This window comes from Paenibacillus radicis (ex Xue et al. 2023) (genome assembly GCF_024722015.1).
Lineage (GTDB): Bacteria > Bacillota > Bacilli > Paenibacillales > NBRC-103111 > Paenibacillus_S.
Genome location: NZ_JANQBD010000001.1, coordinates 1 through 115,343, shown reverse-complemented (window position 1 = coordinate 115,343; position 115,343 = coordinate 1). Strand labels below are relative to the sequence as shown.

General features: G+C 45.4%; 99 protein-coding genes and 2 other annotated features (1 of these 101 running past the window's edge). Of the genes, 86 read left to right on the top strand and 13 right to left on the bottom strand.

Annotation, left to right across the window (positions count from 1 at the left end; translation table 11 throughout):
• From NV381_RS00495 to NV381_RS00480, 4 genes are all read left to right on the top strand, one after another.
• A protein-coding gene (locus NV381_RS00495) for a PAS domain S-box protein (protein ID WP_258211292.1) crosses the window boundary here: on the top strand, positions 1-2,352 show its 3' portion. Its footprint begins 216 nt before the window's first position; only the last 2,352 of its 2,568 coding nucleotides appear in the window; its start codon lies beyond the left edge, outside the window; it ends in the stop codon at positions 2,350-2,352.
• Between the two features lie 221 nt (positions 2,353-2,573).
• Positions 2,574-2,786, top strand: coding sequence for a protein YhfH (gene yhfH, locus NV381_RS00490; RefSeq protein WP_258211291.1), 213 nt, complete (start codon positions 2,574-2,576; stop codon positions 2,784-2,786).
• A gap of 184 nt (positions 2,787-2,970) precedes the next feature.
• Positions 2,971-3,918, top strand: coding sequence for a metallophosphoesterase family protein (locus NV381_RS00485; RefSeq protein ID WP_258211290.1), 948 nt, complete (start codon positions 2,971-2,973; stop codon positions 3,916-3,918).
• Positions 3,919-3,952: 34 nt separating this feature from the next.
• Positions 3,953-4,432, top strand: a complete 480-nt coding sequence (locus tag NV381_RS00480; RefSeq protein WP_258211289.1) for a GNAT family N-acetyltransferase — start codon at positions 3,953-3,955, stop codon at positions 4,430-4,432.
• A gap of 84 nt (positions 4,433-4,516) precedes the next feature.
• On the opposite strand, the gene NV381_RS00475 is transcribed toward NV381_RS00480, so the two are convergent.
• Positions 4,517-5,212 (bottom strand): FadR/GntR family transcriptional regulator, encoded by a 696-nt coding sequence (locus tag NV381_RS00475; protein WP_258211288.1) that lies wholly within the window; start codon positions 5,210-5,212, stop codon positions 4,517-4,519.
• A 149-nt stretch (positions 5,213-5,361) separates the two neighbouring features.
• Here NV381_RS00475 and NV381_RS00470 point away from each other — a divergent pair, with 149 nt between their 5' ends.
• From NV381_RS00470 to NV381_RS00410, 13 genes are all read left to right on the top strand, one after another.
• Positions 5,362-6,873, top strand: a complete 1,512-nt coding sequence (locus tag NV381_RS00470) for an FAD-linked oxidase C-terminal domain-containing protein (RefSeq protein WP_258211287.1) — start codon at positions 5,362-5,364, stop codon at positions 6,871-6,873.
• 8 nt (positions 6,874-6,881) lie between these two features.
• Positions 6,882-8,249, top strand: a complete 1,368-nt coding sequence (locus NV381_RS00465) for a (Fe-S)-binding protein (protein ID WP_258211286.1) — start codon at positions 6,882-6,884, stop codon at positions 8,247-8,249.
• Between the two features lie 366 nt (positions 8,250-8,615).
• Positions 8,616-9,752, top strand: a complete 1,137-nt coding sequence (locus NV381_RS00460) for a DGQHR domain-containing protein (protein ID WP_258211285.1) — start codon at positions 8,616-8,618, stop codon at positions 9,750-9,752.
• Entirely contained in the window at positions 9,752-10,924 is a 1,173-nt protein-coding gene (locus NV381_RS00455) for a DNA sulfur modification protein DndB (protein ID WP_258211284.1), read from the top strand. Before NV381_RS00460 ends, NV381_RS00455 begins: the two co-directional genes overlap by 1 nt.
• Positions 10,925-11,131: 207 nt before the next feature.
• Positions 11,132-12,151: a LacI family DNA-binding transcriptional regulator gene (locus NV381_RS00450; protein ID WP_258211283.1), complete on the top strand. Its 1,020-nt coding sequence runs from the start codon at positions 11,132-11,134 to the stop codon at positions 12,149-12,151.
• A 235-nt stretch (positions 12,152-12,386) separates the two neighbouring features.
• Positions 12,387-13,406, top strand: coding sequence for a LacI family DNA-binding transcriptional regulator (locus NV381_RS00445; RefSeq protein WP_258211282.1), 1,020 nt, complete (start codon positions 12,387-12,389; stop codon positions 13,404-13,406).
• A 163-nt stretch (positions 13,407-13,569) separates the two neighbouring features.
• Positions 13,570-14,913 carry an ABC transporter substrate-binding protein gene (locus NV381_RS00440; protein ID WP_258211281.1) on the top strand — a complete coding sequence of 448 codons (1,344 nt, stop codon included), beginning with the start codon at positions 13,570-13,572 and terminating at the stop codon, positions 14,911-14,913.
• 109 nt (positions 14,914-15,022) lie between these two features.
• A complete protein-coding gene (locus NV381_RS00435; protein ID WP_258211280.1) occupies positions 15,023-15,880 on the top strand; it encodes a carbohydrate ABC transporter permease in 858 nt (285 codons plus the stop codon).
• A 14-nt stretch (positions 15,881-15,894) separates the two neighbouring features.
• Positions 15,895-16,722 (top strand): carbohydrate ABC transporter permease, encoded by an 828-nt coding sequence (locus NV381_RS00430; protein ID WP_258211279.1) that lies wholly within the window; start codon positions 15,895-15,897, stop codon positions 16,720-16,722.
• Between the two features lie 28 nt (positions 16,723-16,750).
• Positions 16,751-17,767 carry a sialidase family protein gene (locus NV381_RS00425; protein ID WP_258211278.1) on the top strand — a complete coding sequence of 339 codons (1,017 nt, stop codon included), beginning with the start codon at positions 16,751-16,753 and terminating at the stop codon, positions 17,765-17,767.
• 53 nt (positions 17,768-17,820) lie between these two features.
• The gene (locus tag NV381_RS00420; protein ID WP_258211277.1) at positions 17,821-18,744 is read left to right on the top strand and encodes a dihydrodipicolinate synthase family protein; all 924 of its coding nucleotides are present in this window, start codon (positions 17,821-17,823) and stop codon (positions 18,742-18,744) included.
• Positions 18,745-18,995: 251 nt separating this feature from the next.
• Complete coding sequence (locus NV381_RS00415) at positions 18,996-20,849, top strand: exo-alpha-sialidase (RefSeq protein WP_258211276.1); 1,854 nt, start codon at positions 18,996-18,998, stop codon at positions 20,847-20,849.
• Between the two features lie 56 nt (positions 20,850-20,905).
• Positions 20,906-24,181: an S-layer homology domain-containing protein gene (locus NV381_RS00410; RefSeq protein WP_258211275.1), complete on the top strand. Its 3,276-nt coding sequence runs from the start codon at positions 20,906-20,908 to the stop codon at positions 24,179-24,181.
• A 230-nt stretch (positions 24,182-24,411) separates the two neighbouring features.
• Here the strand turns inward: NV381_RS00410 and NV381_RS00405 are convergent, their stop codons facing one another.
• Together NV381_RS00405 and NV381_RS00400 are read right to left on the bottom strand one after the other, a co-directional pair.
• Positions 24,412-25,395 (bottom strand): formylglycine-generating enzyme family protein, encoded by a 984-nt coding sequence (locus NV381_RS00405; protein ID WP_258211274.1) that lies wholly within the window; start codon positions 25,393-25,395, stop codon positions 24,412-24,414.
• Between the two features lie 90 nt (positions 25,396-25,485).
• The gene (locus tag NV381_RS00400; RefSeq protein WP_258211273.1) at positions 25,486-26,697 is read right to left on the bottom strand and encodes an ROK family transcriptional regulator; all 1,212 of its coding nucleotides are present in this window, start codon (positions 26,695-26,697) and stop codon (positions 25,486-25,488) included.
• Between the two features lie 290 nt (positions 26,698-26,987).
• Here NV381_RS00400 and NV381_RS00395 point away from each other — a divergent pair, with 290 nt between their 5' ends.
• The 3 genes from NV381_RS00395 to NV381_RS00385 all read left to right on the top strand — a co-directional run bounded on the left by NV381_RS00395 (position 26,988) and on the right by NV381_RS00385 (position 30,188).
• A complete protein-coding gene (locus NV381_RS00395) occupies positions 26,988-27,728 on the top strand; it encodes a class I SAM-dependent methyltransferase (RefSeq protein ID WP_258211272.1) in 741 nt (246 codons plus the stop codon).
• Between the two features lie 6 nt (positions 27,729-27,734).
• Positions 27,735-28,709, top strand: a complete 975-nt coding sequence (locus NV381_RS00390; protein ID WP_258211271.1) for an MBL fold metallo-hydrolase — start codon at positions 27,735-27,737, stop codon at positions 28,707-28,709.
• A 540-nt stretch (positions 28,710-29,249) separates the two neighbouring features.
• Complete coding sequence (locus NV381_RS00385) at positions 29,250-30,188, top strand: hypothetical protein (protein WP_258211270.1); 939 nt, start codon at positions 29,250-29,252, stop codon at positions 30,186-30,188.
• A 46-nt stretch (positions 30,189-30,234) separates the two neighbouring features.
• Here NV381_RS00385 and ytvI read toward each other — a convergent pair whose 3' ends face one another.
• Both ytvI and NV381_RS00375 read right to left on the bottom strand, forming a co-directional pair.
• Positions 30,235-31,278, bottom strand: coding sequence for a sporulation integral membrane protein YtvI (ytvI, locus tag NV381_RS00380; RefSeq protein ID WP_258211269.1), 1,044 nt, complete (start codon positions 31,276-31,278; stop codon positions 30,235-30,237).
• Positions 31,279-31,357: 79 nt separating this feature from the next.
• The gene (locus tag NV381_RS00375; RefSeq protein ID WP_258211268.1) at positions 31,358-32,668 is read right to left on the bottom strand and encodes a hemolysin family protein; all 1,311 of its coding nucleotides are present in this window, start codon (positions 32,666-32,668) and stop codon (positions 31,358-31,360) included.
• Positions 32,669-32,929: 261 nt separating this feature from the next.
• Here NV381_RS00375 and NV381_RS00370 point away from each other — a divergent pair, with 261 nt between their 5' ends.
• On the top strand, positions 32,930-33,718 hold the full coding sequence (locus tag NV381_RS00370; RefSeq protein ID WP_258211267.1) for a DUF1836 domain-containing protein: 789 nt from the start codon (positions 32,930-32,932) through the stop codon (positions 33,716-33,718).
• A 171-nt stretch (positions 33,719-33,889) separates the two neighbouring features.
• Here the strand turns inward: NV381_RS00370 and NV381_RS00365 are convergent, their stop codons facing one another.
• Together NV381_RS00365 and NV381_RS00360 are read right to left on the bottom strand one after the other, a co-directional pair.
• Positions 33,890-34,411 (bottom strand): phosphatidylglycerophosphatase A, encoded by a 522-nt coding sequence (locus NV381_RS00365; RefSeq protein WP_258211266.1) that lies wholly within the window; start codon positions 34,409-34,411, stop codon positions 33,890-33,892.
• A 58-nt stretch (positions 34,412-34,469) separates the two neighbouring features.
• Entirely contained in the window at positions 34,470-35,351 is an 882-nt protein-coding gene (locus tag NV381_RS00360; protein WP_258211265.1) for a sensor domain-containing diguanylate cyclase, read from the bottom strand.
• Positions 35,352-35,564: 213 nt separating this feature from the next.
• Here NV381_RS00360 and NV381_RS00355 point away from each other — a divergent pair, with 213 nt between their 5' ends.
• The 3 genes from NV381_RS00355 to NV381_RS00345 all read left to right on the top strand — a co-directional run bounded on the left by NV381_RS00355 (position 35,565) and on the right by NV381_RS00345 (position 38,230).
• Complete coding sequence (locus NV381_RS00355; RefSeq protein ID WP_258211264.1) at positions 35,565-36,611, top strand: GerMN domain-containing protein; 1,047 nt, start codon at positions 35,565-35,567, stop codon at positions 36,609-36,611.
• 232 nt (positions 36,612-36,843) lie between these two features.
• The gene (gene rph / locus NV381_RS00350) at positions 36,844-37,608 is read left to right on the top strand and encodes a ribonuclease PH (RefSeq protein ID WP_258211263.1); all 765 of its coding nucleotides are present in this window, start codon (positions 36,844-36,846) and stop codon (positions 37,606-37,608) included.
• A complete protein-coding gene (locus tag NV381_RS00345) occupies positions 37,589-38,230 on the top strand; it encodes an XTP/dITP diphosphatase (RefSeq protein WP_258211262.1) in 642 nt (213 codons plus the stop codon). Before rph ends, NV381_RS00345 begins: the two co-directional genes overlap by 20 nt.
• Before the next feature lie 74 nt (positions 38,231-38,304).
• Here NV381_RS00345 and asnB read toward each other — a convergent pair whose 3' ends face one another.
• Positions 38,305-40,149 (bottom strand): asparagine synthase (glutamine-hydrolyzing), encoded by a 1,845-nt coding sequence (gene asnB, locus NV381_RS00340; RefSeq protein WP_258211261.1) that lies wholly within the window; start codon positions 40,147-40,149, stop codon positions 38,305-38,307.
• Between the two features lie 392 nt (positions 40,150-40,541).
• Here asnB and NV381_RS00335 point away from each other — a divergent pair, with 392 nt between their 5' ends.
• The 10 genes from NV381_RS00335 to NV381_RS00290 all read left to right on the top strand — a co-directional run bounded on the left by NV381_RS00335 (position 40,542) and on the right by NV381_RS00290 (position 51,978).
• Complete coding sequence (locus tag NV381_RS00335) at positions 40,542-40,886, top strand: hypothetical protein (RefSeq protein WP_258211260.1); 345 nt, start codon at positions 40,542-40,544, stop codon at positions 40,884-40,886.
• A gap of 149 nt (positions 40,887-41,035) precedes the next feature.
• Positions 41,036-42,130, top strand: coding sequence for a GerAB/ArcD/ProY family transporter (locus tag NV381_RS00330; RefSeq protein ID WP_258211259.1), 1,095 nt, complete (start codon positions 41,036-41,038; stop codon positions 42,128-42,130).
• On the top strand, positions 42,114-43,583 hold the full coding sequence (locus NV381_RS00325; protein WP_258211258.1) for a spore germination protein: 1,470 nt from the start codon (positions 42,114-42,116) through the stop codon (positions 43,581-43,583). The genes NV381_RS00330 and NV381_RS00325 overlap by 17 nt, the downstream gene beginning before the upstream one ends.
• Positions 43,580-44,746 carry a Ger(x)C family spore germination protein gene (locus NV381_RS00320; RefSeq protein WP_258211257.1) on the top strand — a complete coding sequence of 389 codons (1,167 nt, stop codon included), beginning with the start codon at positions 43,580-43,582 and terminating at the stop codon, positions 44,744-44,746. The genes NV381_RS00325 and NV381_RS00320 overlap by 4 nt, the downstream gene beginning before the upstream one ends.
• Before the next feature lie 91 nt (positions 44,747-44,837).
• Positions 44,838-45,821, top strand: a complete 984-nt coding sequence (locus tag NV381_RS00315; protein WP_258211256.1) for a hypothetical protein — start codon at positions 44,838-44,840, stop codon at positions 45,819-45,821.
• A 144-nt stretch (positions 45,822-45,965) separates the two neighbouring features.
• The gene (gene tig, locus NV381_RS00310; RefSeq protein WP_258211255.1) at positions 45,966-47,249 is read left to right on the top strand and encodes a trigger factor; all 1,284 of its coding nucleotides are present in this window, start codon (positions 45,966-45,968) and stop codon (positions 47,247-47,249) included.
• 658 nt (positions 47,250-47,907) lie between these two features.
• Positions 47,908-48,501: an ATP-dependent Clp endopeptidase proteolytic subunit ClpP gene (clpP, locus tag NV381_RS00305; RefSeq protein WP_258211254.1), complete on the top strand. Its 594-nt coding sequence runs from the start codon at positions 47,908-47,910 to the stop codon at positions 48,499-48,501.
• Between the two features lie 11 nt (positions 48,502-48,512).
• Positions 48,513-49,778, top strand: a complete 1,266-nt coding sequence (gene clpX, locus NV381_RS00300; protein WP_258211253.1) for an ATP-dependent protease ATP-binding subunit ClpX — start codon at positions 48,513-48,515, stop codon at positions 49,776-49,778.
• A gap of 111 nt (positions 49,779-49,889) precedes the next feature.
• Positions 49,890-51,005, top strand: coding sequence for a flavodoxin-dependent (E)-4-hydroxy-3-methylbut-2-enyl-diphosphate synthase (gene ispG / locus NV381_RS00295; RefSeq protein WP_258211693.1), 1,116 nt, complete (start codon positions 49,890-49,892; stop codon positions 51,003-51,005).
• Positions 51,006-51,201: 196 nt separating this feature from the next.
• Positions 51,202-51,978 (top strand): divergent polysaccharide deacetylase family protein, encoded by a 777-nt coding sequence (locus tag NV381_RS00290; protein WP_419182227.1) that lies wholly within the window; start codon positions 51,202-51,204, stop codon positions 51,976-51,978.
• 39 nt (positions 51,979-52,017) lie between these two features.
• Here the strand turns inward: NV381_RS00290 and NV381_RS00285 are convergent, their stop codons facing one another.
• Positions 52,018-52,716, bottom strand: coding sequence for an N-acetylmuramoyl-L-alanine amidase family protein (locus NV381_RS00285; protein ID WP_258211252.1), 699 nt, complete (start codon positions 52,714-52,716; stop codon positions 52,018-52,020).
• Positions 52,717-52,946: 230 nt separating this feature from the next.
• Between NV381_RS00285 and lonB the strand changes: the two genes are divergently transcribed.
• From lonB to hemG, 15 genes are all read left to right on the top strand, one after another.
• Positions 52,947-54,650 (top strand): ATP-dependent protease LonB, encoded by a 1,704-nt coding sequence (gene lonB, locus NV381_RS00280; RefSeq protein ID WP_258211251.1) that lies wholly within the window; start codon positions 52,947-52,949, stop codon positions 54,648-54,650.
• A gap of 227 nt (positions 54,651-54,877) precedes the next feature.
• Complete coding sequence (gene lon / locus NV381_RS00275; protein WP_258211250.1) at positions 54,878-57,211, top strand: endopeptidase La; 2,334 nt, start codon at positions 54,878-54,880, stop codon at positions 57,209-57,211.
• A gap of 40 nt (positions 57,212-57,251) precedes the next feature.
• Entirely contained in the window at positions 57,252-57,887 is a 636-nt protein-coding gene (yihA, locus tag NV381_RS00270; protein ID WP_258211249.1) for a ribosome biogenesis GTP-binding protein YihA/YsxC, read from the top strand.
• Between the two features lie 330 nt (positions 57,888-58,217).
• Positions 58,218-58,805, top strand: coding sequence for a non-ribosomal peptide synthetase module (locus NV381_RS00265; RefSeq protein ID WP_258211248.1), 588 nt, complete (start codon positions 58,218-58,220; stop codon positions 58,803-58,805).
• A 346-nt stretch (positions 58,806-59,151) separates the two neighbouring features.
• On the top strand, positions 59,152-59,553 hold the full coding sequence (speD, locus tag NV381_RS00260) for an adenosylmethionine decarboxylase (RefSeq protein WP_258211247.1): 402 nt from the start codon (positions 59,152-59,154) through the stop codon (positions 59,551-59,553).
• Between the two features lie 129 nt (positions 59,554-59,682).
• On the top strand, positions 59,683-60,213 hold the full coding sequence (locus tag NV381_RS00255; RefSeq protein WP_258211246.1) for an S-adenosylmethionine decarboxylase: 531 nt from the start codon (positions 59,683-59,685) through the stop codon (positions 60,211-60,213).
• 165 nt (positions 60,214-60,378) lie between these two features.
• Complete coding sequence (gene hemA, locus NV381_RS00250; RefSeq protein ID WP_258211691.1) at positions 60,379-61,773, top strand: glutamyl-tRNA reductase; 1,395 nt, start codon at positions 60,379-60,381, stop codon at positions 61,771-61,773.
• 21 nt (positions 61,774-61,794) lie between these two features.
• The gene (locus tag NV381_RS00245; RefSeq protein WP_258211245.1) at positions 61,795-62,619 is read left to right on the top strand and encodes a cytochrome c biogenesis protein; all 825 of its coding nucleotides are present in this window, start codon (positions 61,795-61,797) and stop codon (positions 62,617-62,619) included.
• A 115-nt stretch (positions 62,620-62,734) separates the two neighbouring features.
• Positions 62,735-63,448: a precorrin-2 dehydrogenase/sirohydrochlorin ferrochelatase family protein gene (locus NV381_RS00240; protein ID WP_258211244.1), complete on the top strand. Its 714-nt coding sequence runs from the start codon at positions 62,735-62,737 to the stop codon at positions 63,446-63,448.
• A 35-nt stretch (positions 63,449-63,483) separates the two neighbouring features.
• Positions 63,484-64,422, top strand: coding sequence for a hydroxymethylbilane synthase (gene hemC / locus NV381_RS00235; protein ID WP_258211243.1), 939 nt, complete (start codon positions 63,484-63,486; stop codon positions 64,420-64,422).
• A gap of 5 nt (positions 64,423-64,427) precedes the next feature.
• Positions 64,428-65,960, top strand: a complete 1,533-nt coding sequence (cobA, locus tag NV381_RS00230; RefSeq protein ID WP_258211242.1) for a uroporphyrinogen-III C-methyltransferase — start codon at positions 64,428-64,430, stop codon at positions 65,958-65,960.
• Positions 65,961-66,193: 233 nt separating this feature from the next.
• Complete coding sequence (hemB, locus tag NV381_RS00225; protein WP_258211241.1) at positions 66,194-67,192, top strand: porphobilinogen synthase; 999 nt, start codon at positions 66,194-66,196, stop codon at positions 67,190-67,192.
• Positions 67,193-67,510: 318 nt separating this feature from the next.
• Positions 67,511-68,575: a uroporphyrinogen decarboxylase gene (gene hemE / locus NV381_RS00220; RefSeq protein WP_258211240.1), complete on the top strand. Its 1,065-nt coding sequence runs from the start codon at positions 67,511-67,513 to the stop codon at positions 68,573-68,575.
• On the top strand, positions 68,576-69,511 hold the full coding sequence (gene hemH / locus NV381_RS00215; RefSeq protein ID WP_258211239.1) for a ferrochelatase: 936 nt from the start codon (positions 68,576-68,578) through the stop codon (positions 69,509-69,511).
• A gap of 6 nt (positions 69,512-69,517) precedes the next feature.
• Complete coding sequence (hemG, locus tag NV381_RS00210) at positions 69,518-70,966, top strand: protoporphyrinogen oxidase (protein WP_258211238.1); 1,449 nt, start codon at positions 69,518-69,520, stop codon at positions 70,964-70,966.
• Positions 70,967-71,047: 81 nt separating this feature from the next.
• On the opposite strand, the gene NV381_RS00205 is transcribed toward hemG, so the two are convergent.
• Positions 71,048-71,710, bottom strand: coding sequence for a Crp/Fnr family transcriptional regulator (locus NV381_RS00205; RefSeq protein WP_258211237.1), 663 nt, complete (start codon positions 71,708-71,710; stop codon positions 71,048-71,050).
• A gap of 135 nt (positions 71,711-71,845) precedes the next feature.
• Here NV381_RS00205 and hemL point away from each other — a divergent pair, with 135 nt between their 5' ends.
• Positions 71,846-73,144, top strand: a complete 1,299-nt coding sequence (hemL, locus tag NV381_RS00200; protein ID WP_308861557.1) for a glutamate-1-semialdehyde 2,1-aminomutase — start codon at positions 71,846-71,848, stop codon at positions 73,142-73,144.
• A gap of 108 nt (positions 73,145-73,252) precedes the next feature.
• On the opposite strand, the gene NV381_RS00195 is transcribed toward hemL, so the two are convergent.
• Positions 73,253-74,965: a phosphodiester glycosidase family protein gene (locus tag NV381_RS00195; RefSeq protein WP_258211236.1), complete on the bottom strand. Its 1,713-nt coding sequence runs from the start codon at positions 74,963-74,965 to the stop codon at positions 73,253-73,255.
• A 238-nt stretch (positions 74,966-75,203) separates the two neighbouring features.
• Here NV381_RS00195 and NV381_RS00190 point away from each other — a divergent pair, with 238 nt between their 5' ends.
• The 9 genes from NV381_RS00190 (at position 75,204) to NV381_RS00150 (ending at position 85,964) form a co-directional block, all read left to right on the top strand.
• A complete protein-coding gene (locus NV381_RS00190) occupies positions 75,204-75,326 on the top strand; it encodes a hypothetical protein (protein ID WP_258211235.1) in 123 nt (40 codons plus the stop codon).
• Positions 75,327-76,205 (top strand): RluA family pseudouridine synthase, encoded by an 879-nt coding sequence (locus NV381_RS00185; RefSeq protein WP_258211234.1) that lies wholly within the window; start codon positions 75,327-75,329, stop codon positions 76,203-76,205.
• 96 nt (positions 76,206-76,301) lie between these two features.
• Positions 76,302-77,372 (top strand): LysM peptidoglycan-binding domain-containing protein, encoded by a 1,071-nt coding sequence (locus NV381_RS00180; RefSeq protein WP_258211233.1) that lies wholly within the window; start codon positions 76,302-76,304, stop codon positions 77,370-77,372.
• A gap of 153 nt (positions 77,373-77,525) precedes the next feature.
• Positions 77,526-77,856 (top strand) — a binding site (T-box leader).
• Between the two features lie 97 nt (positions 77,857-77,953).
• The gene (locus NV381_RS00175; RefSeq protein WP_258211232.1) at positions 77,954-80,611 is read left to right on the top strand and encodes a valine--tRNA ligase; all 2,658 of its coding nucleotides are present in this window, start codon (positions 77,954-77,956) and stop codon (positions 80,609-80,611) included.
• A 5-nt stretch (positions 80,612-80,616) separates the two neighbouring features.
• The gene (locus tag NV381_RS00170) at positions 80,617-81,993 is read left to right on the top strand and encodes a bifunctional folylpolyglutamate synthase/dihydrofolate synthase (protein ID WP_258211231.1); all 1,377 of its coding nucleotides are present in this window, start codon (positions 80,617-80,619) and stop codon (positions 81,991-81,993) included.
• A gap of 7 nt (positions 81,994-82,000) precedes the next feature.
• Positions 82,001-83,386, top strand: coding sequence for a UDP-N-acetylmuramate--L-alanine ligase (murC, locus tag NV381_RS00165; RefSeq protein WP_258211230.1), 1,386 nt, complete (start codon positions 82,001-82,003; stop codon positions 83,384-83,386).
• A 210-nt stretch (positions 83,387-83,596) separates the two neighbouring features.
• Positions 83,597-83,821, top strand: coding sequence for a DUF1450 domain-containing protein (locus NV381_RS00160; RefSeq protein ID WP_258211229.1), 225 nt, complete (start codon positions 83,597-83,599; stop codon positions 83,819-83,821).
• Positions 83,822-83,967: 146 nt separating this feature from the next.
• Entirely contained in the window at positions 83,968-84,474 is a 507-nt protein-coding gene (locus NV381_RS00155; protein ID WP_258211228.1) for a ferritin, read from the top strand.
• A gap of 107 nt (positions 84,475-84,581) precedes the next feature.
• Entirely contained in the window at positions 84,582-85,964 is a 1,383-nt protein-coding gene (locus NV381_RS00150) for an SPOR domain-containing protein (protein ID WP_258211227.1), read from the top strand.
• A 101-nt stretch (positions 85,965-86,065) separates the two neighbouring features.
• On the opposite strand, the gene NV381_RS00145 is transcribed toward NV381_RS00150, so the two are convergent.
• On the bottom strand, positions 86,066-87,379 hold the full coding sequence (locus NV381_RS00145; protein WP_258211226.1) for an N-acetylmuramoyl-L-alanine amidase: 1,314 nt from the start codon (positions 87,377-87,379) through the stop codon (positions 86,066-86,068).
• Positions 87,380-87,633: 254 nt separating this feature from the next.
• Here NV381_RS00145 and NV381_RS00140 point away from each other — a divergent pair, with 254 nt between their 5' ends.
• The 21 genes from NV381_RS00140 to NV381_RS00040 all read left to right on the top strand — a co-directional run bounded on the left by NV381_RS00140 (position 87,634) and on the right by NV381_RS00040 (position 107,269).
• Positions 87,634-87,876, top strand: a complete 243-nt coding sequence (locus NV381_RS00140; protein ID WP_258211225.1) for a DUF4321 domain-containing protein — start codon at positions 87,634-87,636, stop codon at positions 87,874-87,876.
• Between the two features lie 66 nt (positions 87,877-87,942).
• Positions 87,943-88,548, top strand: a complete 606-nt coding sequence (locus NV381_RS00135; protein WP_258211224.1) for a Maf family protein — start codon at positions 87,943-87,945, stop codon at positions 88,546-88,548.
• A gap of 58 nt (positions 88,549-88,606) precedes the next feature.
• Complete coding sequence (radC, locus tag NV381_RS00130) at positions 88,607-89,296, top strand: RadC family protein (RefSeq protein ID WP_258211223.1); 690 nt, start codon at positions 88,607-88,609, stop codon at positions 89,294-89,296.
• 268 nt (positions 89,297-89,564) lie between these two features.
• Positions 89,565-90,599 (top strand): rod shape-determining protein, encoded by a 1,035-nt coding sequence (locus tag NV381_RS00125; protein ID WP_258211222.1) that lies wholly within the window; start codon positions 89,565-89,567, stop codon positions 90,597-90,599.
• Between the two features lie 33 nt (positions 90,600-90,632).
• On the top strand, positions 90,633-91,493 hold the full coding sequence (gene mreC / locus NV381_RS00120; RefSeq protein ID WP_258211221.1) for a rod shape-determining protein MreC: 861 nt from the start codon (positions 90,633-90,635) through the stop codon (positions 91,491-91,493).
• A gap of 7 nt (positions 91,494-91,500) precedes the next feature.
• Positions 91,501-92,025, top strand: coding sequence for a rod shape-determining protein MreD (mreD, locus tag NV381_RS00115; RefSeq protein ID WP_258211220.1), 525 nt, complete (start codon positions 91,501-91,503; stop codon positions 92,023-92,025).
• 69 nt (positions 92,026-92,094) lie between these two features.
• Entirely contained in the window at positions 92,095-92,745 is a 651-nt protein-coding gene (gene minC, locus NV381_RS00110; protein ID WP_258211219.1) for a septum site-determining protein MinC, read from the top strand.
• Positions 92,746-92,764: 19 nt separating this feature from the next.
• Entirely contained in the window at positions 92,765-93,559 is a 795-nt protein-coding gene (gene minD / locus NV381_RS00105) for a septum site-determining protein MinD (RefSeq protein ID WP_258211218.1), read from the top strand.
• Between the two features lie 7 nt (positions 93,560-93,566).
• Positions 93,567-94,712: an FtsW/RodA/SpoVE family cell cycle protein gene (locus NV381_RS00100; RefSeq protein WP_258211217.1), complete on the top strand. Its 1,146-nt coding sequence runs from the start codon at positions 93,567-93,569 to the stop codon at positions 94,710-94,712.
• Between the two features lie 233 nt (positions 94,713-94,945).
• A complete protein-coding gene (locus tag NV381_RS00095; protein WP_258211216.1) occupies positions 94,946-95,851 on the top strand; it encodes a peptidoglycan DD-metalloendopeptidase family protein in 906 nt (301 codons plus the stop codon).
• Positions 95,844-96,728 (top strand): M50 family metallopeptidase, encoded by an 885-nt coding sequence (locus NV381_RS00090; protein ID WP_258211215.1) that lies wholly within the window; start codon positions 95,844-95,846, stop codon positions 96,726-96,728. Before NV381_RS00095 ends, NV381_RS00090 begins: the two co-directional genes overlap by 8 nt.
• A 22-nt stretch (positions 96,729-96,750) precedes the next feature.
• Positions 96,751-97,992 carry an Rne/Rng family ribonuclease gene (locus NV381_RS00085; RefSeq protein WP_258211214.1) on the top strand — a complete coding sequence of 414 codons (1,242 nt, stop codon included), beginning with the start codon at positions 96,751-96,753 and terminating at the stop codon, positions 97,990-97,992.
• Positions 97,993-98,043: 51 nt separating this feature from the next.
• Positions 98,044-98,130 (top strand) — a sequence feature (ribosomal protein L21 leader region).
• A 12-nt stretch (positions 98,131-98,142) separates the two neighbouring features.
• A complete protein-coding gene (rplU, locus tag NV381_RS00080) occupies positions 98,143-98,454 on the top strand; it encodes a 50S ribosomal protein L21 (protein ID WP_171654254.1) in 312 nt (103 codons plus the stop codon).
• A gap of 11 nt (positions 98,455-98,465) precedes the next feature.
• Complete coding sequence (locus tag NV381_RS00075; protein WP_258211213.1) at positions 98,466-98,795, top strand: ribosomal-processing cysteine protease Prp; 330 nt, start codon at positions 98,466-98,468, stop codon at positions 98,793-98,795.
• Between the two features lie 19 nt (positions 98,796-98,814).
• Complete coding sequence (gene rpmA, locus NV381_RS00070; protein ID WP_171654256.1) at positions 98,815-99,126, top strand: 50S ribosomal protein L27; 312 nt, start codon at positions 98,815-98,817, stop codon at positions 99,124-99,126.
• 145 nt (positions 99,127-99,271) lie between these two features.
• The gene (locus tag NV381_RS00065; protein WP_258211212.1) at positions 99,272-99,916 is read left to right on the top strand and encodes a Spo0B domain-containing protein; all 645 of its coding nucleotides are present in this window, start codon (positions 99,272-99,274) and stop codon (positions 99,914-99,916) included.
• A 103-nt stretch (positions 99,917-100,019) separates the two neighbouring features.
• The gene (gene obgE, locus NV381_RS00060) at positions 100,020-101,321 is read left to right on the top strand and encodes a GTPase ObgE (protein WP_258211211.1); all 1,302 of its coding nucleotides are present in this window, start codon (positions 100,020-100,022) and stop codon (positions 101,319-101,321) included.
• Between the two features lie 315 nt (positions 101,322-101,636).
• Positions 101,637-102,869: an MFS transporter gene (locus NV381_RS00055; protein WP_258211210.1), complete on the top strand. Its 1,233-nt coding sequence runs from the start codon at positions 101,637-101,639 to the stop codon at positions 102,867-102,869.
• Between the two features lie 50 nt (positions 102,870-102,919).
• Entirely contained in the window at positions 102,920-105,049 is a 2,130-nt protein-coding gene (nasC, locus tag NV381_RS00050; protein ID WP_258211209.1) for an assimilatory nitrate reductase catalytic subunit NasC, read from the top strand.
• A gap of 115 nt (positions 105,050-105,164) precedes the next feature.
• Positions 105,165-106,214, top strand: a complete 1,050-nt coding sequence (locus NV381_RS00045; RefSeq protein ID WP_258211208.1) for an anthranilate phosphoribosyltransferase — start codon at positions 105,165-105,167, stop codon at positions 106,212-106,214.
• An 89-nt stretch (positions 106,215-106,303) separates the two neighbouring features.
• The gene (locus NV381_RS00040; RefSeq protein WP_258211207.1) at positions 106,304-107,269 is read left to right on the top strand and encodes an Rpn family recombination-promoting nuclease/putative transposase; all 966 of its coding nucleotides are present in this window, start codon (positions 106,304-106,306) and stop codon (positions 107,267-107,269) included.
• Between the two features lie 84 nt (positions 107,270-107,353).
• Here the strand turns inward: NV381_RS00040 and NV381_RS00035 are convergent, their stop codons facing one another.
• A complete protein-coding gene (locus NV381_RS00035) occupies positions 107,354-107,863 on the bottom strand; it encodes an NUDIX domain-containing protein (protein WP_258211206.1) in 510 nt (169 codons plus the stop codon).
• 217 nt (positions 107,864-108,080) lie between these two features.
• On the opposite strand from NV381_RS00035, the gene NV381_RS00030 reads away from it, so the two are divergent.
• From NV381_RS00030 to NV381_RS00005, 6 genes are all read left to right on the top strand, one after another.
• Positions 108,081-108,554 (top strand): ACT domain-containing protein, encoded by a 474-nt coding sequence (locus tag NV381_RS00030; protein ID WP_258211205.1) that lies wholly within the window; start codon positions 108,081-108,083, stop codon positions 108,552-108,554.
• A gap of 24 nt (positions 108,555-108,578) precedes the next feature.
• On the top strand, positions 108,579-109,865 hold the full coding sequence (locus NV381_RS00025; protein ID WP_258211204.1) for a homoserine dehydrogenase: 1,287 nt from the start codon (positions 108,579-108,581) through the stop codon (positions 109,863-109,865).
• 82 nt (positions 109,866-109,947) lie between these two features.
• Positions 109,948-110,922, top strand: a complete 975-nt coding sequence (thrB, locus tag NV381_RS00020; protein ID WP_258211203.1) for a homoserine kinase — start codon at positions 109,948-109,950, stop codon at positions 110,920-110,922.
• Entirely contained in the window at positions 110,919-111,797 is an 879-nt protein-coding gene (gene pheA / locus NV381_RS00015; RefSeq protein WP_258211202.1) for a prephenate dehydratase, read from the top strand. The genes thrB and pheA overlap by 4 nt, the downstream gene beginning before the upstream one ends.
• Positions 111,798-111,806: 9 nt before the next feature.
• Positions 111,807-112,685 carry a branched-chain-amino-acid transaminase gene (gene ilvE / locus NV381_RS00010; protein ID WP_258211201.1) on the top strand — a complete coding sequence of 293 codons (879 nt, stop codon included), beginning with the start codon at positions 111,807-111,809 and terminating at the stop codon, positions 112,683-112,685.
• A 296-nt stretch (positions 112,686-112,981) separates the two neighbouring features.
• Positions 112,982-114,616: a LysM peptidoglycan-binding domain-containing protein gene (locus tag NV381_RS00005; RefSeq protein ID WP_258211200.1), complete on the top strand. Its 1,635-nt coding sequence runs from the start codon at positions 112,982-112,984 to the stop codon at positions 114,614-114,616.
• Positions 114,617-115,343 lie beyond the last annotated feature (727 nt).

The window sequence follows — 115,343 nt, the reverse complement described above, 5'->3', positions numbered from 1 at the left end:
ATTTCTGAACTATTTGCTGAACAAAAAATAGCAGATATGCCTTTCTATGCAGTAGAACGTTCACTCATTCAAAATAAACAGGTTATCGTTGAGGTGGAAGCGTCACGATTGCCTACGATTTTTCATGGGGAGCCCGCGCAGCTTATGATGTTTAAGGAAGCTGTCGCTCAAACCAGAACAGAAGAAGAACTGAGATCAGTCAAGCATCTTCTCCATTCCTTTGTTGAAAATACTACCGACGGGATTGTTATTGTTGACAGACAAGGACTCGTAATTCAGATTAATGAGGCATTCGAGAGATTGCACGGTTGGAAGCCAGAAGAGGTCATTGGCAAGGCTTTGCCTATGGTGCCGGACTTTTTGTTGGAGGAAGCTAAGCAAATACATCATGAAGTTTCTAGCGGGAAAATGGTTTGCGACTACGAAACCTACAAGCTCAGAAAAGACGGGAGCATTTTTCCTGTAAGTGTGACGGTATCCGCATTAAAGGATTCGACTGGAAACATTATCGGTTTTGTTGGAGTAGAGAGAGATATTACACAAAGCAAGATGATAGAACAAAATTTGCGCCTGGCACAGGAAGAACTGGCAACGGCTATCCGAGAGCAGCAAGGACTCATTTTTAAATATAAAAAAATAAATGATCAATACATATTAACCTTATGCGATGGAGAACTACTGTATAGATTTGGATTAAGTCCTGAAGAGCTTATTGGTAAGCAGTTATGGGACATAATTGGCAGAGGCTCAGAAAATTTAATAGCCCACTACGAGTGTGCGATCAATGAAATGGAAAATGTGAACTGTGAGGCATGCTTCAATGGGATTACTTATATTAGTTCATTAAGGCCGATTATTCAGGATGGTGTTGTAGTAGAAATTATCGGTTCATGTGTGGATTTAACAGAGAGGAAACAAACGGAGATAGCATTGCAAGAAAGCGAGGAACGTTTCAGACAATTGGTTGAGCTGTCTCCCGCTCCAATTATAGTTTATGGCGAGGACTGCAGCATCTTGTTCGTAAATGGAGCCGCAGTTAACCTGCTTGCTGCTACCGAAGCTAACGAACTTATAGGAAAATCAGTCGAGCAATTTGTTCATTCAGACTCGATAGATTCTTTTTGCAAGTTAATAAAGCATTTGATTACAGAGAACAGTCCCTCTAATACGATTGAACTAAGGATGGTTCGGCGTGATGGCAGCTTCCTCGATATTGAAGCCCGGGGCGTAACGATTATGTATTCCGATAAAAAAGCGGTGCAATTTCTGTGCCACGATATTAGAGACCGTAAAATAGCAGAGGAAACACTTCGTGAAAGTGACCGCAGATATCAAATGCTATTGAAACTATCTCCCGAACCGACAGTTGCGCACGATGGAGAAATGATCGTTTATGCTAATGATGCAGCAGTTAGGCTCTTAGGTGCTGAAAGTCGTGAGGAGTTGATTGGAAAGTCTTTGTTAAGCTTCTTCCATCCGGATTATCTTGATGATTTTAGAGAAAGAATGCGGCTTGTAAAGGAAACCGACTCTCAGTTGAGCTTGGTTGAAGCTAAGCTAATTACTTTAAATAATGAAGTCGTCGAGACTGAAGGAAGCTCCATTTATGTATACAAGCATTTGAGTGTGCCGTTAATTCAATCTGTATTCAGAGACATTACCGAACGAAAGCGGACCGAAGAAATGATTATTCGCTCTGAAAAGCTTTCAATTGTTGGACAATTAGCCGCAGGTGTAGCCCATGAAATCAGAAATCCTCTTACCACCTTAAAAGGGTTTACCCAGCTGCTCAAAGCAGGAAAAAGAAATGACGCCTACATCGATCTCATGCAGGTGGAACTGGAGCGAATTAACCAAATCGTCAGTGAGTTTATGGTCATCGCCAAACCGCAAAACGTAGAGCTTCAACAGCATGATCTGTATAAAATTATCGATGACGTAATCCAATTCATGGAAATGCAAGCAATTATGAATAAGGTAGAGATCAAGTATAATCTCATAGAAAATGTCACTTGTATATGCAATCAAGATCAACTGAAGCAAGTGTTTATAAATATTCTAAAAAATGCTATAGAAGCGATGCCTAATGGGGGAAACATAGACATTCTGATGTCATGCACGGAAGAGAGTATAGATATTCAATTCATCGATTATGGTACCGGGATTCCGCAAGAAATACTTTCCAGGCTTGGGGAACCTTTTTTTACGACAAAGGAAACCGGAACAGGTCTCGGGATTATGGTATGCCAAAAAATTATTGAAGCTCACAAAGGAACTATGCAGATTGAAAGTGAGCTGAATAAGGGTACTAAGATTATGATTGTATTACCAAATGTCAAACAATTTGGGTAATGCCCTAGGAGTGAATCGCTTCATTCTCCATACATAAAGATACGGGATTTAGATAAGGACCTGGCTTTCAGCTAGGTTTTTTTGTATGGAATACAACTCAATGAATAATTGGAAAAATTTATTGGTAGCGCTCGCATTTATCGAAAAACTGTTATATAATAAAAGCATAATTATCAAAACTGTTATTGTAACAGATCATACTACTAAAGGAGTGTTGAACGTTGGCCGTTGAACCGATGAATCCTTTTGAATTGTATGCTTCAAAACGATGTACGCAGTGCGGTACTCTGCTGGAGGAACAGTCGGAGTGTCATAAAAGCACCTGCGATGAATGCGAAGGCAACACGTTTTATCCGTTATCACCGCTTCAGCCGCCTGGCAAGCCGGTTCGTTTCATGCAAGGCTGCAACATCATCGATGATTATACTAACTAGCCTCTCATTTTATTCCCTCGACCGTACCTGTAAAAAGGGGCGATCGGGGGATTTTTATTGCCGTGGGCTATCTCTCAAATTTCTCATCAGTTTTACTTATGAGTGCACGATAAAATTGTATTAGCTACAGTGCACAATCATCTGGTAAATTAAAAGCATGAATTGGAAAAAAGGGGGAGTTTCAATGAGACCAGGCACTTCGCTGAACTTTCGTCCGGAAGGAACATTTACAATCGTGCAATTTACGGATCTGCATTGGAAAAATGGGGAGGAACCTGATCAAAGGACGGCTAAGTTAATGCAGACGGTACTGGATTTGGAGCAGCCCGACCTGGTATTTTTTACCGGGGATACGATTGAAAGCGAGCATTGCCGTAATCCCAAGCAATCCTTTCATGATGCTGTCTCGATTGTAAGCGGAAGACGGCTTCCATGGGCTGCTGTATTTGGCAATCATGATGCCGAGTATGGAACAACGAAATCGGAGCTGTTGCAGGTACAGCTCGAGCATTCTACCTGCTTATCGGAAGCTGGTCCTGAGGAATTGCATGGAATTGGAAATTATACGATCCCGATCTTGAATGGTGAAGGCAAGCCGGAGGTTATTTTATATGCTCTTGATTCAGGCGATTATGCCGCACCGCTACTTAAGGGCTATGATTGGATTCATCGTGATCAAATCGAATGGTTTGCGAGGCAAGCGGATGCTTTCGCACAGTGGAATGGAGGACAACCTGTCCCATCGCTTGCATTTTTTCATATCCCTGTACCTGAATACGAAGAGATGTGGAATAAGGAAACCTGCTTTGGCGTGAAAGAAGAAGGAGTTGGATGCCCGAAGGTGAATTCGGGATTTTTTACGGCGATGCTGGAAAAAGGGAATGTGATGGGGACATTTACGGGTCACGATCATATCAACGATTATCACGGACAGTGGCATGGGATCAGGCTGTGCTACGGAAGAGCGACCGGGTTCAACACCTACGGGAAAGAAACGATGCAAAGGGGAGCGCGTGTCATCCGATTAAATCAAGGTCAAGCCGGGTTTGATACCTGGATTCGATTGGAGGATGGAAGCCGGATCGATAACCAGCCGGAGCATTCACCGGAGCTTCAAGCAACCAACGGGTAGATAATGGTTAATACATACCGGGAGGCGGGCACACATGGAAGAATACAGCGCTATAAGCAGGGCTACAGATGAGGGGCCATACATCCGCAAGGCGGTTGACGAGGATATTCCCATGCTGTGCAAGCTCATGCTTCAACTAGGCGGAGAGGGCATTTCCTATGATGAGATGAAGGATCGACTGAGGATGACGGAACAAAGCGACAGTGACACGATCTATATTTATGAACAAGAAGGACTTGTTCTGGGAACATTGGTTTTTCGTGTGCGTGAAAATATCCGCGAGGTTAGCCGTTATGGAGAAATTTGCATCATTGTGGTGGATGCCTTGTCCAAGCGATCGGGAATTGGGAGAAGCTTGATGAAGTTCGCTGAGCAATTAGCGCTGGAGCTGGGCTGCAACGGAACCTACCTAATAAGCGGCTTCGGACGTAAGGAAGAGGCTCATCTTTTTTATCAAGAGCTGGGATATGAGATAACGGGCTATCGTTTCGTTAAAATGCTTGAGAAGACTTAATGAACATGCGGAATTTTAAAAGTGAATAGACTGGTGCGGCCTGCTTCAGGCTGCTGCCGGTCTATTTTTGTTGTGAGAATAAAATTATTGCTGGACTGCCTGCAGCTTGTGCAGCACCTGTTCGACTTTATGAAGATGAGAGGCCATTCGTTCTTTGGCTAAACCAGAGTCGCCAGCTTGGATAGCATCGACAATTTGCCGGTGTTCCTCAGACAAACGGGCAGCCTCGGTTTGCTCGGCAAACAACCACAGCCTGCGGCTCTCGCGCATTACAGATCCCATCGATTGGAATAAGGACTGGAGTGTACTCACAAGCAGATGATTCTGAGCGGCTGTAGCTACAGCTATGTGAAAACGGATATCGGACTTTTCCAATAAATCCTCATCCTGCAACGTGATCATTTCATTGATAATATGGTACAGCTCTTGCAGGTCGGATTCGTTTCTGCGGATTGCTGCCAAGCCGGCACTTTCAGTTTCCAGCATAAATCTTAATTCAAGCCACGCGCGAAGCTGTTGGATATCCGAAATTTCAGGCGCTTGCCATAGCAGCTCAGGCTGCTTGTCTTTTAATACAAAGGTACCGCCGCCATGTCTCACGTCGACCCAACCATGAGCTTTTAATGACGTTAGTGCCTCGCGGATCGTCGACCTGCCTACATTTAATAAAACAGCCAGCTGTTCAACTGAGGGGAGCCGTGTCCCTATCGGCCACTCGTTTTGTTGAATTCGTTCAAGAATCGCCTCAGCAGCAATTTCATAGGCTTTTCGAATTATCACATCAATCACTTCCTTCAGCAGTATTATGTTATGGATTGACAGATAGCAAAATACACTTTTATAATAAAGTCATCAGATGACCTGATCTAAATTATAGCTGAATCGGTTATCATTTACAATTCGGAACTTATGAAAGGGGATAATCCCAAGTGCTTCCACAAAATGTTCGTGAACGTATGCAAGCGATTGTCGGCGATAAATGGTTTAAGGATGATACGGAAACTTTGGTTTCCTATAGCTATGACGCTACGCCGTTGTATCAATCGATGCCGGAGGGGGTTGTGTTTCCTGCTTCGACTGAGGAAGTGTCCGGTATTATGAAGATATGCGCTGAGTACAAAATCCCGGTGATAGGACGTGGGGCCGGCAGTAATCTTTGTGCGGGTGTCGTTCCCGTGCTGGGCGGACTCGTTATTGTAATGACACGGATGAATCGTCTGCTGGAAATCGATCAAGATAACTTAACCGCGACATTTCAGACGGGGCTGAATACTAAGCAATTCCATACGGCAGTGGAGCAAACAGGGCTCTTTTATCCGCCGGATCCTGGCAGCATGATTATATGCACGATGGGTGGGAACATTGCGCTTGGAGCGGGCGGACTTCGTGGGCTTAAGTACGGAACGACGAAGGATTACGTGATTGGCCTTGAAGCGGTGCTTGCTAATGGAGACATTCTCAGAACCGGTGGGAAGCTTGTAAAGGATGTAGCCGGGTATGATTTGACCAAATTGCTTGTAGGCTCCGGGGGGACATTGGCAATATTGACAGAGGCAACGGTTAAGCTGGTGCCTAAGCCTGTATTTCGCAGGTCGATGCTTGCTATTTATAGCGATCTTTCTGCGGCTGCACGCTCTGTATCGCAAATTATTGCTAATCGGATTACGCCGTGCACGCTTGAGTTTATGGATAAAGCTACGATTCGTGTGGTTGAGGATTTTGCGAGAATCGGTCTGCCTGTTGATGCAGAAGCTGTATTAGCCATTGAGCAGGATGGTGATGAGACAATCGTGGAGCGGGATTTGCTGCTTATTGAGGAAATTTGCCGCCGTGAGGGGGCAATTGAAGTAAAGGTGGCAGCTACGCCAGAGGAAGGCGCGAAAGTTATGGAGGCAAGGCGCAGCGCATTGGCTGCCTTGTCGAGACTGCGGCCTACGACCATTCTTGAGGATGCCACTGTGCCTAGATCAAAGCTAGCCGAGATGGTCCAGGAGGTTCAACGAGTAGCGGCTAAATTCGATGTTCAGATTTGCACCTTCGGACATGCCGGCGACGGCAACCTGCATCCAACGGCAATGACTGATGCTAGGAACCCGGAGGAGCTGCACAGGGTCGAGCAAGCTTTTGATGAAATATTCGAGGTTGCACTGAGCCTGGGAGGCACGATAACCGGAGAGCACGGTGTCGGTTTGGTTAAAGCGCCGTATCTCGAATGGAAGGTCGGGGCTTCCGGCATTGATATTATGAAGCGCTTGAAGCTGGCATTCGATCCGGACAACATTATGAACCCTGGGAAGATGTTTGCAGAAACGCGAAAACGGGTAGTATTAAATAGGCCTCATGGAGGCTCGAACAGCAATACACAGGCACCTGAGCAGCAACAACAGCAGCAACAACAACAGCAACTGGATGATAAAAAAGCTTCGCGGGAAGGGCAGTGACTTTAGTTATGGCGATCGAACAATCAAGGCTGGCAGAAAAGCTGAAGCTTACGCTTGATTCTGACCAATTAACTAACTGTATGCGCTGCGGCTTCTGTCAAACGGCCTGTCCTACGTTCAATGAGACAGGACTGGAGGCAGCCTCCCCGCGAGGGCGCATTGCGTTAATGAAAGCCGTCGCTGACGGTGTTATGGCACCTGACCAGCAATTTAAGGAGCAGATGGATTTATGTCTGGGCTGCCGTGCCTGTGAGCCTGCCTGCCCATCCGATGTGAAATATGGCCAGCTCATTGAGCAGGCGAGGGAATCGATCACCTCGGAAACGGAGTTTCCTTGGCATGTAAAGGCGATTCGCTCCTTATTCATGGAGCGGCTGTTCCCGCATCATGGCCGCATGCGTATGGTTGGTGGCTTGCTCAAGCTGTACCAGCGCTCGGGTATGCAGCAGCTGACGCATAAAAGCGGCGTGATGCGCATGTTTCCCGAGCATATGCGGCAGATGGAGGCGATCCTGCCGCAGGCTTCCTCCGATGGCGTTGTCCGCGCTTGGGAGAAGCTGGGTCTCCCGGCGGCTTGGGAAACAACGCCAAGCGGCCAGCGCGTGCTCGTGATTCCGCCTGTCGGCGACAAGCTGGCACGCATCGGCCTGTTCCGCGGCTGCATCATGGATGTGCTGTTCACGTCGACTAACGTGAACACAATCCAACTGCTCCGCAGGGCCGGCTTCGAGGTCGCTATTCCGACCTCGCAAACCTGCTGCGGAGCGCTGCACGCCCACGCGGGCGAGACGGACGCGGCACGCCGCCTCGCCCGCGTGAACATCGACGCCTTCGCCGATGCCGGCGTCGACAGCATTGCGAGCAACGCCGGCGGCTGCGGCGCGAGCCTGAAGGAATATGACCATCTGCTGCACGCCGATGCGTCATGCTCCGATGCTGCGCACGGCTTCGCCCGCAGCGTCAAGGACATCTCCGAGCTGCTCACGGAGCAAGGGCGTCCGCTGCCCATCAAGCGGGAGCAGCCTGCAACGACTGTCACGTATCAGGATTCGTGCCATCTGCGCAATGTGATGCGCGTTCAGAGCGCGCCTCGTACCCTTCTGAAGTCGGTGCCGGGCGTCCGCCTTAATGAACTGCAGGGGGCCGAGCGCTGCTGCGGTTCGGCCGGAATTTACAATTTGACTCAGCCTCAAATGTCCACTCAAGTGCTAGACCACAAGATGGAGCTTGTGGAAGAAACCAATGCTCAGGTTATTATAACAGCCAATCCTGGTTGCTTACTTCAAATGCAGTGGGGAGTCTATCGCTCAGGACAATCGGATCGGATGAAGGCTATGCATCTTGTAGATTTTCTTGCCGAATCATTGGAAAATTAACTGTAAAGCTTGCCGGAATTTGAAAAGTTGAACGGATTCACGAAGCCATTACGAAACAAAAAAGCTTTCACAAGGATAGCTCGGGGTCAGGTATTGGCACTGAAAATAACGCAATGCAATCTAATAGTCCTGACGACCTAGAAGTAGGCGCTGGACTATTTGTTGCTATTCAGATGGAAAATTTTTATTTTTATGTAAAACGACAAAGGAAAATGGACAAACTTGGAGAATTATTTGATTTGTCACTTGTAATATTATCCTATAATTTGAATGTTTCGTGGATATTCGGTGTATAATGGAACTATATGAACCTATTTATAGTACTATCTCTAGAGAGTGAATGAATATTTAAGGAGGACATAAGTAATGGATCCAATATCTTCTCTGTCAGAACTGCTGGCGGAGCAAAAAGCATCTTCGTACATTGAAATTCCCGGTGTAGCTTCAAGAACATTCGGGCAAGCAACTCTTTCCACAACGTTGCCTATGAGTAAACTATTTTCCATTTATGAAGTCGATTTGGAAGTACAGCGTTCCATTGTTCCACAAAATCTTTCCAAGCTCATGGATTACATCATGCTTTTTCTGGATCACAATCAAGGCATTTATTTTCCGGGTTTAATTTTATCGGCTAGAGGTGCCGGTGAGTATGATGAAGAGCAAAAGGTATACCGCTTACAAGCCATTGAAAAGCTGTATGTGGTCGATGGACAGCATCGTTTGGCAGCTTTCCGCAGATTAATGGAAACATTGCAAAGCAACATGGCGCGGGCCAAGGACCGCAGGGAATACGAGCGAATGGAAGAAATTACAGCTAAGCTGAGCAAGCTGTACACCTTCCCTGTATCTACGATGATCTATTTGGACATCAATTCCCGACAAGAACGTCAATTGTTCTCGGATATTAACAAGCTTCCGCGTAAAATCGGCGGTAATCTTGCGGTTCTTAGAGAGCAAAGAAGATTTTACCATGTGCTGGCGACCCAATTGGCTGAACAGGATCCAGCGATGAAGCAAATATCCGTAGATATGTTTACGGAACGTGGTAAAGGGCCCGAGTTTTTATTTTCCTATCATCTGCTTGTGGAAATTTTGGCTGGTTTGTTCGAAGGCCGCCTGAAATCGGCTGCCCGCAACAACGGCTACTATTTCGAGGATAAAGAAGTTGAGGAGCATCAAAAGCTGGCTTCCTTTTACTTCGATACTCTCCTGAGATATTTACCGGACCCGGTAAAAGGCGAGCAGTGCTGGACGGAAAATATCCAGATTGCACTGGCGATGTTCTTTCATGATGAAGTGGTCAAAACAGGTACGTTCAATCGGTATGCGCTTGAGTATTCAATGAAAATTTTGCCTCACATTGATTGGAACGGGATTTATTCGGGAGATGAAAAGGACAGATTGCCAAGACGCTCACGTATAGTCAAAGCTTACCAGTATATCAAAGACTTCTATCAGGAGCATCATCTGTTTCTGATTCGTGATAAGGAGGACGCCGGCTAATGGATGGACTTTGCTTAAATATGACAATTCACCCGTTTTGCGAAAAATTCGGGTTAGCAACGGTGGCAATACAAGTACAGGATTTGCTGAATTACACATCGATCGATCCGATGGTTCAGCGTAAGCTAAGCGGAGGACAGCGCCGTAAAATTTCCAACTATTTGCAGGAGCGCGAGCTGGATCGCGTATTTTTCGGACCTGTGACGCTATCCCTGCGTGAAGTGAGTTCATTAGCAAAGATGGAGAAGGGATTGTTTTTGCGTCCTGGCTCCAAGCTTAGTATTTTGGACGGACAGCATCGGATTTTGGCATTGGGCTATGTAAACGAGCAAATGCTGAAGGAAGTACGCAGTCATGAGAAAAAGGTATCCGTTTTGACGATCAAGCAGCGCAGGTCTCCCGAGAATGAAGAGCTGAAGCTGGAGCTTGAACAAATGCAGGGCCTTGTAGAACAAATCGAGCGCCGTCGCCTTGAATTGATGGAGAGCGAACTGGCCGTGCAAATATATATTGGTCTGAGCGAAGAAGAAGAGAAGCAGCTGTTTGGCGACATTAACTCGAAGGTACAGCTGGTGAGCAAGGAGCTGGGCCATTCCTTCGATAGTATCGATCCATTGAATCTTGTTATTCAACAGGTGGTCGATCACAACGTCTTCCTTAAAGGCGCAGGCGTGGAACGCCGTGCAAACCTGACTTCGTATAACAAAAACTTTACTTCCTTTAGCTGGTTGTATTCAACGGCAACCATGCTGTTTACTGGTAAAATGCAGCCGTCCTACGAGCTGGCTCGCAAAATTCGTCAGGATCCGTCCACGTACACGGAGATTTTGCATCAGTTCTACAGTACATTGCTGCCTTTGATGCCGGAGCAGCCGGGCCTTCCGCAGTATAGCTCCGCCAGTCGGGCTATGCAGGAAAGTATTGCTTTGTATGCAAATGGCCACTTGTTTAAGGATGGCAAATATACGAAAAATTGGACATCATGTCTGAGCATCTTCGAGGGCTTCGATTGGACTCAGGAGAATGAACACTTGATCGAGCGCTTCGGAACATTGGATAACGGCAAGCTAAATCTGATTCATGAGAAATCTCTGCGCAAGCATGGCAAGCTGGTACAGCTTTTCCAAGAGCTGCATGGGGAGTCAACAGGTGACGAGGCGTCTACGGCTTAGTAAGACATAATTTGGTTTGGAATATTCAACAAAAACATCCTTAATTCGCTCACATTATTTTAAAGTGGTGCGGTTTTGGATGTTTTTTTGTTACTGATTTACGGGCATCAATGTGAGCCAAGTTTGATTCTATCGGAAAATTGATTATGATAGTAAATAAGAGGTTTGAAATCTTACTATTACTATAAGGATTGAGGTGTTACCTGGATGTCGAGTATTAAAGAAATCGCACGATTAGCGAATGTATCGCAAGGTACAGCCTCTATCGTACTTAACGGGAAGGGGGAACAATACAGGATTTCCACGAGTACACAGCAAAAAATATTTGAGGCTGCCAGGGAGTTGAACTATCAGCCTAATATTTCGGCAAGACGTCTGCGCAGTGGCGGTGAAACGGTACTTCCGATCATTGCGTTGTTTTGGGCGTTGGATACGCGCACAGCATTGATCAGCCGGTTTTTGAAAGGAGTACAGCTCACGCTTGCTACGATTGAGGGAGAATACGAGCTGCTTATTCAACCATATGTAGGCTCGAAATTGAGTGAGGTACGGGGTTTGGTCACGGGTACACGATTTAACGGGGCGATCATTGCCAACTCGACCGAAGAGGATGAGAAGTTTCTGCATCAAGCCAGTTTAAATGTGCCAGTCGTCTTGTATCAAAGAAGCTCATCCAAATATTGCACGGTGAATGTCGATGGATATAAGACTGGGGAGGAGGTTGCGAAATTATTGGCAAACCGGGGACATCGTCAAGCGGGGATCATTGTGCCGGATGTATCGTCGCAAGCCATTCTCCTTCGCAAGCAAGGCTTTTTGAAGGAAGCTGCAGCGCTCGGGTTGGAGGTGTCGCCGTCCCATGTTGTAAGCTTCAATTTTTCAGAAAACGGCGGCTACGAGGCCATACAGAGCTTGCTTGAAAATAGTTCGAACCTGCCTTCTGCGCTTTTTATCCTCAGTGATCGCATGGCTGTCGGAGCCTTGATGGGACTGAATGAAGCAGGCAAAAAGGTACCTGATGATATCGAGATCATAGGGCATGACGATGATGAGGTCGCCCAATTTACAATCCCTACCTTATCGACTGTACATTTGCCGGTTGAGGAAATGGCAGGCGAATGTGTGAACATGCTGGTCGAAATGATGCATCATAGAATAACTACACCGACAAGTAAAGTATTTGATACACATATAGTTACGCGAATGTCCTGTGGAAACTTTAAATAGAATGGGTTTGAATATAGGCACTTAATTTGACATGAACCTGGCCATCGGCCAGGTTTTTTCCGTTTCTCCCCAAAGAATCGGATTGATACCGGTTAGTGCATTTTCAAAAAAAGTGAGCATCAAAAATAAAAATGTTGACAGGGAAAGAATTGTAAAATATGATAATAACGTATTAGCATAACGTTTTAGCAAAACGTATTAGCATAACGATTCAGCTAAAAGTGGAGAGTGAATTATGGCTAGCGTAAAGGAGATTGCCCAGCTTGCGAACGTATCTCAGGGTACGGCTTCTATGGTGCTTAACGGTAAAGGCGATCAATATCGGATTTCCGCAGCCACACAGCAAAAAATAATCGAGGTTGCCAGGCAAGTGAACTACCAGCCCAATATATCAGCCAGACGTTTACGCAGCGGTGGAGAGACGGTATTACCGATCATTGCCTTGTTCTGGGCTCTTGATACTCGTACGGCTTTGATCAGTCGAGTATTAAAGGGGATTCAAGATTCATTCACTTGTTTGGAAGAGGAATACGAGCTTATGATTCAGCCTTATGTAGGAACGAGGCTGTGCGAGGTTCGGAGCTTGCTGACAGGAACGCGGTTCAATGGGGCCATTATCGCTAACCCTACAGAACAGGACGAGGAATTTTTGGATCAGGCCAATCTGCTCGTTCCTATCGTATTGTACCAGCGAAGCTCGACTAAATATTCTTATGTGAATGTCGACAGCTTTAAGTCAGGGGAGAACGTGGCGATGCTGTTTGCAAGCCGTGGACACAGCCGGGTTGGAGTGATCGTTCCGAATGTATCGTCCAAAGCGATTCGACTTCGTAAAGAAGGCTTTATGGCGAAAGCCGGTGAATTGGCACTGGCAATAGCTGAGCAGCATCTCGTCTATTCGGACTTCTCGGAAGAGGGCGGATATGAAGCGATACGGATTTTGATGGAACAAGAGGGTGAATTGCCTTCAGCAATTTTCGTAATCAGCGATCAAATGTCAGTTGGGGCTCTGATGGCACTGAATGAAGTGGGAATCAGGGTACCGAAAGATATCGAGATCGTAGGCCATGACGACGATGAAGTGACACGTTTTACGATTCCACCGCTAACAACGGTTCATCTTCCTGTAGAAAAAATGGCGAGTGAATGTGTGAAGCAGTTAACCAACTTAATGCAGCATAAGTCCAACTCGACGGTTTCACATCTGTTTGAAACTCATTTGGAAATAAGGCAATCTTGCGGAGGCTATAAGTAGAATAAGCGCTCCGCTATTCCGGACAAGAAAGACAACGCTTACATGTCTTGTCTGACGCAGTCTATTGAATCTGCTTACTAGAAGCTTTGATATTTGACGGTGTCTCGTCTGTAATTGAAGCTCTTTAAGAAATATATAAATTATGTTTAGGAGGAAAAAAAGTATGACGTTAAAAAGGGTGCCAACATTACTCGTATCCGCAGCACTAATGGTAGCTTTCTCGGGGTGTCAAAGCAGTGGAAACAATCCAAGCACACAACCGGCAGCTTCCAACACTCCGGCAGCAACAGCTCCGGCACCAAGTGGACCGGTCAAAATCGATTATTGGGGCGGTTGGACCGGCCCTGACTTAGAAACGATGAAAGGCTTGGTTGACAAATATAATAAAGAGCAGAACAAAGTCCAAGTCGAATTCACTTCATTGCAATGGACTCCTTTATTCGCAAAGTTCCTTACGGAGATGAAAAGCGGTCATCCGCCTGATGTTCTGGCCATGCATCCGTTTGAGCTTGGTCAATTTACCGAAATGGGTGTGCTTGATCCGAAAACTGCTGAAACTGTAAAGATGAATAAAGCGGATTACTCGGATTATGCATGGGGCGGTACGTTCTACAAAGGTAAACAATATGCTGTGCCTTTGGATGTGCATATGCACGGTCTTTATTATAACAAAGATTTATTTGAGAAAGCAGGCTTGTCGGCTCCGCCCAAGACGGGAGAAGAGCTCATTGCCATGGCTCAAAAGCTGACTGTGGACAAGAACGGTAAACACCCAAATGAAAGCGGATTCGATGACAAAAACGTTGAGCAATACGGACTTGGCTTCGCTATGAATCATCATGTATTTTATCAATTTTTCGCTTTAATGAATCAGCAAAATGCAAATCCGTTTAATGAAACGATGACCAAAGTGGATATAGACGTGGATAAAGCGGCCAAAGCTTTTGGTTTCTTACAGGATCTGGTCTTCAAGTACAAGGTTGTTCCAAAAGGCGAGAAATCGAATATGGATGATTTCGTTGCCGGAAAAATCGCAATGACCGTAGATGGTCCTTGGAATATGCCTAAGCTGGAAGCTACTCCAAACCTTAAATGGGGAAGCTCAGCGTATCCTCAAGTGTTTGAAAAACAAGCGGCATGGGGTGCAGCAGAAATATTGACGTTCCCGTTGAATGAAAAAGGAGATCCGAACAAGAAGGCTGCAGCTGCCGAGTTTGTTAAATGGCTGGACAAAAACTCCGGTGACTGGGCTAAGTCAGGCCAGCTGCCTTCAAGTAATGCGGGCATGGAAGTGGCTAAGAAAATGGTCGGAAGAGATGCTTTTGTCGGAAGCTTGAACAGTGCGTTCCTGCTGCCTGCACATCCGAAATCTGCTCAGTTGTTCTCAAGCACGGCTCCGAGCCCGATTCTGACTGCTGCTCAAGATGCGATTCTAAACAATAAGAATACTTTGGAAATTGCCAAGCAGCTGAAGAAAGACATGGAAAGTATATTGGCTGACAAGTAAAAGATTTTTGGCAAGTATCACATGCGACATGAAGGCAATAATGGACATGGCCGGTTGCGGCTGGCTATGTCTATCATCTAAGTATTTTAGCGAAAGGGTTGTAGACTCTATGAGAAGACAAGGAAAGGTCGCGGCATTGTTTTTATTGCCTTACTTGTTGATATTCGTTGTCTTTCGTTTTGGACCGAGTGTGGCAGGGTTGTTCGTCAGTTTTACCAAGTGGAATATTGTAGGTAATGCGACGTTTGCGGGTTTAAATAATTTCGAAAAGCTATTTCGCGATCCCAACTTTTATATTTCTTTGAAAAACACATTGGCCTTCTTGTTAATGACTTTACCAGCGCTAATCGTTCTCAGCCTGCTGCTAGCCGTGCTGCTGAATCAAAAGCTACGCTTTCGTAATTCGGTCAGGACAATTGCTATTATCCCGTATGTGCTTATACCTGCGGTTGTAGGGATCATATGGAATTGGTTGTATGATAACAATTTCGGCATTCTTAATTATTATTTAAAAGCTATTGGCTTAAGTCCTGTGGAATGGCTGACGAGCGATAAATACGCTCTGTTCTCCGTGGCTATTGTTACTATATGGTCCTACATGGGATATAACATGATTCTATATCTTGCCGGGCTGCAGGACATTTCTGCGGAATTGTATGAGGCTGCAAAAATTGACGGGGCTAACAAGATCCAGTCATTTATGAGTATTACGTTACCGCTCTTAAAGCCAATCACCTCGATGATTATTACTTTGACGTTAATTAACACGATTCAAGTGTTCGATCAGATTTTTGTCATGACCAACGGTGGGCCAGGAACGGCGACCTTAACGCTTGTTCAGTACTTGTACGGAACGGCTTTCCAGAATTATAACCTTGGCTATGGCTCAACCTTGGGCATCGCTATTCTGGTAATACTGGTCGTGCTTGTACAAATCCAGTCCAGATTTCTGAAGTTGGATGACTAGGAGTGAAACTAAATATGCATATAAAAAAAATTCTCGTATATCTGGTTATGGCTTTTACCAGCGCTGTATTCCTGCTGCCATTACTTTGGTCCGTCATCTCTTCTCTTAAGCCGGAAGCCAAGATTGTGAGTTATCCTCCGCAATGGATCCCGGATCATTTTACACTTGAGAACTACGTTCAGGTTTTGCAGAAGCACCCCTACCTAAGCTGGATGCTTAACAGCATTTATATGACAGTAGCTTCCACGGTTTTTGTTCTCGTATTAACAACGTTGGCAGCTTATGCGTTCGGACGGTTGGAGTTCAGAGGTAAGAAGTTAATATTTACACTTGTGCTCTCTATGCTATTGATTCCGATTCAAGCTTACATTGTTCCGTTATTTCTGCTCGTATCGAGTCTCGGTATATTGAATACGTACTCCGCTATTGTATTGGTAGCCGGTGCGAATGTGACGAGTGTATTTATTCTAACCAGCTTTTTTAAAAGCATTCCGAAAGAGCTTGAAGAGGCAGCTCGCATTGACGGCTGTCAGGATTTCGGTATTTTTGCCAAAATCATGCTTCCGCTTTCCAAGCCAGCGCTTTCTACGGTAACGATTCTTATGTTTATAACGAACTGGAATAATTTCTTGTGGCCGCTTATTGCGATCAGAGAAAATGCTTTGAAGCCTTTGACGGTAGGAATTGCCCAGTTCATGGGTGGAGCTAACTCTACGGCACAGTTTCAATACGGAACATCTCTTGCAGGTGCTTGCATGGCCATCATTCCGTCCATTATCGTTTTTCTTTCCTTGCAGCGTTATTTCGTTGAGGGAATTGCGAATACAGGGATTAAAGGCTAGATATATATAGTTGGGGAGGCGTAGCTCCATGATTAAAGAAGTTGCTAAAACCTATGTTTTTGAAGCAAACACATCCTTTAAAAGCTGTCATGCTTCTCATTTGGCACTGCTTCCCGGTGGGGACATCCTTGCGGTATGGTTCGCAGGAAGTGAAGAAGGTGCCGATGATGTTGCCATTTGGTGTGCAAGGAAGCATAACGGAAGCTGGTCGGCGCCTTATCGATTAGCTGATGAGGAAGGGCTGCCGCATTGGAATCCCGTTTTGTTTGTGAAACAGGATGGAGAAATTGTGCTTTATTATAAAGTGGGACGATTAATTAAGGAATGGTCTACCCGTTATAAAATTTCCCGGGACAATGGTTTCACATGGAGCGAGCCTCTTGAACTAGTTGAAGGAGATCGTGGGGGAAGAGGAGCTGTTCGCAACAAACAGATCGTGCTTACGAATGGTACTTGGTTGGCACCGGCTTCAACGGAGAATGGGATCTGGAAGGCTTTCGTTGATAGTTCATCAGATCAAGGGGACAGCTGGGTTAGAAGTCAGGATATTGGCATCGGCAGTTTCGATGAAAATAGCAGCATTGAAGAGGTTACAGACAGTAATATTCCCGTATCCACGCAGTCGTTTTATGGAAGAGGTGTGATTCAGCCGACGCTTTGGGAATCTGAGCCTGGGAAGGTACATATGCTGCTAAGAAGCTCGGAAGGCCGAATTTATCGCAGTGATTCCTCAGATTACGGAAGAACCTGGAATGATGCGTACCCAACACAGCTTCCTAACAACAATTCAGGCATTGATCTTGTAAAGATGGATAACGGGACATTGGTTCTTGCTTATAATCCGGTAGAAACCAATTGGGGGCCTAGAACGCCGCTTGTACTGGCATGCTCCAACGATAACGGCGCTTCATGGGGGAATGAGCTTGTACTGGTGGAGGGTGAAGGAGAGTACTCTTATCCCGCAATCCTGTCGGATGGAAATGATATCTACGTCACCTATACTTGGAAAAGGGAAAATATCGCCTTTGTACAATGCTCGCTTTAGCCTAGAGCCATAGAGAAATGAACAGCCATACTAAGGGTAGTGGAGGAAAATAAATGAAACCGAATATTTCAAAAGGAATATGGCCAACCATGGTTACTCCTTTTACAGAGTCCAATGAGATTGACTACGAGGCTACTGAACGTCTCATTGAATGGTTTATTTTAAATCAGGTAGATGGACTTTTTGCGGTATGCCAATCCAGTGAAATGTTTTTTTTGACACTGGAAGAAAGAGTGAAGCTGGCGGCATTTGTTAAGGAGAAAGCGGCAGGACGTGTCCCTGTAATTGCTTCGGGGCATATCTCGGATGATTTTGAAGATCAGATCAAGGAATTAAATGCAATGGCTGACACAGGAATTGATGCACTAGTTCTAATTACGAACCGACTTGCTCTGGAGGGCGAATCGGATGAGGTTTGGAAAAGAAACTTGGAAAGTTTATTGAAGCAAATACCCGCGGATATCGCTCTTGGCTTTTACGAATGCCCCCATCCCTACAAGCGTCTTATCTCGCCGGAGCTATTGAAATGGTGTGCGGGTACAGGAAGATTTCTATTTCTCAAGGACACCAGCTGCGATGTGGATAATATGAAAGGGAAATTGGAGGCCGTACAGGACGGCGGTTTGCAAATATATAATGCTAACACGGCTACCTTGCTGGAAACCTTGAAGCTTGGTATTACTGGATACAGTGGTATTATGGCTAATTTCCATCCTGATCTTTACGTATGGTTACAGCGTAATTGGTTGGTCAAACAGGAAGAAGCGGCTCAATTGGTCGACTTCCTAAGCATGGCGTCCTTTATTGAAAAACAATTATACCCTGTAAATGCCAAATACTATTTAATGCTGGAGGGTATTCTCGATAATTATCACTGCCGATCCAAAAACCATGATGGTTTTACCGCAACCAATCGGCTTGAGGTAGAGCAGCTGTACCGACTGTCCAAGAGCTTGTCGGAGCAGTACCGGATTTAATTGCAAGTAGGAATTTTCCGATAATCTGTGTTCGTGTGGCTACGCAATACAACGATTATCGGAGTCCTATTAGTTAATGATGTAAACGTTATCACACCAGAAGGATGCTTCAGCTGAACTTGAAAGGGGGTGGGACGATAAGTTGATGGGAGAAAAAGCAGTCCTATTATGAAATGGTTGAAAGTGCAAGATTATGGAATCTTACATCCCTAATAGAGCTTTTAAGATTAATTGAAAGGAAGTGCAGTAAGTTGAAAATAAAAAGACGTATAAGCCTTCTATTATTTCTGATGATGACATTCAGTCTGTTTCAAACAGTAGCGATCGTGTCCGCAGATCCTGCAGCGATGGAGGGAATATTTAAAAGAGATATTTTCCCTTATCACAATGAACATAACCATGGCCCTTCTATGGTAGAGCTGAAAGACGGCACCTTGTTTGCGGTCTGGTTCAGAGGAGAAGGCGAGAGAGATGCTAACAATACAAGACTTATGGGAGCCAGATCGAAGGATGGCGGAAAAACATGGACAGCCCCTTTCCTGGTTTACGATACATATGATTTCCCAGATATTAACCCGGTCTTGTTTGTCGATAGCCAGGATCGGTTATGGCTTTTCTATTATATCGTGTTAAACGGTCAATGGGTTTCATCCCAACCGAGATATATGTATGCCGATCTTGGCAGCTATGAATACGATATCACCAATGGAAGCAATCCCAAATGGCATTATCCTGAAGTAGTTTATATGAACGTTGGCGATACAATGTCAGGTGCAGGCTCGTATGCGAACGGACAATGGAATTATCGTATTAAAGGCTCGGAAATTAGACATGTCCTGCCTAGCAAGGTTACAGCTGCGACGCCTCTCGACCCTTCGAAATATGTTGAAGTAACTTCACAGTATAATCCTTCGGATATACGCTATGTTACAGACAGCTTCGTAGTGGAGATGAAAAATGAATACGATAAATACTTGAATTATTTAACGACGGCAAAGCCTTACGATGATGTCTATGCGGGCAGAAGCCAAGAGATTGCTGATTTGCTTAAGAACGGGAAATACGTTATGAACGCCAATGGCATCGGCTATTCAACCTACGAGCCTCCTATTATCAAGAACTCTATTGAGCGGGCAGCAGGTGCGGATAACGATTACAAAACCTGGAATCCGGCGTATAACCGTATGGGCTGGCAAACGAAAAACAAGCCATTGGAGATCGATTACAATGGCAAGAAGAGATTGCTGCTGCCTCTTTATTCCGATTCCTTGGCCAACTCGGTCTTTATCTATACCGATGATAGAGGAGCAACCTGGCAAATAAGCGAGCCTGTTGTAGGATCCGGTACGATTCAAGGCTCCATGATTCAATTAACCGATGGTACAGTTCGCGCCTATTTTAGAAGCGGTAAGCTGGATGGCAGAAACGGACGTCTTGCTTGGCATGTGTCCTATTCGGAATCCAAGGACGGCGGGGCTACCTGGAGTACCGCAAAGGTTGATCCTTATTTGAAAAATGACGGCGGCTTTGAGTTTGCCAAGCTTGCTAACGGTGACTGGCTTGCCCTGCATAATCAAGAGGTGAACCGTGATCTTCTGAAAAGCGGACACAGAAATTCTGTGAGTTTATCGCTTTCCAAGGATGAAGGGAAGACATGGAAGTCGATATTGATTGATGAAGATCCGCTTAAGGATCAGACGTATCAATATCCATCGGTAATTGTTGGAAGCAACAATGAGCTGTTGATGATTTATTCCCACCATTCATCCTCAGGTAAAACGATGGGCTTTGCAAGAGTGGAAGCTAGCGAGATGGAAAAATTGTTCGGAGCGACCATGACTGCTTCAAACGCGGGAGTTGCGGTGGGTCAATCATTAAATATGTCCACTACTAGCAGCAAGCAGCTTACTGTTGAATTGACTGTAGACGGTGTTGTCAGAACAGACGGCGGTAATGTGTGGAGTTCAGATACCCCTGCTGTTGCATCCGTTGACCAAACAGGCACCATCACAGCCAAGAAAGCAGGCACGGCATTAATCTATGTGAAAAGTGTGAAATACGGAACTTTGCTGAAATGTCTGGTTACGGTCACTGATGCTCCTTAAGTTGACAGAGCTACATGGAACGGTTCGACGAAGTTACTTTTAAAGGGGAAATGAAAATGAATAAAAAGATAACGTTTGCCTTACTTCTTGTTATCTGTTTGAGTCTAGCCGGAACAAGCTTTCCCGTAAATGCCGCAGATGCAGGAGCAATTACAGGTGTTCTTAAAGTGGATAGCACAGCTGTGAATATATTTGAGCCTATTAAAGACGATGGGGATAACGGCGACCATGTACACGGCTCCAGCATAACAGAATTGCCAAGCGGCGAGCTGATTTCCGTATGGTTTCAGGGAAACGGTGAGCGTGACGCAACTACGACAAGAATTATGGGAGCAAGATCGGTAGATGGAGGAAAAACATGGAAAACTCCTTTTCTTATGGCGGATTCCAAGGATATTGCGGATATTAATCCCGCTGTGTACGTGGATGCAGGCGAGAGACTCTGGTTATTCTGGTATCCTGTGCTGGCAGGCAGATGGGAAACTTCACAGCCGAAATACGCATATGCGGAAAAAGGGAGCTATGAGTTTGCTAATGTTGGCAATAAAAAGCCCAATTGGACATGGTCCGAGGTTATCAATGTAAAAATCGGGTTGATTACCGGGGACCCGGTTAACCCTGATAACGCTATTGACTTCATCAGTCCACGGTTGCAAAAGGGATATGTAAATACTTTGAAGCAAAAGCTTGCCGAGTTTAAGGCATACAACTTTAAGCCTGTAGATCAAGGAGGAGCAGGCGTTAATGCAAGGATTAACGGAGAAGACTTCGACGGATATGTCGATCAAATTATGAAGCTGGCTGGAGGCAATTCAACAGTTGATTCTTATGCTCCAAGCGTTGCCGATAAGATTTGGAAAGGACGTTCCGGCTACCCATTGGCTCGCCGTCTTGGCTGGCAGACAAAAAATAAGCCGTTCACCATACCAACGAATGGCGGTAAAGTGCGTATGCTGCTTCCTTTATACTCCGACACGTTGGAGCAAAGCATTTATGCAATTACGGAATATGATCCGTCCAAACCGCTCCAAGACAATGAGATCCATTGGGAATTTAGCGAGCCTATCGTAGGGGATGCCATTATTCAAGCATCTATGGCGCAAAGAAAAGACGGAACATTGGTTGCTTATTTGCGTGATAATGGTGCGGCTCCTTATCGGGTAGTATCTTCCGAATCGAAGGACGGGGGATTTACTTGGACCATAGGTAAAGATGTACCCGAATTAATTGATCCGGGCGTAGGCCATGATATGGTGCAGCTAAAGAACGGTAACTGGGCGTTTGTCCATGTTGATGCGCAAAAGAAGAGAAATAGCTTGGCTGTAGCTCTTTCGGATGATGAAGGAAGAACATGGAAATATAGAAGGCATCTTGCGATCGATTCACGTGCCAACCCAGGCGATTATCATTATCCTGCTATTACAGAAGCCAAGAATGGTGATATTCTCATTACCTTTACCCGTGATTTTGCAGCAAATGATGGAGCACTTAACGGATTTAACAATATCATGTATTCAAGAGTCACGGAGGATTGGATTAAACAAGGCGATGCGGATGGCAAACTGGTAGTTGATTTTGAAAAAGTTGAGCTTGATATCGCCGTTCCTTCATCGTTCTCTATTGGCACAGCGAATGACAAAACACTAAGAGCTATGTTGCCTCTGACCGTAAAAGGATATATGTCCTATGGCAAAGGTCCTGTTAACGAAAAGATGAACTATGTAGATCTGCCGGTTAATTGGGATTTGAATGCTCTTAGATCAAATTTCAAATGGAATTCTTTTATTAAAGAAAAGATCACTGGGGTTATAGATCTGACCAAGCTTCCAGCAGGCATTACGAAGGAGCAGATTCCAGCCTTTCAGCCTTTGCTAAGAGGAGTTTATTACTATCAGGATCCAGCCGCACAATTGATTGTGGATTTAAAGGACTCCAATGTTATTACAAATGCTGGAGTAGCGCCTGTATTGCCTTCAGTCGTTACCGCAGTATACAGCGACAATAAGGAAGCGTCCGTTGGTGTTAAATGGCAGCCGATTGATCCAGCCAAGTACGCCGCAGCGGGGACATTTGATGTATCCGGTGATGTAACAGGTACGAATTTAAAAGCAGCGGTACACATTACAGTGGTCGAAGTCGAGAAGCCGAGAGTATTAGTCAGGTTGAAGGATGAGAGCATTACGACGAGTGTCGGAAAAGCGCCTGTGCTTCCATCGGTCGTAACAGCAGTATACAGCGACAATAAGGAAGAGCCGGTTAAGGTAACTTGGGAGCAAATCGATCCTTTGAAGTATTCAGCCCCGGGAGATTTTGATGTACGTGGTTCTGTTAAAGAGACGAATATTAACGCAGTGGCACATGTTTCCGTAAAACCAATACTGGTTGAAAAGGTTGTTTTGGATCAAAGCAGCATCAGTCTCTGGAGAGGCGAAACAGCTCAATTAAAAGCTACGGTAACTCCGGATAATGCGACTAATAAGATGGTATCGTGGAGCTCAAGCAATCCTGCTGTTGCCAGCGTGGATGCGAACGGCCTAATAACTACATTAGCCAATGGAGAGACAGTAATCACCGTCAAAACGGTTGATGGAAGCTTCGAGGCGAAGGCTAGCGTACAAGTTAGAACAAGGAGTAATAGCAAAGGCAGCAGTTCAGGAGGAGGAGGAGGATCGTCTACACCACCGACAACTACTCCAGCCACACCGGATACAACGGCACCAAAACCAGACGAAACCAAGAAACCTGAGACTAAACCTGACAGTGGTCAAAATGAAGGCAGTAAGCAAATATTTAACGATATTGCAGGGCATTCATGGGCACAAGAGGCAATCAAAGCTTTGAAGGAAAAAGGAATTGTAAACGGAACCTCGGAACAAACCTTTGAACCGGATAAAAATATATCCAGAGCAGATTTCCTAACGATGCTTGTAAGGGCTTTAGGTGTAAAGGCAGAGTTTACTTCCAATTTCGAAGATGTAACGAAGAGTGATTACTTCTATGAAGCATTAGGCATATCTAAATCCCTTGGGATCACTGATGGAGTGGACGGCGTCAAGTTCAATCCGTTAGCCGAAATCTCCAGACAAGATTTAATGGTACTTGCTGCTAGAGCATTGAAGCTTTCTGGAAAAATAACTGCATCGGGCACAGCAGCAGATTTGAATGGCTTTACAGATGCTAAAGATATTGCAGCTTATGCTCAGGAAAGCGTTGCAACACTTGTGAAAGCTGGAATTATCGAAGGTAATGATAATAAGGTCAATCCTCAAGGAAAAGCAACGAGAGCTGAAGTTGCGACTATTGTGTATCGGATTCTTAATAAAATAAAATAAAATAATGATGTGAATGGGCTATCCCGCAAAGTTGTACGGGATAGCCTGTTTATATATAGGTTACCGAAAGGTAATTAACTATATATAACATACCGTAAATTAATCGCCTTATTTGGACTCAAGCAAATTCAAAAAAACAATGAAGATTATCCCTCTTGGAAGAGCAAGAGGGGTAATCTTCATTGTTTGATCCGGTGCAGTCCTGGTTGCTGCTGTTATAATCTTTATTCCTAAGCGTCCGCTGCACAGCGAAAGCCCATGTTGCCTGCTGAGCTGTCCGGCGTGTTAGAGCTCCGTGCAGCAACGCGGTAGCGGTTGCAGTAGGATTTGTGGCATAAGTAGGAGCCTCCCCGCATGACACGGGCCACGCCTTGCTGTGGGCCGTGCGGATTTGAGCGAGGGCCGTTAATATGCCATGATGGGTTGAACCAGTCGGCGCACCATTCCCAGACGTTGCCCGACACATTATACAGACCATAGCCATTCGGCTGAAACGAATGTACCGGAGCAGTTCCCGCGTAGCCGTCGCTTTGATTGTTTTTGTCAGGGAATTTGCCTTGCCAAATGTTGCATAGATGCTCGCTGCCTGGCTTCAGCAAGTCCCCCCAAGGATAACGCTTTTGCACGAGTCCACCCCGCGCTGCATATTCCCATTCCGCTTCCGTTGGCAGACGTTTACCTGCCCATTGGCAGTAAGCGGAAGCGTCATTCCAGGATACATGGATTACCGGATGATCCAGCCGATCCTCTATAGATGAATCGGGGCCTTCTGGATGCGCCCAATCGGCTCCCTCTACATTCCACCACCAAGGTGTGTTTTGTACAACATGCTTAACTTGGGCAGCGGTTTCGGCGGATACAAACAAATGGAATACGAATGACCAGCCGAAGACTTCCGCTTCCGTCTTGTAGCCCGTAGCACGGATAAATTCACGAAATTCCGCATTGGTGACGGTGTAAGGTGCAATGTAGAAGGGGCGAATGGAAACAGAACGTACAGGACCTTCCCCATCCTGTGGAAAGCCTTCCTGATCATCCGTTCCCATCAGAAATTCGCCTCCCGGCAAATAAATCATTCCATCTGTTGAAGGTGTATTGGATTGATTGCTGATAGGGGGAAAGGTATCCGATCCATTGATGCTGTCTAACTTAATACTTTGTGCAGCCGATCTGCTCGTTGAGCTGCAGCAGGATGGTTTTGTCGGTTCGTTCATAATTATCCTCCTTAGGGCGTTCCTTCAGAAAGCCAACTTCGTAGCAAATGCAGGGCGTTGCCGTAGAAAAGCTTACTTTTTATGTTAGTTTTACACTTCCGTCAATTGATTAATGACCATGATTGCGGCACCGGTGACTAACGCTTCCTCACCCAAATGACCTTGACTGAAAACGACTTGATAATTCGGATAATGGTAAGTATTACGTATTGCAACACGGGTTGCCATTTGAAAGAAGCTAGGATGGCTGCTGATCAATGATCCGCCGAGAATTACTTTCTCCGGATGCAAAATGTTCAACAGATTGGACAAGCCAATGCCAAAATAGGTTGCTGCTTGTGAGAAAATTTCGACGGTTAGCGGATCACTGTCCTTCAAAGCTTGGACCAGGTGCGTGAAGCTGACCCTATCCGGATCTTTCTCCATATACCTAAGGGAGCTTTCACGTCCTTGCTTTAACCGGGAGTGGGCCTGCTGCTCCAAAGCATAAATGGAAGCGAATGTTTCCAAGCATCCGTAGTTGCCGCGATCATCAAGCCTTGGGCCATCCGTCTGAATAATCATTTGACCAATAGAGCCTTCCATATCGACAGCGCCATAGACCACTTTTCCATTGGACATCATAGCGGAACGAATTCCGACACCTACATGGACGTAGAGCAAATGCCTATAGTCGCGGTTCCGATCCGACCAGGATTCACCAATAATTGCAGTGTTCGCACCATTATCGAGTGAAATGGGGAACCCAAGCTTCTCCTGCAAGAAGCTGGTTATATGAACATCCCTCCACCCGGCTGCCGGAAAGTACAGCGGCTCCAGAATAACTCCGGCGAAACGGTCCAATGGTCCAACAGCACCGATTCCCATGCCAAGTACGCTATCTGCAGCAATTCCGTGAGCTTTCATCATAGCGAGTGTTGTGTCTGCAATTTCCATTAAGAGGCGTGTTGGGGTCATACTATCGTCCATCACCCAGCTTTTGGATTCCAGTTTATTCATATGCAAATCGCATAAAATCAGCTTGGAGCTCATCCGGGAGATGTCAAGCCCGAATACATAGCCCCCGAGTGGATTTGTCTGGTACAGAATCGGCCGTCTGCCTCCGGTTGATTCTCCGAAACCAGCTTCGACCAACCAGCCCTGTGCTGTTAATTCCTCAAGGGTTCGAGTCAAGGTGCTGCCCGTCATTTGACTTTGTTCTAACAAATCAATTTTGGAAACAGTACCTTGACGCCGAATGAGCTCATAAATTTCCTTATGCTTGCGGCTGCCGATTCTTTCATGTATGGATAATAACTGCATGGTTAATTGTAACCCCCACTTATTCCCGGAAAGCCTTATACGTCAAAGTTTCCCGCAGCATCTTATGTGACTTTTTTATTTAAACATTGTAATATAGCTTGTATTTAAGCTTACATTATACACCAGTAATCATCTCTAAACCATAGAACAAATATGCGAATCAACCATTAGGATTGTTACATCCTTACGAAATTTGGTAAGATAAGATTGCTGTATTTGTAAATTCATACTAATCAATGTTCATTACTATAGGATAGTTCTATTTTCAGAAACGCTAAGGAGAGAAGATCATGTCGGAATGGTATAAAAAAAGCTTTGGCGATGATTATTTATTAGTTTATAAACACCGGGATCTTGAGGGAGCGTATAACGAGGTCAAACGTATGATAGAGTGGCTTCAGCTGCCAGCCGGGGCAGAAGTGCTTGATTTATGCTGTGGAATGGGAAGGCATTCGATGGCGCTGACAGACTTCGGTTTTAAGGTTACAGGTGTTGATTTATCCGATGTGCTGCTGAGGGAAGCGGTCCGGATGGATACGGAAGAGAAGGTTCGTTGGCTGCAGGGAGATATGCGCGAAGTGCCGTTAACCGAAACTTATGATGCAGTCGTTAACCTTTTTACTTCGTTTGGTTATTTTGAAGAGGCTGGCGAGAATGAGAAAGTATTAAAGGAAATTCACCGGCTGCTTTCACCGGAGCATGGACAGTTTATAATAGACTTTTTAAATCCAGATCATGTTGTGGCGAATTTGGTTCCTTTTTCGAAGCGGGAGGAAGGGGAATGCACAATAGAGGAAACTCGCAAAATTGAGGATGGCTTTGTGCGGAAAAGCATAGTGATCCGTGAGCCTGGCACGCAGGAGCGGACCTATTCAGAGCAAGTAAAGCTGTTTGGACTCGATACTTTCTTGAGCATGTTGGATCATGCAGGACTGGAAGTGCAGCACGTGTATGGAGGCTACGATGCTTCTGCTTACAATAAAGCCGATTCGAAACGGATGATTTTCGTTGGGCGACGGAAAGGAATTTAATGCAACATGAGCCTATTTACCTTACATAATGAATCTATATACCAGATCAAAGCGCCTCTTCCCTTCCCGCTTCGCTGGGTCAACAGCTATTTGATCCGTGGTAAGGACGGTTATACGCTGATTGATCCCGGACTGCATACGGAAGCTGCGGAGCAATTCTGGGAACAAGCCATGCATGAGCTTGGTATAGGCTTCCGGGACATTGAGCAGATTGTGTTGACTCACCACCATCCCGATCATTACGGGCTTGCCGGTTATTTTCAGGAGCGCTCGGATGCACCGGTCCGTATGTCGGCCATTGGCTATGAGCAGGTAGGTCTGCTGTGGGGAGAAGGGCAGCCAATGACCGCTTCCTTGCTGCGTCTCTTTACCCGTCACGGGATGCCGGAGGAAATGCTGCTGTCCATGCAGGATCATATGGACAGCTTTGTCTCCCTGGTATCCCCACAGCCGAAGGTATCGATTATGACCATAGGCGATAGCATAATGCTGGGTGATCATGAGTATGCAACCCTGCACACGCCAGGCCATGCCGCGGGGCATGTGTGCTTCTACCGGGCCGAAACGAAAGAAATGCTGTGCGGGGATCATGTAATCCCGCAAATATCACCGAACGTCAGCTATTTGCCAGGTAGCATTGATGAGAACCCGCTGGGCAGTTTCCTGCAGAGCCTGGAAGCAATCGGACGCTACGACGTGGCATGGGCTTACCCGGGGCATCGGGAGCCTTTTGAGAAGTTCTCTTTGCGTACGCAGGAGCTTATACAGCATCATGAGTCCCGTTTGGAGCTAATGCGGGAGATGCTGCTTGAAAGACCGTTAACGGCCTACGAGGTATGCCGGAATACCTTCGGTAACAAGCTGACGCTTCACCAGCTAAGGTTCGCTCTCTCCGAGACGCTGGCGCATCTTATTTATATGCGTGAGTCTGGAAAGATTAAGCAAGTAGAACAGGAAGCTTGCCTATATTTTCAAGCATAGGACAGCACCAGAGTATGAAATTAGCGAGCAACCCAGTTTAGCTACATTAGTGTTTTAAATCTCTAACGTTCCATGATCATCAAGGATTTCTATATGGGTAGCGTGTGAACCTTCTATGAGCCCCTGAAGGATTTAAACGGAACAGAGAGTTCCGTTATTCGACCTGCCGCCTCCAATTTAATGTGATAGCGGAAGTCGCAATTCCGTTAAGTTAGGCAAATAGGGAAACTATACACAAAAACAGAGTGATAAAGGAACTAGTAGTTCCGCTATCACTCTGTTTTTTGAGCTTTCCTGGTAATAAAGGAACAAGTACTTCCGAGATATTGTCCTTTGCTTCGGTGGACGCAGCATCGCTATATATCGGGACATCTGGGTTCCTCCAGAAAGTTCGTGATTGCTCGGCTATGCACCACCTTTGAGCATCCGGGTTTCGCGCTTGTTTGAAACATGCCCAACTGTGAAATCATGCATGATTATGGTTGAATCTGGGAACGATGAGACCATCCGTCTTGATTATTAGGAAAGGATGTAAGAAGGATGAGGATGGTCGATGGAGGAAGTTTGCTGCTTGCTGCAGCAATGCTATTGCTTTTATCCGGATGCTCAGATAATCACGAAACCAAAGCCGCTGTATGGGCCGACACAGCAGCCAACACATCGTCGCAGGTAATAGCTGTAGATGTATCAGAGCAAGGGGAAGTGAGGATGACGAACCTGCCGCAAGGAATAACTGCGTTAAGCGCAGCAGAAGAAGCACCGCAGGTTGTTCTGCTGGGTACTGATTTTGTAGAACGGCATGGCACCTTGCCAAACGGCGGAAAGCTGCTTCAGCAGAAGTCTCAGCAGCCGAATGGGCCGCAACCGCAGCCTCTCATAGCGATGGTCGAGGGCGCGGCTGATGTGTTTATGAGACAAGCTCCGACCTCAGCGTGGCTGCCGGAGCTGCAGCTCATAGAAAGTGGTCTGCAGCAGTTTCAGCAGCGTAGGGATGATGGCTATAGAAGGCACGATACCCTTGTACCTTATTTGAGGATGCATAGCCAGGCCAGCGGCGCAGCAGGTGTTGAAGTGAATGCCGCTGTACTGCGTGGGCGTGGGCCCGCGCTCTTCTTAAATACAGATGAGCTGGAGCTGTTAGCTTGTCTGGATGGACAGGAAGTGGAGTCAGGCGGACGAAGACTAAGCTGTCATACAGATTGGAGCAGCAATGGAGATTTGAAAGCTCCCAGAATTAACGCAGCAGTTACGGTTACAGTAGGGAAGAATGACCAGCTGATGCTAAAAAGGGATCTCTCAGAGACGACCATGGCTAGAAGTATGAGCGAGCTTGTGCACAAATTGCAGCTGCAAGGAACAGATCCGCTTGATATTGGACGAACGGTTCGTTCACTTTACCGCGGTGTTTGGACTCAGGAGCGTTGGAGGCATGCTTTTTCACAAGCAGACATCGCTATCAGGCTTCGTTTAATTTCATAATTCAAAAAAACGACCGGCCGCAATATAGAGGGCTGGTCGTTTTTCATCACAAATCAATATTAATTTTAACAATCCCGGACTTCTTCAATGCTTGAAAAAATATAATGACAATCGGACCGAGAAACAAACCGGCTACGCCTATTAATTTAAAGCCAATGTACAAGCTGGCCAGAGTGGCTAGAGCACTTATCCCTACGGCGTCGCCCACAATTTTGGGCTCGACAATTCGCCGGAATACAGTGATAACAAGAAACAAAACTAGAAGACCGATAGCCAGATTCAAGTCCCCTTGAATAAAGCTGAATGCAGCCCAAGGAACTAATACAGAGCCTGTACCTAGAATAGGCAGCAGATCAACAAATATAATAATTAGAGCTATCGCCAAAGGATAACCTGTTCCAAGAAACAACAGCCCTATTAAAGTCACTATGTAAGTAAGAACGCTGATCAGGATTTGAGCTTTTAGAAAACCAATAATCGCTTCGCGAAGATGACTCAGCACATTTTCCATTTTACCGCGGGTACCCTCTGAAAATAAAGACAGGAAGGTGCGTTTTATTTGCTCCAATCCAATGCTGATCAAGTAAAGCGCTACAATAAATACAATGAAAAATATTAATAAATTAGGCAATGTTTTAGCCACATTCAAGATCATTCCCGAAGCGGAGGAGATAATACGATTGAGGCCGTCCGTTAATGAATCCACTCCCATGACCAGCCCGCTTTGAATATAGCCTGCCCATTCTTGAGGAAATGATCTATAGATAATCCCTTGACCTGTCAAGGCTTCCTTCACGAAAAGATCCACTTCATTGAGTATCATGGGAATTTTCCCTACGAATTCAACAAACTCCAAATAAATTTTCATCCCTATGAGAAAAAAGGCGCAGAGTATCCCGGCAATCAATAAAGAGCAGGTTAATGCAGCACTCGCAATTCGGTTGAGCCGGAGCTTTTTCATAGTCCATAGTACTACCGGTTCCAATAAAATGGCGATAAGCAGGGCCAGCAGAAAAGGAAAGCCAACTGTAAAAAGCCCATACAGTATTAAGATGGATACAACAACAAATACAATCGTCTTTAGAGGCATCAAGTTCTCTCCTTAAAGATAAAGCCGGGATGGATCCCGGCTTCCAATCATTTTATCCCGATTTTGCTAATTGTAGCTGTTAAGGCGTTTCTACAGATGAAGCAGGCGACAGCTTCTGAATTTCAATTTTACGTATCCTGTGGCTGTCTTTTTTTAATATTACGAAGGAAACATCGTCATAGTTCCATGCTTTTCCCGCTTCCAGATCAGGGGCTTGAGTATACAGCCATCCGCCAATGGTATCGACATCCTCATTAATCAGGTTGGTGCCAAGTAAATCATTAACCTCGTTCAATAAAACTTTTCCATCAAAAATATATTTGTTATCATCAATTTTTTCGATTTCCTTCACTTCATCCGCATCAAATTCATCCCTAATTTCCCCGACAATTTCCTCAAGAATGTCTTCCATCGTAATGAGTCCCGAGGTTCCGCCGTACTCATCGACCAGAATCGCAATGTGAACGCGTTCCTTTTGCATTCTTTTTAACAAGGTGTTTACCGGGATATATTCAGGGACTGTAAGAACAGGCTGAACCAACGATTTAAAATCGAATTGTTCCGGATTATTATCGTAATTTAAGAAGAAATGCTTCGTATTGATGATCCCTACAATGTTATCCTTGCTCTCTTGAGCGATAGGAAAGCGAGTGTATTGCTCGCGGCGAATAATTTTCAAATTTTCCTCAAGTGAACGGTCTGAAAAAAGACAAATCATATCGGTACGAGGAACCATAATTTCTCTGGCCAACATATCGTCAAAAGCAAATATTTTATTTACATAACCGTATTCGGTTTTATTGATTTTGCCGCTTTGATAGCTTTCCGAGACGATGATTTGAATTTCTTGCTCCGAATGCGCTTCCTCGTGCTCGGTTGCAGGTTTCAAGCCAAACAGCTTAATTAACTGATTTGCTGAGCCGTTAAGTGCCCAGATAAAAGGATACATGATTTTAGAAAACCAAATGATAGGTGTTGCTGTCAGCAAGCTGATCTGTTCGGCTTTTTGAATAGCTAATGATTTAGGAGCCAGCTCACCCAATACTACGTGAATGTAAGTAATAAATACAAAAGCAATAATGAAAGATACAATTCCGTTCAATTCCTCGCTCAAATTAAGTGATTGAAACAAGGGATGGAGGATCTTTTCAACCGTCGGTTCACCGAGCCAGCCTAATCCTAAAGCGGTGATAGTTATGCCCAGCTGACAAGCGGACAAGTAGCCATCGAGATTGCTTATTACTTTCTGTACTGCAACTGCGTTCTTGCGACCCTCAAGTACCAGCTGGTCTACACGGCTCGAACGTAATCTGATGATTGCAAACTCCGTTGCAACAAAAAATGCAGAAAGCAAGATCAAAACTGCCACGAGAAACAAATTTAAACCCATATCAACCTTCCTCAGTAAAAAGTATTTGAACTTATCTTAGATGAGTTCTTATGAACTTATTATAATACATATCATAGGAATAACAAAACGGCATGCAGCGCTTTTTTAATCAGAATGGAGTCATTTTGATTCATTACAAGCGTTAATACTATGGATATCTACAAATATCTCCTTTGACAAACCATTTCCTTAGTTTTATGATGAGTTCAAATGAACTTATCATTTAAACGAATGCTGCAATGGTAGAAGGAGGAGCTCATATTGGAAACTTTTACTCTTACCCGTAAAGAAATGGCAATTATGCTCCTCTCTATGAAAGGAAGAGCAACTAAGACCCCTATCATGGTTTTACGGGAAGCCTGGAAAAAAAACCATCGAACTGATGTGGAGCAAGGTACTCCCTTATCTGCTTTCCTGTCGACTCATCTTCCTCCGGTTCTGGAAAAAATGATCAAAAGCGACAGTGTAGGAGGCTTTTCTTTACTGGATATAGTATCTCTTGGTAATCAAATAGAATATACAAATGTGTCCATCACTTCCATGCAAAATTGGGTCAAACGAGATTTTAAAGATTTTTTAGGATCGCCCAAGGAAGGGAAAAAATATTCAATAGATCAAGCCGCTATGCTGTTTATTATTGACGATCTGAAGAACTGTCTGGATTTCGAATCCATACGTAAATTATTCCAGATTACGTTCCAACAGCCAGAAGATGAAGCGGATGATCTGTTGGGGCCTACCGAATTATATGTTGCCTACTCCACCCTGTTTGAAGAAATGGATGCTAACAACGACCAGCTGCTTGATGTGCAGGGACATGGTGCGGGTAAACCTAATTATGATGCATTAACGGAATCGACCATTCGACTTAAAGCAGACCAATATGTATGCAATCTAAGTCATTTGAATCCTCAACAAAAAGAGGCGCTCCGCAACTTGCTGTTTATTTCGATGGTTTCCGTGCAAACCGCTTATTTTCATTCTTTAGCGAGAAGATATTTAAACGGAACTTTATTTCTTCACAACCTGCATGGCTCAAATGACAAGTGAGTAAGGAATTTCTGTGCGTTTGAATGAGCTTTAACCAAAATGGCTGGAAAAGAAACCATTGAACCAAGAGAATGTTGGTCTGCATACAAAAATAGCCTCCCTAACCACTAAGTAGTGGGGGAGGCTATTTTATTTCTATCTACGTTAATGTCATAAATCAAGTGGAAAGTGTTACGGTTGAGACTGCTGGTCTTCCTTCTCAGCTTGCTTGCGATGGGCGATCCGGCTGCTTGCGGCTGCCGCGATCGCTCCAACTATATCATCCAGAAATGTATGCTTATGCTCTCCGTGTTTATCATTAAGCATTTTAAGAATCCCCGGCTTTAGCTTATCTACATAACCGAAGTTTGTAAGTCCGATGCTCCCATACACATTTACGATCGACAAGGCAAGTATTTCATCACAGCCATACAATCCCTCATCGTTTTCGATCATTTCCTGCAAAGGAGGGAGCAGCTTGCCTTCCTCTGCAAGTATGTCCAGCTGAATTCCTGTCAGGATCGCATTTTGCACCTCGCGTTTTTGAATAACCGCTTCGACGCTTATAATCGATTCCTCCATTGTCAGGCCCGGGTAGTAGCCCTTTTGCAGAAAAAAGGTTAATTCCGCAATATCCTGTATGGTTACGCCGCGCTGCTTCAGCCAGTCGTTCGCCGCCTCTGCAACCAGCTTTGAATTCAAATTGTAGGTCATATAAATCTCCTCCTGAAGGCTAGTGTCTCATCAAGTCAATTTGGGATGAGAAAGCAGATTAGAATTCCGAATAGTGTTTACCATGCTTTTTAGCTTGATACATCGCATTATCTGCCGATTGAATTAAATCTTCTCCGCTGCCATCCTGAGGATACAGGGCTGCTCCCATACTGCATGTAATTGAAATTTCATGTTGTCCAATGACAAATCGGTTGCTAAGTGCTTGAATTACACGATGTGCCACCTTATCAATATCTTCAGGCATTTCAAATTGCTGCAGCAATATAACGAACTCATCACCGCCCAGACGGCTGACCGTATCAGGATCCCTAACACAGTGCAAGAGCCGCGCAGCTACCTTTTGCAGAAGCTCGTCTCCAACCGCATGTCCATAATTATCATTGATTGCTTTGAAGTCATCCAGGTCCAGATAAAAGACAGCGAGCTTGCGTTGATATCTTTTGGCTAAAAGCAAGGATTGATTATAACGGTCATGGAACAGCCGTCTGTTCGGCAGTCCTGTCAAAGCATCATAGTAGGCCATACGGACTAAGTGTTCTTCCACAGACTTATATGGGCTTATATCCCTTGAGATAATACCGATACCGGTCGGAACGCCTCCATCCTTAATCAAACAGGCTTTACCTTCTACCCACAACAAAGTCCCATCATTTAATTGGTACCTATATTCGAGTGTAAAAGGTTTGTGGTCTTCAATCAGTTGACTGATGCTTTGCAGAAATCGCTCTCTATCTTGCTCGAAAACATGGCTGGAGCCATGCCTTTCAATCAATTCCTCAGAAGGTAATCCCAGCATTTTCTGGAATGACGGGGAGCTGTACGTAATCAATCCATCAAGACCCATGGCCAGAATAAAATCCTCGCTATGGTCGATCAGCTGCCGGAAAAACATGTCCTGAACCGTGTTGTTATTATCCATCGCCCTCACCTCATTAGTTGGGAGTGACTGTGTCTCTTAGTAGATATTTAGATCTATTCTCATTATAGAAATAAGAATGAGGTAAAAGCAATAAAATGTCCTTTAATCGTTTGGAATTTCACAAAAATGATTGTCATAAAACTTGTCTCCTCCTCGTATAGTTGGATTAAGAGAGAAGGACAAACAATCCATATTTTCAAGGAGGAATCATCTATGAAACCGTACAGATGGACTCGATGGGTGGCAGTGACGGGCATCGTGATGTTGCTTACTTCAGGCTGCTCCATATTAGAAAAGAAGGAACATTCGCAATCGATCGATCCTCCGCCAACCGGTGCAGGCGCTAATGCAGGAGAAGCGAAGGCTGTGAGCGGCAGCATGATTCAGAATCCCTCATCCATTACCATCTATGCCAAGGACACTAACGGTTTCATAGCTCCAGTTGGAATTAACGTAGAGAAATCCGTAGAGGTGGCTAAGAAAGCTTTGGAATCTATGGTAGATGGCAGCGCATCGGCTAAGCAATTGCCAGTTGGTTTTACCCCCATTATTTCTAAAGGTACCACAGTAAAGGGCATTAATATTGTGAAGGATCAGAAGCTTGCCATAGTGGATTTCTCCAAGGCATTTACAGATTATAATGTGCAAGACGAGCGGAAAATTCTCGAGGCAATTACTTGGACGCTTACAGGCTTCCCATCTGTTGAAAAAGTGCAGCTCCGCGTTGAAGGCAAGGCTCTTAAAGAAATGCCGCAAGGGGGAACGCCGCTTGATGAGCCGCTTACAAGAGCGCTGGGTATCAATCTAGAGAAGCCTGAGGGGGTCGAATACGGTCAGTCCACCCCTGTAACGGTATACTTCCTCGGACAAAATCATGACAATTACAAATATTATGTACCTGTTACCCGAATGGTTAAACGGACAGACAATGTTGCCAAAGCTGTAATAGAGCAGCTAATTGTGGGACCGGATCAGAAGAAAGGGCTTGCCGCTGTTATGACACCGGGTGCAGAGCTGAAGAAAATTCAAAAGGCGGAAAACTTAATAACGGTCGATTTCTCTGAAAAGGTGCTGGGGCCAGATAAGAAGGCGCCTGCCGAAGCCTTAAACGCAGTAGTGCTTTCGCTTACCGAAAACGCAGGCTCTGCAACGAAGGTCCAGATAACAGTCAACGGAGAAGCTAAGGTTACAACCAGTGAAAATCAAAGCTACAGCAAGCCTGTAAGCCGTCCATCGAATATTAACCAAATAAAATTGTAAAAAACACATGATTTGAACCAGAAAGCACAAATTAGATAAGAATATAAGAATTATTAGATGAGGGAGCCGAGGCTCCCTCCTTTTGTTGGAACTTGAAGCGCCGCTCTGGTACAATGGGAAGGTTGAAATTCAGTTAGCGATAATTCAGGCCGTGCTTACATGCAGATTCTGCACCAAGCAAAAATGTTATGATGTCAGCTTTCCAACGGAAAGCTCCTAGGAGGAATCAATCATGAGAAAAGACGGGAGACAGGAAAACCAAACCCGTTCTGTTTCTATTACAACCCATTATAACAAGCATGCCGAAGGCTCGGTATTGATTGAAGTAGGGGAGACCAAAGTTATTTGTACGGCAACGGTGGAAGAAAGAGTGCCGCCCTTTATGAAAGGGCAAGGAAAGGGCTGGGTGACAGCAGAGTATTCGATGCTGCCAAGGGCAACGCAGGTGCGCAATCAGAGGGAATCGGCCAAAGGCAAGCTGGGAGGCCGCACTATGGAAATCCAGCGCTTGATTGGACGCGCGCTGCGATCCGTTGTCAGCTTGGAAGCATTGGGAGAGCGTTCCATCACCCTGGACTGCGATGTTATCCAAGCGGATGGGGGTACGCGAACGACTTCTATTACGGGAGCATTTGTAGCGATGTCGATCGCTATTGATACGCTTGTGAAGGAAAAGAAGCTGTCCAAGTACCCGATTACCGATTTTCTAGGCTCAGTCAGCGTTGGGGTCGTTAATGAAAAGGCCTGTCTGGATCTCAATTATGAAGAAGATTCCAAAGCCAAAGTCGATATGAACGTGGTCATGACAGGCATGGGTAAATTTGTGGAGGTTCAAGGAACAGGCGAAGATGCTCCGTTTTCCCGCAAAGAGCTGGATGACCTGCTGGCCTTGGCCGAAGTAGGTATTCAAGCAATGATCCGTGAACAGGAGAAGGCTTTGGGGCCTGAAATATCCGCACGAATAAGGAGTGCATCCCATGCTGCCGCCCGGGTCTGAGATAATTGTAGCCACTCGAAATGCCGGCAAAGTCAAAGAGCTTGTTTCGATGTTTCTGAACAAAGGGATTGTTGTAAAAAGCTTGCTTGATTTCGATGACATGCCGGATATCGTGGAAGACGGAGCAACTTTTGCAGATAACGCTTTAATTAAAGCTCGTACTATTGCGCGGCTATTGAGCCTTCCTGTCATTGCAGACGATTCTGGTTTGTGCGTGGACGCATTAAATGGCGAGCCCGGCGTGTTTTCTGCGCGTTATGCGGGAGAGCATGCAACGGATGAGCAAAATAACCGCAAACTGCTGGATGAATTGAAAAAGTCAGGGGACCTGTTAAAGCAGTCTCCTGAGACGGTTTCTGAGCCTATTTATTTAAGTGCTGCGAGGTTCAAATGTGCGATCTGTTTAGTTGACTCTGATGGCAATCCGCTTGTTCAAGTAGAAGCGAGCTGTGAGGGTGTAATTATCGCAGAGGCGCGAGGAACAAACGGCTTTGGTTATGATCCGCTTTTTTACATACCTGAGTTGGAGAGGACAATGGCTGAGCTTGACTTGAAACAAAAGAATAGGCTCAGCCATCGTGGATCTGCCATCCGGCTGTTATGGAAAGCTGTTGAAACTTAAAGCGGAGGTAGATGTGAGTGTGCTTGTGGGAGTGGCGTCACCTCTCCTCTTCTTGTCTACCCTCATTAATCAAGTTAACGGATCGAAACCTTATAGTGTCTTAACCAAGTATCCACTTGAGCCAAATAAGCGAACAGCTGAGGACCTGTCATTAGCTGACCGAACCAAGGCAGATTGAATTGGCTCGCATCTCCCTCAGCCAAGCTGCGTATTTTTGGAACATCAATAAACGGCAGCAGCGGGGAGCTCGAATCATTCAGAATATCCAGCACCCAGGATCGGACTGCTTTCAAATAGCTCGGGTTATGCGTTTTTGGATAGGGACTTTTTTTGCGAGTAAGTACATCCTCAGGGAGAACGCCTCGCAGCGCACGGCGCAGAATGCCTTTTTCCCTGTCGCCGGACGTTTTAATTTCCCAAGGGATGTTCCATACATACTCCACAAGTCTGTGGTCGCAGAACGGAACCCGCACTTCAAGACCGACTGCCATACTCATCCGGTCCTTGCGGTCAAGGAGCGTCGGCATAAAGCGGGTAATGTTAAGGTAAGACATTTCCCGCATCCGGTTTTGGACCTGGTTTTCACCGGCTAGCCGCGGCACTTCCGAAAGCGCCTGACTGTACCGTTCTTTAACATATTGTTCAGGCTTTACCCAGCGAACGAAATCGGGTGATAACAGGTCTACGCGGTCCTTGGTGGCAAGTGACCATGGAAAGGTGCCTGCATTCAAGGCTTCTTCGCGGTGAAACCAGGGGTAACCTCCGAAGATCTCATCGGCGGCCTCTCCGGAAATAGCTACAGTGGCGTCCTTTTTAATCTCACGGCAAAATAAATATAAGGAGCCGTCCACATCGGCCATGCCAGGAAGGTCACGGGCATAGACGGCCGTTTTGAGCGAATCCACAAGCTCAGGAGTATCGAATTCAAGGAAGTGATGCTCACTGCCGAGAAACTCGGTCATTCGTTTAATCCAGGGTGCGTCGGCATTGGGCTGGAAGGTATTCGCTTTGAAATGTTTGTCGTTGTCCACGTAATCGATGGAATAAGTGTGAATAGTGCCCATCTGTTTTTCTTTATAATAGTTGGACGCAAAAGTAGTTAATGCGCTGGAGTCGAGTCCTCCGGACAGCAGTGTGCAAATAGGCACGTCTGACGCTAATTGGCGGATTACCGTATCTTGGAGAAGATCATGGATTCGCTCCGCCGTTGCTTCCACATCATCTTCATGCGGCTTGCTTTCCAGCTTCCAATAAGCCCGGATGCTCAGGCCGTTGCGATCCATGACCATGCAGTGTCCAGGCTTCAATTCAGACATATTGCGGTAAACTCCATGCCCTGGGGTACGAGCAGGACCGATGGCGAATATTTCGGCTAGCCCTTCGCCGCTAATTTGAGCGGGAAAATCAGGATGAGCGAGAATAGCCTTGGGCTCGGACCCGAACAGCAGCCTGCCGTTTTCATACGAATAAAAGAACGGTTTTACGCCGAGTCTGTCTCGTACGAGAAATAAGGATTGGTCAATGGAGTTCCAGATGGCAAATGCAAAAATGCCGTTTAAACGGTCTACGCAGGAACGTCCCCATTCGATAAAAGATACGAGCAGTACTTCAGTGTCGCATGTGGTAGTGAATGTATGTCCGCGCTGCTCCAGTTCTTTTTTTAGCTCAGGAGCGTTGTAGAGCTCTCCGTTGTAGACGATGGTAAATGTGTTTTCACCGTATTTTCGAATCATTGGCTGTATTCCATTAGCCGGATCCATAACGCAAAGACGTCTGTGTCCAAGCGCGCAATGCGGAGTGATCCAAGTACCTGAAGCATCCGGACCGCGATCTGACAAAGTATCCGTCATATGTTCCAGAATGGACGGATATTGGGTTAAATCCTTGTTCCATTCAATCCATCCCGTTATCCCGCACATAGCTTTCATCCCTTCTTGGTGTGTTTAGTCGACAACTATCAAACTTTTCGACAGTGACAGCGTGATTATAAAGGTTATGCATAGGCAAAACAGAAAATGTCTGTCCCGTCAACAGGAAAAGATAGACAAAATACAAATTAGCGTTTACACTATGCGGTAACGGTTTGTGATGATGACCATATTGGATGAATAGAACAAGAGCGATTATCCCACTCTAATCAAAGAGAGGCTTGGAGGGATAAAAGCTTTTATAGTAATTAAAATTCTGTGGTTGCACACATTTGAAAATGTTCTTGTCCTGCGCTATGCTATGTAGATAGCTGTTGATTAAGGATTACAATGGGGTCAGTAGCCAGGCCCGAACCAATCAAGATGAAGAGGTGGTCATACGTATGAAAAAAACAAAACTAGCCAAGCAACAAAGTGAATACAAAGAGGCCAAAGAACGCTTTGAAAAAGCGAATGCGGCTTTTCAAAATAAGCTTGCAACCGTCAAGCTGCTCGGAGTAGTTACCCAGGAGAAAGTTGAAGAGCTAATTGAAGATACAGGCCTGCACAACGCATTGAATGATCTGGGCATTGCTGAGAAGTCTTTGCTGGAATGGTCGCATGAAGCTATTCAGAGCGAGAAGGATTACTTGCAAAACAAGGATGCTGTTGATAAGATGTATGCTTTCATTGATCAGGATCCAAGCATCAAAGCCAAATTAATTCAAGCGGCAATGAAAATTAACTAATAAAATATGAATTTTGAAACAGCGATGGGGATTTCCCCATCGCTGTTTTTTTGGGTTCAGAAAGGATTTTTTAATTGGTTTAGGGCAACCTAATTTGGCAATATGCGAGAACCAGGTATGAAAATCTTTCGCGAAAATAGGTGAGGTCTATGTCCAGGTCTATCAACATGATTCAGGCATCAATGATTGTTCTATGCTCAGTAGGATTGTTGAATCATGTCATCATCATTCCCATATTGCTGGATGTAGCGGATCGAGATGCTTGGGTGTCAGCTGCAGTTGCTTTTTTTCCGTTCATACTCTGGATATTTCTGCTCCAATGGATTGTGAAACGAAGCGCCCAACAGCCGTTATTTGAATGGATACAATCAATAGCCGGAAAAGGAATTTCAAATATACATAAGCTCATATTCGGTATTTTATTGCTGCTGATTGCAGCTATCACGATAAAAGATACGGTAACCTGGGCAGTCGCGTCTTATTTGCCCGAGACCCCGACGTTTGCGTTGGCTTTGCTCCTCGTCAGCCTCTGTTACTTTGCGGCGCGCTCAGGGATTATCTGCATCGCCATTATGAGCGGTATCTTGCTTCCGTTGATTGTACTGTTAGGCTACTTTGTAATGACCGCGAATTTTGTCAACAAGGATTACACAAGGCTGTTTCCTATATTGGAGCTTGGGATGGGGCCGCTGCTCGAAGGCATAATCCATGTTGGAGCCGGATTTGCGGAGCTGATGCTTTTGCTGTTAATTCAGCAGCATATCGGCACGCGAATCAAATGGTGGCATCTAGCCTTACTGGCGGTGCTGATTACGGGATTAACACTGGGACCAACTACGGGCTCCATAGCTGAATTCGGACCTGTAGAATCCGCGAAACATCGGTATCCTGCTTTTGAACAATGGAAACTGGTTATCGTGCAAAGATTCATCGAGAGGGTTGACTTCTTTTCTATTTATCAGTGGTTTGCGGGAGCGTTCGTACGAGTCTCTGTTGCAATGTATTTATTAACCGAACTAAGTCCGTTCAAAGGCAAGAAAAGCAAGCCGGTCTTTCTCATTGCGTTGTCCGTTCTGTTGGTACTTATTATGCTGCTTCCCATTAGCGATATCCAATTTTACGATTGGCTTAAATACAGTTATTTACCGAGCACCTTGATTTGCTACCTTGTTCTTACTTTGAGCTTATTAATCGTAGCGTTCTTTTCCAAAAAAGGAGGGAGTTTACGTGACAAGATGGGATGAGAGAATTCTTCGGGAGATGTTCGAACGCTGTGATGATGTTAAATTTATTGAAATAACGGAATCCGCAGAAATCGAGAAACGCAGGAGCTTGCTTCTAATCTATTGTGAGGGGTTATGCGACACTAAAGCGCTGCAGAACACTTTGCTGCCGAGACTGCAAGCCAGCTTGGAAACAGACATTGTAAGCGATGAAAATGATAGTGCAGATTGGCAAAATATGCTGAAATCAACTTTTAAAGCGGATGCATCAGATCAAGATGTTATGGATGAGCTATTCAAAGGAAATCTTCTTGTATTCGAAATATCCAGCGGTAAGCTGAACTATGTTGAAATGGCTAATCGTCCCGAACGTAAACCTGAGGATTCGAGCTCGGAAATGACCATCAATGGACCTCGGGATAGCTTTATAGAAAATTTGAATGTCAATATTGCTCTCATCCGTAAACGTCTTCGCAGCAATACTTTATGCGTGGAGAAGCATATTCTTGGCAGCCGCAGCAGAACCGAGATAGGTCTTTTGTATTTAAGTGATGTACTGGTAGATGCGACCTTACGCGAAGTAAAGGAAAAATTGTACAATATTGAAACTGAGTCGGTTTTAAGCCAAGAAGAACTGAAGGTATTGCTGACTAGAACAAAAGGCGAGTTTTTTCCGCTAATGAATTTGACGACTCGCACGGATATGGTCGCTGACAGTCTTATTAAAGGACGATTTGTGATCATGATGGATGGCAACCCCACCGTACTCATAGCACCGGTTAATATCTCATACGCAATGACTGTTGGCGAGGATATGCATACGCCTCTGCCGCTTCTGTATATTGAAATGATCATGAGGAGAGTGGGGCTTTTAATTACGCTCTTGATGCCGGGCTTTTGGGTTGCCCTTACCTCTTATCATCAAGATCAAATTCCTTTCCCACTTCTCGCAACTATCGCGGTAGCTACCGAAGGTACGCCGCTCTCAGGACCGATGGAAATATTATTGATGACACTCTTGTTTCAATTTTTTTTAGAGGCGGGCAGTCGGCTGCCTTCAGCTTTAGGGCCTTCAATATCTGTTGTTGGAGGCTTGATTATCGGGGATGCGGTCATTAAAGCGGGATTGACCTCGCCTGCCACACTAGTTGTTGCCGCTGTTACTTCAACAGCCCAGTTTACATTGGTTGGGGGATTGTTCGGCATAAGTGTTGGGCTGCTGCGAATATATATTTTTCTCTTTGCTTCTTTTTTTGGATTGTTCGGATTTTTTACTGCCGTATTTTCAATATTGATTTATATGTCCAATTTAAAGTCTTTTGGTGTACCTTATTTGGCTCCTTTTTCACCAGTTAATTGGAAGGATTTATGGTTTGTATTAACTCTGCACCCCCGCGGCAGACGCCAAACCAAGCCTGAGCTGCTGACTCCCCAGAAGGATCATACGGGACGCAGAGGAGGGCAATCGCAATGAGGCGAGGTTTGCTTCTTGCGACCATGCTGCTTGTCAATGCCGTCCTTTTGAGCGGATGCTGGAATGCATCGGACATTGATAATTTGGATTATGTGAATGCAATCGGGATTGATTATTCGAAAGAGGAGAAACAATTTACCGTCTATTTACAGCTTCTTAGCTTCGAAAAGGTTGCAAAAACAGATACAGGGAACAAAAGCACCTCAACCCCGGCATGGATTGGAATCGGCAAGGGAAAAACTTATGTGGATGCAGTCGGAAATATTTCTTTGGAGGCAGAAAAACGTTTATATTGGGGACATGTTACGGCATTGGTTATGGGAGAGGGGCTGCTTGCTAAAGGAGATATAACGGATGTGCTGCAAACCTTTTTCAGATTTTATGAGCTTCGATATACAATGTGGGTCTATGGAACACGCAGCAAGCTGAATGAGCTTTTTATCGCAACCCCGAACTTTGAACAATCCCGATTGAATATGCTGATCCATAAGCCTATAGACAACTTTAAACAGCGCTCGTACATAACCCCGATGCGTCTTAATGATTTCATTGCCACATATTATGAGCCTGTACAAACACTATTGTTGCCAGCTGTTTCCGTCAGTAAAGAGGTTTGGCACAGAAATGACGAGCCGTTGGGATCGATGCGCTTTGAGGGGATTTTCCCTTTCAGGCAAAATAAAAGCGAAGGCTTTATGCCTTTGGAACAGGTAAAAGGGCTTAGATGGGTCGAGAAAAATACTAACAGAGCGCCTGTTTCGGTAACCGAAAAAGGAAAGGAGCTAGCTAATCTGCGGATGAGGAGGCCGCATTACTCGGTTAAGATCAGGGAGGAGAACAGCAAGCCTGTGTTCGATCTTCATGTAAAAGTGGATGGAGCTATCACGGATTTGAACGAGCAGGTTTCCGAGCAAACCCTTTGCAGGCAGGCTGAAAAAATAATCGAAAAGGAAATTCGGGAGACCTATGAAAATGGACTGAAGCTGAAAGTAGATCTGCTTGAACTTCAAAAGCATCTGTATGTTCGAGGGGCGAAACGTTTCCGGGAGTACGATAAGGATAAAGATCAATTCGTTTTGGAGTCAAACTCTTTGGGTAATGTGAAGGTACAGGTAGAGATAACTACGGCAGGTAAGTATACATATCGTATGTACAAGGATTAGCACATTAGCAACAGGATAGGGGAGAATAACCGCTGGTTTTGCTTTCCGGCCTCGAATCGGGTACACTGCTTTCAAAGAGCAAGCTTGTGAAGTGACAGCAAATGCTTACGAAGTTGGTTTCGCTTTAAGCGAAACTCTTAGGGGAGGCGGTGTGTTTTTGACCGAGAAGCCGAACGATAATGTCATTCTTTTTCCTAAAACTGTTGAATACTACCAATTTGAGCTGACCCGAATGCTGGAAACAGAACGTTATGGCGAAGCCATCCGAATGCTGGAGTTTTTGCTTACATGCCATAATCAAGACAAGAGGATAGAGGATGAGTGGCTCGCGCTGCTGCAGTGGCTGCAAACGATGTTCCCCGATCAAATATTTCCTTCTCTGGATAGCGAGGAAGAGGAGGAATTGTCTGAAGCCGACATGTTTCGTCAGCATTTGGCTGTGAAGGAACGGGCTGATAGCGGCTACACAGAAAGGCTCCTGGACCTGCTCAAGCAGCCCCAATCTGTCGAAAACTTATTGCTGGCACTCGATCAATTAGCATTTCTGGAGCATCCTGAAATCAATAAAAAGCTTGGGGAATTCGTCACAAAACAAGAGCAGCATCCCATCATCCAGTATAAGGTTCTCCAAACTCTCAAGCTCCGCGGAGTGACAGGTCCGCTGAAATTGTCGAAGCAGGGAGAGACGATTGTTGTTGACGTTGAGGACACCCCCGTTACTTTTGGCGATTTTCCGGATCCAATCGGTGAGATTATTGAGCGAATACAAGATATGAGTCAAACGGTTCAGCCGGCTTTAGCTTATTTTGCTCAAGAAACATGGAATGAATTTTTAGCTTACATATATGGTACTGCACAGTACCGGCAGATGCTCCGACAAGAGCAGGCCTGTGTGGATGTTTGGGCTGCAGCTTTTCATTTCGTTCTGCTTGAGAAAGTGTTCAACAGTGGGGATAAAGAAGAAATCCTTGACCTGTATGGGATTACGAATGATCTTGTTTTCCAATGGGAGCAAGCCTATAGGGTCATGCAGTCGTTTGCTTCTTCTACGTTTTCACGAAGTCAGGGAGAGTGAATATATTTCCTTTTCCTTTACTTGAAAACAAAAAAGGGTATGTTATAATAGAATGGTTATATTGACGATTTGGGACAACATAACCTCCCAATATGGTCAGGACGTGAAAAAGTTATGGATAATTTTTGGAGGGGAAAGCATAAAATGAAAGCAAGCTGGGAAAAAATAGAGAAGAACGTTGGCGTTCTTGAAATCGAAGTTGAAGCGGAGCAAGTAGCAGTAGCTCTGGACAAAGCATTTAAAAAGGTAGTTCAAAAGGTAAATGTTCCAGGATTCCGTAAAGGTAAAGTACCTCGTTCCATTTTTGAATCGAAATTTGGCGTTGAAAGCTTGTATCAAGATGCTCTTGATATCGTTGTTCCGGAAGCATACACAGAAGCAGTTGGAGAAACTGGGATTCACCCGGTTGACCGTCCTGAAGTTGATGTAGAGCAATTTGGTAAAGGCCAAGTTTTGAAATTCAAAGCTAAGGTTATTGTTAAGCCTGAGGTTGAGCTGGGCGAATACAAAGGCATTGAGCTTGAGTCGAAAGAAGCGGCTGTTACTGAAGAGGAAATCAATGAAGAGCTTGATAAGCTGCAAAAGCGTCATGCGGAACTCGTTCCTTTAGAAGAAGGTGCAGTTGAGAACGGCGATACTGTATCCATCGACTTCGAAGGATTCGTGGATGGCGTTGCTTTTGAAGGCGGCCAAGCAGAGAAGTATTCTCTTGAAATCGGATCAGGCAGCTTTATTCCTGGGTTCGAAGAGCAAGTTATCGGTTTGAACAAGGGCGAAGACAAAGATATTACAGTGAGCTTCCCTGAGAACTATCATTCCGAAGATTTGAAAGGCAAGCAAGCTGTTTTCAAAATTCATTTGCATGACATCAAACGCAAAAACCTTCCTGCTCTTGACGATGAGTTTGCAAAAGACGTCAGTGAGTTTGAAACATTGGAAGAGTTCAAAAGCGATTTGGGCAAAAACTTGCAAACTCGCAAAGAATCCGAGCTTCAACGCAACAAAGAAGCAGAAGTGGTTGAAAAAGCCGCTGCAGCTGCAACAATTGAGATCCCTGAAGTTATGATCGATAACGAGACCGCTCAAATGGTTAAGGAATTCGAAAGTCGCTTGAGCTCTCAAGGTATGAATCTTGAAATGTACTTCCAGTTTACTGGCCAAAGCGAAGAATTGTTGAAAGGCCAAATGCGCGGCGACGCTGAGAAGCGCGTTCGTAATAACTTGGTTCTTGAAGCGATCGCTAAAGCTGAAGGCATCGAAGCATCCGAAGAGGAGATCAATGCTGAATTGGAAAACATGTCCAAGATGTACCAACGTCCTGCTCATGAGCTTCGTGCTATCCTGAGTGCTAATGGCAATCTGGGCGATTTGACGCATGATCTTATTGTTAAGAAAACAGTTGACTTCTTGCTTGAAAACAGCAAGTAATATAGTGGAAGGGGCACGTGATTATACGTGCCCTTCTCTGTAGCTACGGAAGTCACCGAGAATCACCCCTAAATCCCCTTATAGGGGACCCCAGGGGTTTCGCCCCCTGGACGACGATTAAAATACATATGATTTAGGATTGAATTTGGTGCAGGTGCTCGCGTCCGTCTGAATGCGGGTCTACTCTTCGAGTGACCCGGCATTCAGACACGCTTAACTTCGTGCAGGAGCTCGCTTATCGTCTGACGAGGCACCCCCAGTGAATGGGGAGCCAATGTCAGACACGCTTTACGGTTTCGATAGACCGCAAACCAGAAGCGTGTCCTGGCCTCGACTGTAGGTAGGGCCGGGACGGACGCGATTTCACCACATAACGTTTCATCGAAGTACATAGGCGCGGATTTGAACCCGCCACAATCGTAAAGCGTGTCCTGGCCTCGACCGTAGGTAGGGCCAGGACGGACGCGATCCCCAGCACATAAAGTATCATCGAAGCGCATAAGTTTGCCTCCAGACTGCCTTTAGGCGGGTCCAGGGGCGCAGCCTCTAGGGTCCCCCCTTGGAGAAGGGGGGATTTAGGGGGGATGAAAATGACTTTAGTTTTTAAAAGTGATACAATGAAAATCGTAATACATTTTGGAGCAAAGGGGTTGGAACAATGGGTCTGATACCTATGGTTGTTGAGCAGGAAGGACGCGGGGAACGTTCGTACGATATTTATTCCCGCCTCTTGAAGGACAGAATTATTTTTATCGGTACTGGCATTGACGATGATGTTGCCAACCTCGTTATTGCGCAGTTACTCTTTTTATCTGCGCAGGATGCAGAGAAGGATATTCATCTATACATCAATTCACCGGGTGGTTCAGTGACAGCCGGAATGGGTATATACGATACGATGCAGTTCATCAAGCCTGACGTATCAACGATTTGCGTCGGAATGGCAGCTAGTATGGGTTCGTTGTTGTTGACAGCCGGAGCCAAAGGTAAACGCTTTTCATTGCCTAACAGCGAGGTGATGATTCATCAGCCGTTGGGTGGAGTTAGAGGCCAGGCATCGGATATTAAAATCCATGCGGAGTGGATTATCAAAACCAAGAATAAACTAAACCAGATCTATGTGGAACGTACGGGTCAGCCGCTTGAGAAAATTGAGCGCGACACGGATCGTGACAACTTTATGAGTGCGGAAGAAGCCAAAGAATACGGGCTTATTGATGCAGTTATCACTCGTAATGAACTGAATGGATAAGGAGTGATCCCATGTTTAAATTTAACGATGAAAAAGGTCAACTCAAATGCTCCTTTTGCGGCAAGTCGCAAGAACAAGTTCGTAAGCTGGTTGCCGGACCAGGTGTTTATATTTGTGATGAGTGTATAGAGCTTTGTACGGAAATCGTTGAGGAAGAGTTGGGTCACGAAGAAGAACTCGATCTCAAGGACGTTCCTAAACCGAAAGAAATCCGCAATATTTTGGATCAGTACGTCATTGGTCAAGATCAAGCCAAAAAATCGCTTTCTGTAGCGGTTTACAATCACTACAAACGGATTAATTCCCAGCAATCCAAGCTGGAAGATGTGGAGCTTCAAAAAAGTAATATTGTCCTTCTTGGTCCTACCGGAAGCGGCAAAACGTTGCTTGCTCAAACGCTGGCCAAAATCTTGAATGTTCCGTTCGCAATCGCTGATGCCACTTCTTTAACTGAAGCGGGTTATGTGGGCGAGGATGTAGAAAACATTCTGCTGAAGCTGATTCAAGCTGCGGATTACGATGTAGAAAAGGCTGAACGTGGTATTATCTACATTGATGAAATTGACAAAGTAGCACGTAAATCGGAAAATCCGTCTATTACACGAGATGTGTCCGGCGAAGGTGTGCAGCAAGCCCTTTTGAAAATTTTGGAGGGTACGGTTGCTTCCGTTCCACCACAAGGCGGGCGTAAGCACCCGCATCAAGAGTTCATTCAAATCGACACAACCAACATTTTGTTTATTTGCGGCGGTGCATTTGATGGGCTGGAGCAAATTATCAAACGCAGAATCGGCAAGAAAGTCATTGGTTTCGGTACCGATGGTCTGAAAGCTGATTTGAAACCAGGCGAGTACTTGACGATGGTGCTGCCTGAAGACTTGCTAAGATTCGGGTTAATTCCCGAGTTTGTAGGACGTTTGCCAGTAATCTCAACTTTGGAGCCGTTAGATGAAGCTGCTTTGGTGCGGATTTTGACAGAGCCTAAGAATGCATTGGTCAAACAGTACCAAAAAATGCTAGAGATGGATAATGTAACGCTTGATTTCAACCAGGAAGCTTTGGATGAAATTGCCCGTGAAGCCATCAAACGTAATACGGGAGCCCGTGGCTTGCGTGCTATCATTGAAAGCATCATGCTGGAAGTGATGTATGAAGCGCCGTCTCGTACGGAAGTTTCCAATTGTGTCGTGACCAAGGAAGCGGTTCAAGCAAAGACTGCACCTGAAATCACATCGAAGGATGAAAAATCCGTTAAGAAAAAAGAAGAGAGTGCTTAAGCACTCTCTATTGAATAAACTAAACCATAACAACCTCCAATCCAATATTAAGCCCACCCAGGCTTTATGACGGAGCGGAGGATGTTTGGTATTATAGGAGCGATTGAAGCTATGTTCCATAGAACGGAGACTATTCCTGTCAAAGTAGGAGATCTGACTATAGGCGGCAGCAATGAGGTTGTCATGCAAAGCATGTGCACCACGAAAACGGCGGATGTGAAATCTACCGTTGCGGAAATTCACCGCTTGCAAGATGCCGGCTGCCAGATTGTCCGTGTTACTGTCAACAATAAGGAAGCTGCTGAAGCTATTAAGGAAATTAAGAAGCAGATCAGCATTCCGTTAGTAGCCGATATTCACTTTGATCACAGGCTGGCTCTTCTAGCCATAGAGAACGGCATTGACAAGGTACGGATCAATCCTGGCAATATCGGTCGCCGTGAGAAGGTTGAGGCCGTTGTGAAAGCGTGCAAGGAACGCGGAATACCGATTCGTATCGGTGTTAATGCAGGGTCGCTTGAGAATCATTTGCTGGAGAAGTATGGCTACCCGACGCCTGAGGCGATGGTGGAAAGCGCGCTATATCATATTAATATTTTGGAAGAGCTTGATTTCCGGGATATTATTGTTTCTTTGAAAGCTTCCGATGTACCGATGGCTATTGCTGCTTATTCCAAAGCCGCGGCTGCGTTCCGCTATCCGCTGCATTTGGGAATTACTGAAGCCGGTACTCTTTTTACAGGCTCAGTGAAAAGCTCGGCAGGTATTGGAGCCTTGCTAAGCATGGGACTTGGATCGACGGTACGAATTTCTTTGAGTGCCGATCCAGTGGAGGAAATCAAGGTTGCACGTGAGCTGCTTAAAACATTCGGACTTATTACTAATGCTGCTACATTAGTTTCTTGCCCTACTTGCGGACGATTAGATATTGACTTATTTTCCATTGCTAATGAGGTCGAGGAATATATATCCAAAATTAAAGTCCCAATAAAAGTATCCGTATTGGGATGTGCGGTTAACGGTCCTGGAGAAGCGAGAGAGGCGGATATTGGGATCGCTGGAGCGCGCGGCGAAGGCATGCTGTTTCGCTATGGGGAAATGATTCGTAAAGTCCCTGAAGCTGAACTGCTAAGCGAATTGAAGAAAGAAATTGATATCATTGTGGAGCATTTTACCCGCACTGGCGAGATTCCAGGTAGAAAGCATCACGCACCCCAGCAAGCTTAAAATATAATAATGAAATTTTATAAACATAAAGCAGCGTTACCCAAATCGGGTTCGCTGCTTTTTTTTATTTCCATCAAGAATGAATATGATTCAGTCTATTGACAAATAACAAAGGAAAAGCATCCGCTTACGATACAAGTTTTACTAAATCGCATAATTAAGAAGTCGCTACAAAAAGCATTAGGAGGAGATTGGAATGTACTTGAAAAAGAAATGGCTGGCTATACTTTTAGTAACTCTGTTTATCTCAATGACGTCTTATAACAGTACATCGCAGGCGATTGCTGAAAAAGGGATGCTCACTACTAAGCGAATAGCTATTGTAATCGACGATTTTGGCAACGACCAACAGGGCACCCGTGAAATGATGGAGCTTCCGGTTCCGATTACTGTGGCTGTGATGCCATTTCTGCCAACCACGAAGCGAGATGCTGAATGGGCTCACCAATTAGGACATGACGTGCTTATTCATATGCCGATGGAGCCCGTTCATGGGAAAAAAAGCTGGCTTGGGCCTGGTGCTATCACGGCCGATTTATCTGATGAAGAGATACGCCAAAGAGTTTTGGCAGCCATTGACGAGGTCCCTTTTGCAATCGGAATGAACAATCATATGGGATCCAAGGTGACAGCTGATGCACGGATAATGCGAATTATTTTGCAGATTTGTAAGGAAAAGAATTTATTGTATCTGGATAGCAAAACGACTCATAAGAGTGTAGTAAAGCCTGTAGCCGCTGAGCTGGGAGTTAAAATAGTCGAAAACAATATCTTCATGGATGATGTTTATACGCGTAATCATATCTCAAAACAAGCCGTAAAGGTGCAAAAGCATGTAAAAGATAATGATTCAACCATTGTCATCGGTCATGTAGGCCCACCAGGGAAAAACACGGCTTCCGTATTAAAACAGTCAGTTCCAGCTATACAGGAGCTAGCTCAATTTGTGACCATTTCTAAGCTGGCTCCTTAACGGGTACAGCTTTTTTTATGCGTTGAAAAGTTGGTGTTATTAATTTTCCAAGTAATTAGTAACACCGGTTACTATAGCTTCTGCCAGCTTCTTCTGCTTCTGAGGCTCCATCATTTGTTCACGGTCTGAGGAGTTAGAAATGAATCCCATCTCAACTATGACAGCAGGCACATGGACATGCTTAAGCAAGAAGTAGGGTTTTCCAAGAACAGCTTCAGTTGACGTACCATACATGTTATTCAACGAACGTTGTATAGATTCGGCAAGCCTTTGGCTAGGCGCTGTTTTTTGAAAGAGTACGAGTGGACCTCTTATGGAGCTGTTTTTAGACCAGTTGACATGAAGACTAATAAGCACCTTGGGGTGAATTTCATTGGCCAGGTGGCTTCGTTGAGCCAGATCTTTCAGATGCCTTGAACGAGCCCGCAGCCATCCGTTTTCTTCGCTGAGCGCGTAGTCATTCATTCGGTTAACCAGGACAGTCAGCCCTTTTTCACGAAGTAGATTATAAGTAAGCTGGGCCATTTCCAGATTGATGTCTTTTTCATAGATGTTTCCATACAAAGTGCCGCTATCAATTCCGCCATGTCCTACATCAATCAACACATCCACATCTGTAACGAATGGGTTTCTAAGGACTGGATAAGGGGCTGATACATCCTTTGCAGTTACGACCTGGCTTATGCTTACTGTACCAAGTAATAAGATTAGAACGATCAAAAGCATTATGCGACGCATGACCAAATTCCCCCGTTCAATGATTTTTCTATACTATATCGTTCTCCAGTGGCTTAATCTCATTCATGATTGAAAACTTTCTCAGTAAGGGATTAATGCTACCTTAAGAGGGGAATACTACCAGGAAGATATAACTTGTAAACTGTGCTTGTGGAGCTGTCTTTTAAATAAAAGTTCAGTGCGGAACAGGTACAGTAATTATTCGCTAAAATTTCCAGGAGGTTTTACCTATGAATATCAGTGTGATTTTGATGATCATCCAATTGTTTTTTGCCATTGTAATCGGGTTGTATTTTTGGAATTTGCTGCGCAATCAGCAATCTAATCGAACGGCGGTTGATAAAGAATCGAAAAAGGAGCTTGAAAAGCTTAGGAAGCTGCGCTCCATTTCTTTAAATAAGCCTTTGGCTGAGAAGACAAGACCCAGTACTATGATGGACATCGTTGGCCAAAGAGAAGGATTAAGGGCCTTAAAGGCATCCCTGTGCGGCTCCAACCCGCAGCATGTTATCATTTATGGTCCGCCAGGTGTCGGTAAGACCGCGGCAGCGCGAGTGGTGCTGGAGGAAGCTAAGAAGAATGCGGAGTCACCTTTCCGTCAGGATGCTAAGTTTACCGAAGTTGATGCTACCACAGCACGTTTTGACGAGCGCGGTATTGCCGATCCATTAATCGGATCTGTTCACGATCCTATTTATCAAGGTGCGGGAGCAATGGGGGTAGCAGGTATTCCACAGCCGAAGGCAGGTGCCGTAACCAAGGCGCACGGCGGAATATTATTTATTGATGAGATTGGTGAATTGCATCCTCATCAAATGAATAAATTATTAAAGGTACTTGAGGATCGCAAGGTGTATCTGGAAAGTGCGTATTACAATTCAGAGGATACGAATATACCAGGCTACATTCATGATATTTTCCAAAATGGGTTGCCCGCGGATTTCCGCCTCGTTGGAGCTACTACACGTAATCCTAGTGAGTTGCCGCCAGCTATACGTTCCCGTTGCATGGAAATCTTCTTCCGTCCACTGCTGCCTGATGAGATCGGCAAAATCGCTATCAACGCTTTGGTGAAAATCGGATTCCCGGATAATCCGGCGGCAGTGGAGGTTGTTAAAAGGCATGCCACTAATGGACGCGAGGCTGTAAATATTATTCAGCTTTCAGCGGGTATGGCCTTGACGGATGGACGCAAAGAAATGACGGTTTCTGATGTGGAATGGGTTGTCAACAGCTCGCAAATTCCTCCAAGGCCTGAACGGAAAATCGGAACGAAGCCTGAGGTTGGTTTTGTAAACGGATTGGCTGTATATGGTCCTAATTTGGGTACGATGCTTGAGATTGAAGTCACTGCAATACCTGTTTTACAAGCTGGCACCGGCAAATTCACTATTACGGGAGTTGTCGATGAGGAAGAGATGGGCGGAGGCTCCAGAACGATCCGTCGCAAGAGCATGGCAAGAGGGTCGGTTGAAAATGTGCTGACAGTGCTGCGACGTCTCGGAATAAATCCGTATAATTACGATTTGCATATTAATTTTCCAGGGGGAACGCCAATCGATGGTCCTTCTGCGGGAGTGTCTATGGCGACTGCGATTGCCTCTGCCATTAAACAAATACCAGTCGATAATCACATAGCCATGACCGGTGAAGTTGGTATTCATGGAAAGGTGAAGCCTGTAGGCGGTGTGGTAGCAAAAGTTGAGGCTGCTTTCCAAGCAGGAGCTACCAAAGTAATTATACCCAAAGAGAACTGGCAGGAAATATTTAGCGGCTTAAACGGGCTTGAGGTCATACCGGTTGAATCCGTTGAAGAAGTCCTTGCCATTGCGTTGGGAGTTGAGCTAACCGTACTTCCGACTACATCAACCGTACAGCCTGATTTGCTTCCTACAGCTTCTGTAACCGTCCTGCACGCTGATGGACTTGAATGAGACTCTAACCAATTATTCGGCTCATTGTATGGGTGATGTCTCTATACGATAGGAGCCGATTGGTGTTTTGAAATTAATTTTGATAAAATGTAAATTATAGCAAACGGGTTATTTTTTCGTATAACCCAACTTGTGCTTACGAAGTAAAACTTTGCTAAAGCAAAGTTACGGCAAATGCTTACGAAGTAAACTTTGTTAAAGCAAAGTTCTAGAGGGGGTGCTCCAAGATGGGATCGAACAAAATGAAGGTGCGGCGTGTGCCTTTGCTTCCATTGCGCGGGTTGCTCGTTTATCCGAGTATGGTGCTGCATCTGGACGTTGGCAGAGAGAAGTCGGTGAAGGCGCTGGAGAAATCCATGGTGGACGACAGTATGATACTTCTATGCTCACAGTCGGAAGTGAATATTGAAGAGCCTTCAACAGAAGATATATATCGAATAGGTACCATTGCAAAGGTTAGGCAAATGCTTAAATTGCCGAACGGCACAATTCGAGTACTGGTTGAGGGTGTCGTCCGTGCGGAAATTACCGAATTTTTAAATAACGATGAGTATTATGAAGTGCAGATTAAAGAACTGCCCGAGCAGGAAACCTCTGACCCAGAGATTGATGCATTAATGAGAACGGTTCTAAATCAGTTTGAGCACTATATTAATCTGTCGAAGAAGGTAACGCCCGAAACGTTAGCGGCAGTTTCTGACATTGATGAACCGGGAAGATTGGCAGATGTTATCTGCAGCCACTTATCTTTGAAGATCAAGGATAAACAGGAAATACTGGAAACTATAGATGTAAAGCTGCGGTTGGAGAAGCTGCTCAGCATTTTGAATAACGAACGTGAAGTTTTGGAGCTGGAGCGTAAGATCAGCCAACGCGTCAAGAAGCAAATGGAGAAAACACAGAAAGAATACTATCTCCGCGAGCAGATGAAGGCTATTCAAAAAGAGCTGGGCGACAAAGAAGGCCGTGCAGGTGAGGTAGAGGAGCTCAGATCCCAGCTTTCCAGTACGGAAGTGCCGGACAAAGTTAAAGAAAAGATTGAAAAGGAAATCGATCGGCTTGAAAAGATGCCGGCAACCTCAGCTGAGGGAAGCGTAATTCGCAATTATATCGATTGGTTATTAGGTGTCCCTTGGAGTACCTTTACCGAGGATGACTTGGATATTAATAGAGCGGAAGAAATTTTGAATGAGGATCACTACGGGCTGGAAAAACCGAAAGAACGAGTTTTGGAGTACTTGGCCGTACAGAAGCTGGTTAAGAAGCTAAAAGGCCCTATTCTATGTCTCGTTGGCCCTCCAGGAGTAGGTAAAACTTCGATTGCGCGTTCAATTGCTCGGTCGCTCGGTCGCCAGTTTGTCCGAATTTCATTAGGAGGCGTCCGGGATGAAGCGGAAATTCGCGGACATAGACGCACCTATGTGGGAGCCATGCCGGGTCGGATCATCCAAGGAATGAAGAGTGCAGGAACCTCCAATCCGGTTTTTTTATTGGATGAGATAGACAAGATGGCGATGGATTTCCGTGGAGATCCTTCAGCCGCGCTGCTCGAAGTGTTGGATCCGGAGCAAAATAGTACATTCAGCGATCATTATATTGAAGTGCCATTTGACTTGTCGAATGTAATGTTTGTTACCACGGCGAATGCAGTGCATAATATACCTAGGCCATTGCTCGATCGAATGGAAGTGTTGTACATTCCAGGGTATACAGAGATCGAGAAGCTGCATATTGCCAACAACTATTTGCTTCCGAAACAGCAAAAGGATCACGGCCTACAGGATGGGCAATTGAACATAGAAGAACAGGCTTTAATGCGAATTGTTAGAGAATATACACGGGAATCAGGCGTAAGAAATCTGGAGCAGCAGGTTTCTGCTATATGCCGAAAAGCTGCAAAACAGCTGGTTTCTGGTCAAGTCAGTTCCGTTCAGGTTCGAGTGGATAATGTAAAGGAATTCCTTGGACCCTCCAAGTACCGTTATGGAATGGCTGAGGAATACGATCAGATCGGAGCGGTTACCGGACTTGCATGGACTGAAGTTGGTGGTGACACGCTTGTCATTGAGGTTACGGTAATGCCCGGCAACGGCAAGCTTACGCTTACGGGCAAGCTGGGGGATGTAATGAAGGAGTCTGCACAGGCCGCATTCAGTTACACGCGTTCTCGCGTAGAGCAGCTTCGGATTCCTCCTGATTTCCATGAGAAGGTGGACATTCACATCCATATACCCGAAGGTGCCATACCCAAGGATGGACCTTCAGCCGGCATAACAATGGGAACCGCGCTAATTTCGGCATTGACGAATATTCCGGTTTCTCGTGAGGTTGCGATGACAGGTGAGATTACCTTACGTGGCCGTGTGCTGCCGATTGGCGGTTTGAAAGAGAAGAGCTTAGCCGCGCATCGTGCAGGCATTCGCAGGGTCATTATCCCTTTTGACAATGTTAAGGATATAGAAGAAGTTCCGGAGAGCGTTCGTCGTGAGCTTACCTTTATCCCGGTTTCCCATATGGACGAAGTTCTTGAGCATGCATTAGTTAAGCAGGTTCAAGTATAATTAGAATAAAGTTTCAACCAAAGAAAGAGTGAAGGTCACAATGAAGGTTAATCAAGCTGAGTTTGTTATCAGCGCGGTTGGTCCGAGCCAGTACCCTCCCGATGCCTTGCCGGAAATTGCTCTGGCAGGGCGTTCGAATGTCGGTAAGTCATCACTGATCAATCGGATGATCCAGCGTAAAAATCTTGCCAGAACCAGTTCCAAGCCGGGTAAAACCCAGCAGCTCAATTATTATAAAATAAATTCGGACTTATTTTTCGTGGATTTACCAGGTTACGGATATGCTCAGGTTTCCAAATCCAAACGTGAAATCTGGGGAAAGTTTATTGAGCAATATTTAATGCATCACGAGTATCTAAAGTTAGTATTGTTAATAATTGATTTGCGGCACCCTCCCTCCAAAGATGATCAGAGTATGTATGATTGGCTCAAGCATAACGGTGTACCTATGTGTGTGGTTACTACGAAAGCCGATAAAATCACAAAAGGCCATTGGCAAAAGCATGTAAAAATTGTTAGAGAGACGCTGCGCATGGAAAAGCATGAGAGACTTGTATTGTTTTCGTCCGAGCTTGGTGTGGGAAAGGACGAGCTGTGGCAAGTCATTGAGCAGGAAATAGGCTGGGGAATTGAGGAAGAATTAGAACCTGTTTCACCAACAGACATAATCGAGTAAGCCTTATACAGCTGTATGGCCACCTGAGCCATGCAGCTTTTTCATACATTAATTAGAATAAACATACGCATTCTAATTCATGATGTAATAATAAAAAAAGTAAACTAATCTTGCGATTATGGTAGGGATTCGCAGAACTTGATAAGGGAAAGCGAGGAATTTAAATATAATCTTGAAATCCTTCAAGGAAAAAGCGTTTTTTTCTGGAATTCAACGGAATTCAATGAAAAGCTGGCAGGAATATTAAATATTTATGTAGTATAATGTATATAGCACAGTAGAATAAGAGTTAGGCTTCAAGGTTCGCAAATAAAGAATCGAGGGATTTTTATGGCAATGAGGTTAGCGACCGAATACGTCAAAACCTGCCTACAACTGACGGAAGCCGAAATGGCCCTGTTTATTCAAATGTTTGTTGACCATCAAGCTTCTCTGCAAGTAAGAGTGCTTGAAAACGGAAACCAAGAGGTGGTACTGCTGGACGATGCAGGTCAAGAGATTGTCCTCTCGTTCGAAAGAAAGTTAGGCGTTTATGTTTGCCAAGGCTCATGCAGGATTACAAACAAAAATTTAGTCAATTTAATGAGAAAAGCTGTTTCCTCCTTCAAAGGAAGCGCAACTGTGCATCGACTTTATGAAACATACACCATGATCTACGAATATGAACACGGAACGGTAGTTAAAATTGTGGAATACAAGGAAGGCACCGATAAAGTCATCTATGAATACAAGGACACCATCGGCCAGCTTAACAAGCTATTCCTTAGAAATGAAGTTGAACAAGAGATTGGACGAATAAGACTCCAAATCAACCATTTACTTGATTTAAGAAATGACATTCAAGAACTTGCCGTACGCGAACAAATCGATGCCCGCTTGCAGAAGCTGGCACATGAATTGTTTGTACTCGAAGCTTAATTATATATCTTATTTCAAATACAAGCTCCTCTCGTTGTTTCCAAGCAGCGGAGGAGTATTTCTTTATGCTATCCACCAAATTTCTATACACTTGTGGGGCGTTGTTTACATATGCTAGACAGTGGTTTAGATAAGGTGTAATGGTAAAAAGAGAGATTCTTAAAAAAAGTGTTGCATTTTTGGTGAATAGATGTTATTTTTATTCTCGTTGAAAACAAAATAGGAACCAGGATTCACTCAGGACATTGAATGTTGCGAGAGATAACTCCCTCGGGAAGTGAATGACGTAGGTCCTAGCGGATGAAATTTTTCAAACATTTTATTCCTAGGAAGGGGGAACCGAAGGATGGAATATTCAACTTTCGGAAGACACGTTGCTGTAGATACTTGGGGGGTCGACTTTGATCTTCTCAACAATGCAGAATGGTTACAAGCGCAAATGGTGGAGGCTGCTGAGGCATGTGGGGCGACCGTAATGTCGGTTCAATCCAAACAATTTGAACCACAAGGTGCAACAGTGTTAGTATTATTATCGGAAAGTCATCTATCCATTCATACTTATCCTGAGAAAGGTTTTGCTGCACTAGATTGTTATACTTGCGGCGAAACAGTTGATCCTCAGTTGGCTATCGATTACATGGTCTCCGTGTTGAAACCGGAAACGACGCATGCGAAGAAGCTGATACGTGGTATGGGCGAGCTCGTAGTGGAAACACCGGTTATGAAGCAGGCACAATTGACTAAATAAATATAATATTAACTCGTTCATGAGTAATGGTAACCACGGAGCTTATCCGTGGTTATTTGTTATAATATCCCCCCATACAATAATCAAGTAGGCTTGGATTATTTAATGTGTTCAATGGGGGGATGTCAGGTGAGACGCAGAAGAAAGCTGCTCTTCTATGTGTTTTTATTGTTGGCAGGCTGTTGGTCATTGTATCAAATCAATAGCTTAATTATGGGCAGCCATACTGAGAAGCAGAATGCGGGGAAGCTGCTATATCAAGTTTCCTTATTCCAGATGGAGCTGCTTGGAAGCTTTTTGCATGATGCTAATCAGTCTCAAGGTACAGAAGGCTTGGATATGCTTCGTCAAGCTATTTATACAGCTAATTTTACTCATGAACATCTTGTTCTGGCATTCGGGGAAGATGAATTGGTACCGCTCAAGGGCCTTACACAGTTAATGCAATATGTGGTGCGTCTTCAGATTGGCGGTCAGCGGCCTTTGAAGGCGGATGAATCACAGACTCTGGAGCAGGTTCGTAAGCAATATGCGGACTTGTATGATGCTTACGGAAAACTAATGTCAACAGATCACAAGATAGTTTCCTCACAAAATGAACGATTAATCAAAACGGATAAAGCAATGACAGAGCTGATTAAGAAAAAGCTGCTGCAGTAAATTGCTTACTAATCCAGATTCGGTATAAAGAAGTTGAAAAAAGCTGAAAATAGAGTGATTGATAAAAAACTGCTTTCACATATTATTCAAAAAATTTGTCGGAGCAGTTCGTCAATATATGCTATACTGTTTTCAGAAACTTAAGAGGAGGGGCAGGTGACACCTATGCAAATCGTTGTAGCAGGCTTAAATTACCGAACAGCGCCGGTAGCAGTCCGCGAGAAATTTACTTTTTCCGATGGAGATCTTGCGCAAGCGTTGAAGGAGCTTAAAGAAACGAAATGCGTTATGGAGTGTGTCATCGTCGGCACCTGTAATCGGACAGAATTGTATGTTGTTTCCGATCGTGAGCATATTTGCGATCATTATTTGCGTGGATTTATTGAGAAATGGTTTGGTATTCCACGGGATCAATTCAATAAGCATTTGTACATATATGAAAATGAGAAAGCAATTGATCACTTGTTTCATGTAGCGAGCGGGCTTGATTCGATGGTTATTGGGGAAACGCAAATATTAGGTCAGGTCAAAGATGCTCTCCAGCTTGCACAGCAGGAGAAGACGACCGGAATAATGTTTAACACATTGTTCAAGCAGGCTGTAACGATGGCAAAACGTGCACATACAGAGACAGGTATCGGCGATAATCCGGTATCGGTCAGCTATGCGGCCGTAGAACTAGGGAAACGGATTTTTGGCAGTTATGATCATAAGAAGGTTATGATTGTAGGTGCAGGTAAAATGAGTGAATTAACCGTCAAGCATTTGTATGCTAACGGTGCGGATAAGGTTATTGTTGTAAACCGGACTTTAAGCAGAGCCCAAGAGCTTGCGGATAAGTTTAGAGGCGTGGCCTGTTCCATGGACAAGTTGCTTCAATATTTGGAGGAAGTGGACATCGTTATTAGCTCGACCGGATCAGCCGACTTGGTGTTATCCCGTGAGCAAGTTGCAGGCGTATTGCAAAAGCGCCGTTCAAGACCTCTTTTTATGATAGATATTGCCGTTCCGCGGGATCTAGATCCAGCTATCGGAGAGCTGCCGAACGTATTTTTATATGATATTGATAATTTGCAATCGATAGTGAATAACCATTTGCAAGAACGACGCAAAGCAGCCGTTATCATCGAGGAAATGATCACCGAGGAGAAGCAGGCATTTGAACAATGGACCAAGACACTCGGTGTTAGCCCGGTCATTCAAGCACTGCAAGCAAGAGCCGGTTTGATCCATGAGGAAACGATGGACAGCTTGATGAAGAAGCTTCCCGATCTGGAAGAGCGAGAGCTGAAAGTCATTCGTAAATTAACGAAAAGCATAGTTAACCAAATGCTTCGTGATCCCGTTAACCGCATCAAAGAAATGGCAGCCGAAAAACACGGTGATGAGGCTTTGGAGTATTTCACCAAAATATTTGCGCTTGAGGAGCAATTGGCGCAGCGGGAGCATGAGGAGCAAACAGCGCGTCAGCTTGCAGCTGACAGTGCCCATGATCGTTGGAAGGAAGAACAACTAACGAAAGTTCCAATGAATTCTGCCGATGCCTTGGCCAAATCGTAATCGGAAGAGGTGCATTGGTCTATGGTTACGAAAAGCTGGTTATATGATGCTATAATTTATATATATGCCCTGAGCCTCCTGTTTTACTTCTCGGACTTTGTTGGTTCGAATCGAAGTGCAAAACGGATGGGTGCAGGGTTGCTTTCTTTTGTATGGCTTTTGCAAACGTTCTACTTAATCTATAGTTTGATCGAGCATAATAGAGCGGATGCGTATTCATTGTTCGAAACGTTATTTATGCTATCTTGGCTGCTTGTTACGGTATCATTAATAATAAATCGTTTTTTTCGTATAGAACTATTTGTTTTTTTTGTTAATGTAATCGGCTTTGCCGTGTTGGCTTTGAATTTTTTCAGCAATCCGAAAGTATCGCCAACGTTAGCCTCGTGGAAAATAAGCGACGAGCTGCTTTTTATCCATATTAGCCTATCGATCGCCAGTTATGCCGCATTTGCCATTGCAGCCGTTTTTTCATTCATGTATTGGTTCTTGCACCGCCAGCTTAAGGAGAAAAAGTGGTCCAAGCTGATGCAGCGGCTGCCTAGTTTAGATAGAACAGATCAATATGCCTATGTTTCAGTTATTATGGGTGCACCTTTATTATTATTGGGCCTATCGCTTGGAATCGTTTGGATTGTGTTAGAGGGAGATATGAAGCTGCTATTCGACTCTAAAGTAATAAATTCCTGGTTTGTACTTTTGGCTTATGGCTTTTATTTATTTCAACGGCTGCTTCTAAAAACGCCCGGAGATAAGCTTGCGCTTTGGAATTTGGCTGCATTTTTCATCGTTGCTCTGAATATCGTATTTGCCAACTTCTATTCCACCTTCCATCAATGGTCATAAATGTTTGCAATAATGGAAGTGAAATCTAGCAGAAGCAAAACGATAGTTTTGCAACTAACGGCACTTCAACTTACGAAGAAAGTTGCGCCAATGCGAAGCTCTAAGGAGGTTTCAATTGAAGGAGCGAAGGAATAAGAGCTATTATCCTTTGATGCTTGACATAATTGGGAAACCTTGTGTAATCATTGGAGGGGGCGTAGTAGCACAGCGTAAAGCCGAATCTTTAATTGAAGCTGGCGCCACGATAACTTTGATAAGTCCTGCTTGTACGGAACAGCTTGAAGAATGGGCTCTGGGAGGACATGTGTCGATAATAAAGAAGCATTTCCAAACAGGGATGACAGAGCTTCGAGAAGCACTTTTGATATTCGCGGCAACGGATCAAGCGGAAATCAATGAGGCCGTGCGTTTGGAAGCGGAGGCATTGGGCAAGCTTGTTACAGTAGCGGATGATTCGAAGCGAAGCGGTTTTATTGTACCTGCCGTTGTTCGTCGGGGGAAGCTCGTGATCTCAGTATCTACGACTGGAGCAAGTCCTGCTGTGGCTAAGCGGGTACGCCAGGAGCTGGAGAAGACGTATGGTGAAGAGTATGAGGTGTATTTGGAACTTCTTCAGGAGCTTCGTTCATTAATAAAATTGAAGGTAAAGGATACGATCGAAAGGCAAGCGATATTTAAATCGATGCTGGAATGGGACCTGCTTGGTTGGATTCGATCTGGCAGCTTCATATCTTCTTCAAAGCAAGCCCTTATGCAACGTATTGAAGCTGAACCAACATTGGCTGGAATAAAGAAGCTGGATAAATGGATCCGAGAGCTTACTGAATAAAGATTATTACCTACAAAAGTAAGGGGCTGAGCGTATTGCGTAAAATTGTAGTTGGCACTAGACAGAGCGCGTTGGCTTTGACGCAGACGGGACAAGTGGTGGATCACTTGCGCGAATTATGCCGGGAGCATGGTATCGAATGCGAGTTTGAATTGAAGAAGATCGTTACTAAAGGCGATCAAATACTAGATGTAACCTTGTCCAAGGTAGGCGGCAAAGGGTTGTTCGTCAAAGAAATCGAACAGGCACTCATGGACGGCGAGATTGATATGGCTGTACACAGCATGAAAGACATGCCTTGGGAGCTGCCAGAAGGACTTGTAATCGGAGCTGTGCCGCTGCGTGAGGATCCGCGGGATTGCTTGATCACGCGTGGGGCTGCGAGCCTTGATGAGCTGCCTCAAGGGGCAAAGGTCGGCACGAGCAGCTTGCGCCGTTCTTCCCAATTGCAGTATTATCGCCCTGATCTTAAGATAGAGTCGATCCGCGGTAATATTGATTCGAGGCTCAAGAAGCTCGAATCCGAGGGCTTCGATGCGATACTGCTCGCAGCCGCCGGCTTACGCCGGGTCGGCTGGGTGGATCGCATCAGTGCTTACCTGCCGCCGGAGGTATGTCTGCCTGCCGTAGGCCAGGGGGCGCTCTGCATCGAATGCAGGGGCGGAGATGCAGAGGTGCTTGGGCTGCTCAAGCACTACAATAACGAGCCTACAGCTATTGCTGTAGCTGCAGAACGGAGCTTTCTCGGCAAGCTGAACGGTGGCTGCCAAGTGCCTATCGGCGCTTATGCAACAATTAGCACCGAAGCTGACAGCACTACCATCACAATGACAGGGATGGTCGGTTCGCCAGATGGCGGTCAGATGCTTAAGGACACAATGACCGGGACGGATCCTGTCAAGTTGGGAAGCGAATTGGCGGATGCATTAATTGCAAGAGGAGCCGCTGATATATTGGCCACAGTGAGGGGATGAGTGCGATGAATAAAGGTGTCGTATATCTCGTTGGAGCAGGTCCGGGCGACCCTAAGCTTATAACGGTTCGCGGACTGGAAGCGATTCAGCGCGCTGATGTCGTTGTATACGACCGATTGGCAAGTCCAAGGCTTCTGAAGCATATGAAGCCGGGTGCGGAGAAAATATTTGTTGGCAAACTGCCGGACAAGCATATGCTTAAGCAAGCAGAAATCAATCAGCTGCTGGTTGACTTAGCTCTCCAAGGAAAGACTGTGACTCGCTTAAAAGGCGGGGACCCTAGCGTGTTTGGACGGGTAGGGGAAGAGGCAGAGTTGCTAGCGGACAATGAGATTCAATTTGAAATTGTCCCCGGTATCACTTCAGCTATTGCAGTTCCAACTTATGCGGGCATTCCGGTTACTCATCGTGATTTTACTTCCTCATTTTCAATCGTGACTGGACATGAATATCAGAACAAAACCTACAGCAGTGTAAATTGGGAAAACTTGTCCCAGGCTTCAGGAACACTTATCTTTTTGATGGGTGTTGCGAATCTGGAATTTATAAGGAATAAATTAATTGAAGGCGGGAAGTCTGTTACGACTCCGGTTGCATTAATCCGTTGGGGAACCTGGATGGAGCAGGAGACGCTGACAGGGACTCTTACCGATATCGTTGAAAAGGTTAGAGCAGCGAACTTTCAATCTCCTGCCGTTATTATTGTCGGAGATGTTGTAAAGCTGCGCAGTAAGCTGGCATGGTTCGAGAAGAAGCCCTTATTTGGACGGCGTATTCTTGTTACAAGAGCCCGCAGTCAGGCTAGTGATTTAGTAAATCTAATTGAAGAGCTCGGTGGAGAAGCGGTTGAATTTCCGGTTATCCGGACTCAGGCACCAACAAAGCCCGCTGCTAAGGAAGCGTTGGCCCAGGCTTTAAAACAACTGTATGATTTCGATTGGGTTATTTTTACAAGCGTTAACGGTGTAGAGCAATTCTTCGATCAGCTGCGGCTGAGTGGTATAGATGTTCGTTCACTTGGAAAAGCGCGTATTGCGGCCGTCGGACCCAAAACAGCCGAAGCGTTAAATATGCGCGGCCTGATGGCTGAGGCGCTTCCAGCGAAGTTTCAAGGAGATGAGCTGCTCTCATCAATTGAAGCGGATTTGAAGCCGGGACAACGCGTACTACTAGCAACAGCGGATATTGCCAAGGAATATTTGCCCGCCAGACTGCGTGAAAAGGGCCTTAATGTAACAGAGGTAGATGTTTACGAAACCGTTCTGGAAACAGACGGAGGCACTGAAGTTATTGAGCTGCTGCAGAAAAAAGCTATTCATATTATTACTTTTACCAGCTCATCTACTGTAACGAATTTAATTCGCGCTCTTGAGGAGCTTGGTACAGCTAATCCGAAGGAATTGCTGGCTTCCTGCCAGATTGCCTGCATCGGACCAATGACAGCACAAACGGTTAAAGAAGCTGGACTCACAGTTGATTATTTGGCTGAAGAAGCAACCGTTGAATCTTTAGTGGACAGTTTATATAAAGTCAAGTAAGCAGTTTTACTCTAATAGAGGTTGTTCGAAAAGTCACCATTTGATCACGAAGCAGCATAGGAAGATTACTCGACATCGAATCTTGCATTCACCTTCGAAGTCCGGTGCTCATTTAGGTTTGCCTAAACTCCGCTCCTCCTTCTTCAGGTTCATGCAACCTTCTCGGTGCTGAAATGTCGACTTTTTGAACACACACTAATATAGGTCTACGAAAAACTTCTGGAGGTACAACAATGAGCTTTCCTATCGTTCGTAATCGGAGATTACGCGGTTCAAACGGGCTGCGCAGTTTAGTTAGAGAGAACAACGTTACGGTTAATGATCTAATCTACCCAATATTCGTCACTCATGGCTCGCAAATCAAAGATGAGATTTCATCAATGCCTGGTGTATACCATTTCTCTATGGACCGTCTTGAAGAAGAAATCCATGAGGTTGTTGCCTTGGGCATTAAAGCCATTCTCCTGTTTGGCGTTCCTGCACATAAGGATGCTCTGGGAACCTCTGCCTATGATCATAACGGAATTGTACAGCAAGCAACCCGCAGTATTAAAAAGCTGTATCCTGAACTGCTCGTCATAGCCGATACATGCTTGTGCCAGTTTACCGACCATGGCCATTGTGGTGTGGTGCATTTTGATGAGTCCAAGCAGCGCGCAGATGTTCTCAACGATCCTTCACTCGAACTGCTTGTTAAAACAGCTGTTGCTCAAGCCGAGGCAGGGGCAGACATAATCGCTCCTTCCAATATGATGGATGGATTTGTTTATGCAATCCGCCAAGGGTTGGATGCAGCTGGTTACGATCAGGTACCTATCATGTCGTATGCAGTTAAGTATTCTTCTTCTTTCTATGGTCCATTCCGCGATGCAGCACATTCCGCTCCGCAGTTCGGCGACCGCAAGACCTACCAGATGGACCCGGCTAATGCTCGTGAGGCGCTTAGAGAAGCTGAAGCCGATGTTGTAGAGGGTGCAGACTTTTTGATGGTTAAGCCTGCTTTGGCTTATATGGACATCATTCGGACACTTCGCGATCAATTCGATTTGCCGCTTGTTTGCTACAATGTCAGCGCTGAGTATTCTATGGTGAAAGCCGCTGCGAAGCAGGGCTGGATCGATGAGCGCTCCATTGTTTCGGAGATGATGATCGGCTTTAAGCGTGCAGGAGCAGATCTCATTATCACTTATTTTGCCAAGGATGTTGCTGGTTGGCTGCGTGAAAGTCAATAAGCGGATAATGATTGTCCGAAATGAAAGCAATAGAAGTCAGGGAAGCTATCCTTTAACAAGAGGATGGCTTCCTCGCATTTATAGCTAATTTTTGTCTGATGAGTGGACTTTCTTTTCTGGACCATGATCGATGCGAGAACGCTTACAGTGGGTAAAATCCTGAGCGTTTCTTGTCATACTTTTGTCGGAATCTTGGATGCTAATCAGTTGTTACAAGCTGCCAAATAGGGCATAATAATGAGTAGATCAGTTTATGCTTACGAAGTAAACTTTCCATACAGGAAGTTTTTAGGAGTATACGGAAGTGAGGAAAATTAAATGAGCTATAACGATACGTTTATTAAAGCATGTAAGAAGCAAGCGGTGGATACTCTCCCGGTATGGTACATGAGACAGGCGGGACGCTATGATCCGGATTATCGCAAAATTAAGGAAAAATACAGCTTGCTCGAAATTTGTCAGCAGCCGGAGCTGGCAGCTGAAGTTACGATGATGCCTGTGCATAAATTAGGTGTGGATGCGGCAATTCTTTACTCAGATATTATGAACCCTGTTGCTTCGCTTGGGATTGATTTTGATATTGTAAAAGATGTGGGACCTGTCATTCACAACCCGATCCGTTCGACGGCCGATGTGGAAAGATTGCGCCCTATTCAAGTTGAGAAGGACTTATCCCATATTATCAAAACAATCGAAATTTTGGCAGCACAGCTTCAGGTTCCACTTATTACTTTCGCGGGCGCGCCCTTTACAATCGCCAGTTATTTGATCGAAGGAAGACCAACCAAAAGCTACATACGAACCAAACAGCTTATGTATAGCGAGCCGGCAGTGTGGTTCCAGCTTATGGATAAACTGGGTGATATGGTTATTACGTATTTGAAATCGCATATTGCTGCAGGGGCAAAAGCTGTACAGCTGTTTGACAGCTGGGTAGGCGCGCTTTCACCTAATGACTTCAAAGTATTTGTGCTTCCGACCATAACACGTATTTTTGACGAACTTAAACATTTGGAACAGCCCAAAATTTATTTCCCTGGCGTTAGCTCCGGAGAATTGCTCCCGCTTTTGGGACAGCTGGAGGTAGATGTGATTGGACTCGATTGGCGTGTTTCGATCGCAGAGGGACGTAAACGAGTAGGTTCACGTTTCGCGGTTCAGGGCAATCTTGATCCCTATGTATTGACGGCACCAATGTCAGTTATTAAGGAGCATGCCAAAGCTATTATTGATCAAGGTATTGAACAGCCGGGTTATGTGTTCAACCTTGGACATGGACTGTTCCCAGAAGCATCACTCGATAAACTGCGGGAGCTGACGGAATTCATTCATGTATATTCCAAGGAAGCTTTAGCTAAATCGAAACAAGAAAGTGGTGTGTAAATGTCTAAACAGCGGATTGGTGTTCTGGTGATGTCCTATGGAACTCCAGAGAGCTTGGACCAGGTGGAAGCCTATTATACCCATATTCGCCGCGGGCACCCTCCTACGCCAGAGCAGCTAAAGGATTTGACGGATCGATATGAGGCGATTGTCGGCGGTTTTTTTCCGTTAAGAGAGAATACAAATAAGCAGGTACAAGCATTGGAAGATCGGCTAAATGCGGATCACCCGGATATTTCGTTTACTTGCTATCAAGGCTTAAAGCACGCTGTTCCTTACATCGAGGATGGTGTAGAGCAGATGGTTAAGGACGGTATTGAGCAAGCTGTCGGTGTCGTACTTGCACCTCACTATTCGACAATGAGCGTAGGCGGCTATATAAAGCGCGCACAAGATAAAGCGGCTGAATCGGGTCTGCAAATTAATTTTGTGAAAAGCTATCACCTGCACCCACAATTACTAGAGGCACTTTCACAACGGATTACGGACACATTAACACGTTTTGGCGATACGTCCAGGGACGAGGTTCGTATTGTGTTTACAGCACATAGCCTTCCGGAGAAAATACTTGAGATGAAAGACCCGTATCCGGAGCAGCTGCTGGAAACCTCACGTGCTATTGCGGCTCAGACAGGAATCAGCAATTGGCAGTTCGGGTGGCAAAGTGCAGGACAGACAGGGACGCCATGGCTTGGACCCGATATATTGGATGTACTTCAGACGATTAGCTCTGAAAAGCAATTTAAGCACGTACTGGTTTGTCCGATAGGTTTCGTATCTGATCACTTGGAAGTTTTGTACGATCTTGATATTGAAGCGCAAAAGACGGCACGTGAGCTGGGTATCCACTTGGAGCGTACTCCTTCCTTAAATACGGATCCCTTGTATATGGGCGCTTTGAGTGATGTTGTATATGCACAGTGCGAGAGGAAATGATGCAAGATGGGGAATGAACCGAGACATGTGGCCGTTATCGGCGGCGGCATTACAGGTTTAAGCGCAGCCTATTACTTGAAAAAAGCAATGGCTGAAAAGGGTGAAGCTGTTAAAGTAACCTTGATTGAGAAAAGCGGTTCGTTCGGGGGCCGCATTCACACGTTAAAGAAGGACGGCTTTGTTATTGAAAAAGGTCCGGACTCTTTTTTGGCGCGTAAGCCTGCTATGATTGAGTTAACCAAGGAGCTTGGGCTTGAGGATCAACTAACAGGCACAAATCCGAATGCAAAAAAAACGTACATTTTACATGGCAATCGGCTGCATCGCATGCCTCCTGGGCTTGTTCTCGGAATTCCAACGGAGATTGGCCCTTTTATGAAAACAGGCTTGTTGTCATTTGCAGGTAAAGCGCGTGCGGCGTTGGATTTGCTGCTGCCTAAGCGACAAAGTACGGATGATGAATCACTAGGCGCCTTTTTGGAACGCAGACTGGGCAAGGAAGTATTGACGCAAATTGCCGAGCCTCTGCTAGCGGGCATTTATGCAGGTGATACGTATGCATTGAGCGTGAAGGCAACGTTTCCGCAGTTTCATGCACTGGAGCAAAAGCATCGCAGCTTAATTCTTGGGATGACTCGGAACCGCAAGCAGGGCGGAGAGGAAAGCAAGACGCTGCCCGAGGTAGCAAAAAACACGGTATTCCTGACCTTCAAGGAAGGCTTGCAAACCATAGTGAATGGCCTCGTAGATGCTCTGGATGATGTTCATTTCATGAAGGACACCGAGGTTAGTGCTATCCATAAGCTGAAATCAAAGGATGACTCAGGGCGTTCTTATGAATTGGTATATGGAGGCGGACTAACAGAGCGAATAGACGGTGCTATTATAGCTCTGCCTGCTTACGCTATTGCTCCTCTGCTTAATGAAGTGCCTGCTGCAAAAGAATTGATGACCATTGATTATGCATCGGTTGCCAATGTTATTCTGGCATTCAATGCGAACGATATGGTACGTGAGCTGGATGGAAGCGGGCTGTTGGCTCCGCGAAGCGAAAATCGATTTATTACTGCATGTACGTGGACTTCCTCTAAATGGCTGCACACTGCACCGAAGGGAAAAGTTCTGCTGCGTTGTTATGTCGGTCGTTCTGGTGACGAGCGTTGGCTTAAGATGTCTGAAGCAGAAATGATCCAAGCGGTTCGGAGGGATTTACAGGAGCTGCTGGGTATTACGGCAGAACCATTGTTTACGGAAATCACCAAGATGCCACGTTCCATGCCTCAGTACCCGGTTGAGCATTTGAAGCTGGTGCAACGTGTCCGCAGCGGTTTGGCTGAGCAAATGCCAGGCATTCATGTTACAGGAGCTGCTTTTCATGGAGTGGGGCTTCCCGACTGTATCCGGCAAGGAAAGGAAACGGCGCTAGCGCTTGTTTCGCAGCTGACTGTCAAATAAATAAGCCCGAATAATCGGGCTTATCCATGTATGGGGATCACTCAATTCATAAGGCCAGAAGTCAACGGACAGAGGGAATAACTACCCCCGCAGCTTCGCGAGGTCAAGCTTCATTATCGGACCGTCAAACACCAGAATCTCCCTCTCCTGGAAGTCACGCATAACTTGCATAAGGATGGGCTTCTGAACGCCGGCCATTTGTGAAACCTCATCATAATTAAGCATCATTTTTATTGTAATAACATTACCATTGCGGGTTCCGTTCTTATTAGCGAGCTTGATCAAGCTCTTGATAACACGAGTTCTGGCATCGAGGAAAGTCAAATCGTAAACGTGCTGGTTCGTATCACGTAGCCTGTTGCACAGCTCTCGCATAATACAGAGGGAAATATCGAAATTGTTTTTTAACAGCTCCAAAAAGTGCTTGGCATCGAGGGCGATCAGGACGCTGTCCTCTAAAGTTTGGGCGGAGGCGGAACGAGGCTTGCCATCGATTAATGAAAGCTCACCGAAGCTGTCTCCACTTTTGAATAAGGAAAGAATTTTTTCCTCACCCGTAGTAGAGGTATTGTATATTTTTACAGAGCCATTGAACACGATGTAAAATACAGAACCCAGTTCCTTTTCGTTAAACAGAATGGTCCCGGAACGAAATGATTTTTTCGAACAAATGTTAGAAATGGATGTTAACTGGCTACTATTCAGATTGATAAATAAGGGAACTTTGCTCAAGAAATCAATCATGGTTTCTCCTCGTTTCAATGGATGATGGTTCCATAGTCCGAATAATTATATATCGGTTTACGCTGGTTTTCAAGTTAATATATGGGAAAAGTCGACATTATTTGCAAAGCACTAGAGCTCTAAGGAGGGGTAGTTTTGGCTAATATAAGGAAAAGAGAAGATGCACGCTCAACGAAAGCTTTTGCAGAAGCGAAGCTTGTAATCCCAGGTGGTGTTAACAGTCCGGTTCGAGCCTTTAAGTCGGTTGGTTTGACACCGCTTTTTATGGAGCGCGGGGTGGGTTCACGGGTATTTGATATAGATGGGAATGAATTTATCGACTACATAGGCTCATGGGGGCCGCTAATTGTTGGTCATTCACATCCTGAAGTGGTGGAGGCCATCAAGAAAACAGCTGAATCCGGTACAAGCTTCGGGGCACCGACCGAACTGGAAACGGAAATGGCCCGTTTGGTCATTGAACGGATTCCATCGATAGAGCTAGTACGTATGGTGAATTCCGGTACAGAGGCTACAATGAGTGCATTGCGTTTAGCTAGAGGTTATACGAAGCGTTCCAAAATATTAAAGTTTGAAGGCTGTTATCACGGACATGCTGATGCATTACTTATTAAAGCAGGCTCTGGTGTGGCGACTTTAGGACTGCCTGATAGCCCGGGTGTTCCTGAAAGTGTGGCAGCTAATACGATCACTGTACCGTATAATGATATTGATTCCGTTAGATTGGCCTTTGAACGCTTCGGTGAAGAAATTGCCGCGGTTATTGTGGAGCCGATTGCAGGTAATATGGGAGTAGTACCTCCACAGCCCGGCTTCTTGCAAGGGTTGCGAAATCTGACGCTCCAATATGGAAGCTTGCTTATATTCGATGAGGTAATGACCGGCTTCCGCGTTGGTTTAAACAGTGCACAGGGCTTGTACGGCATCACTCCAGACCTCACCTGTCTAGGTAAAGTAATCGGCGGAGGCTTGCCGGTAGGTGCTTATGGTGGTAAACGTGAAATTATGGAGTTGATTGCTCCAAGTGGCCCGATCTATCAAGCGGGTACACTTTCTGGCAATCCGCTTGCGATGGCGGCTGGGTATGTGACTCTGAGCCTGTTGGGTAAACCGGGAGTATACGAGGAGCTGGAACGGAAATCGGCCCGCTTGGAGGAAGGCTTCTTAGCAAATGCACGTGAGCTAGGGGTTGCCAGTACGATCAATCGAGTCGGCTCGATGATTTGTCCGTTCTTCACGGATAAGCAAGTTACCGATTATGAAACAGCAAAAACAACTGATTTGGAGTTGTTTAACCGGTATTTTGCAGCTTTGCTTGATAATGGAGTTAGCATAGCGCCATCTCAATTTGAGGGCATGTTTGTATCAACGGCGCATACGGATGAAGATATAGCCGCAACTATAGCTGCGCATTATAAAGCATTGAAACAATAGGTCTTTCCCGTATACCTGATCCAAACATAAAAGCAACCCATAACGCTGATCAGCGGAATGGGTTGCTTTTATGTTTGGGATAAAGGTTAGTTCTTTACATGTAAATAATTAGTTTGGTTTATTCACCGGTGTAGTTGGTGCCGCAGGTGTTGTAGGAGTTACTTGGGCAGGAGGATTTACATTAGTGCTGCTGCCCGTGTTTGGTGTTGTAGTTGAATTTGGTGCAGTATCTTTAGGAACTGGTGTAGTTGGTGTTGTAGGTGCTGCAGGTGTTCCTGAACCGGCTGGACTTCCACCTTGCGGAGTTGTGCCAGTAGGTACGGTTGTACCATTATTTCCAGTGGCCCCACCGGCTGGCTTACCTGTTTCGGTTCCCGTACTGCCTGACGGCGTACTGCCCGGAGTTGTAGGTGCCGCAGGTGTTGTTGACTCTTTGTTTCCACTTGAAGTAGATGGTGGATTTTTTGTGGGATCCGTTTCTTTACCTTCTATCACAGGAGGTTTAGTGTGATCAGTAGGTTTGACTGATCCATTTCCATTTCCAGTCCCAGTACCTGCATTGGTCCCATTACCTGTTCCGTTACCTGGTTCTGTCGATTTAGGTTTATCTGTTTTCTCGGTTTTATCCGTTTCTGGCTTGTTTACAGTAGTAGGTGCAGTTGGTGTGGCCGGAGGAGTTGCTGGCGTCGGATTGTTTTTTTGTCTTGCCTTAATCTCAGCCTGCTCCCTTAAGAAGTCCGGATGATCATAGGATCCGCCTGCGTCTATTTTATTAATACCATCCCAAACTCGGTTCGCTACAGCTTCCTCCGGATGATCGTATACAAGGAAGGCTGAAGGTAAGCGCCGCTCGCCATACCGGCTGGATGGCTTCGTGACCAATTCACCGTTTACAACCAGCTCTGACGAAGCGCCACCGTCAAGGAAACCGGCGTTAACAACATCATCAGCTAGGAACAGCTCCTGAATTTCCTTTAGAGTAGCACCGACGCTATGAGCTTGACGTCCGTCAACTACAATGAAAATTACAGTTCCGTCTTCCTTTTGACCAACTGCAGTTCTTGGAGCGCGGCTCCCGTCACTGATTGGCAGCGGCTTGCCATTGGCAATAACGCGGGGATAGAAGGAAGCTGCCTCCGAAATTCCCATTGTTCTTAACTCAGTCATACTGTATTTACCAATAATCAAAGTTCCATCTTTGGTGAATCCGACGATGTGCTGCGGGGTCGTTTCGTCCTGGTCAGTGAAAATAACTTCTCCTCCAGACACGATAACTCCCAATGCAGCAAAACCGTTACCAAGTCCTTCAGGATCGTCAAAGCCTCCGGCGTTGACGCCTGCAACAGCTCCGGTACGTTTTACCATGGCGCTGATCCGTTCACCCTCTCCGGATTTGACCGGCGTCATAGCTCTGATTGATTTTGGGTCGAAGACGTACATCCTTTTGCCTTTCCACAGCGGGCCGGAAATATCTTCAACTTTAATTAGTTCATCAATCGAACGATTCTTTTTATATACTTTGTGTTGAATACGGCCCATATCTTGCTTTTCTTCCGCATTCTTTTCAATATTTTGGTGCATGTTGCGAACCATCTCATCGCGCTGCTCCGCACCGACGAAAATCCAGGCCCATTCACGATGTTGAGTAATAATAACTGTCTCAGCCATCCAGATACGCAGGGTAGTACCAGGAGATGTTAAAAATAAGAAGCTTGATGCAAGAAAAGCCAAAACTGCAATAATTAAAAGCGTGCGTTTGATCCAACTAAAATCCAGCATCTGTTTCTTCGTCGATTTAAAAAACTGTATGGCTGTACTCAAATTAAGTTCACTCCTGTTATCAATTAAGCAATGACGACCCTAAATTTATTTCTTGAAATCTATCAACAAATATCTAAATTATTTTATCATATTTTCATCCATTTTGATAGACTTCCTACCTTAACCGGAATTAGGAATGATATGGATTTTTGTGATGAGGATTACTTTTTGCTAATATTAGAAATAGAAGTTGGGGCTTGGGAACATTATCATTGCTTAATGAATTGGAGCGGTCGTTATGAACAGATATAGTTTTTATGGCATTACTCTTGAAATGATTGTAGTTATGTTTGCATTTTTTGTTATCTTCGCCGGGATCGTGCTGTACAGTTTGTTTTATGGAAAAAAGGAGCCTAAATAAATGGTGCCTTGGCAGAAAAAAGGGGAGTGGCTGGAGCTGCGTCTCCCGCAACCGCTTGCTTCAATAGAAGAATTGAAAAACTATATGAGCATCTCGGATGGATTCTTGCGGAAATTGCAGCAAAAAAGCGGTATTTCCATTAAAGGCCAGCGTATCCGCTTACATATATTTCCGAATGAATCCGTAGAATATATGTCGGAATGGATACCGCTAGAAGTGCTCTATGAGGATGATTTCTGCCTGCTTGTCAATAAGCCTGCAGGACTCAAAGTCCATGGCGACGGCTCGGACCCTGGCATCCGAAATCCGGTGCTCGCTGATGCCGTTGCTTCCCACTATGAATCTACTGGACAAAGATGCAAGGTTCGTCATATTCATAGATTGGATGAAGACACGACAGGGCCTGTATTGTACGCAAAACATGAGTGGTCGCAGCTTGTATTGGACGAAGCGATGAGACAGAAGCAAATTGGCCGAAGCTATGTCGCTATTGTTCAAGGACGTCTGGCTGTTTCCCGAGGTACGATTGAAGCTCCTATAGGTAAAGATCGGCATCATGCTGCACGAAGGAGAGTGTCCGCTACTGGCGAATATGCTGTAACCCATTACGAGGTAATTGAACAGCTGGCGGATGCAGCGCTTGTAAGATTGCAGCTCGATACCGGTAGAACTCATCAAATTCGTGTGCACATGAGCCACCTGGGTCATCCAATCTATGGAGATACGCTGTATGGAGGCACTTCCGGAATTATTTCTCGACAGGCACTGCATGGGGAAAAGCTCGTATTCGGCCACCCGTTTACTGGTGAAAAGCTTGAGGTAGCGGCTCCCTGGCCATCGGATTTCGAACAACTGTATTCGATTTTGAAAAAAATATAGTCATGCTCCTTCCACGCAAACCATATAAATTTATAGACAAATGAAATTAACCATCCATAACGTTTATAAGTTAGTTTCCGGAGGGAGGACATAACATTGGTTGAGCATCAGGGTGGATTACGATTTGATATTTATGAACGCGTGCATTTGTCTGAAGGGGTTGCAGGAATTAAAGAGCTGGAGGACGTTGAGCTGGTACCTCACATACAGGTATTGCCTTACGGGGATCAAGCTCTGTTAAGAGGTAATTTGCTCTTGTCTGGAACCTACGTCGATGAGCAGGATGCAATAAACCGGACGCTGGAGCATCTTATTCCGGTTGAAATTACGCTGCCTATGAATCGCGTTCATAGGGTGGAGGACATCGCAGTTGAGATTGAGAACTTTGATGTGGACCTGCTGTCTGCGAGGAGCCTGAATATTACAGGAGTATTATCGCTAAATGGGCTTGAAGTCGTCCCATCTCCACAAGGTGAGGGATGGGGGGAGACCGAGGAGGAGGTTGTGTTCGTCCACCAAGTTCCTCGCAATACCGAGTATGGTGATATCGTTAATAAACAGGAGCAGCCACAGCAGCAATGGTTAGCGTCTGAGCCGGTACATTCGCCCGAGAACGAGCCAGTAATGGATGAGAATGCTGCTTATTCCGGGCAAAGTCCACGAGACGAGCAGATACATTCAGAGGAACATGCTCCAAGTAATCTGAAATCATCTGGGGAGATTGAGGAAGAATCGGTATCAGAGTCGCTTGAAACCTTCCAGCCGTCGAATGAGTCATTGGCTTTGTCGGATGAGAAGAAAGAGCTGAAAATCGCTTTTACCGGAAAAAAGGCACAGGAAGAGAAAGCATATACGGCGAACGGTTTGGCTTCACTATTAGGCAGCACAACGGGCAAGCATGATGGCAGGGCTCAAGACAAGCTTGAGTCAGGGGCACAAGCTGTAGGTTCGGCTCCGGGCCAAAAGCTGGAATGGAAAAAGCTGCTGCTGAGTACAATGAATGAGAAGCAAGAATTTCGGCGGGTGCGCCTATGCATTGTTCAAAAGGAAGAGACGCTTGAGACCATTGCCCGGCGTTATGAATTGAACCCGCGGGAAATTGCATTGTTTAACCGATTGGGAGAGAACAATCTAACAGAAGGTCAAGTAGTCTATATCCCTAAATGATGGATGATTTCAAAAATTCGAACACCCCGAACAAACTCCAGTGGGTTTGCTCGGGGTGTTTTTTGGGTACAATGAATCATATCTTCACTTTGTAGACAGCTATCGTATTGACTCCTTGGTTAATGTTGTTTATCATAGGAATAATTATACTGTTTATCAACATGGATAGGGAATAGTAGGCAGCCAACCCATCAGAGAGCGGAATTGTTACGCTGAAAGGTTCCGTAGGAGGTAACTGGCCGAAGTCGCCCTGGAGTTGCAGTGTTAAAATACTTGTGGTACACAGTTCCCTGTGCTCTTGTGCAGCCTATGGAAACATGCCGCATGTAATAGACATTGCCGGTTACAGCCGTTATCTGTTTAAGTGCCGTAAGATAGCCGATTCATGACTCTGGCTGGGCTTTAATTAAGCCGGCTAACAAGAGCAGATAGGTTATTACGGAATAAAGGTGGTACCACGGAAGCAGCTCCTTTCGTCCTTTGCGGCGAAAGGTTTTTTTGTGTTAATTAGAAGTCCGGTGAACAAGACTCACTGCTCGCTTCTAGAGTAGGTATATGTAGAATGATGGAGGTAATTCAGTATGGAAGAATTAAAAACAACTCAAATGCCGACAACTTATGATCCGAAGGAAGCAGAAAAAAAATGGTATGACTATTGGCTTAAGGGTCAATATTTTAAAGCGGGACAACGCCCGGATGCGGAGACCTATACGGTTGTAATTCCGCCTCCGAATGTGACGGGAATGCTTCATATCGGTCATGCCTTGGATTGCACGCTTCAAGATATAATGATTCGTACCAAAAGAATGCAGGGATACGACACTCTCTGGCTGCCTGGCTCCGATCACGCGGGAATTGCCACTCAGACGAGAGTTGAACAAAAGCTGCGCGAGTCAGGTGTGACCCGTTACGATCTCGGCCGTGAAAAATTTCTGGAAAAAGTCTGGGAATGGAAAGAGCTTTATTTGGAGTCCATTCATGAGCAATGGGCAAAGATGGGCTTCTCTTTGGATTATTCCCGTGAGCGGTTTACTCTGGATGAAGGCTTGTCCAAAGCGGTGCGTGAAGTATTCGTAAAGCTTTATGAAAAAGGTCTTATCTATCGCGGCAACTACATTATTAACTGGGACCCAGCGGCACGTACGGCATTATCCGATATCGAGGTAGAGCATAAGGAAGTACAAGGACATCTGTACCATTTGCAATACCCTGTCAAGGATAGCGGGGAGTTTATAGTTGTTGCAACTACACGTCCGGAAACGATGCTGGGCGATACTGCGGTTGCCGTACATCCGAAGGATGATCGATATAAGCATTTGATAGGAAAAATGCTTCTACTGCCGTTTACCGGTCGTGAAATTCCGATTATTGGCGATGAGTACGTTGATCAGGAATTCGGCAGCGGTGCAGTTAAAATTACTCCTGCCCATGATCCGAATGACTTTGAAGTAGGCAGACGTCACGATCTTCCACAAATATTGGTGATGGATGAGTCCGGTACAATGAATGACAATGCAGGATCCTATAAGGGATTGGACCGTTTTGAATGCCGCAAACAGATTGTTGCTGATATGAAGGAATCCGGTGTATTGGTAAAAATCGAGGATCATTTGCATCAAGTGGGCCATAGTGAAAGAAGCGGGGCTGTTGTAGAGCCTTACTTGTCTACACAATGGTTTGTGAAGATGAAACCTCTCGCGGAGCAAGCTATTGAAGCCCAGAATTCAAATAAAGGGGCAAACTTCGTCCCAGACCGCTTTGAAAAAAGTTACTTGCATTGGATTGAGAACGTCCGTGACTGGTGTATTTCCCGTCAACTGTGGTGGGGACACCAGATTCCAGCCTGGTATTGCGAGGATTGCGGCGAGATCCATGTAGCGCACGACAATGTAACTGTTTGCTCCAAGTGCAGCGGTACGAACCTTCGCCAGGATGAGGATGTGCTGGACACCTGGTTCAGCTCGGCGCTGTGGCCGTTCTCGACACTCGGTTGGCCGAATGAAACCGAGGATATGAGCCGTTTCTATCCAACCAGCTTGCTGGTAACAGGCTATGATATTATCCCATTCTGGGTATCGAGAATGATCTTTACCGCGCTTGAGTTTACAGGCCAAATTCCTTTCAAGGACGTGCTGATCCATGGCTTGGTACGTGATGCAGATGGAAGGAAGATGTCGAAATCACTTGGCAACGGCGTAGATCCACTGGAAGTTATCGAGAAGTACGGAGCGGATGCGATGCGCTTTATGCTTTCTACCAGTTCAACATCGGGGCAGGATTTGCGGTTCCGTTGGGAGAAAGTAGAGCAGGCGCGTAATTTTGCCAATAAAATATGGAATGCTTCTCGCTTTGCCTTAATGAATCTAGGCGATTTTAAAGTGGAAGAGATTGATTTGAGCGGATCTCTAAATACGGCAGACCGTTGGATTCTACACCGTTTGAACGAGACGGTTCGCGACGTAACCCGCCTGATGGATTCCTATGAATTCGGAGAAACCGGCCGTCTTCTGTACAACTTTATTTGGGATGATCTATGCGATTGGTATATTGAGTTCAGTAAATTATCCTTGTATGGAACCGATGATCAAGCCAAGAAAACTACCAAATCGGTAATTGCTTATGTATTGGACCAAACACAGCGCTTGATACATCCTTTCATGCCGTTTATTTCCGAGGAAATATGGCAGCACTTGCCTCATGAAGGCGAGACCATCATATTGGCTAAATGGCCGGAGTATGAGAGCCGCTTTGAAGCAGCAGACGCCGTTCGCGAAATGGAGCTTCTGATGGATATCATTCGCAACGTTCGTAACATCCGTGCAGAGGTCAATGTTCCTATGAGCAAGAAGATAGAATTGCTGGTTAAGCCGTCGAGCGCTGAAGTCTTGGCTGTTTTGAAACGGAATGAGGACTATATCCAACGCTTCAGCAATACGTCAACGCTTGAAATCAGCTTGGAGCTGACTACGCCTGATAAAGCTATGACAGCCATTGTAACTGGTGCTGAGCTGTATTTGCCGCTCGCGGGGTTGATTGATATTTCGCAAGAGCTGGGCCGCTTAGAGAAGGAATTACAGGCGCTTCACGGTGAAGTGGAGAGGATTGAGAAGAAGCTTTCCAACGAAGGCTTCGTAGCGAAAGCCCCTGCCAAAGTCATTGAGGAAGAAAAAGCCAAGCTTGTTGACTACGCTGATAAGCGGGATAAAGTGATTGCCCGTCTAGCAGAGCTGAGAGGGTGAGTAAGATGAGCGGAACCAATGAACAGTCCAATGTCTCTTTTCAAAGCGCGGCGGACGCGGTCGATTGGATTGTCAATCTCGTTAAATTCGGAGTAAGACCTGGATTGAAGCGGATGGAGAAACTGATGGAGCTGCTCGGCAACCCGGAGCGCCGCTTGAAGTTCATTCATGTTGCAGGTACGAACGGCAAGGGATCTGTGTGCGCCTACTTGACGGAAGTGCTTAAGCAAAGCGGTTATGGTGTTGGAACTTTCACCTCTCCCTACATTGAGAAGTATGCGGACCGCATACGGTATAATGGTCAAAATATTGCGGATGACGATTTGCTGAGCGTAGTTAATAAGCTAAAGCCGATCGTTGATGAAATCGCAGCTTCCGAGCTAGGGCAGCCAACTATGTTTGAAGTGTCTACGGCTGCGGCGATTGAATATTTTGCCCGAATCTCTTGTCCTGACTATGTGGTTTGGGAAACGGGTTTAGGGGGAAGACTGGATTCCACGAACATTGTTTCCCCAATTTTGACCGTTATTACGAATGTAGGTCATGATCATATGGATGTTTTGGGAGATACGCTCGAAAAGGTTGCAGGTGAAAAAGCCGGGATTATCAAATCAGGCGTACCTGTTGTGAGCGCGGTGACCCAACCGGAAGTTATCGATGTGATTGAGCAAACGGCCAAAGCCAAAAACAGCACGCTGTATTTAATGAACCGGAATTTTCATTTTGAAAGCTTGTCTTCGTTGGAAAATGACCAAACCTTTGATTTCTTCGGTCCCTACCGGAATATGACAGGTCTGGGCATCTCGCTAAATGGTAAGCATCAGCTTACGAACGCGTCGGTAGCATTAATGGCGATAGAACTGCTGAGGCAGTTCTATGCTTTGATTGTCGAGGATGAGGTGCTTCTGCAGGCAATGAAAGAAACAAAATGGGCCGGACGGCTGGAAATGGTTTCCCATAGTCCCCGTATTCTTATAGACGGAGCACACAATCCTGAAGGTGGAGCGGCGCTTGCCCAGGCATTAAGGGACACATACCACTATAACAAGCTACATTTTATGATGGGAATGCTCTCAACAAAGAATCATTCCGGATATTTGCGGCATATACTACCATTGGTGGATACACTCATCCTGACTGAACCCAATTGGCATAAAAAGGAAGAAGCGTCACGTCTTGCCGATCTGGCTGAAACACTTTTGAAGGAGCTGGGCCGCTCCGATGTGGATGTGATAGTTGAACCTGACTGGAAGACAGCGCTCGATCGGTTGAATAGCTTAATCGGGCAAGACGACCTGGCTGTCGTTTCCGGTACCTTATATTTGATTGGGGATGTTCGTTCCTGGATCCTACATCAAACTGATTCTGAAAAAGGCTGGTGAGAGCGGCGTGAATACATCTGAGCACATCCATTTTATCGGCATTGGCGGGTATGGTATGAGTGCTATTGCCAAAGTAATGCTGGAAATGGGCTACCAAATTTCGGGGTCTGACTTAGCGCGGCAGGAGTTAACAGAAAAGCTCGCTGCCAAAGGAGCGCAAGTATTTATTGGACATGAAGCACATCATGTGAATGGCGCGGATGTGGTTGTTTATTCGACTGCGTTATCCAAGGATAACGTGGAGATGGCAGCTGCCGAGGAATTAAAAATTCCAATTCTTCACCGTTCACAAATGTTGGCGCGCCTTATGAATGCCAAGAAAGGCATTGCAGTTGCTGGTGCGCATGGAAAGACGACAACGTCCTCCATGATTGCTTTGGTTCTGGAGGAGTGCAGTCAAGATCCGACCTATATTATTGGTGGCGAAATCATGAATGTAGGCAGCAACGCCAAAGCCGGCAAAGGGGATTGGGTTGTAGCCGAAGCAGATGAAAGCGATGGCTCCTTCCTGCAATATCACCCACTTGTTGCTTTGGTCAACAACATCGAAGCGGATCATTTGGAAAATTATAATGGCGACTTCGAAAATTTGAAAAAAGCTTATGCTCAATTTTTAAGTCAGGTCAAAGAGGAAGGCAAAGCGGTTGTCTGCAATGACGATGCTTTTTTACGCGAAATGATTCCTCATATTGCAAGCCAAGTAATTACTTACGGCATAGACAACGATGCCGATTATATAGCTCGCAGCATTGAGCTGGGCGACCGCAAGGTTAGCTTTCAGGTGGAGCATCAGGGCAACATTCTCGGGATGATCCAGCTGTCAGTGCCGGGCAAACATAATGTATATAACGCTTTGGCAACCTTGATAGCGTGCATGGAGGCGGGGCTGACATTTGAGCAGGTTGCTGATGCAATTACAGATTTCCGGGGAGCTAAAAGGCGCTTTCAAGTACTGGGAGAAGTCGAAGGCATCCTGGTTATAGATGATTACGCTCACCATCCGACCGAGATTGTAGCGACTATCAGCGCTGCTAAAGCGACAGGTAAAAAAATTACGGCAGTGTTTCAGCCCCAGCGATATACTCGCACCTATTTCTTATTCGAGCAGTTCAGCCGGGCTTTTTCTGAAGCGGATGAGGTTATCATAACGGATATCTACTCACCGGCGGGTGAAAAACAAATCGAAGGCATCACATCTGCCAAGCTGGTGGAGCTAATTCGTGAGAACAGCAACCCTAACGTCAAGTACATTCCTACAAAGGAAGAAGTACAGGCATATTTGATGGAGCATGTGAGCAGCGGCGATTTGGTGCTGACGATGGGAGCGGGTGATATCTGGAAAGCTGCTGACGGATTAGCACGAGCCTTGCAGGAGCAGGCAGAAGCAAAGTAATTCGTGTTGATGTCTTGATTGAATAAAAGCATAACAATCCCCTAACATAAATGAAAATATCCCGGCTTGCACTGAATTTAGAGTGTGGGCCCGGGGTATTTTTTTTGCCATAAATGCTAAATAGATTAAATGCATATTATTTCTCCGTTGACATAAATTATGATAACGATTATCATTTTCATTGAACGCTGATGGAGAGAGGGATCCTTCATGAAAAAGATCAACTATTGCTGCCGAAACTTTAAGCAGGGTTCCGAAGCTGTATATAAGAAATTAAAGAAAAAATTTCCTGATATCAAACAAAAGAAGCGCGACTGCTTGGGCAATTGCAAGCTTTGCTCTAAAGAGTGCTTTGTCAGGCTTGGCAAGAAGGATGTTATTAAAGCATCGTCACCGGGCAAGCTTCTTAAGGAATTAAAGCAGTTGATCGGCTAGATGAATACGACTCGCCAGAAAGGACGTTTGAAGGATGAGTTGGAATATTTTATGGATTCTCTCCCCAATTTTAGGTATACTAATTGTGTCCCCCGTACTGTACTTCTGGGGAATTACGCGAAAATAAACGGAAGGTGTGTGCTCTTTTGCTAAACGATGCTTTAAGTAAAGCGCTGAATGATCAACTAAATTTTGAGTTCTACTCCGCCCAAGTATACCTGGCAATGGCCGCTTACTGTTCAGCAGAAAGCTTGGATGGATTTGCTAATTTTTATATTGTACAAGCCGAAGAAGAACGGTTCCATGCCATGAAAATATATAAATTTTTGAATGACCGTGGAAGACGGGCATATATTATGGGAATGGAAAATCCGAATAATGAATACAAATCCATGCTGGATGTGTTCCAACACGCATTCGAACATGAGCAGCTCGTTACACAACGTTTTTATGATCTGTCGGATTTGGCAATGAATGAACGTGAGCATGCAACAATTAATTTCTTGAAGTGGTTTATCGACGAGCAGGTTGAGGAAGAAGCGATGTTTGACAGCATTATCAACAAGCTGAAGCGGATCGACACGGACAGCAATGCATTTTTTATGCTTGACGCTGAGTTTTCCCAACGTGTATTTACGCCGCCAGCTCCTTAACATTTCTATCATACATGGAACGACCTTATCATCTAAGGTTGTTCTATTTTTTTTGTCTCTCTCATAGTCTAGTAATACGAAAATTGGACAAGAGGAGAGAAGTAGAAATGAATAATGCCAAAATGACCTTTCGATTTGAGAATGGAAAACATAAAAACTCTGGACGCGTTGTAAAAGAGCAGCCCAAGGTAATTCCATTGCATAACGAAGAATATACAGTAATTCGCAGCGAAGATGTAGACGTGGAGCAAACTTCTGTAGAGATGGAATCTGTTGCGACACCACCATCATCTCGTCTGCACAATTCCAGATCTGAAACGTTTATTGACGCCCAGCCATTAAATCAATATACGAATGACTTTGGCGGATGGCAAAGCTCCTTTGATACAGAAACACAAAGAGTGGAGAAATTGATACGTGAATCTGCAAAGGTCGAGTATCATCCCGAAACCGGTTATATGGATAATCAGAATAATAGAAACGTTAGACGTGATGATGAGTCGGAGTATGAGCCCATAAGAGATCACCGGTGGTATGTCCCTGAGGAAACGGTGTACGTGAGTCAATCTTCCGGTTCTTCGTGGCTTAAAGTAGCTGCATCTGTTGCAGGCGCAGTTGTTACTGGCATCGCCTTCGGCTTTTTTGTTTTATCGATGTTTTCTCAGGATACTCAGAGCCCCAAAGGAGGGAATACATCTCCTCCTGCTGGAGCAGCAGGGTCGACAGTTGCCAGTACGCAAACTAACGGGCAAACTAACGGGACTGCTGTAACCAAATTGCCAGTGAGCAGCTCAGCGAACACAGGGCAAGCGGCTGCGCCGGTAATGGCTCCGGTCGCGAGTGGGTCCCCGGTTGTTACGGCGGTCAATATTCCAGGCAAAACGATAGCCTTTCTGCAAAGCGGAGTTTTCAGCACACCACAAGCTGCAGATACTGCTCAAGCGGAATTGAAAAAGAAAGGACTCGCAGCTGTCAGTGACTCGGGTGATAAATTCCCGGTTTATGTTGGAATGTCAATGACTCGTGATGAAGCTTTAGGCTTGGCGCAGCAGTTCCAGCAGAAGAAAACGGATGTCATCATCAAGAGCATAGAACTGCCTGCACTGACGAAAATAAAATGGAGCGCGAAGCCGTCAGAGGGTTTATCGGTTTATTTGTCTCAGGGTGATAAGCTTCTGCAGACGCTGACTCCGCTTACTTTGACACATTTGACTCAAGCACAGCCGGCTGCGCTTGATGCAGCAGCTTTGCAATCAATTAAAACCGCCCATCAAATGTGGACGGGGTTGGCTGCCGGTGCGAATGAAGGACTGGCAGATGAAGCGAGGGCTTCCGTTCAAAAGATGGGCAATGCCATGAACACGGCCATAGCTTCATTGGATGAGTATAAAAAGAATCCAAGCCAGTCCTATATGTGGCAGACGCAGAATGCGATGATGCAGTATGTGCTTGCGCAAAAGGAGCTTCGCAAACTGGTATCGGCGCAGTAACCGACGGGCTATTTCGCAAGCGGCAGCTGATTTTTTGGGGATTATCAAATGCACCGCATGGAAGCGGAACTGTATAGAAAAAAACGCCGAACCGGCACAGCCTATGGCTGACGGTTCGGCGTTTTTTTGGTGCTTTGCACGAAGCGGTCAAGCAGTACGGCCGCTTCGGCACGGGTCATTCGGCGGTCCGGCGCAAAGCTGTCCGCCGTAATGCCGTCGATCCAGCCTGCTTGCTTCAGGCTGTAGACCGCCTTGGCCGACCAGGCGCTGGACGGCACATCCTTAAACGCCGGCTCCTTGGCTGCCGGCGCAGCTTGTGCCTCCGGCAGCGCGAGCCGCGCGAACGTCGCCGCGACCTCAGCCCGTGTTACGGGCTGATCGGGACGCAGCGTCCCGTCCGCGTAGCCGTTCAGCACCCCGGCGCTGACGGCTTTGTTCAAGACCGCAGCGGCCCAATGGCCTGACGCTGCGTCCTTGAACGAGACAGGGGCTGCGGGCTTGGCGCAAGCCCCGGTATAAACCGCTCCGGCGACCGTCCCGCCGGAGCCTGCAGTAGAGCAGCCGCTACCGGATGCGGCTGCAGCGGGCTGGACCTTCGACAAGTCGAATACACGGTCCAGCAAGGTCACCCACTCCGCTCGAGTCATCTCGCGGTTCGGTTGAAACTGCTTGCCGACGCCGTCCACGATGCCCTGCTCTTTCATGCGTAGTATGGCTTCGCGTGCCCAATGTCCGCGCGTGTCAGGAAATACAATGGACTGAGCTGTAGGCGGCATATAAGCTTCAATTCCTTGACCGATTGCCTGTGCCATTTGAGTTCGTATTTTATCGTTAGCGAGCATAGCCGCATCCTGCTTGTTTGACAGAAAAGCGGTCTCTACCAGGATGCTTGGCACTGTGCCCATTCGAACTACATATACGGAGCTTGGAAGCAAGCCGAGGTTTTCCACGTCTACGGATTCTACGAACTTGTCCAGCACTTGTTGGGCGAATTGCTTGCTGTCATCCGAAAGCTCTGCCATCTCATCACTGGCTGGATAGCTTTCCTGCGGGTAGCGATTGTCATAATAAAGGACCATAGCTCCACGGCTTTTGGGAGTGTAGGAATTGGCGTGAACCGATACGAATAAATCGGCCTGCTGTCCATTCGTGAATTCTACGCGTTCCTTAAGTGATAGGAAAGTATCGTCGTCTCTTGTCATCACAACTTCATAACCTTTTTGTGTTAGAATATCTCTAAGCTTCAGGGAAATGTCAAGATTAACGGTTTTTTCATACAAGCCATTCACGCCAATTGCGCCAGGATCCGATCCTCCATGTCCGGCATCGACTACTATTTTCATAGCCCATGACGAGGATGGAGAAGCAAGTAAGCAAGTAAGTATAAGCATCATGATAGCATAAGGCCGACGCATAAGCGGTTGTCCCTCCTGAGAGTTTCGTGATAACGAAACTTACTTCGTAAGCAGTAGCAGAGCGTTCCGAAGGAAAGCTCAAATTGTACTTAAATTTACACGAGAAAGCTTAACATTCAACATTTATTTTACAGGCTTCCTGTACATGTGTAATCAGGTAACATTCGGTAAATGTTGTGCTATAATAAGCTTGATTATCCCTCCTTAATTGAATTTAGACTCATACTTATCTCCCGAAAAAGGAATGGTAGCTCGTGAAGAAAAATACTTTTACGTTCATTTTATTGCTTATTATAGGGTTGGTAGCAGGTTCGCTAGTGGGCCAATTGCTGGCTTCTGTGCCTGCGCTCGCCTTTCTAACCAAATCGGTAGAGCTTTCCTGGGATCCCAAGGCGGATCTGCTGGTACTTAAATACGACATGCATTTCCAGTTGAAGCTAAACTTGATTAGCATTCTTGGACTGATTGGAGCGTTCTGGATTTATCGTAAGCTATAATTTTTTCCAAATCCCACATAAATGGGCTAGTTCTAATGTAAACTATTCGTGACAAGGAGTCTATATATGTCGATTATTGTTGAAAGAAAGTTGATCCTGGCATCATCTTCACCACGGAGACAGGAATTAATCCGTACTTTGCAGCTTCCATATGAAATTCGGGTTAGCGATGTAAATGAGGATACGGAACCAGGCTTGACACCGGCTGAAATTGTCGAACAGTTGTCCGGTCGTAAAGCCGCCGCCGTTTGCGAAATGTATAAGAGTGAGCTTTCCAAGGAATGTGTTGTCATCGGATCGGACACCATTGTTGTGCTTGACGGACAAGTTTTAGGTAAGCCAAAGGATCGTCAGGATGCTTCCCGAATGCTGAATGCTTTACAAGGCAGAGAACATCAAGTATTCAGCGGCGTTGCATGTCTGGACTTGTCCTCAGGAACGCAGCTTGTTGATCACCAGGTTACATCTGTTTACATGAAGCCTTTATCTGATGAACAAATAGAGCGGTATATCCTAACTGGAGAACCAATGGATAAAGCGGGTTCTTATGCTATACAAGGACTGGGAGCAACGATTGTTGAGAGGATTGAGGGAGATTATTTTAATGTGGTCGGACTGCCAATGTCACTGTTGAGCGATTTATTAAAGCGTCTTGGCATCGCTGTTCTTTAGCAGGCTATCGTGCTATAATGTGAGTTCACACACACTTTAAATTGAAAGAGGGGAATGAATGGAATCGAGCAATTTAACATTGCACGATGTCCCAAACGACGAACGACCAAGAGAACGCATGATGCAGTATGGGGCTCAAGCATTAAGCAACGCGGAACTGCTGGCAATTTTGCTGCGGACCGGAACATACCAGGAATCAGCGGTTCATTTGGCGCAGCGCATGCTGAGTCAATCCGGCGGATTGCGCAGTCTGGTTGATATGAGCTTGGAGCAGCTGACCGAGATCAAAGGAATTGGCAAAGCCAAGGGCTTGCAGGTTCAGGCCGGAATTGAGCTGGGCCGTCGTCTGGCACGTACCGCCATGAAGGATACCATTACGGTTAGGTCACCTAAAGATGCTGCAGATTTGCTTATGGAAGAGCTGCGTTATTTGCAGAAAGAGCATTTTGTTTGCTTGTTTTTAAATACCAAAAATCACGTCATCGGTCAGGAAACGCTCTCTATGGGCAGTTTGAATGCCTCTATTGTTCACCCTAGGGAAGTATTCCGTGCAGCTATTAAACGAAGCAGTGCTTCGATTATTTGTGCGCATAACCACCCTAGCGGCGATCCGACCCCTAGCTCTGAAGACATTCAAATGACAAAGCGGCTTGTTGAAGCCGGCGACATTGTCGGTATCGATGTGCTGGATCATATCGTGATAGGCGATCAGCGGTTCGTCAGTTTGAAGGAGCAAGGTTTGATGTAATATAATAGAAGATAAGGAATCAAGTTCCCAAAACCATTATAGACATTGTTTAAAAAGTCCTCTCAGGACGGCTAAAGAAGCTTGTAGCTCCGTTTCTCCTTCCTCAACTGCTTACGAAATGAGTTTTCTACGAAAACTTGAACTTATCGGTTATGAAAGCGGGCTTTTTAAACTCACTCCTATAGGGCGCTCGTGAACTTCCTTATTCAAACAGACGCATACAAATTTAATCGATGAATATAGAGCCATAAGGAAGGGAGTACCAATCATGTTAGGTGGGTTTACAAAAGATCTGGGAATTGACCTGGGTACAGCGAACACATTAGTATATGTAAAGGGAAAAGGCATCGTGGTCAGAGAACCGTCTGTTGTGGCGATCCGTACCGATACCAAAACCATAGAAGCTGTTGGGGAAGCGGCAAAAAAAATGATAGGTCGAACTCCCGGCAATATCCGCGCAATCCGCCCTATGAAGGATGGCGTCATTGCTGATTTCGACACTACTTCCACAATGATCAAGTATTTTATCCGCCAAGCGCAAAAGCAGCGCTGGTTATTTCAACGCCATCCAAGTGTAATGGTCTGTGTTCCATCCGGTATTACTGCAGTTGAGAAACGTGCGGTAGAAGATGCGACCAGGCAAGCGGGAGCTCGTGATGCATTTACGATTGAGGAACCGTTCGCTGCTGCGATTGGCGCTGACTTACCCGTATGGGAACCGACAGGGAGTATGGTTGTCGACATCGGAGGCGGGACGACGGAAGTAGCGGTTATCTCGTTAGGCGGGATTGTTACAAGCCGTTCGATCCGTGTAGCGGGCGATGAAATGGATGAAGCTATTACTCAATATATCAAACGTACATACAATTTAATGATTGGTGAACGTACATCCGAGCAGATCAAGATGGAAATTGGCTCTGCTTTACAGATGGATCCACCTGTACGGTATGAAATTCGCGGTCGTGATTTAGTGAGCGGCCTGCCGAAGACGATGTCCATTACTTCCGATGAGATTACGGATGCATTATCCGATACGGTTAGCAGCATCGTCGAGGCTGTGAAGGTTACTTTGGAGAAATGTCCTCCTGAGTTGGCTGCTGATATTATGGACCGTGGCATCGTGCTCACTGGCGGCGGGGGACTGCTTCGGAATCTGGACAAGCTTCTGTCCCGCGAAACGGGAATGCCGGTGCTTGTTGCCGAGAATCCGCTTGATTGTGTAGCGATCGGCACAGGGCGTGCGCTGGAAAACATCCATTTATTTAGAATGAAATCGGGACCTGCCAGTAAATCCAGACGTTAAATATAAAGAGGTAAAGGTTAGAAGGTGGTAGCTTTGAAATTATTTGGAAACAAGAGGTTACTCATATTGCTGTTGGGCTTCATTTGCTTCATTGCTCTTATGGGCTTGACGCTAGGGAAGCGTGAACGAATGACGTGGCCTGAAAAATTTATAACCGATACCGTCTCCTGGACACAAGGATTGTTTTATAAGCCCGCTGGCTACATAGCGGGTTTCTTTGAGGATATTGGGAAATTGCATGTCATTTTTGAAGAAAATAAGGTGTTGAAACAAACCTTGACCAGGTATGCAAGGGATACAACCAAGCTGAATGATTTGGAGCAGCAAAACAAGCGATTGAAAGAAGAGCTTGGGTTCACTGAGCGCCAAAAGCAGGCAGGCCTGTACACATTCCGGATAGCTGAGGTCGTAGCTCTTAACCCTGATTTGCTTAATAACACGGTTCGTATCAATCTGGGAGAGAAAGACGGCATCAAGCCTAATATGGCTGTCATGTCCGTCGAAGGCTTGGTAGGCCGTGTTAAGCAGGTTTCATCTTTTTATTCTAATGTTCAGCTGTTGAAGGGCATAGATGATACAAACAATGAATCGAAGGCTATTTCGGTTACGGTCAAAGGCAGGGAGAATGAAACTTTCGGCATGCTGGAGAGCTACAACAAGGAGAAGCAGAAGCTGATTATGACCAAGATTGACCCCAATGATAAGATGGAGATTGGCGATGTCGTAATAACCTCCGGTTTGGGGCAGGTTTTTCCAAGAGGGATTGAAATCGGTAAAGTAATCTCCAGAGAGCCTGGCAATTTCGGAATATCCCATGAAGCGGTAATAGAGCCATTCGCCTCTTTTGATCATCTCCGTGAAGTCTTTGTAGTTATCGTTCCGGAGCAGGGGTGAGGGTGTGATGCGCAATTGGCTGTGGTTGATTCTAGCCGTTCTGTTTATACTGGAAGGTACATTGCTGCAATGGATGATTCCAAGCGTATGGCAATCCAAAGTTTATGTAGCTCCTCATTTCATTATGGTTATTGTGCTTTATATTGGGTTATTTGTTAATCGCCATTCGGCATTAATGTATGGACTTATTTTCGGATTTTTACAGGATATTTTGTATTATTCGCCCATGCTTGGTCCTGTATCGTTTGCAATGGGCTTGACCGGATATTTGGCTGGGTTGACACATCGCCGCCTTTATTCGAGTATTGTTGTAAGCATGCTGGTTATTGCGTTAGGCAATCTGTTTTTTGAGGGCATTATTTTTGGACTTTACCGTTTGTTTCAGATTACGCATTTAGATCTCCAGTGGGCTTTTTTCCACCAAATGCTTCCCAGCATGCTGATCAATCTTCTGTTCGCATTGCTTGTGTATGTTCCGGTAAGAAAGCTGTTTGAGAGCATGCAGAACAGTCAGTCCGCGGCAGATGAATAATTTTCATGGGTTATGCAGGAAATAAGCGCAAAAAAGCCGAATTGTATAGGCTGGGGGGTTGGAACGTGTATGACGGCGGTAAAGCATCATGTGATGATAAAAGGTGTCAAAGACGGTCTTGTATTTTTGCTGGATGACACTTGTGAGTTTGCGGAAGTCATTCAAGAGCTGAAGCACAAGCTGGAGAAGACTCATCAAAAAATTTTAACGGGTCCGATAATTCACGTCTATGTAAAGCTGGGATCCCGTCTTGTTTCGGATGAGGAAAAAGAATTGATTCGTGATATCATCGGGCAAAAAGGGAATCTGCTGATCCAATCCATCGAATCGTTAGCGGTAGCCCCCTCGGCGCTTGTTGCGAGCATGACGGATATTAAGCTGGTAAAAGGCATGGTTCGATCAGGGCAAACGATGTTAAAAGAAGGCAATATCTTATTTCTGGGAGATATCAATCCAGGTGGAGAGATTATTAGCTCGGGCAGCATTTATGTGATGGGCTCCCTGCGTGGAATGGCTCATGCGGGTGTAGATGGGGATGAATCGGCAGTTATTGCTGCTTCCCATTTAAGGCCAACGCAGCTTAGAATCGCATCGATTATTAGTCGGCCTCCGGATGAGTGGGGAATCAACGAGGCGTTTATGGAATTTGCATATATAAAAGACGGTAAAATGGAAATAGATAAGATTCACCATTTGCATAAATTAGACTTGATGCAGTAATGCGAAGGAGTTGAGCACGATGGGAGAGGCAATTGTTATCACCTCGGGAAAAGGCGGAGTGGGTAAAACCACCACTTCGGCAAATATCGGGACAGCATTGGCGCTTCAGGGTAAAAAGGTTTGTATGGTGGATACAGATATCGGCTTGCGTAATCTGGATGTTGTGATGGGTCTGGAAAACCGGATTATTTATGATTTAATTGATGTTGCTGAAGGGCGCTGCAGATTGCCTCAGGCATTAGTCAAAGACAAGCGGTTTGACGAACTTTACATGCTGCCAGCTGCTCAAACAAAAGACAAGGATGCAATCTCTCCGGACGCGGTCCGTGAGATTATTCTTGATCTGAAAAAAGACTTTGAATTCGTAATCATTGATTGTCCGGCAGGTATCGAGCAGGGCTTTAAAAACGCCGTAGCCGGGGCGGATAAAGCTATAGTAGTAACGACACCGGAAAATGCTGCCGTACGCGACGCTGATCGAATCATTGGCCTGCTGGAGGGAGCGGGTATTCGCTCTCCTAAGCTGATTATTAACCGCATTCGGGCCAATATGGTGAAGAATGGCGATATGCTCGATATCGATGAAATATGCTCCGTTCTCGCTATTGATTTACTTGGAATCGTACCGGACGATGAATATGTTATAAAAGCGGCGAATATCGGAGAACCGACAGTCATGAATCCAAACTCGCGCGCAGCTATTGCATACCGGAATATAGCACGCCGTATGCTTGGTGATAATGTCCCTTTAATGCCATTGGAAGAGAAGCCGGGCATGCTGCGTAAATTGAAGAAGTTTATCGGGATAGGATGAGCGCGCGTTGCTGCATAAATTTAAAAATATTGATCTTTTAATTGTCGCGATTCTGATAGCCTTTTTGGTAATTAGCACCCTGCTTGTTTACAGTGCAACATTGGATGACCCAAACATTGATTTTGATCTGAAAAAAACAATTACTATCTATATCATCTCAATTCTCGCCTTTATAGGTGTAACCTTTGTTGATTTCAGGGTATTGGTCAAAGTATCTCCCTATTTTTATATAACGGGTTTAGCTTTGCTTGCCGCTGTTTACAAGTTTGGTTTGGAGAAGAATGGTGCAAAAAGCTGGTTCCCTCTCCCGGGAGGCTTGGATTTTCAGCCGGCTGAGCTTATGAAGCTGGTGCTGATCATTGCTCTTGCTGCCTTTTTGGCGAGAAAGCAGGGGGAATCGTTAACGTTTCTGACGGATGTCCTTCCGGTAGGCGTAATCGTGCTCATTCCATTTGTTCTAGTGCTGATACAGCCGGATTTAGGTAATGCTATTATTTTTATAGTGATTCTGATAGGTATGCTGTGGATTGGAAATGTGAAGTATTTGCATTTTTTAATCGGTCTATTGCTAGCTGTAGCGGCTCTTGCTTTATTTATGTATTTATTCACTCATTATCATGAACCCATCAAGACTTATTTTACTGAAAAAGGAAAATCACACTGGGTGGCTCGTATCGATACGTTTGTTAACCCGGAGAGTGCTACCAAGGATCAAAAGTTCCAAGTCGACAATTCAATTAAAGCTATCGGTTCCGGAGGGCTTACCGGGGAGAGTTATTTGAAGGGGACCTCGGTTCACCGTAACTTCATACCCTATGCTTATTCGGATTCCATATTTGTAGTGTTGGCGGAGGAGTTTGGTTTTGTCGGTTCCTCGATTTTGCTGCTGCTGTATTTTGTACTGATTTACCGGATGATTCTTATTTCCATTCAATGCAACGACAAGGCAGGCTCATATATCATTATTGGTGTTGTTTCGATGTTTGTATTTCAAATATTTGAAAACGTAGGTATGCTGATAGGAATTATGCCGCTGACAGGCATTACGTTACCCTATATTAGTTACGGCGGAACATCGCTGTTAATTAATATGATGAGTATTGGTCTGGTCATGAGCATTCGTGTGCATCAGGAAAAAAATCCGATATATTAAAAAGTTAAGGAAAGCACTCTTCGGGGTGCTTTTTTTGTATATAGAAATTATATGTTTCGGGGCTCCCCGCAAAGTATCTGAATCAACTTCGAAGCAAGACCCCACTTTGTGGGGATATTTTATGTATTCTTGCAGACGCATAAAGCTCTTTTGTTATATTCACCCATACGTAAACATAGGATGGAGTATACAAGCCCTACCTGTCCAAACCAATGAATTTAGGAGGAGCCTACATGGAAACAAGAGATAAGGTAAGACAGCGGCGTATGGAACGCATTCGGCAGCTTCAAGAAACGGAGCATAACATCTACTACAACCCTCCTGAATATCCTGACACCAATCGACCTATACCGCTTTCTAATGCAAATGCCCGAAGAGATAGTGGTGTTGAGGGCTTGAATAGTTCAGCTATGCAAGATTCAAGCCGCTGGAACGATCCAGAGTATGTGTGGAAGCATAAATTTAACCGGGATATGAATACTCGGAGACAAGATTATGATTACGAAGATGGCGGCAGCAGATTTATGCCCACGCGAGGGGGAATCCGCACTAAACTGCTGATCAGCTGCATTTTGTTTGGTGCGGTCTGGGGAATGTTTCAGTTCAATCATCCTTGGGCTAATAAAGGGAAAGCCTTCATAACGTCAGCTTTGAATGAACCGTTTGATTTTCAGCCTGTAGCTATGTGGTATGAACGTCAATTTGGAGGTGCGCCCTCTTTATTGCCGGCACTCAATCCGGTGAAGCAGGAAGAAGCGCAGAAGGTGACGGCAGATTCCAAGCATTATTTTGTGCCTGTGAAGGGAAAAGTAATAGCTCCATTCGAATCGAGCAGGCTGGGGGTCACGCTGGAAACCAAAGCAGAAGCTGCAGTTGCGGCTATAGATACCGGCTTAGTGGTATATGCGGGAAGTAAAGAAGACACAGGATTTACCGTCATTATTCGACATACGAATGGACTCCAATCCGTCTATGGTTGGGTGGATCAAGGCAGAGTTCAGCTCAATGATTGGATAAAAGGGGGGGAGACCATCGGAACGGTTTCGAAAAATAGCTCCAAACCATCAGGCTATTTTTATTTCGCTATCTCCAAAGATAATAAATTTATAAATCCTGCGGATGTGGTTAACTTTGACTAAATGGAACCTATGGTTTGGTACCTATTACAGGTTTCATCCTTTATTCTCTATTGTTATCCTGCTTTCAGTATTGGCGGGATATTTTATTGAAACGGCTACTTTATTTGCCATTGTATTTGTTCATGAAATAGGACATGTTATGGCGGCCAAAAGCTTTGGTTGGCGGGTCAAGGAGGTGCAGCTTCTCCCTTTTGGAGGAGTCGTGGTTGTAGAAGAGCAGGGGAGTGTTCCCGCTTGGCAGGAAATTATCGTTTCTTTGTGGGGCCCGCTGCAAAATGGCTGGATGATTATTGCTGCTCTCGTCTTGCAGTGGTGCGGTCTTATATCGGGGGAGTGGGCAGCATACTTCGTTCAAGCGAATCTAATTATTGCTGTATTTAATCTTATGCCTATTCTTCCGTTGGATGGTGGAAAAATTATGCAGTCCTGTTTAAGCATGTGGCTGCCTTATCATAGGGTAATCTTATTTAGCAGCATATTAAGCCTTATTCTCAGTGCGGTGCTGGTTTTTGCGTCCATACTGCAGCTGCTCCGCGGAAGCATTCAAATGAATTTGTTGATTATAGGCTTATTTCTACTCTATTCCAACTGGTATTCCTACAAAGGTTTGTCTTATCACTTTATGAGATTTCTCATCAACCGTGAATTTGTTTTGAGACGTTTGATTAATCAGGGAACGTTGGCGCAACCTATTGTTGTAAATGAACGTATAAAGGTTACGGATGTTGTCCGTTTGTTAATTCGGGAAAAGTATCATCTCGTTTACGTGATGGATGAGCGTGGAATTATACGTACTGTGCTACCAGAACAGCCTTTGCTGCATTCCTATTTTAATGAATCCAAGCGGGGATGTGCGATTTCCGAGCTTTTCATGTAAAATGGAGTCCGAGGTGGAAAATATGAAGCGAATCCTGGTTCAATGCGGACAAGAGCAAATAGAAGTGGCTGTGTTGGAAAACGGTAAGCTGGTTGAATATGACAGCGAATCACGCGGAATCGAGCAATTAGCAGGAAATATGTATTTAGGACGCGTAATGACGGTCTTGCAGGGGATGCAAGCGGCATTTTTAGATATTGGATTGGAAAAAAACGCATTTTTATATATTGACGATATTTTGCCTGCTCATTTAGATAAGCATCCTAAGCAAAAACCGGCCATAACGGATTTAGTGCAAGTAGGGCAAATCTTGCTGGTTCAAGTCGTAAAGGAGCCAGTTGGTACCAAAGGTGCAAGGGTGACAACCCATCACTCCATACCGGGAAGATGGGGAGTGTATATGCCGGAGGCCGATTATGTAGGGGTTTCCCGCAAAATTGAGAATGAAGCGGAACGGACGAGATTAAAGCAGGCAGCTGAAAGCAAGCTACTTCAGGGTGAAGGATTTATAGCGAGAACAGCAGCTGAAGGGGTTGCAGAACAGCTGCTCGAGGCGGATCTTGAAGAATTAAGACGACGTTGGACAGCGGTACAACAGCTTGTGAAGCAGTCTGGGAAGGCGCCTCGCAAGGTTTATACGGATTTTGGACTGCTGACACGATGGATTCGAGACGGTTTTCGCGAAGATGTGAACGAGCTCTGGGTGGATGATAAGGAAGCCTTCACCTCTATAGCCGCGATGGTGGGATGGTCAGCTCCGTTGCTTCGTGATAGAGTTCGTCAGTTTGACACCAGAGCAGGCTCTCTGTTTTCCGTGTATCAGGTTGATGAGCAGCTTCAGAGCGGCTTTAAACGAAAGGTTTGGTTGGATAACGGCGGTTACTTGATTGTCGATTACACCGAGGCGCTAACTGTCTTTGATGTGAACACAGGTAAATACACAGGCAGCGTGGATTTGGAGCAAACCGCTTATGATACGAATCTGATGGCGGCTAAGGACATTGCCCGATTGTTGCGACTTCGGGATATCGGCGGGTTGATCGTGATTGATTTTATCGATATGGAGTCGGAGTCTAATCGAAAGCATGTACTTGAAACGCTTTTGGAAGAAACCAAAAAAGACCGTACCAAAAATGCAATCGCGGGATGGACCAAGCTGGGACTGGTTGAATTAACACGCAAAAAGGTTAAGGACGGCAAGCAGAAGCTTCAAGTGACTCGCTGTAAAGCATGTGAAGGAACAGGTTGGGTTTGGTCCAAATAGGCATTGCAATGATTTATCAATTATGATAAAATATTCAGGTGTGTTGCTTTTGACATGCTGTAACCGCGCGAAGCGGGTTTAAGAACGCGTTCCTTGATGGGGCGGGTCACCTGGCTTTAGGCGAGTCTGAGACATGAGGAGGTGCTATGAATGTACGCTATTATTGAAACAGGTGGTAAACAATACAAAGTTCAGGAAGGCGATGTACTATACATCGAGAAACTGAATGCAGGTGAAGGCGATGCTGTCACTTTTGACAAAGTATTGGCTGTATCCAAAGAGTCCGGTTTAGTTTTGGGAGCTCCATTGGTATCCGGCGCTGCTGTTTCCGCGAAAGTGGAAAAGCATGGTAAAGGTGAGAAAATCATCGTTTACAAATACAAAGCCAAAAAGAACTACCGTCGTAAGCAAGGTCACCGTCAGCCTTACACTAAAGTTGTGATTGAAAAAATCCAGGCTTAAGGATATAAGGTATGATTCGGGTTACTGTAAAGCGCAAACCGGATGGCTGTATTGAGTCATTTCGGGTGAAAGGTCATGCATTGTATGACGAATCCGGCAAAGACATTGTTTGCGCCGGTGTTTCGGCAGTTACTGTAGGCACTGTTAACGCTGTTGAGGCTCTTCTCGGACTTGAATTACAAGTCGTCACCGAGCATGGTTTGCTCCATGTGAGGGTCGCAGATAACCTTGATGCAGAGTTGAAAGCAAAGGTGCAGTTGCTGTTGGAATCTATGGTCGTCATGCTGCAGTCGATTGAACAATCGTATGGTGCATATATAGCATTGCAAGACAAACACTAAGTGAAGGAGGTAGACATCCATGCTACAATTAAATCTTCAGTTGTTCGCATCCAAGAAGGGTGTAGGTTCCACTAGGAATGGTCGTGACAGCATTGGTAAACGTCTTGGCGCGAAGCGTGCAGACGGCCAACAAGTTACAGCAGGAAGCATTTTGGTTCGTCAACGCGGCACCAAAATTCATCCGGGCAATAACGTGGGCATCGGTTCCGATGATACGTTGTTTGCAAAGATTGAAGGCGTTGTGAAGTTTGAGCGTTTGGGTCGCGATCGCAAAAAGGTTAGCGTCTACCCAGTTGTTGTGGCTCCTGTAGCTGCAGCTGTAGAAGTGTAATACCATCATCGACGATAACCCCGGCGATCCAGTATCGCTGGGGTTTTTTCATGTATTCGTGGGTTGTGGGGAAAAGAAAAATAGCATATTTACATTCAATTGATTGTATGGTTAGAATCAGGTTATACGAATCGGAGAGGTGCTCATGAAGTCAGATCGGACAAAGAGTGAAGAAACTGCCGGGAAACAAAGCAACTTAGAACATGCATTGGATAGCGAAGATGCAGGAGTTGATCCCAATCTCCGATTAATCCGCCTATTTAACCATTATCGTCACGATTGGATGAATGAAATTCAATTGTTATTTGGTTATGTGAAATTAAAAAAGTATGATAAATTAGAAGACCTTATGGAGAAAATAAAAAATAAGGTCCAGCAGGAAAGTTTTATTTCAAAATTAGGAAATACTGAGCTGATTGTCTACCTGCTATCCTTTCAGGCAGAGGTAAAGGATTTATTGTTAGAGATTGAAATGGAGCGGGAAGTTCATTTGAATGAACTGCCATTGGACTCACAAGGTTTGTGCAGGCTGCTAATGGGCTTGATTCAGGTATTTAAAAGCAGTTCCGTCTTTAAGGACGACGGGCTTCATAGCCTCGTGGTTAAATTAATAGAGAAGTCAGATTTATTACTAATCGAGATGCGGTACCAAGGCTTGATAGGAGCTGGCATTCTCGCTGCTGAGCTGGAGAAAGTAATGTTTGAATCCATTCAAACGGTAAAATGGGACATACAGCTGCTGGATGAACGGCATGCGGCTATGTATATAGAAGTACCATTCTGTACATAAGTGACAACCAATCTGGCTGAAGCATAGCCTGTTGGCTGCACTATCAAGCGGCAACCGACTTGGCTGGAATTAGAGTGATGGTTGCGCTATAAGAGGTGAATTTATGTTTCTGGATAAAGCGAAGATATATGTTAAGGGCGGCGATGGAGGCGATGGTCTTGTTGCCTTCCGCAGAGAAAAGTATGTCCCTGAAGGTGGACCTGGTGGTGGCGACGGGGGCAATGGTGGCGACGTAATATTTAGGGTAGAAGAAGGATTGCGGACATTGATTGATTTCCGTTATCAGAAGCATTTCAAAGCTGATCGCGGAGTCAAAGGGCGCAATAAGAGCCAGCATGGCGCTAATGCCGAAGATATGATTGTTAAAGTGCCGCCGGGAACGGTTGTTATCGATGATGACACTCAGGAAATTTTGGCTGATTTGACACGTCATGGGCAAGAGGTGATTGTGGCCAAAGGAGGGCGAGGAGGGCGCGGTAATACCCGATTCGCAACGGCGAACAATCCGGCTCCGGAAATTGCTGAGAATGGTGAAGAAGGCGTGGAGCGCTGGCTTGTGCTGGAGCTTAAAGTGATGGCGGATGTAGGATTGGTTGGATTCCCAAGTGTTGGTAAGTCAACCTTGCTTTCAGTCGTATCTGCGGCTCAGCCAAAGATTGGCGCGTATCATTTTACAACACTGACTCCTAATTTAGGTGTGGTGGATGTCGGGGATGGCCGAAGCTTCGTTATGGCTGATTTGCCAGGGTTGATCGAAGGAGCCCATCAAGGAGTCGGGCTTGGTCATGAGTTTCTGAGGCATGTCGAGCGTACACGAGTTATTGTGCATGTTATTGATATGGCGGGAACAGAGGGGCGAGATCCTTTTGATGACTGGATAAAGATCAATGATGAGCTCAAGTTGTATAACGCCAAGCTGGAAGGTCGTCCGCAAATTGTAGCTGCTAATAAAATGGATATGCCTGAAGCGGAGGAGAACCTGGCTGCATTTACAAGCCGATTGGCGGAAATTAATCCGGATGTTCTCGTTAAACCTGTTTCTGCGGTGACGAAGGATGGGGTTCAGGAGCTGCTGTACAAAGTTGCAGATCTGCTGGAGACGATTCCGGAGATGCCATTGGTAGAAGACTTGGTAGATTTGTCCGAGCGTAAAGTATATAAACTAGAGGCCAAAGATGATGAAGATTACATCATACGTCGGGATAATGAAGCTTTCGTGGTGGAAAGCCCTAGCATTGAGAAGCTTATCAAGCGAACTAATTTCAGCACTCAAGAGTCAATAACTCGCTTTGCTCGCATATTGCGTAAAAAAGGAATCGATCAAGCTTTACGTGAACGTGGTGCAAAGGATGGACAAACGGTTCGAATTGGCGATTTTGAATTTGAATTTGTTGAGAGAGAATGAATATATGGCTGAATAAGAAATTCAGGAGCGCTTGCCACACGTCATAATGATGTGAGGTTAGTGCTCTTGTTTTATGTAAAATTGACAAAAAAACGAATGGAAATTACGATTTATTATTACAATGTTCGTGAATGAATGACCATTAGTTAATAAATAAGAATGTTACTGCGAAATAATAAAGAAAACGTGAACTTTTCATAAAAAGACCATTGAACTTTTCTCATTTCGAATGTATATTATAAATATGTCATGAAACCTAACTTAAATCGAACATTAAAATCAAATATAACTAAAGAATTTTGGAGGCTATAGGTTATGGATGTGAAAAGCTTTAAAAAATCGGGTCATTTCCCGAGTTTAATGTCAGCATTTCTCTATTTTGATGTGAGTTTTATGATTTGGGTTTTATGTGGAGCCTTATCGCTGTACATTACCAAAGACTTTGGACTAACAGACGTTCAGAAAGCGACGATGGTTGCCATTCCTACACTAGGCGGATCGATTTTCCGTATTCCTATGGGGGTGTTAGCGGATCGTATCGGATCTAGAAAAGCAGGGATTATTGGAATGATATTAACCATAATTCCCTTAGCTTGGGGCTGGCTTGGAGGAACGAGCTTAAATCAAGTTCAAGCTCTTGGCTTCTTGCTAGGTATCGCAGGCGCAAGCTTCGCAGTATCACTTTCACTCGCTAGCCGCTGGTACCCGCCCCAATATCAAGGGTTGGCAATGGGTATAGCTGGCGCGGGAAACAGCGGCACTGCCTTGGCGACTTTCTTTGGACCTCAATTGGCAGCTACTATGGGGTGGCACAATGTTTTCGGTCTATGTATCATTCCGTTGGTGCTGGTTTTAATCGTATATACGTTTATGGCTAAAGATAGTCCTAATCAACCGGCGCCCAAGAGTCTTAAGGATTACATGTCGGCTTTTAAAAATATAGATACCTGGTGGTTTAGCGCTTTTTATGCAATAACGTTCGGCGGGTTTGTTGGTTTCTCCAATTATTTCAGTATTTTCTTTTATGATGTGTATGGTGATAAAACGGTTGCCGATGGCTTAAGTAGAGTTCAAATTGGTTATCTGGTTACAATCACGGTCATCGCAGGCAGCTTGTTTAGACCCATCGGAGGATATATTGCAGATAAAATTGGTGGTATGCGGTTTATGCTGATCTTGTATTCGGTTGTTACCATCTGTGCGTTCCTGGTGTCAACGATGCCTAGCTCCTTCATGGTTATGCTTTTAATTACTAGTGTAATGATGGCTTGCTTGGGGATGGGGAATGGTTCGATATTTCAGCTCGTACCTCAGCGTTTTCCAAAAGAAATTGGGCTTGTAACAGGGATTGTAGGTGCGGTTGGCGGTTTTGGCGGATTTTTTCTCCCGAATAATATACTGGGCCCTTTAAAGCAAGCAACAGGATCTCATGTAACAGGTTTTATTGTTATCGCATCGATTGTTTTGGTCATGACCCTTGTGTTCTATGCGGTAACCCGGAGCTGGAGAAAAGCTTGGGCAGCATCTGGCTCTGGCGTAAAGTACTAATGAAGCTCCAACAATTTCAACGAGGCAGAAGAAATAAGGTGAGTGAGTAGATGAACGAATTTCTTAAGCATTTTCAGAAGCAGCAGGCTGCTATGGCTCGGCGAGAGATAACGACTAAAACAGAATGTCCTTATTGTAGTGTGCAGTGCACAATGAATTTGCATGAAGAAAAGTCTATCATGGTAAGCCGGTACTCTGTTTCCCCGAACAAAGAGGATCCGGTGACAGACGGGAGGCTTTGCGTTAAAGGTTTAAACGCCCATGTGCATGCAGTTGACGAAGGTCGATTGAAATATCCTATGATTCGTGAGAAAGGCAAGCTTATAAAGGTTTCATGGGATGCGGCATTGGAAAAAATTCGAGAACAATTGCAGACTCTTCAGAGGAAGTATGGAAATGATTCCATAGGAGTATATGGTGGTGGATCCTTAACGAACGAGGAATGTTATGTACTTGGGAAATTTGCGAGAATTGCTCTGCAAACCAAGTACATCGATTACAATGGACGATTCTGTATGTCGGCAGCGGCAGGAGCTTCGAATCTTACTTTTGGAATTGACCGTGGGCTGTCGAACCCATTGACTGAAGTGCCTCTAGCGAAATGCATTATTTTAGCGGGGACCAACATAGCCGAATGCCAACCTACGATTATGCAGTATTTCCGGAAAGCGAGACAGGAAGGCTGCAAAATCATTGTTATAGATCCAAGAGAAACAGCGACCTGCTCGATAGCGGATCTGCATCTCAAGGTGAAACCGGGGTATGATGCGGCTCTAGTCAATGGAATGCTTAAGGTCATTTTGGATGAAGGTTACACGGACCCTGGTTTTCTTGAAAGCAGGACTAACGGATACGCTGAGCTTGTGGAGCATGTTAATAAAATATCATTATCCGAGGTGGCTGCGTTAACGGGAGTTTCCCCTCAATTAATTGCAGAGGCAGCGCGAATGTATGGTCAAGCGGAGACCGGAATGATATTTACAGCAAGAGGCGTGGAGCAGCATGCAAGCGGAGTAGCTAATGTACGCAACTTTCTTAATCTTGTATTGGTTACCGGCAAGATCGGTAAGCCAGGCTGTGGTTATGGTGCTATTACCGGCCAAGCTAATGGTCAAGGAGGGCGGGAGCACGGCCAGAAGGCAGATCAGCTTCCAGGCTACCGTCTGATTGAGAATCCCGAGCATCGGGCTTATATAGCGAAGGTGTGGGGAGTTCCCGAAGAAGAGCTGCCCCGCAAGGGGGTATCGGCTTACGAAATGATGGAGGCCATAGACCGTGGTGAGATCAAAGGGCTTATCATTCTTGGCTCAAACCCAATAGTATCGAATCCGAACAGCCACTTGGTTGAGAGGGCCTTAAAGAAATTAAAATTTCTGTTGGTTATAGACCTGTTTGAATCCGAGACAGCGCGCCTAGCGAATATCTTGCTCCCGGGCTCCGCTTATTTGGAGGATGAAGGGACTATGACGCAGCTTGAAGGTCGTGTCCTGGTTCGTAGAGCCTTGAAGCCTTTGCCAGGAAAAGCCCGTTTGGATTGGAAAATTGTTTGCGATATAGCTTCTGTATTGGGTAAGGGCAAATATTTCCCTTACCAATCGGCAGAAGAAATATTTAATGAGCTTAGAGTGGCGTCCAAAGGCGGCAAGGCGGATTATTACGGCATGACTTATTCGTTGCTGGAGCAGCAGCACGGCATGTTCTGGCCCTGCCCTGAGGAAGGGCATCCCGGGACACCGAGAATGTTTGAACACCGATTCGAACATGACGACGGCCGAGCGCAATTGACTCCGATCGAGCACCAAAATCCGAAGGAAGTGGCTACACGTAAGTATCCTTATTTGTTAACTACCGGTCGTGTTCTGCAGCATTACTTATCTGGAGTGCAAACACGAAATACATCCGAGTTGAACTCCAAATATCCTGAGCCGCTGCTGGAAATTCATCCGGATTCGGCAGATGAAATCGGACTCGTGAATGGAGGGCACGCGAAGGTTACTTCCAAGCGGGGAACGATTCGGCTCAAGGTCAAATTTTCGCATAAAATTAGGCCGGATACCGTTTTTGTCGCCTTTCACTGGGGAGATGATCAGTGCATCAACCGTTTGACCAACCCAGCGTTGGATCCGACCTGCAAAATGCCCGAATTCAAAGTATGTGCGGTGCAAATCAATCCATCCTAAGGTGCTTGGACGGTTTGGCTCGATTCGTAAGCAGATATTTCTGCTTGCGAATTTGACGTTTATGTTGGTTTATGGCAGCTAGTATTTCCAAAAGACTTGAAATGAGGTGCACATCATGAAGCAATGGATCAAGGCGATAGGTACAGGTAAGCTAGGATCGAGAAATCTTACCTATGATGAAGCGGTTGCCGCAGCTCACACTATCGCCCGAGGAGAATCGACAGATGCTCAAACGGCTGCATTTTTAATGGCCATGCGGATGAAGGGTGAAGCAGATGAAGAAATGATGGGATTTATTGATGTTTTTCGTAAATATTCATTACCTTACCGTTCTTTCTCAAATTCACTTAATTGTGCTGGACCGTACGATGGAAGGCACTATTTTCCTATAACCATTCCTGTCAGTCTGCTCATTGCTTCTGTAGGCTTTCCGCAGGTGCTGCATGGCAGCGAATCTCTGCCTCCCAAGCAGGGCTTATCTTTAAAGGAGCTTTTGGAGGGACTCGGTATTCAAGTGGAGCTGGAGGCCAGAGAATGGGAGAAAATCTTTATAAATCTCCATATCGGTTTTATTTGGACTGATCTGATTTGTCCGCCATTTGGACGTGTTCGCGCAGTTCGTGAGCAGATGGGACTAAGAACCTTTTTTAATACAGTTGAAAAAGTTATTAATCCGATCCACTCACAGAATATAATTATTGGTGTAAATCATAAAACGGCAATGAATCATTTGATCCACCTCCTGCCGCAATCGGGCTTTGAGACAGCGTACATTGTACAGGGGATTGAAGGATCCGAGGATTTGCCGCTTTATAAATTAAGCTCGATCCGTAAGGTCACGGCATGGGGAGATGAATCCAACAGCATCGATCCGGCAACCTTTGGCTTTCGAGGGGATCCTTTGGAAAAATGCACGAAGGAGCAGCAGTTAAGGCTGCTGACTCGAATAATAGGAGGGGACGACTCCGAAGAGGTGCGGAACGAACGGGAGCATGTCGTTTTTAATGCGGGACTGAGACTGTATTGGTTTGATAAAGTAGGCTCCTATGAAGAAGGCTTTCAGTTGGCGCGTTCGCTGCTGCAGCGCGGAGAGGCTCAAAAGATGCTGGATAAATGGCGGGAGTTGAGCAACAAAAGTGAATTTCGTCCTCGACAGGCAAATTAATTTCTTTTATAAACTTGTTACTATCAATTCGCTTGTAAGGTTTCATATGATATAATAAATTATCGATCTGCTTGTTAAGGAGTTGTAGAATGCAGGAAAATACTCCATTTTCTATTCATCAACCACATGACAAAGGGTATAAGTATCTATTATCAAGTAAGCAAATTTTTGTCCAATTACTTCGATCCTTTGTCGATCAAGGCTGGGTAAGCAAGGTGGATGAATCGAAGCTTGTTGCCATTGATAAATCTTATGTTCTTCCTGATTTTAGTGAGAAGGAAGCGGATCTGGTTTATCGATTGGAGTTGCAGGAGCAAGATATTATTTTATATATATTGATGGAATTACAATCGACAGTTGACTTTCAAATGCCATATCGATTGCTATTATATCAGACTGAGATCTGGCGTGATGTATTAAAAAATACATCCAAAGAAATAGCCAGTAGGAAGGGATTTTATCTTCCGGCAATTATTCCGATTGTAATTTATAATGGTGAGGCAGCTTGGACGGCCAATCAAAGTTTTCGAAAAACGGTTCATGGAGATGAACTGTTTGGGAAAAGTATAGTAGATTTTGAGTATATACTTCTGGATGTTCAGCGGTATAGGGAAAGTGATTTGTTGAAATTGTCCAATGTAATCGGAGCTGCTTTTTTGTTGGAACAAAAAGCGGACATGGACTTACTAAACCAGCGATTAAGATCATTGGTTGGTGCAATGGAACAAATGACCGAACCTCAACTGCAGACCTTTTTAACTTGGCTTATGCATAAGTTAGCCCGTAAGCTTCCGCTTCAAGTAGAGGACGAAGTTGCCTTTATCCTTTCGGAAATTAAACAAAAGGGTGTGGAAAAAGTGATTTCAAATCTGGATAAAACTCTCGATGAGATTGAAAGCAATGCGTTACGTCAAGGGATAGAGCAAGGTATGACGCAAGGAAAAGCTGATGTGGTAAAAGCGATGCTCGAGAAAGGATTTGACATCGCGCTTATTTGTGAGTTATCCGGGTGGCAGCCTGAAGCTGTAGCTAAAATAAAAGGAAAGCTGAACTAAAGTATAGGGAAGTGTGAAATCAGAATGAATTTCAATCCAAAAAACCGTAGGGATTCGTTCCTACGGTTTTTGATGTTTAGCCAGTCATACGGTGTTTGGATCGCTCAAGGCAGTCCAATGAACGGTTGGTTTAGCTGTATCGGTAAATCCGGCTGTTCCTACCCAAATATGGGGAGCGGGCCCGATCTGTAAATAATGTTCCAGCAGGCAGTGAAATATAAAAGGGATCTCGCGGTTCAATACTTCCTCCCGGGGGATCCAATGGAGCACGCCTTCATCGGTTTGCAAAACATCTCTTCTTGCTGCATGACCGGAGTAGATAAACTGCTGACGTACTTCCTGCTGATTGATGCGAATTAGAATGTACCTCAATCGTAAATCCGAAATTTCAGATTCACACAAGCCAGTTTCCTCATAAATTTCTCTCAGACAAGTGGCGCGAGGATCATTTATCTCTTCCGGCTCCATATGGCCGCCTACAGAAGCCCACATGCCGGGATTTAAGGTGCGGCTAAGCGATCTTTTCATCATCAATAAGTCATTGCCGTTAAACAGCATTGCGGTAGCGATCATGCGTGTTCGGAACAAGCGCATTCTCTCCTTTTCTGCATAGAGCGGGTTTACGGTTTCTACCCGAGCTTGGGGTTCTTTTCCCACTTTATCACGGATAAGTTCAGCTTGGATAGCGTACAGTTGTGGAAATTTGATGACACCTGTACTGACTTGTAAAAAGCCTATTGCCGTATTGCATTCTTTTCGATATAATGTCCACTATGTAGAAACATTCGTCTTTCTAGAGAGGACTGTTACAGTGCTGGATAAAAAAGCAGCAGAAATCAAGCCTGACGGTCATGAACGTTACTATTTGGTTCGGGAGGATATTTTGCCTGAAGCACTAGTAAAAACCGTCCATGCAAAGGAACTGCTAGCCCGCGGAGAAGTGAAGACCATTCATGAAGCGGTAGAGCAGGTTGAATTGAGTCGAAGTGCCTTTTACAAATATAAAGATGGCATTTTTCCACTGAGTAAGCTGGATCGGGAGCGGATTGTAACTATCTCCATGGATCTGGAGCATCGTTCAGGCATTTTATCCAGAGTTTTGGCTATGATTGCCGGACTCGAGGGGAATGTGCTGACGATTCATCAAACGATTCCGCTTCAAGGTGTGGCGAATGTGGTTATTTCGGTGGAAACTTCACAAATGGGCGAGAATGTAGCTTTCTTACTGGAGCGGTTGCGTGATCAGGACGGTGTCAGCAGAGCTACATTGGTCGGCCAAGGATAGTAAAAAATGGAGGAGGAACTCAATATGAAGCCAATTAAAGTGGGATTACTGGGACTTGGTACTGTTGGAACCGGTGTGGTACGTATAGTGGAGGGTCATCAGCAGGATTTGCTTAGCCAGACTGGTGCGGCAATTGAAATTGAGAAAATTTTGGTTCAGGATAAAAGCAAGGCGAGAAACATTGCTGTTTCTGCTGACAAGCTGACTGAGAATCCGTGGGATGTTATTGAAAACCCTGAAATAGATATAGTTGTGGAAGTGATGGGCGGAATTGATCTGGCCAAAAAGTATATGCTGGAAGCTCTGGACAGAGGCAAGCATATTGTAACGGCTAATAAAGATTTAATGGCGCTGCATGGGCAGGAAATTTTGGCTAAAGCTGCCGAAAAGGGCTGCGATGTTTTCTATGAAGCTAGTGTGGCTGGAGGAATTCCTATTATCCGCACATTGGTTGAAGGATTCTCTTCAGACCGTATCACTAAAATTATGGGAATTGTAAATGGGACAACCAACTATATTTTATCAAAAATGAGTCAAGAGGGTGCAGCCTATAATGATGTGTTGAAGGAAGCCCAGCAGCTTGGCTATGCAGAGTCTGATCCGACCTCAGATGTAGAAGGTTTTGATGCTGCACGTAAAATGACGATTCTTGGCACATTAGGTTTTCATGCTAACGTTTCTTTGAGTGATGTGACAGTTAAAGGTATCAGCCAAGTGACCAAAGAGGACATCACATATGGCAAACGATTGGGATACGAAGTTAAGCTGCTAGGCATCGCAGAGCGTAATGATGACCACATTAGTATCAGCGTGCAGCCTACGATGGTGAAGACGTCGCATCCATTGGCATCTGTGAATGGAGTTTACAATGCCGTATATGTGTATGGTGAAGCTGTGGGTGAAACTATGTTCTACGGTCCGGGTGCAGGTGAAATGCCAACCGCAACTTCGATCGTAGCTGACTTGGTTGCAGTAGTTCGCAATCTGAAGCTGGGGATTAACGGTCAGCGCGGTTTTGCTCCATACAAGGAAAAGAAAATGAAAACGGATGAGCAAATCGCTTCGAAAAACTTTATCTTGCTTCATGTGGCAGATAAAGCAGGTGTGCTTGCGCAAATCACGCAGGTTTTTGCCCAGCATGAGGTGAGCTTGGAATCTGTGCTGCAGCATCCGAATTCATTGAATCCTAATGCGGAAATTATCATTATTACCCATGATGCCAATCAAGCAGCTATGAAAAAAGTGTTGAATCAATTCGAAGCGATGGACGTAGTCCACGCTATCAAGAGTGTTTACCGGGTTGAGGGCTAAGACTGGCTAATAAGGTTTCAGATGAGGCTGTTTGCTGTTTATGGTAGTTATTCAAAAGCTGCAGGGCTAAAGGAGTCGTAAGATGGAAATAGGCAGTAGAAAAGTACGAGTCAAAGTGCCGGGAAGTACTGCGAACTTAGGCCCGGGATTTGATACTCTGGGGATGGCGCTGGATTTATATGCATGGATAGAAATGAGCGAAGCTGCGGAAACGAAGATTCATCTGATCGGCGATCAGATGAAAGGGATACCGACGGATAAATCGAATTTGATCTACGAAGTGGCTCAAATGGTGTTTGAAAAGGCCGGAGTTCAGATTCCGGAGCTGGAAATTTCGATGTACAGCGATATTCCGCTGACAAGGGGGCTTGGCAGCAGCGCGGCGGCCATCGTTGGCGGTTTAGCCGCGGCTAATGCACTCATCGGCAGTCCCTTGTCCGATGACACCCTGTTTCAAATGGCGACGGAGCTGGAGCAGCATCCCGATAATGTCGGGGCATCGCTCTTTGGCGGCTTGGTCGTCGCCTTCTGGGATGGCGAACGCGCGGAGCATATCCGCGTCGAGCCCGATGACAGGCTGGAAGTGTTGGTGGCCATACCACACTTCCAGCTGTCGACAGAGAAGGCGCGGCATGTGCTGCCGCGCGAGCAGAGCCTGGCGAATGCCGTTTACAACGTCGGGCATTCATCCGTGCTGGTTGCCGCCCTCTGCACAGGGCGGCTCGATATGATCCCGCGCGCGATGAAAGACGCGCTGCATCAGCCTTACCGAGCCCCGCTTGTTCCGGGGCTTGGGCAAATTCTCGCCGAGGCGACGGATCACGGCGCGCTCGGGGTTGCCTTGAGCGGAGCGGGGCCGACGATGCTCGCGCTCGTAGAGCGTGACAGCTCCCGCAAGGAGGAGCTGGAGCAGTTCCTGCAGGGCACGCTGCGCGGCGAGCAGATCGAAGCAACACTGCTGTGGCTGAAGCCAGCGAGCAGTGGCGTGCAAGTGTTGACACACTTTGATGAAAGGTGTACATTATTCGAAAACATCAAAGGAGAGGTCCGAGCATGAAGCGAATCGCGCTTTTGGGACCAGGTACGTTCACTGAAGAATCAGCGCATCATTTTCTGGGGACAGATGCTTTCGAATACGTAAACTGCAGCCTGATTGACGATGTATTTATGTCGACGGTGGACGGTGAGAGCGACTACAGTGTCATTCCTATTGAGAATACGTTTGACGGCTCTGTGAGATTGCATCTGGATTGGCTTGCCAATGAAATTGATCTACCCATGCAGGCGGAATGGGTGTATCCCATTTCGATTAGCCTGCATGGAGTTAAACCTGCGGGAGAATCGCTTGAGATGGACTGTGAGGGTTTGACAAAGATCGTCTCGCATAGCGTCACATTGACGCAATGCCGGCAGTTTTTGCAGCGTTATTTGCCGCATGTTGAGCTGGAGCAGGTTGGCAGCAACGGAGAAGCGGCAAGGCTTGTGAAAGAATTAGGCCGCTCGGATGTGGCAGCACTTGCTCCTTTGTCCGCAGGCGCCTTGTATGGTCTTGAGACTTGGGCGCAAGGCGTGCAGGATCACCAAAATAACTTTACACGATTTGTTCTCATTGGCCAGGAACCGCTTCAGCTGAAGGGACAGCCTCTTGCAATCAAGACAACGATTCTTGTGACTTTGCCGGATGATTATCCGGGGGCGCTGCATCAGATGCTGTCAGCCTTTGCGTGGCGTCGTATCAATCTATCCAAAATCGAGTCGAGGCCTACGAAAAAGAAATTGGGCACTTATTACTTTTTTATTGACATTGAGGCTTCAATGGATTCTGTTCTACTCCCTGCAGCTCTTCAAGAAATTGAAGCGATTGGCTGTCAGGTTCGTATATTAGGCTGCTATCCCACTTATTCTTTTGAACCTACTCATTCGGAGGTGTAAAGAAGTTATATGGCACAAGTCATTTACTTAAACGGCAAGTACGTGAGCAAGGAAGATGCACAAATTTCTGTCTATGATCACGGATTTTTGTACGGTGATGGGATTTTTGAAGGAATTCGGATTTATAACGGCAACATTTTTAAATCCAAGGAGCATTTAGACCGACTATACGATTCGGCCAAATCAATTATGCTTGATATTCCATTAAAGCAAAGCGAAATGCAGGAAGTTCTTAACGAAACCATTCGCCGCAATGAGCTGCGTGATGGCTACATACGTCTTGTAGTTTCTCGTGGACCTGGAGATCTGGGGCTGGACCCGCGCCGCTCCCCCAAAGCCAATGTCATTATTATCGTGGAGCAGCTGTCAATTTATCCGGAGGAAGCCTATATCAACGGGCTAAAAACCGTTTCGGTGTCGACACGCCGTAATGTTCCGGATGCGCTGAATCCAAAGATCAAATCGTTAAACTATCTGAACAATATATTGGTGAAAATTCAAGCGAATTTAGCCGGGGTAGGAGAAGCGATTATGTTGAACTCACAAGGTTATGTGGCTGAGGGTTCATCGGATAACATCTTTATAATAAAAAGGGGCGTTATTTTCACGCCACCATGCTATTGTGGCGCATTGGAAGGAATCACACGTGCTGCTATCATTGAAATCAGCGATAAGCTTGGGTACAAAGTAAAGGAAGAGCCGTTTACTCTGCATGATGTTTATGTGGCTGATGAGGTATTTTTTACAGGAACGGCTGCTGAGGTTATTGCGGTTCGTGAGGTTGATGCAAGAACAATCGGCGAAGGTAAAGCAGGTCCGATCACAACGAATCTGCTCAAAGAGTTCCGCAAGCTTGTTGAGATTGACGGTGTTAAGGTTTACGAATAATTAAGCTTCAATTGGAAAGAACCTGTGTGCGAAGTATGGCGCGCAGGTTCTTTTTTTGCATTTTTTTCTCAATCCATGGTCAAATGCCCACCTTCCTGCATAAACTGTAATGTCATTTTGTTTTGGTGCATGTGTGCTGGGAAACAATGCGGATTACTTGGGCTAAACCGGCATTGCGACTCCAAAATCCATGCAAACGAAGCGTATGTTTGTCGAGAGACCTCTCTGGAAAACCTTGGAATCAAGTGGACAGGTGGACGGAAGGCATCTTACGAAAAACTGAAGGAGGTTATGCAGTGAAGATTCATATGGTAAAGAAAGGCGATACTCTATACGATATAGCTAACAAGTATAACGTAGAACTGGATAAGTTAATCGAAAATAATCCACAAATCGCCGATCCAAATGTCATTGAAGTGGGCATGAAGGTGAAAATCCCTAATGCGCCAAAGCCGGTAGTCCCACCGACTGATTATCTTTATAAGCATGTTGTAGTACAAGGGGATACTCTGTGGAAGCTGGGAAAAGCGTGGAATATTCCTTTACACGAAATGATTGAAGCTAATCCACAGCTGAAAAATCCTAATGTACTGATGACCGGAGAGGTCGTCTACATTCCAAAGTTGAAGTCTCCGACTAAACCCCATCAGCACCAGCATGAGCACCATGGACATTCTTACAATCCTAAGGCACAGCCTGCGATACCGGCACCTGCTGTTCCATCGCCTGTGATTGAAACACCTGAACCGAATGCAAATAATGAAAACGTTCAGCCGATAGCCCAACTTCCAACGATTCCGGAAAAAACGCAAATGCCAGAAGTAGCAGCTAACACGCAAATGCCGGAAGTAGCAAATAAGGCGCAAATGCCGGAAGTGGCAAACATGATGCAAATGCCGGAAGTAGCAAATAAGGCGCAAATGCCAGAAGTGGCACACATGATGCAAATGCCGGAAGTAGTAAATAAGGCGCAAATGCCAGAGGTAGCAAACATGATGCAAATGCCAGAAGTAAATACAAAAATGCAAATGCAAGAAGCGCCCCATATGGATTTGTTCCAGCAGTTTCAAGTGCCTGCGACAGAAGTCTTTTCATTCGATTATGAATCGTGGACAATGCCGTCGCAGCCTTCCTATCAAGAAATGCCTGCGGCAGACAATATGCCTTTTCATGCATATCCGGAAACATCAACTATGCCCGCCTATTTCATGCCCCCACAACAGCCCAGCTTCAACGATTGCGGTTGCGGAGGACCGGCTTTCCCGTCTTATCCACAGGCAATGCCATATTCTTTTAGTCCTTTTTCCGAGTTTCCGATGGCTGAGCATCCTTCATTAGTTAATGCGAGCCAGCATTATCCGCAAGCTCCTTTTCCGAACATGATGATGCCAGGAATGGAAGCTCCCTATCCGAACATGATGATGCCGGGAATGGAAGCTCCCTATCCGAACATGATGATGCCGGGAATGGAAGCTCCCTATCCGAATATGATGATGCCAGGAATGGAAGCTCCCTATCCGAATACGATGATGCCAGGAATGGAAGCTCCTTGCTTCCATTCACCTTATGATGCATTTGCTATGACTAACGCTTTTCCGGGTCCAGGTTTTCCTTCGCAGGGTTTTCCTGCTTATCCAACCTACGAGTCTCCCTTCGGAACTGCGGGAACTCCATTTGGAACTGCCAATGTCAAAACGCACTGCAATTGCGGCTGCCATGACCGAGCCAATATAAGCGTTGAGCCTGCTCAGCGGATAGAGACCCCAACAATAGTTTCCAGCAATGAGGAAAAAGCTAAGGTAAAGAGTGCAAAAGCTTCCAAAAGAGCCGGTACTTCAACAGAAGCTTCTATAAGAAAATTAGCTCAAAAAAAGCGTCGCAGCAGCTCTAATAAAGTTAGATCCCAACAATCTCCTTGGATTAATGTATAAGAAACCAGAGTATGGAAGGATACCGGGAGCAAATGCTCCCGGTTTTTTGTGAGAGGCTTATCTTTTCCAACGCGTGCGAATCCTGGGCGTGTGTTGCGGCATTGCATGGCGGTCAGTCGATACCCACGAGCAGAGCGAATGCATGGCTTGAATATGGGTTAGTCAGGAAAGAAGCAATGCAAAGAACTGCGGCGGGAAACCCGCATTCATCCCTTCCCAGCACACACGTAATGGGTACACCAAGGACACCGCGAAATTCTCAACATATTAGAAAATTTAAGTTTTTAACCCCAATAAAGTATGAAATCAGGGGTACCCTTTTCGAAGTTCTGAGCATTAATCAATGCTTGAGATTGCTACGTATTCTATGATCAGGTGAGTTCCGTTTTATAATCGGATAGCGGGGAGGCAGCTATCTGCTCTAAGGTTCTGAACGGAACTGAAAATTCCGTTATTTAATCTGAAGCCTCCAATTAAAGATGATAGCGGAAGTCGGATTTCCGCGAGCGACCGGGCAAGGTCGTGTAATTTAGCAGGTGGAACCCCTGCTTGGTAGAACGTGCAGCCGCGTTGCCAATAGCGAGTCTTGGGCTATCAGCAGTAATGTTGAGTGCTAAGCGTAGACAGTCAGGCAGTAGGCCTGAAAAGTGACGGAGCCCCGAAATTGACTAACATTGAGATAGGCCGACGGTATGCGGAATCTGGAAGGCAACATCTACACAGACGC

Bases quoted from the DNA above. Each gene is read 5' to 3' on its own strand.
- NV381_RS00485 (WP_258211290.1), top strand. From the start codon at position 2,971: ATGAGACCAGGCACTTCGCTGAACTTTCGTCCGGAAGGAACATTTACA.
- NV381_RS00480 (WP_258211289.1), top strand. From the start codon at position 3,953: ATGGAAGAATACAGCGCTATAAGCAGGGCTACAGATGAGGGGCCATAC.
- NV381_RS00465 (WP_258211286.1), top strand. From the start codon at position 6,882: ATGGCGATCGAACAATCAAGGCTGGCAGAAAAGCTGAAGCTTACGCTT.
- NV381_RS00460 (WP_258211285.1), top strand. From the start codon at position 8,616: ATGGATCCAATATCTTCTCTGTCAGAACTGCTGGCGGAGCAAAAAGCA.
- NV381_RS00455 (WP_258211284.1), top strand. From the start codon at position 9,752: ATGGATGGACTTTGCTTAAATATGACAATTCACCCGTTTTGCGAAAAA.
- NV381_RS00450 (WP_258211283.1), top strand. From the start codon at position 11,132: ATGTCGAGTATTAAAGAAATCGCACGATTAGCGAATGTATCGCAAGGT.
- NV381_RS00445 (WP_258211282.1), top strand. From the start codon at position 12,387: ATGGCTAGCGTAAAGGAGATTGCCCAGCTTGCGAACGTATCTCAGGGT.
- NV381_RS00440 (WP_258211281.1), top strand. From the start codon at position 13,570: ATGACGTTAAAAAGGGTGCCAACATTACTCGTATCCGCAGCACTAATG.
- NV381_RS00435 (WP_258211280.1), top strand. From the start codon at position 15,023: ATGAGAAGACAAGGAAAGGTCGCGGCATTGTTTTTATTGCCTTACTTG.
- NV381_RS00430 (WP_258211279.1), top strand. From the start codon at position 15,895: ATGCATATAAAAAAAATTCTCGTATATCTGGTTATGGCTTTTACCAGC.
- NV381_RS00425 (WP_258211278.1), top strand. From the start codon at position 16,751: ATGATTAAAGAAGTTGCTAAAACCTATGTTTTTGAAGCAAACACATCC.
- NV381_RS00420 (WP_258211277.1), top strand. From the start codon at position 17,821: ATGAAACCGAATATTTCAAAAGGAATATGGCCAACCATGGTTACTCCT.
- NV381_RS00410 (WP_258211275.1), top strand. From the start codon at position 20,906: ATGAATAAAAAGATAACGTTTGCCTTACTTCTTGTTATCTGTTTGAGT.
- NV381_RS00405 (WP_258211274.1), bottom strand. From the start codon at position 25,395: ATGAACGAACCGACAAAACCATCCTGCTGCAGCTCAACGAGCAGATCG.
- NV381_RS00400 (WP_258211273.1), bottom strand. From the start codon at position 26,697: ATGCAGTTATTATCCATACATGAAAGAATCGGCAGCCGCAAGCATAAG.
- NV381_RS00395 (WP_258211272.1), top strand. From the start codon at position 26,988: ATGTCGGAATGGTATAAAAAAAGCTTTGGCGATGATTATTTATTAGTT.
- NV381_RS00390 (WP_258211271.1), top strand. From the start codon at position 27,735: ATGAGCCTATTTACCTTACATAATGAATCTATATACCAGATCAAAGCG.
- NV381_RS00385 (WP_258211270.1), top strand. From the start codon at position 29,250: ATGAGGATGGTCGATGGAGGAAGTTTGCTGCTTGCTGCAGCAATGCTA.
- ytvI (WP_258211269.1), bottom strand. From the start codon at position 31,278: ATGCCTCTAAAGACGATTGTATTTGTTGTTGTATCCATCTTAATACTG.
- NV381_RS00375 (WP_258211268.1), bottom strand. From the start codon at position 32,668: ATGGGTTTAAATTTGTTTCTCGTGGCAGTTTTGATCTTGCTTTCTGCA.
- NV381_RS00365 (WP_258211266.1), bottom strand. From the start codon at position 34,411: ATGACCTACAATTTGAATTCAAAGCTGGTTGCAGAGGCGGCGAACGAC.
- NV381_RS00360 (WP_258211265.1), bottom strand. From the start codon at position 35,351: ATGGATAATAACAACACGGTTCAGGACATGTTTTTCCGGCAGCTGATC.
- NV381_RS00355 (WP_258211264.1), top strand. From the start codon at position 35,565: ATGAAACCGTACAGATGGACTCGATGGGTGGCAGTGACGGGCATCGTG.
- rph (WP_258211263.1), top strand. From the start codon at position 36,844: ATGAGAAAAGACGGGAGACAGGAAAACCAAACCCGTTCTGTTTCTATT.
- NV381_RS00345 (WP_258211262.1), top strand. From the start codon at position 37,589: ATGCTGCCGCCCGGGTCTGAGATAATTGTAGCCACTCGAAATGCCGGC.
- asnB (WP_258211261.1), bottom strand. From the start codon at position 40,149: ATGTGCGGGATAACGGGATGGATTGAATGGAACAAGGATTTAACCCAA.
- NV381_RS00335 (WP_258211260.1), top strand. From the start codon at position 40,542: ATGAAAAAAACAAAACTAGCCAAGCAACAAAGTGAATACAAAGAGGCC.
- NV381_RS00330 (WP_258211259.1), top strand. From the start codon at position 41,036: ATGTCCAGGTCTATCAACATGATTCAGGCATCAATGATTGTTCTATGC.
- NV381_RS00320 (WP_258211257.1), top strand. From the start codon at position 43,580: ATGAGGCGAGGTTTGCTTCTTGCGACCATGCTGCTTGTCAATGCCGTC.
- tig (WP_258211255.1), top strand. From the start codon at position 45,966: ATGAAAGCAAGCTGGGAAAAAATAGAGAAGAACGTTGGCGTTCTTGAA.
- clpP (WP_258211254.1), top strand. From the start codon at position 47,908: ATGGGTCTGATACCTATGGTTGTTGAGCAGGAAGGACGCGGGGAACGT.
- clpX (WP_258211253.1), top strand. From the start codon at position 48,513: ATGTTTAAATTTAACGATGAAAAAGGTCAACTCAAATGCTCCTTTTGC.
- ispG (WP_258211693.1), top strand. From the start codon at position 49,890: ATGTTCCATAGAACGGAGACTATTCCTGTCAAAGTAGGAGATCTGACT.
- NV381_RS00290 (WP_419182227.1), top strand. From the start codon at position 51,202: ATGTACTTGAAAAAGAAATGGCTGGCTATACTTTTAGTAACTCTGTTT.
- NV381_RS00285 (WP_258211252.1), bottom strand. From the start codon at position 52,716: ATGCGTCGCATAATGCTTTTGATCGTTCTAATCTTATTACTTGGTACA.
- lonB (WP_258211251.1), top strand. From the start codon at position 52,947: ATGAATATCAGTGTGATTTTGATGATCATCCAATTGTTTTTTGCCATT.
- lon (WP_258211250.1), top strand. From the start codon at position 54,878: ATGGGATCGAACAAAATGAAGGTGCGGCGTGTGCCTTTGCTTCCATTG.
- yihA (WP_258211249.1), top strand. From the start codon at position 57,252: ATGAAGGTTAATCAAGCTGAGTTTGTTATCAGCGCGGTTGGTCCGAGC.
- NV381_RS00265 (WP_258211248.1), top strand. From the start codon at position 58,218: ATGGCAATGAGGTTAGCGACCGAATACGTCAAAACCTGCCTACAACTG.
- speD (WP_258211247.1), top strand. From the start codon at position 59,152: ATGGAATATTCAACTTTCGGAAGACACGTTGCTGTAGATACTTGGGGG.
- hemA (WP_258211691.1), top strand. From the start codon at position 60,379: ATGCAAATCGTTGTAGCAGGCTTAAATTACCGAACAGCGCCGGTAGCA.
- NV381_RS00245 (WP_258211245.1), top strand. From the start codon at position 61,795: ATGGTTACGAAAAGCTGGTTATATGATGCTATAATTTATATATATGCC.
- cobA (WP_258211242.1), top strand. From the start codon at position 64,428: ATGAATAAAGGTGTCGTATATCTCGTTGGAGCAGGTCCGGGCGACCCT.
- hemB (WP_258211241.1), top strand. From the start codon at position 66,194: ATGAGCTTTCCTATCGTTCGTAATCGGAGATTACGCGGTTCAAACGGG.
- hemE (WP_258211240.1), top strand. From the start codon at position 67,511: ATGAGCTATAACGATACGTTTATTAAAGCATGTAAGAAGCAAGCGGTG.
- hemH (WP_258211239.1), top strand. From the start codon at position 68,576: ATGTCTAAACAGCGGATTGGTGTTCTGGTGATGTCCTATGGAACTCCA.
- hemG (WP_258211238.1), top strand. From the start codon at position 69,518: ATGGGGAATGAACCGAGACATGTGGCCGTTATCGGCGGCGGCATTACA.
- NV381_RS00205 (WP_258211237.1), bottom strand. From the start codon at position 71,710: ATGATTGATTTCTTGAGCAAAGTTCCCTTATTTATCAATCTGAATAGT.
- NV381_RS00190 (WP_258211235.1), top strand. From the start codon at position 75,204: ATGAACAGATATAGTTTTTATGGCATTACTCTTGAAATGATTGTAGTT.
- NV381_RS00185 (WP_258211234.1), top strand. From the start codon at position 75,327: ATGGTGCCTTGGCAGAAAAAAGGGGAGTGGCTGGAGCTGCGTCTCCCG.
- NV381_RS00175 (WP_258211232.1), top strand. From the start codon at position 77,954: ATGGAAGAATTAAAAACAACTCAAATGCCGACAACTTATGATCCGAAG.
- NV381_RS00170 (WP_258211231.1), top strand. From the start codon at position 80,617: ATGAGCGGAACCAATGAACAGTCCAATGTCTCTTTTCAAAGCGCGGCG.
- NV381_RS00160 (WP_258211229.1), top strand. From the start codon at position 83,597: ATGAAAAAGATCAACTATTGCTGCCGAAACTTTAAGCAGGGTTCCGAA.
- NV381_RS00150 (WP_258211227.1), top strand. From the start codon at position 84,582: ATGAATAATGCCAAAATGACCTTTCGATTTGAGAATGGAAAACATAAA.
- NV381_RS00145 (WP_258211226.1), bottom strand. From the start codon at position 87,379: ATGCGTCGGCCTTATGCTATCATGATGCTTATACTTACTTGCTTACTT.
- NV381_RS00135 (WP_258211224.1), top strand. From the start codon at position 87,943: ATGTCGATTATTGTTGAAAGAAAGTTGATCCTGGCATCATCTTCACCA.
- radC (WP_258211223.1), top strand. From the start codon at position 88,607: ATGGAATCGAGCAATTTAACATTGCACGATGTCCCAAACGACGAACGA.
- NV381_RS00125 (WP_258211222.1), top strand. From the start codon at position 89,565: ATGTTAGGTGGGTTTACAAAAGATCTGGGAATTGACCTGGGTACAGCG.
- mreD (WP_258211220.1), top strand. From the start codon at position 91,501: ATGCGCAATTGGCTGTGGTTGATTCTAGCCGTTCTGTTTATACTGGAA.
- minC (WP_258211219.1), top strand. From the start codon at position 92,095: ATGACGGCGGTAAAGCATCATGTGATGATAAAAGGTGTCAAAGACGGT.
- minD (WP_258211218.1), top strand. From the start codon at position 92,765: ATGGGAGAGGCAATTGTTATCACCTCGGGAAAAGGCGGAGTGGGTAAA.
- NV381_RS00095 (WP_258211216.1), top strand. From the start codon at position 94,946: ATGGAAACAAGAGATAAGGTAAGACAGCGGCGTATGGAACGCATTCGG.
- NV381_RS00085 (WP_258211214.1), top strand. From the start codon at position 96,751: ATGAAGCGAATCCTGGTTCAATGCGGACAAGAGCAAATAGAAGTGGCT.
- rplU (WP_171654254.1), top strand. From the start codon at position 98,143: ATGTACGCTATTATTGAAACAGGTGGTAAACAATACAAAGTTCAGGAA.
- NV381_RS00075 (WP_258211213.1), top strand. From the start codon at position 98,466: ATGATTCGGGTTACTGTAAAGCGCAAACCGGATGGCTGTATTGAGTCA.
- rpmA (WP_171654256.1), top strand. From the start codon at position 98,815: ATGCTACAATTAAATCTTCAGTTGTTCGCATCCAAGAAGGGTGTAGGT.
- NV381_RS00065 (WP_258211212.1), top strand. From the start codon at position 99,272: ATGAAGTCAGATCGGACAAAGAGTGAAGAAACTGCCGGGAAACAAAGC.
- obgE (WP_258211211.1), top strand. From the start codon at position 100,020: ATGTTTCTGGATAAAGCGAAGATATATGTTAAGGGCGGCGATGGAGGC.
- NV381_RS00055 (WP_258211210.1), top strand. From the start codon at position 101,637: ATGGATGTGAAAAGCTTTAAAAAATCGGGTCATTTCCCGAGTTTAATG.
- nasC (WP_258211209.1), top strand. From the start codon at position 102,920: ATGAACGAATTTCTTAAGCATTTTCAGAAGCAGCAGGCTGCTATGGCT.
- NV381_RS00045 (WP_258211208.1), top strand. From the start codon at position 105,165: ATGAAGCAATGGATCAAGGCGATAGGTACAGGTAAGCTAGGATCGAGA.
- NV381_RS00040 (WP_258211207.1), top strand. From the start codon at position 106,304: ATGCAGGAAAATACTCCATTTTCTATTCATCAACCACATGACAAAGGG.
- NV381_RS00035 (WP_258211206.1), bottom strand. From the start codon at position 107,863: ATGCGCTTGTTCCGAACACGCATGATCGCTACCGCAATGCTGTTTAAC.
- NV381_RS00025 (WP_258211204.1), top strand. From the start codon at position 108,579: ATGAAGCCAATTAAAGTGGGATTACTGGGACTTGGTACTGTTGGAACC.
- thrB (WP_258211203.1), top strand. From the start codon at position 109,948: ATGGAAATAGGCAGTAGAAAAGTACGAGTCAAAGTGCCGGGAAGTACT.
- pheA (WP_258211202.1), top strand. From the start codon at position 110,919: ATGAAGCGAATCGCGCTTTTGGGACCAGGTACGTTCACTGAAGAATCA.
- ilvE (WP_258211201.1), top strand. From the start codon at position 111,807: ATGGCACAAGTCATTTACTTAAACGGCAAGTACGTGAGCAAGGAAGAT.